85 protein-coding genes, 1 pseudogene and 1 other annotated feature (1 of these 87 cut by a window edge) are annotated in these 92416 nt (G+C 54.3%); of the genes and pseudogenes, 23 read left to right on the plus strand and 63 right to left on the minus strand.

The genetic code is table 11. From position 1 onward, the window contains the following. The 17 genes from NP603_RS07590 to NP603_RS07670 all read right to left on the minus strand — a co-directional run. Positions 1–316, minus strand: partial view of a GPW/gp25 family protein gene (locus NP603_RS07590; protein WP_256610314.1) — the 5' portion only. It extends 113 nt beyond the left edge of the window; only the first 316 of its 429 coding nucleotides appear in the window; the start codon lies at positions 314–316; its stop codon lies off the left edge, out of view. Next, entirely contained in the window at positions 316–654 is a 339-nt protein-coding gene (locus NP603_RS07595; protein WP_256610315.1) for a hypothetical protein, read from the minus strand. Before NP603_RS07595 ends, NP603_RS07590 begins: the two co-directional genes overlap by 1 nt. Beyond that, entirely contained in the window at positions 651–2219 is a 1569-nt protein-coding gene (locus tag NP603_RS07600; protein WP_256610316.1) for a phage baseplate assembly protein V, read from the minus strand. Before NP603_RS07600 ends, NP603_RS07595 begins: the two co-directional genes overlap by 4 nt. Positions 2220–2221: 2 nt before the next feature. Beyond that, positions 2222–2989, minus strand: a complete 768-nt coding sequence (locus tag NP603_RS07605) for a CIS tube protein (protein WP_256610317.1) — start codon at positions 2987–2989, stop codon at positions 2222–2224. Continuing rightward, positions 2977–4236, minus strand: a complete 1260-nt coding sequence (locus NP603_RS07610) for a flagellar biosynthesis protein FlhF (protein WP_256610318.1) — start codon at positions 4234–4236, stop codon at positions 2977–2979. Before NP603_RS07610 ends, NP603_RS07605 begins: the two co-directional genes overlap by 13 nt. Before the next feature lie 12 nt (positions 4237–4248). After that, on the minus strand, positions 4249–4680 hold the full coding sequence (locus tag NP603_RS07615; protein WP_256610319.1) for a phage tail protein: 432 nt from the start codon (positions 4678–4680) through the stop codon (positions 4249–4251). A gap of 34 nt (positions 4681–4714) precedes the next feature. Beyond that, the gene (locus NP603_RS07620; protein ID WP_256610320.1) at positions 4715–5914 is read right to left on the minus strand and encodes a phage tail sheath family protein; all 1200 of its coding nucleotides are present in this window, start codon (positions 5912–5914) and stop codon (positions 4715–4717) included. A 1-nt stretch (position 5915) separates the two neighbouring features. After that, entirely contained in the window at positions 5916–6593 is a 678-nt protein-coding gene (locus NP603_RS07625; protein ID WP_256610321.1) for a hypothetical protein, read from the minus strand. Continuing rightward, the gene (locus tag NP603_RS07630) at positions 6594–8327 is read right to left on the minus strand and encodes a caspase family protein (RefSeq protein WP_256610322.1); all 1734 of its coding nucleotides are present in this window, start codon (positions 8325–8327) and stop codon (positions 6594–6596) included. A 31-nt stretch (positions 8328–8358) separates the two neighbouring features. Beyond that, entirely contained in the window at positions 8359–12186 is a 3828-nt protein-coding gene (locus NP603_RS07635; protein WP_256610323.1) for a CHAT domain-containing protein, read from the minus strand. 13 nt (positions 12187–12199) lie between these two features. Further along, entirely contained in the window at positions 12200–14962 is a 2763-nt protein-coding gene (locus NP603_RS07640; protein ID WP_256610324.1) for a caspase family protein, read from the minus strand. A 78-nt stretch (positions 14963–15040) separates the two neighbouring features. Then, positions 15041–15793, minus strand: a complete 753-nt coding sequence (locus NP603_RS07645; protein ID WP_256610325.1) for an MlaD family protein — start codon at positions 15791–15793, stop codon at positions 15041–15043. A gap of 58 nt (positions 15794–15851) precedes the next feature. Further along, positions 15852–16658 (minus strand): lysozyme, encoded by an 807-nt coding sequence (locus NP603_RS07650; RefSeq protein WP_256610326.1) that lies wholly within the window; start codon positions 16656–16658, stop codon positions 15852–15854. Positions 16659–16783: 125 nt separating this feature from the next. Next, positions 16784–18091, minus strand: coding sequence for an autotransporter outer membrane beta-barrel domain-containing protein (locus tag NP603_RS07655; RefSeq protein WP_256610327.1), 1308 nt, complete (start codon positions 18089–18091; stop codon positions 16784–16786). Positions 18092–18556: 465 nt separating this feature from the next. Beyond that, entirely contained in the window at positions 18557–18970 is a 414-nt protein-coding gene (locus NP603_RS07660; RefSeq protein ID WP_256610328.1) for a hypothetical protein, read from the minus strand. A gap of 84 nt (positions 18971–19054) precedes the next feature. Then, positions 19055–20677 carry a SagB/ThcOx family dehydrogenase gene (locus NP603_RS07665; protein WP_256610329.1) on the minus strand — a complete coding sequence of 541 codons (1623 nt, stop codon included), beginning with the start codon at positions 20675–20677 and terminating at the stop codon, positions 19055–19057. Positions 20678–20768: 91 nt separating this feature from the next. After that, positions 20769–21041 (minus strand): nitrogen fixation protein NifZ, encoded by a 273-nt coding sequence (locus NP603_RS07670; protein WP_256610330.1) that lies wholly within the window; start codon positions 21039–21041, stop codon positions 20769–20771. Positions 21042–21238: 197 nt separating this feature from the next. Between NP603_RS07670 and NP603_RS07675 the strand changes: the two genes are divergently transcribed. From NP603_RS07675 to nifS, 3 genes are read left to right on the plus strand one after another with little or no spacing between them, the layout of a single operon-like run. Continuing rightward, on the plus strand, positions 21239–21595 hold the full coding sequence (locus tag NP603_RS07675; RefSeq protein ID WP_140911688.1) for a HesB/IscA family protein: 357 nt from the start codon (positions 21239–21241) through the stop codon (positions 21593–21595). Between the two features lie 18 nt (positions 21596–21613). Next, the gene (gene nifU, locus NP603_RS07680; RefSeq protein ID WP_256610331.1) at positions 21614–22528 is read left to right on the plus strand and encodes a Fe-S cluster assembly protein NifU; all 915 of its coding nucleotides are present in this window, start codon (positions 21614–21616) and stop codon (positions 22526–22528) included. Continuing rightward, positions 22521–23735: a cysteine desulfurase NifS gene (gene nifS, locus NP603_RS07685; RefSeq protein WP_256610332.1), complete on the plus strand. Its 1215-nt coding sequence runs from the start codon at positions 22521–22523 to the stop codon at positions 23733–23735. Before nifU ends, nifS begins: the two co-directional genes overlap by 8 nt. A 16-nt stretch (positions 23736–23751) precedes the next feature. On the opposite strand, the gene NP603_RS21980 is transcribed toward nifS, so the two are convergent. After that, positions 23752–24027 (minus strand): integrase core domain-containing protein, encoded by a 276-nt coding sequence (locus NP603_RS21980; protein WP_371928778.1) that lies wholly within the window; start codon positions 24025–24027, stop codon positions 23752–23754. Positions 24028–24070: 43 nt separating this feature from the next. Between NP603_RS21980 and NP603_RS07690 the strand changes: the two genes are divergently transcribed. After that, entirely contained in the window at positions 24071–24322 is a 252-nt protein-coding gene (locus NP603_RS07690) for a hypothetical protein (protein WP_256610333.1), read from the plus strand. A gap of 341 nt (positions 24323–24663) precedes the next feature. Here the strand turns inward: NP603_RS07690 and NP603_RS07695 are convergent, their stop codons facing one another. The 7 genes from NP603_RS07695 to NP603_RS07725 all read right to left on the minus strand — a co-directional run bounded on the left by NP603_RS07695 (position 24664) and on the right by NP603_RS07725 (position 31418). After that, a complete protein-coding gene (locus NP603_RS07695) occupies positions 24664–25176 on the minus strand; it encodes a GNAT family N-acetyltransferase (RefSeq protein ID WP_033155977.1) in 513 nt (170 codons plus the stop codon). Continuing rightward, positions 25173–25460, minus strand: a complete 288-nt coding sequence (locus NP603_RS07700) for a type II toxin-antitoxin system TacA family antitoxin (RefSeq protein WP_129871338.1) — start codon at positions 25458–25460, stop codon at positions 25173–25175. The genes NP603_RS07695 and NP603_RS07700 overlap by 4 nt, the downstream gene beginning before the upstream one ends. 293 nt (positions 25461–25753) lie before the next feature. Then, positions 25754–26227 carry a RadC family protein gene (gene radC / locus NP603_RS07705; RefSeq protein WP_033155976.1) on the minus strand — a complete coding sequence of 158 codons (474 nt, stop codon included), beginning with the start codon at positions 26225–26227 and terminating at the stop codon, positions 25754–25756. Between the two features lie 274 nt (positions 26228–26501). After that, entirely contained in the window at positions 26502–28097 is a 1596-nt protein-coding gene (locus tag NP603_RS07710; RefSeq protein ID WP_033155975.1) for an ATP-binding protein, read from the minus strand. 132 nt (positions 28098–28229) lie between these two features. After that, positions 28230–29993 carry a DUF4942 domain-containing protein gene (locus NP603_RS07715; protein WP_033155974.1) on the minus strand — a complete coding sequence of 588 codons (1764 nt, stop codon included), beginning with the start codon at positions 29991–29993 and terminating at the stop codon, positions 28230–28232. 115 nt (positions 29994–30108) lie between these two features. After that, positions 30109–30606, minus strand: a complete 498-nt coding sequence (locus tag NP603_RS07720) for a hypothetical protein (RefSeq protein ID WP_033156148.1) — start codon at positions 30604–30606, stop codon at positions 30109–30111. A 149-nt stretch (positions 30607–30755) separates the two neighbouring features. Then, a complete protein-coding gene (locus NP603_RS07725; protein ID WP_033156147.1) occupies positions 30756–31418 on the minus strand; it encodes a hypothetical protein in 663 nt (220 codons plus the stop codon). A gap of 313 nt (positions 31419–31731) precedes the next feature. Here NP603_RS07725 and NP603_RS07730 point away from each other — a divergent pair, with 313 nt between their 5' ends. Then, on the plus strand, positions 31732–31959 hold the full coding sequence (locus NP603_RS07730; protein ID WP_256610334.1) for a hypothetical protein: 228 nt from the start codon (positions 31732–31734) through the stop codon (positions 31957–31959). Here NP603_RS07730 and NP603_RS07735 read toward each other — a convergent pair. The 10 genes from NP603_RS07735 to ssb all read right to left on the minus strand — a co-directional run bounded on the left by NP603_RS07735 (position 31937) and on the right by ssb (position 41525). After that, complete coding sequence (locus NP603_RS07735) at positions 31937–32473, minus strand: hypothetical protein (protein WP_033155972.1); 537 nt, start codon at positions 32471–32473, stop codon at positions 31937–31939. The two genes, NP603_RS07730 and NP603_RS07735, sit on opposite strands and share 23 nt — an antisense overlap. 347 nt (positions 32474–32820) lie before the next feature. Then, the gene (locus NP603_RS07740) at positions 32821–34767 is read right to left on the minus strand and encodes a VWA domain-containing protein (protein WP_256610335.1); all 1947 of its coding nucleotides are present in this window, start codon (positions 34765–34767) and stop codon (positions 32821–32823) included. Beyond that, positions 34727–35926 (minus strand): DUF3150 domain-containing protein, encoded by a 1200-nt coding sequence (locus tag NP603_RS07745; RefSeq protein ID WP_033155970.1) that lies wholly within the window; start codon positions 35924–35926, stop codon positions 34727–34729. The genes NP603_RS07740 and NP603_RS07745 overlap by 41 nt, the downstream gene beginning before the upstream one ends. Before the next feature lie 84 nt (positions 35927–36010). Further along, positions 36011–36778 (minus strand): hypothetical protein, encoded by a 768-nt coding sequence (locus tag NP603_RS07750; protein ID WP_033155969.1) that lies wholly within the window; start codon positions 36776–36778, stop codon positions 36011–36013. Between the two features lie 2 nt (positions 36779–36780). Continuing rightward, complete coding sequence (locus NP603_RS07755; RefSeq protein ID WP_033155968.1) at positions 36781–37722, minus strand: AAA family ATPase; 942 nt, start codon at positions 37720–37722, stop codon at positions 36781–36783. Between the two features lie 111 nt (positions 37723–37833). Next, positions 37834–38046 (minus strand): hypothetical protein, encoded by a 213-nt coding sequence (locus tag NP603_RS07760; protein ID WP_033155967.1) that lies wholly within the window; start codon positions 38044–38046, stop codon positions 37834–37836. A gap of 340 nt (positions 38047–38386) precedes the next feature. Continuing rightward, entirely contained in the window at positions 38387–39388 is a 1002-nt protein-coding gene (locus tag NP603_RS07765; RefSeq protein ID WP_033155966.1) for a YqaJ viral recombinase family nuclease, read from the minus strand. Then, positions 39385–39720 (minus strand): hypothetical protein, encoded by a 336-nt coding sequence (locus NP603_RS07770; RefSeq protein ID WP_026600260.1) that lies wholly within the window; start codon positions 39718–39720, stop codon positions 39385–39387. The genes NP603_RS07765 and NP603_RS07770 overlap by 4 nt, the downstream gene beginning before the upstream one ends. A gap of 175 nt (positions 39721–39895) precedes the next feature. Then, the gene (gene bet / locus NP603_RS07775; protein WP_033155965.1) at positions 39896–40951 is read right to left on the minus strand and encodes a phage recombination protein Bet; all 1056 of its coding nucleotides are present in this window, start codon (positions 40949–40951) and stop codon (positions 39896–39898) included. A 145-nt stretch (positions 40952–41096) separates the two neighbouring features. After that, positions 41097–41525, minus strand: coding sequence for a single-stranded DNA-binding protein (gene ssb, locus NP603_RS07780; RefSeq protein WP_033155964.1), 429 nt, complete (start codon positions 41523–41525; stop codon positions 41097–41099). 32 nt (positions 41526–41557) lie between these two features. On the opposite strand from ssb, the gene NP603_RS07785 reads away from it, so the two are divergent. The 3 genes from NP603_RS07785 to NP603_RS22150 all read left to right on the plus strand — a co-directional run bounded on the left by NP603_RS07785 (position 41558) and on the right by NP603_RS22150 (position 42780). Beyond that, a complete protein-coding gene (locus tag NP603_RS07785) occupies positions 41558–41824 on the plus strand; it encodes a hypothetical protein (RefSeq protein ID WP_165385914.1) in 267 nt (88 codons plus the stop codon). Positions 41825–41905: 81 nt separating this feature from the next. Then, on the plus strand, positions 41906–42583 hold the full coding sequence (locus tag NP603_RS07790; RefSeq protein ID WP_033155963.1) for a hypothetical protein: 678 nt from the start codon (positions 41906–41908) through the stop codon (positions 42581–42583). Beyond that, positions 42580–42780: a DUF7706 family protein gene (locus NP603_RS22150; RefSeq protein ID WP_033155962.1), complete on the plus strand. Its 201-nt coding sequence runs from the start codon at positions 42580–42582 to the stop codon at positions 42778–42780. Before NP603_RS07790 ends, NP603_RS22150 begins: the two co-directional genes overlap by 4 nt. Positions 42781–42789: 9 nt before the next feature. Here NP603_RS22150 and NP603_RS07795 read toward each other — a convergent pair whose 3' ends face one another. After that, entirely contained in the window at positions 42790–42930 is a 141-nt protein-coding gene (locus NP603_RS07795; protein WP_165385913.1) for a hypothetical protein, read from the minus strand. Between the two features lie 279 nt (positions 42931–43209). Here NP603_RS07795 and NP603_RS07800 point away from each other — a divergent pair, with 279 nt between their 5' ends. The 10 genes and pseudogenes from NP603_RS07800 to NP603_RS07845 form a co-directional block, all read left to right on the plus strand. Further along, the gene (locus NP603_RS07800; protein WP_225892998.1) at positions 43210–44271 is read left to right on the plus strand and encodes a DNA cytosine methyltransferase; all 1062 of its coding nucleotides are present in this window, start codon (positions 43210–43212) and stop codon (positions 44269–44271) included. An 18-nt stretch (positions 44272–44289) separates the two neighbouring features. Beyond that, a complete protein-coding gene (locus NP603_RS07805; protein ID WP_051669799.1) occupies positions 44290–44784 on the plus strand; it encodes a very short patch repair endonuclease in 495 nt (164 codons plus the stop codon). Then, the gene (gene drmD / locus NP603_RS07810) at positions 44756–47902 is read left to right on the plus strand and encodes a DISARM system SNF2-like helicase DrmD (RefSeq protein ID WP_033155960.1); all 3147 of its coding nucleotides are present in this window, start codon (positions 44756–44758) and stop codon (positions 47900–47902) included. Before NP603_RS07805 ends, drmD begins: the two co-directional genes overlap by 29 nt. Next, positions 47899–52263, plus strand: coding sequence for an Eco57I restriction-modification methylase domain-containing protein (locus NP603_RS07815; RefSeq protein WP_033155959.1), 4365 nt, complete (start codon positions 47899–47901; stop codon positions 52261–52263). The genes drmD and NP603_RS07815 overlap by 4 nt, the downstream gene beginning before the upstream one ends. 38 nt (positions 52264–52301) lie before the next feature. Then, the gene (locus NP603_RS07820; RefSeq protein ID WP_033155958.1) at positions 52302–54263 is read left to right on the plus strand and encodes a BbrUII/HgiDII family restriction enzyme; all 1962 of its coding nucleotides are present in this window, start codon (positions 52302–52304) and stop codon (positions 54261–54263) included. A gap of 57 nt (positions 54264–54320) precedes the next feature. Beyond that, positions 54321–55892: an RNA/DNA-binding domain-containing protein gene (locus tag NP603_RS07825; RefSeq protein WP_051669797.1), complete on the plus strand. Its 1572-nt coding sequence runs from the start codon at positions 54321–54323 to the stop codon at positions 55890–55892. Then, positions 55889–59929 (plus strand): DISARM system helicase DrmA, encoded by a 4041-nt coding sequence (gene drmA / locus NP603_RS07830; protein ID WP_033155957.1) that lies wholly within the window; start codon positions 55889–55891, stop codon positions 59927–59929. The genes NP603_RS07825 and drmA overlap by 4 nt, the downstream gene beginning before the upstream one ends. Next, the gene (drmB, locus tag NP603_RS07835) at positions 59926–61773 is read left to right on the plus strand and encodes an MrfA Zn-binding domain-containing protein (protein WP_033155956.1); all 1848 of its coding nucleotides are present in this window, start codon (positions 59926–59928) and stop codon (positions 61771–61773) included. The genes drmA and drmB overlap by 4 nt, the downstream gene beginning before the upstream one ends. Before the next feature lies 1 nt (position 61774). Beyond that, the gene (drmC, locus tag NP603_RS07840) at positions 61775–62530 is read left to right on the plus strand and encodes a DISARM system phospholipase D-like protein DrmC (protein ID WP_033155955.1); all 756 of its coding nucleotides are present in this window, start codon (positions 61775–61777) and stop codon (positions 62528–62530) included. Positions 62531–62546: 16 nt separating this feature from the next. Continuing rightward, positions 62547–62702 (plus strand): annotated as a pseudogene (locus NP603_RS07845) (HU family DNA-binding protein); the annotation flags it as partial. Between the two features lie 13 nt (positions 62703–62715). Here the strand turns inward: NP603_RS07845 and traN are convergent. The 14 genes from traN to traL all read right to left on the minus strand — a co-directional run bounded on the left by traN (position 62716) and on the right by traL (position 76253). After that, a complete protein-coding gene (gene traN / locus NP603_RS07850; RefSeq protein WP_033155954.1) occupies positions 62716–65493 on the minus strand; it encodes a conjugal transfer mating pair stabilization protein TraN in 2778 nt (925 codons plus the stop codon). A gap of 2 nt (positions 65494–65495) precedes the next feature. Beyond that, positions 65496–66524: a TraU family protein gene (locus tag NP603_RS07855; protein WP_033155953.1), complete on the minus strand. Its 1029-nt coding sequence runs from the start codon at positions 66522–66524 to the stop codon at positions 65496–65498. Further along, entirely contained in the window at positions 66521–67516 is a 996-nt protein-coding gene (locus NP603_RS07860) for a TrbC family F-type conjugative pilus assembly protein (RefSeq protein WP_256610336.1), read from the minus strand. The genes NP603_RS07855 and NP603_RS07860 overlap by 4 nt, the downstream gene beginning before the upstream one ends. A gap of 190 nt (positions 67517–67706) precedes the next feature. After that, positions 67707–68309: a signal peptidase I gene (lepB, locus tag NP603_RS07865; protein WP_371928783.1), complete on the minus strand. Its 603-nt coding sequence runs from the start codon at positions 68307–68309 to the stop codon at positions 67707–67709. Beyond that, a complete protein-coding gene (locus tag NP603_RS07870; RefSeq protein ID WP_033155951.1) occupies positions 68230–68547 on the minus strand; it encodes a hypothetical protein in 318 nt (105 codons plus the stop codon). The genes lepB and NP603_RS07870 overlap by 80 nt, the downstream gene beginning before the upstream one ends. Next, complete coding sequence (gene traC, locus NP603_RS07875; protein WP_033155950.1) at positions 68537–70951, minus strand: type IV secretion system protein TraC; 2415 nt, start codon at positions 70949–70951, stop codon at positions 68537–68539. The genes NP603_RS07870 and traC overlap by 11 nt, the downstream gene beginning before the upstream one ends. Then, positions 70948–71205, minus strand: coding sequence for an RRXRR domain-containing protein (locus tag NP603_RS07880; protein ID WP_033155949.1), 258 nt, complete (start codon positions 71203–71205; stop codon positions 70948–70950). Before NP603_RS07880 ends, traC begins: the two co-directional genes overlap by 4 nt. 11 nt (positions 71206–71216) lie before the next feature. Then, entirely contained in the window at positions 71217–71516 is a 300-nt protein-coding gene (traA, locus tag NP603_RS07885) for a TraA family conjugative transfer protein (protein WP_033155948.1), read from the minus strand. Positions 71517–71647: 131 nt separating this feature from the next. Further along, a complete protein-coding gene (locus tag NP603_RS07890) occupies positions 71648–72163 on the minus strand; it encodes a TraV family lipoprotein (RefSeq protein WP_033155947.1) in 516 nt (171 codons plus the stop codon). Then, positions 72160–72984 (minus strand): DsbC family protein, encoded by an 825-nt coding sequence (locus NP603_RS07895; RefSeq protein WP_051669795.1) that lies wholly within the window; start codon positions 72982–72984, stop codon positions 72160–72162. Before NP603_RS07895 ends, NP603_RS07890 begins: the two co-directional genes overlap by 4 nt. Before the next feature lie 26 nt (positions 72985–73010). Next, a complete protein-coding gene (locus NP603_RS07900; RefSeq protein WP_033155946.1) occupies positions 73011–74390 on the minus strand; it encodes a TraB/VirB10 family protein in 1380 nt (459 codons plus the stop codon). After that, positions 74390–75367 carry a TraK domain-containing protein gene (locus NP603_RS07905; RefSeq protein WP_033155945.1) on the minus strand — a complete coding sequence of 326 codons (978 nt, stop codon included), beginning with the start codon at positions 75365–75367 and terminating at the stop codon, positions 74390–74392. The genes NP603_RS07900 and NP603_RS07905 overlap by 1 nt, the downstream gene beginning before the upstream one ends. Further along, a complete protein-coding gene (locus NP603_RS07910; protein WP_033155944.1) occupies positions 75364–75975 on the minus strand; it encodes a TraE/TraK family type IV conjugative transfer system protein in 612 nt (203 codons plus the stop codon). The genes NP603_RS07905 and NP603_RS07910 overlap by 4 nt, the downstream gene beginning before the upstream one ends. After that, positions 75972–76253 (minus strand): type IV conjugative transfer system protein TraL, encoded by a 282-nt coding sequence (gene traL / locus NP603_RS07915; protein ID WP_033155943.1) that lies wholly within the window; start codon positions 76251–76253, stop codon positions 75972–75974. The genes NP603_RS07910 and traL overlap by 4 nt, the downstream gene beginning before the upstream one ends. A 400-nt stretch (positions 76254–76653) precedes the next feature. Here traL and NP603_RS07920 point away from each other — a divergent pair, with 400 nt between their 5' ends. Then, on the plus strand, positions 76654–77583 hold the full coding sequence (locus tag NP603_RS07920; RefSeq protein ID WP_129871337.1) for a phage exclusion protein Lit family protein: 930 nt from the start codon (positions 76654–76656) through the stop codon (positions 77581–77583). A gap of 100 nt (positions 77584–77683) precedes the next feature. Here NP603_RS07920 and NP603_RS07925 read toward each other — a convergent pair whose 3' ends face one another. The 4 genes from NP603_RS07925 to NP603_RS07940 form a co-directional block, all read right to left on the minus strand. After that, positions 77684–78988, minus strand: coding sequence for a hypothetical protein (locus NP603_RS07925; protein ID WP_033155941.1), 1305 nt, complete (start codon positions 78986–78988; stop codon positions 77684–77686). A gap of 42 nt (positions 78989–79030) precedes the next feature. After that, positions 79031–80259 (minus strand): IS3 family transposase gene (locus NP603_RS07930; RefSeq protein ID WP_371928784.1). Its coding sequence is split into 2 segments (ribosomal slippage): positions 79031–79968 and positions 79968–80259, totalling 1230 coding nucleotides; the frame shifts between segments, so codons are not numbered across the junction. After that, positions 79859–79975: a sequence feature (AL1L pseudoknot), on the minus strand. It overlaps the preceding gene by 117 nt. Before the next feature lie 12 nt (positions 80260–80271). Then, positions 80272–80688 carry a YHYH domain-containing protein gene (locus NP603_RS07935; protein WP_201799011.1) on the minus strand — a complete coding sequence of 139 codons (417 nt, stop codon included), beginning with the start codon at positions 80686–80688 and terminating at the stop codon, positions 80272–80274. A gap of 24 nt (positions 80689–80712) precedes the next feature. Next, on the minus strand, positions 80713–80946 hold the full coding sequence (locus NP603_RS07940; RefSeq protein ID WP_225892993.1) for a DUF6794 domain-containing protein: 234 nt from the start codon (positions 80944–80946) through the stop codon (positions 80713–80715). Between the two features lie 219 nt (positions 80947–81165). Between NP603_RS07940 and yfbR the strand changes: the two genes are divergently transcribed. Both yfbR and recD2 read left to right on the plus strand, forming a co-directional pair. Next, complete coding sequence (gene yfbR, locus NP603_RS07945; protein WP_084153243.1) at positions 81166–81702, plus strand: 5'-deoxynucleotidase; 537 nt, start codon at positions 81166–81168, stop codon at positions 81700–81702. Between the two features lie 82 nt (positions 81703–81784). Further along, entirely contained in the window at positions 81785–83983 is a 2199-nt protein-coding gene (recD2, locus tag NP603_RS07950; protein WP_033155936.1) for an SF1B family DNA helicase RecD2, read from the plus strand. 190 nt (positions 83984–84173) lie between these two features. On the opposite strand, the gene NP603_RS07955 is transcribed toward recD2, so the two are convergent. The 9 genes from NP603_RS07955 to lexA form a co-directional block, all read right to left on the minus strand. Beyond that, the gene (locus tag NP603_RS07955; RefSeq protein ID WP_256610337.1) at positions 84174–86162 is read right to left on the minus strand and encodes an SMC family protein; all 1989 of its coding nucleotides are present in this window, start codon (positions 86160–86162) and stop codon (positions 84174–84176) included. Then, the gene (locus NP603_RS07960; RefSeq protein ID WP_033155934.1) at positions 86162–86671 is read right to left on the minus strand and encodes an ABC-three component system middle component 4; all 510 of its coding nucleotides are present in this window, start codon (positions 86669–86671) and stop codon (positions 86162–86164) included. The genes NP603_RS07955 and NP603_RS07960 overlap by 1 nt, the downstream gene beginning before the upstream one ends. Beyond that, complete coding sequence (locus tag NP603_RS07965; RefSeq protein WP_033155933.1) at positions 86664–87896, minus strand: ABC-three component system protein; 1233 nt, start codon at positions 87894–87896, stop codon at positions 86664–86666. The genes NP603_RS07960 and NP603_RS07965 overlap by 8 nt, the downstream gene beginning before the upstream one ends. Positions 87897–88227: 331 nt before the next feature. Then, positions 88228–88551, minus strand: coding sequence for a hypothetical protein (locus tag NP603_RS07970; RefSeq protein ID WP_033155932.1), 324 nt, complete (start codon positions 88549–88551; stop codon positions 88228–88230). A 78-nt stretch (positions 88552–88629) separates the two neighbouring features. After that, complete coding sequence (locus NP603_RS07975) at positions 88630–89289, minus strand: SOS response-associated peptidase (protein WP_033155931.1); 660 nt, start codon at positions 89287–89289, stop codon at positions 88630–88632. Positions 89290–89310: 21 nt separating this feature from the next. Further along, positions 89311–89547, minus strand: a complete 237-nt coding sequence (locus NP603_RS07980; RefSeq protein ID WP_033155930.1) for a TIGR02450 family Trp-rich protein — start codon at positions 89545–89547, stop codon at positions 89311–89313. Then, positions 89540–89734: a hypothetical protein gene (locus tag NP603_RS22160; RefSeq protein ID WP_488655942.1), complete on the minus strand. Its 195-nt coding sequence runs from the start codon at positions 89732–89734 to the stop codon at positions 89540–89542. Before NP603_RS22160 ends, NP603_RS07980 begins: the two co-directional genes overlap by 8 nt. After that, on the minus strand, positions 89731–90945 hold the full coding sequence (locus tag NP603_RS07985; protein WP_225892989.1) for a 3'-5' exonuclease family protein: 1215 nt from the start codon (positions 90943–90945) through the stop codon (positions 89731–89733). Before NP603_RS07985 ends, NP603_RS22160 begins: the two co-directional genes overlap by 4 nt. A gap of 9 nt (positions 90946–90954) precedes the next feature. Next, positions 90955–91581, minus strand: coding sequence for a transcriptional repressor LexA (gene lexA / locus NP603_RS07990; protein ID WP_033155929.1), 627 nt, complete (start codon positions 91579–91581; stop codon positions 90955–90957). 107 nt (positions 91582–91688) lie between these two features. Here lexA and NP603_RS07995 point away from each other — a divergent pair, with 107 nt between their 5' ends. After that, the gene (locus tag NP603_RS07995; RefSeq protein ID WP_084153242.1) at positions 91689–92174 is read left to right on the plus strand and encodes a LexA family protein; all 486 of its coding nucleotides are present in this window, start codon (positions 91689–91691) and stop codon (positions 92172–92174) included. Between the two features lie 2 nt (positions 92175–92176). Then, the coding region (locus NP603_RS08000) for a Y-family DNA polymerase (protein WP_443192643.1) at positions 92177–92416 on the plus strand (240 nt) is incomplete at its 3' end.

A 92416-nucleotide genomic window follows, 5' to 3' on the forward strand; every position in this document is an offset into this window, starting at 1 on the left:
CGTCCAGTTTCAGGATTTCGATGCGCCGTTCCCAGCGTTCCAGGGCCTGGCGCACGAAGTGGATCGCCAGGCCGTGGGTAGTGGCGTCGTTGGGCATGAAGGCCAGTTTATCCAGACTGCAACCGTAGTCGGGACGCATGACCCGCTCGCCGGGCACCGTGGTCAACAGCATCAGGATCGCCTGGCGTACCGACAAATCCTCGCTGACCATGCGGATGCCGCCGCCGGCGGAGATTTCCAGACCGGCCGGCGCGTCGGGATGCAGAAAATCGGGGTGGGCAAAACTCCAGGCCCGGAATCTGGCTGTGCTGGGCATTAGCGTTCCTCCACAAAATGTTGGCCCGGCTGGCGTACTTTATACAGCACGGTGCCCGGCGGGGTGCCGTCGGTCAAGCCGGTCACGCTGTCCAGGCAAACCCGTTTGCCGCCGATTCTGATCCAGCTCGAATAGCCGTGCTTGACCGCCAGCGTACTGGTACAGGGTTTGATCGCCGGGCCGGCATTCGGGCAGCCGACGATCGGCCGTTGCTCCGGATTGGTCTCGACCAACAGTCGGCGGCCGTTGACGGTGACAAACGACTGGGTCGGGACAATGCCGACCAAACCCAGCTCGTGGGCGCAAACCAGCGTGGCGTCTTCGGTTAACAGTTTCATGATTTCTGCTCGAAATTAATGGCCCGGCCGCGAATCGTGATGGTGCGGCCCGGCGCCTCGATGTCCAGATCGGCCTCGGCATGCAGTCGGGTGCCGTTATCGGCCAGTTCGAAAAAACTGCCGGAATCCAGTTGCAGGCGGATCTTGTCCGGCTGCAGCTCAACCTGTTGGCCGGATTGGGTTTGCAGCCGGATCGAGCGCTCGGAGTCGTCCAGGCTGATGCGTTGGCCGCCCGGCGTGGACAGAAAATAGCGGCCGATGTCGGCATCGACCACTGCGTCGTCCGGCAGCGGACTGTCGCCGTACAAGCCGCCGATGACGATGGCCTGGGCCGGATCCTCCCGAATCAGCGCCAACAGCACTTTATCGCCCAGACTCGGCAGCAGCAGCAGGCCTTTACCTTTGCCGGCCCCGGCGCAGGCGACCTCGATCCAGTCGGTTTCCAGTTCGCCGTAAGAGGGCAGCATGGCCTTGACCCGGCCCAGGCCGTCCGGATCGTCGACCCTGGTGACGACGCCGACCGTGGCCAGCGTGGCGCGTTTGCGCGGCCGCAGCGGCGGTGGTGCGGAATCCAGTTCGCAGACGTAGCCCTGGCGGCTATCGAAGCGGTGAGTCACCGCGCTGAGCACGTACTGGCCGTTTACCGGTCCCGACAAGCCGTCGAGCTTGACTGCCAGACCGGGCATCAGCTCGGGATTGCCGGCGGCGATGCCCCAAAACACGGTTTCGGCGGCCGTTCTGTGGTCCAGTTGCGCCTGGGCGTAGGCTTCGGCCTGGTTGTCGTCCTGCACGCTGTCGTCGGTCGAAGTGAATTCCGGCGCCGAATCGGCGTGAAAAGCGGTGTCGGCGGCCAAGCGGCGGCCGCAGCGGGCGGTATCGGCCCGGCCGCGGCGGGCGGCGGCCTGCCACGGGTCCCAGGCCAGATTGGTCACTGCTTGCCGGCTTCTGCCGCTATTGGCTTCGATTTTGGCTTCGAGCAGATTTTCGCCCAGTTTTAACACCGGATTGCCGGGATGGCCGGCCAGACTGGCGAACTGCAACACCGAATCGCGCAAATGGAAATACAGACCGGCGCGTTCGGCGAATTCGGCCAGCAACTCCAGATCGGATTGCTCGTGTTGCATGATCAGCCGCCAGATCGGTCCGGTTTCGTCGGCCGCGACCGCGATATCCAGATCGCCGACCAAGGTCGCGGCCAATTCGGTGACGGTCAAATCGACATAGGAGCGCGGCGCCTGGCGCTGGCGCAAGCTGTGCAGCCGGTCGTAAGCGCGGATGCGCAAGCCTAGATTGTTGCCTGGAGCAAATTCGTATTCCAGTGCGGTGATGTTACCTTGAAACAGGCAGCGGTCGGGACCGGTCCGAACAATCAACTCGGTGCCGTCCGCGAGCGAGGCCAAGTCGCCGAGCAAATCCGGCAGGCCCTGAAACGCCAGTTCGCATTGGCTGGGCAAGGACAGGCGTTCGCTGACTTGCAGTTCGGTCAGATATTGGGCATCGCCGGCCGCCAACGGCTTGCCGGCCAATTCGATCTGCAGTTGCGGCGGGTTCAGCAGCGCTTCCATGGCTATGGCTCGGCGGAGGGGGCGGCCGGGCCGATTTCCAGCACGGTCCCGGACGCAATGTTTAACGGATCGGCAACGAAGGTGTTGGCAAACAATTCCCGCCAGCGGCCCGGATCGCCGAAATACTGGAACGACAACAGGTCGGGGCGTTCGCTGCTGCTATTTTCGGCGGCAGTATCGGCCTCCGCGAGTTCGGTTTCGGCTGCGGCGATCAAGTGCTGCAATCCGCCGGCCGCGAGCGGCGCGTTACCGGGGTAAGTGAAATTTTCGATAGCCATCGCTTCGGGAAAATCGGCGTCGGTCGGCGCTGGCGGTTCGTTGACCCGCAGCAGCCGCATCCGCAGCCAGGAACGCTGCGGGACGCCGTCCTGGTTGAAATGTTCCAGCCGTTCGGCGACCGCGGTGACGACGCCCGGAATGTTCCAGCTTTTGCCCCAGACGAAACGGCAGACCGGGACTTGGCCGCTGCCGCCGGTTTTGGCGTTGTTCTCGGCCAGATTCCAGAACGGCCGGGTCAGGTCGCGCACGTCCTCGCTGCCGATCGACGAGCCGGCGATATTGACATCGAACAGCAGGTCCAGCTCCAAAACGGTGGTGCCGCCGCCGGTCTGGATGTAGCAATCGTCGGCCAGGCCGTGGCCGGTCAGGATCGCGGCCGAGGACTGCCGGGGCTGGATGCCGGCCTTGCGCCGCATCACCAGTGTTTCCGGGTTCAACAGGCAGCGTAATTGTTCGCCGCTGTGTTCCAGCACGAAGGCTACTCGTTCCATGCCAACCCCCGTTGTTCCTGCGCCAGCCGGCGGTTACGTTCCTGTTCGCGAGCCATCGTCTCGACTGGGCGTTGGGTTTGGGCGCCGGTTTCCGAAAATTGATCCGGCAGATCCGGCCAGCGTTGGCAGCGTTGCGCGAACTGGTCCGCCGATTCGTCGGGTAATTGCGGCCAGTTTTGCCGCTGCCAGTTTTCCGGTTTGGCCGGTTCGGCCCGATCCGACACGGCTTGTGCCGCCGGCTTGGCCGGAACCGCGCCAAGCAGCGGCTCGGCTGCGGGCGGCTGGTTGTCGGCGAATGCGACCGGATCGGCCGGTCGAGCGGCACTGGTCCGGATCGGGGCGGTCTGCTGCGGTCGCGCCGGTGCTTGAGCCAGCGCAACCAGGCGACCACGGCCGCCAGCCGGACGATTTTTCCGGTCCGCTTTGCCGGCCGCTTCGGTTTGGCCGGCAAATTGCCGGGTACGCGGCGCCGATTCCGATTCGATCGGGGCAGGCCGCGGCGCCGGTTTCACTTCGAACCGATGACGGTCTGTTTGCTGCTGCTTGCGGTACGCAGCCCCAGGCGCCGGGTGGCTTTCGATCCGGCGCCGAGTCGCGGCAGCCGACGCGGGACTTGCCGAACCGGTTGCGGCCGAAATCGGCTTGGGTCCGGCCGGCGGGCTAGTGCGCAGGGTTTCAGCTTGCCGGGCGCGATCAACGCTGGGTTCGATAGGCACTCTGGGTAGCGTGGACTTTTCGGCGCGACCGGCCGGGCCGGGGGGGGCAATAGAATTGGCCTTATCGTCCCGGCGTAGCCACGGGTTGGCAGGTGAGGGCGCCGGCTTGGCTTGGTTGCGGTGCTCCGCGGCAGCGGATTTCGGCCCGGACCGGCCGCCGCCTAACGGCGAGGAGGCTACTGGCGACGCCGGTGCATTCGTTGCACGAGCAGGGGCTGCGGGTGCCCGGCGGCTCGGCTCCGGTTCGCTTCCTGGGGGGCCGGTGCGGGTCGCGGCGCTTGGCTCGGTCGCGGTTTGATAAGCCCCGGTCTCGGGCCAAACGTAGTCTTCCAGCAGCCACGGCGCCTCGGCTTTGACCAACGCCACCCAGTGCGGCGGCGGCACCCTGGCGGAGGCGCCGGATGCCGGCGCCGCCCGATCCGCAGATTCGGCAAGGTCGCCGGCCGGATTGGCGGGCTGGTAGCGCTCGACCAAACGATGGCCCCAGCTTTGCAGCCAGCGTCCCAGGTTCATCAGCAGCGTGCGTCCCATAGCCGTTGCCGCTTAGCGTTGTTCGAGGCCTTCGTGGGCTATTTCCAGCGTCTGGATCGCCACGCCCTGGCCCAGCGACTCCAGCCGGGCGCCTTTCCATTTGCAGGGCCAGGCGTTGTGCAGGTTCCAGCGAGTGGCTTCCTCGGCCTGACCGTAAGGCTTCAGCAAAATGATCGATATTTCCCGGCGGTCGGCTTTGCCGCGCGTCGATTGCATCAACCAATTCCAGACGTCCTTATTTTCGGAAACGCCCCAACGCAACACCACGTTGCCGTAGGCGACCCGGCCTTCCAGCTTGCGCACCGCCGGCGCGCCGCCGCCTTCCCGGTAATCGATGGTCTCGACGTCGATGCTGAGGCCGTCGATTTCGGTGAAATAGGCGCCGTTCTGGCCGCCCCAGTCGAGGATGAAATTGTAATTACGGTAAATCTCCGCTTCTGCCATGGTCGTTCTCCTGGTTGCTTAGTCGCTGATTGATTTATGCCGCGTTTTGCGGTTCTACCGGCGTCGCGCCGGCCCATTGCCCGATGCGGAAGATGATGAATTCGGCCGGTTTCACCGGCGCGATGCCGATTTCGATGATCAGTTGGCCGGCGTCGATGACTTCCTGCGGATTGGTTTCCGCGTCGCATTTGACGAAGAAGGCCTGTTCCGGCGTCGCGCCCTTCAAGGCGCCGCTACGCCACAACCGGGTCAGAAAAGCCGAGACGTTGCGCACCACCGAGTTCCACAGAATGCGTTCGTTGGGTTCGAACACGGTCCACAGCGTTCCTTTCGCCAGCGATTCTTCGACCGAGTTGAACAGGCGGCGGACGTTGACGTAGCGCCACTCGCTGCGCGAACTCAAAGTGCGGGCGCCCCAGACCCGGATGCCGGAAGTCGGAAACGAGCGGATGCAATTGACGCCGAGCCGGTTCAATTCGCCTTGTTCCTGGTGGGTCAGCATGTAGGTCAAACCCAGCGCGCCGTTCAAGACCTGGTTGGCCGGCGCTTTGTGGACGTCGGTTTTGGCATAGATCCCGGCCATGAAGCCGGACGGCGGCGTCGCCACTTTCTGAATGGGATTCAGCGGGTCGGCGGCGACTACCCAGGGGAAGTAGAGCGCGGTGAAGCCGCGGTCGGAGCCGCTCGGCAACAAGCCTTTCACGGCCGGCGCGTCGGCCGGTTTGGCCGCGGCGTCGCCGGCTTCTTCGCTGCCGATCTGTTTCAGCGCGTCGATGTTCTTTTCCGCGTCGCGCGAGGCATCGAGGATCGCCACCACGTCCTGCCGGTTTTCGCAGAAGGTTTTTAGGGCTTCCTGCGTGGTTTTGTCGGTATAGCCCGGTGCGGCGACGATGGCGATTTCGTCGATCGGTTCCAGACAATACAGGCCGGTGCGCTTGCGGGCGTCGCCGACCACCGAGCCGCCTTTGCCGACATTGACCACATAACAGCGCGAGCCGCCGTTACAGAAAAAGGCGTACACCGATCGGGCCAGATCGGTACTTTCGCTGTCCTCGGCGGTGAATTCGCGGACGAATTGCTGCCAGTTGTTGCAGGCGAAGGCTTCGTTCAGGTGCTTGTTCGCGGCCGGCGCCACGCCCAGGAAAGCGGCGACTTCGGATCCCACCATTTCGATAGAATTCGATCCGGTCGAGAGCTCTTCGATATAAACGCCCGGTGTCAGATAAGTAGCCATGTCAGATCTCCAATTGCTCGAAATGTATTACTACGGGTTCTTGAGTCGGATTAGCGGGTTCCACTAATAACTCGCGTCGTTTGGCGCGGATCAGATAACCGCGGCGGTGTTGGTTCGGGTCGATGCCGGCAAAGCTGAAATTGCCGGCGACATCGGTCCGGGTGTAACGGCCGGCCGCCACCAGCTCGACGTCGGTGTCGGCCAATGGAATCTCGCCGGGTCCGAGCAGGCGGCCGCTGAAGGTCGCGACCGGGCCCATCCTGACCTGCGGCGGCGCTTTGATGCGCGGCGCAGTTTGCTCGGCCACAGGCAGCGCGACCGGAACCTTGATCGTAAAGGCCGGCGCCGGCTTGGCAGCCAAGGCTTGCCAGGCTTCGAGCGGTGGCGGCGCAAACTCGTATTCGAATTCGGTTTGTTGCACGGCTGCCGCGACCAAGGTACCCATTAATTTGTGCGCCGCGGTTTGATCGGCGGCCTGCACCGTGACCAGATAGTTCAAAAGCAATTGCGGCTGCGGGCTGCGTGCGGCCGGCGGCGAAGTCAGGCGTTTGAAGTCGAGCAGGTACAGCACGACGGTCGGTTCGGCGGCCGGGGCGCCGGGCGGCTCGAACGATATTCTGGCTCCGGCGGCGACGGCGTTGATCCAGGCCGACAATTTTTGGTCGGTTTGTTCGAACATTCAGTACCTCCCCAATCCGGCTAAGGCCCGGTTCTCTGCGGTTCGCAGGCTGGGCCGAAAATAAAACTGGCCATCCGCATCGCCGGCGCCTTGAATCGGACCGTACAGCGGCCGTTGCGGATGGCCGAGTCGGGAAGATTGGTCGTAAACCGCTGCTTCGATCTGGCCGTAAATAGCGTCGGCCGAGACCGGTTCGGGCTTGTTGTAGTTTTTCAGAAAATCGATGAATGCGGCGGCGAACACCGAATGGTTGCTGCGCCCCTTGTCCAGCACCGGTTCGTCGCCGCCCGAGGTCAGGAATTTGCGCGATATCGACGACGATTTCAGCTCGATAATAGAAGCGGCACGGCCGGCCGCGACGGTCGGTTGCGGTGCCGATATCAATCCGGTGTTGCGCAACGATCCGGAAAAGCAGGAGTCGGCCACGATCAGCACGTGCCTGGCGCGCATGTCTTGCCAGGCGGTGTTAAGCGCAATTTCGTAATCGCTGATCCAGGTGTATTTGTGCGGCGGTTTGTCGGCATCCACCGGCAGCCAGAAACCTTCCCTATCTTCCTTCTGGCCGTGGCCGGCAAAATAAATCAACAGGTTGTCGTTTTCGGTCAGTTGCTGGCGCAGTCCGATCAGCGCTTGCCAGATTTGGGCGCGGGTAGCCTCTCGATTCAGCAGCAATTTGACCGAGGCGAAGCCGAACTTGCCGCGCAGCAGTTCGGCCACCGCGTTGGCGTCGTTGACCGGGGTCTGTAGCCTATCCATCGCGGCGTAATCGTCTATGCCGATCACCAACGCGAAATAACGGCCGGCGGCCGGCGCGGCAAGCGTTTCGGCTGCCACGCCTTGGCCGCGCAATTTGGTTTCGGTTTGGGCGATTTGGGTTTGCAGCTTGGCGATCTGGGCCTGGTCGGCTTGGGCTTTTTGCTCCAGTTCGACGATGCGTTGCTGCAATTGCCGGTTGCGCTGCTGTTCGGCCGGATCTGGCTGCGCTGGCGGTTGTTTGATTTGCAAAGATAGGGCTTCCTTCTCCGCCATCTGTTGCTTCAGGCCGGCTTGAGCCTTGTCCAGCAACCGGTTTGCCTGGGCCAAATCGGCCCGCAATTGGGTGACTAAGGCGCTATCGTTCGTTGCGGGAGCTTGGGCCGGTAACCCTGAGGCTTTGCGATACCATTCCTGCGACGCGCTCGGGTCTTGGGTAACGCCCAGGCCTTTGGCCAGTAAGAAACCCAGGTTGGCTTGGGCGCGGGAATAGCCCTGCTCGGCGGCTTTGCGGTACCAGATCGCGGCATTGGTGTAATCGGCGACCCGCTCATAGAACTCGCCGAGATAAGTTTGCGCGATCTTATCTCCGGTTTCGGCGCAACCTTTCCAGACGTTCTCTACCTGTTGCAAGTTGGCGGCATCGAAGGCCACTTGCTTGCCGCCGCCAACGCGGCATTGCCAGACGCTGGTTCGGGCAGGACGCGGCGGCGAGGTGTAGAAAATGCCGTCGCCGATTTCAAACTGTATGCCCGGCAATTCGCAATCGACAATGATCTGCTCTTCGGCGCTGCGGGTGCTGCCTTCCGTCGGGTCGCCGGCGCGGCTGGCGTTGACCGGGCAATCGGCCAGTCGCATGGCGCCGGCACGCGACATGCGGTCGGTGCAGCCGGCCAGCAGCACCGCGCAACCGAAGCCTGCGGCGAATCTGCCGATTCCCGAGGCTTTTGCCAACATCGAACGAAAAACTTGCCGTCGCATGTCTGTTCTCCTAAATCCGCTAGAGCCCATATCAGCCCACCAGCACGAAGGGCGCCCAATAATAGGGATGGCGGTAATCGGCCGGCGCGGCGCCGCTATCCACCGATACGCCGCGGCTGCTCAACACCTCGCGCCGGCCGGATTTGATCGCATCCGGACTCAGGGTTTGTAAATGAACCTGTGCCGCCTGCAGTGCCGATCCAGGTGTCTCGCCGGCCTGCAGGTGCCGGTAAAACTCGGCCATCAGCAGGCTGGTCGCCAAATCGTCGACCGGCCACAAGCTGACGATCGCGGCGCGGGCGCCGGCGGCCAGCAAGCCGCGGCTGAAGCCCAACACATCGTCGCCGCCGGCGGTTTTGCCCTGGCCGGTGCGGCAGGCGCTCAACACCACCAAATCGGCGTTCAAACGCAGCCCGATCAAGTCCTGCACGGTTAACGCGCCGCCGTCGGCCAGCAGAATCGACGACAACAAAGGCGCGTTTTCCGCCAGTACGCCGTGGGTGGCAAAGTGCAGCACATTGAAATCCGGTATCGCCTCCCGTACCGCGGCCACCGTCGCTGCCGGTCCGATCAACGTGCGGTGGTGATCGAATAATCGGGCAATGTGGGCGGCTTCGGTTTCGGCGGCCGGCAGCGACGGTTGGGCTACTGCATGCTCGGCAAACGGCGCTTGGTAGGCCATCTTGGCCGGATTGCCGACTGCCAGCACCACCGGTTTTGGGCTACTCACGGGCTTGGCGAGAAATTGCAGAATGCTGGCGCTGGGCAGATAGGACACGGTGTGGCCGGCGATCAGCGGCCGGCCTTGCCAGGGTAGGGCATGGAACGGCAGGGCATGGGTCGTACCGTAGGGTACGATGAGCAGGCGATTGTGCGTATCGAGGACGCCGGCAAAAGGCTTCAATAACCATTCGCTGAGCTGGTCGCCGGTTTGGCGGTAGTCGCCGCGGCGTTCGCAGGCCGTATGGAAATCGCGCACCCGGCGGTCCAGTTGCTTGGCGTCGATATTTTGCCGCTCTGCCGTAATCAAACCTTGGCCGTCGATAGCCCAGGCCAGCAGGTCTTCGCCGAGAAAGGCGTATTGCAGCAAAGCCGTGCCGGCCGGCAACAGGCCGGCAATTTGGCTGACGTCGGCGATCGGTGCCTGGCGGTTGACGGAGCGGTAGAAGCTGGGGTTTGCTGCGGCCAGTTGGGTTTCGGTCTGGCGTAATTGATTTTCGGCGGCGGCAATTTTTTGTTCAAGATAGGCAATCCGGCCGGCATCCGGCGTTTGCGCGCCGCGCTCGCCAGCCAATAGGCTGCCCCAGGTCGCCAGCTTGGCCGTGTCCTGCAGCCAGCGGCGGACGCTTTCGTCTGCGTTGCGTTCGGGGCGATTGGCGCCGTTAGCCATCAGGTCCAGCAGCGCGCGGGCTTTGCCGCGCTCGGCATAGTGGTAGGCGGTTTGCCGGTGGCTGGCTGCTGAAGCCGGTTGCAATGCCGCCAATTTCAACGCATTTCTGGCCGGCAAAAAATACAGGTATTGCGAGCTGGATGCGGACGATAAGGCGGTTTTGAAGTTGTCCCGCCGCAGCAATTGCCGGGAACGTTCGAACTCATCCAGCGCTTTGGCATAGTACTCGGAGGCCTGCGTTAAATTTTCCAGGCCTTCGGCGACTTCGCCGTAGGTTTGCAGACTCTCCCAGGGCTTGTCTTCGCTTTGCCACCAATCTTTACCGAAGCGGTTTTCCAATTGGCCGAGATGGTCCGCCGAATCGGCATAAGCCTTGATCATGCAGAAAAACAGCGCCGCCTGCTGTTGGCTATTGCGCCATTGTTGTTGGATGCCGGCTTGGATCGCTTCGCCGCCGATCTGCGCCGCCAGCGCTTCGATGCTGCTGCTCAGCGGCGAGGCAGCGATTTGCTTCGGCAGATAGCGGCGGTAGGCTGCGGCGGCGGCAGGGTAGTCTTTGCGCTGGGCGTGGACGATCGCCAACTGAAAGTCGCGGTGGTGTTGAGCCGTTTTGTCGGCTGCCGCCAGTGCAATGGCAAATTGCCGCTCCGCTTCCGTCCGATCGCCGGCATTGCGTGCGGCCAGCGCCCGGTAACACGGGGCATTGACGGCGGTGTATTCGATGGCCTCCTGCGCCAGCTGCGCCACCAATAAGCCGGCGCCGGTATTGTCGCTGGCGGGGTGAGTTTTCAACCAATCGATTTGGGTCTGCAGTTTGCCGGCGATGGTTTCCATATTGTCGGCGTCCATACCGTCCAGATAGGCCTGCCACAGACCGTGCAGCGACAACAGTAGGCGCAGCGGCGCGTCGGCGTCGAGCCTGGCCGAGTTTTGGGCTGCCGATTGCAATTCGACCGCCTGTTGCAGGTGGACGATGGCGGCGTCGCGCTCGCCCAGCTTACGCAGCAGGTAGCCCTGGTCCATCAGGCTTTGCACCCGCCGCGGCGTCGAACCCAGGCCGGTATACAGCGATTCGGCCAGACGAAAGCAGGCCAGCGCCCGCTCGAAATCGGCATCGCGCAACAGCCAGTGCCAACCGAGGCGGCTGTGCAGGAATCCCAGACCCAATGCATAACTGAACGAGCCGGCGGTTTTGCCCCACTCGCCGATGCCGGCGGCGATGTCGCGCGGTTCCGGCACTTGGCCGTCGGCGACTTTCAGCAACGCGACATGCGCGGCGGCGGTCCAGTAACCGTAACCGTCGCCGGCAGCTTGGAACTGCTCTCGGGCGCTGCTCGCTTTGGCCAACGCTGCGGCAGTGTCGTTTGCCAACGCCGCCAAATAGGCATGGCGCAAGCTAACTGCCGCTTCGCCGCGCGGGCAGTTGCCGGCCGCCGCGAATAGTGCCGCGGCTTGGGCGTAGGCATCAGTCGCTCGCCGGATATCGACGGCGGAGCGGTCCAACTCGCGTTCCATCGCTTGCGAAGACAAACTGCTGTCGGCGTTGGGCGGCGGGTTCAGCGCGGTATTGAATACCAGCGGCGACGATAACGGCGCGGCGTAGGCGTCGCCTTCCGCTAGCCAGCAGGCGCCGGCACCGGCTTTGTCGCCGATTTGCAGATAAAGTTGTTTGGCTTGCTGCCAATAAACCAGCGCGGTTTGCAGGTCGCCGCCGCGGCGGTAGAGATCGGCCCGGTTACGCAACACCACGGCTTGCCATGCCGGCGAGTAGCCCGTTTGGCTATCCGGCGTCAGCATCGTCAATACCTGGCTAAGCAATTGCGTACGTTGTTGCGGGGTCATCGGTAGCGTGGCCGCCGAATCCAGCGCCGACTGCAGCGATTTGATGCCGTCCAGCTCTTCACCGACGAAGGCATTTTCCTGGAGCGCTTGCGCTGCCGAGACTTGGGTGCGCAATCCCGACTTACGTTTGCCGGTTTCCGCCAGCAGTGCCATGAAACGCTGGGTTTGCCCGGATTCCATGTCGGCGACGCTGCCGCCGCTTTCGTTCGGAAAATGGTTGAATTGCTGGTAAGCGGCCATCTCGGTAAAGCTGGTCGCCCGCAGTTGGCGCAGCGGATCGGCCTGCAGCAGGGTTTCGATCTCGCGGAAATGGCCGGCGGCAGCCGCCGCTTCGCCTTGCAATAGGCGGACGATGCCCAAGTTCAACAGAGCGTCAGCCAGCAATTCCGGATTCGCTGCGGTTCGGGCGGCTGCGGTTTGAGTCTCCGCCTTTGACCGGGCTTCGGCGAAATCGTCTTTGAATTCGGCGTAGACGATGGACGTCAGCGGTAACGGGTCGGCGCCGGCAAGTTCTGCGGCATAGGCTTCTGACCAGCCCGATACTCGGATTTTTCCGGCATAGGCGGCCACTAGGGCCGCGTATTTCAGAAAGGTGCGTCGGTCGAGGTAGATAGAAGCGGGGCTCATGGCTCGGTTCCGGTCAGTTGCCGCAACGGCTCTTGATGTCGCAAGCCTTGGCTAAGGCCTTGACTCCGGCCAGGCCGCGGGCGCTACGGATTTCTTCGCCGAATTGCCGGTAACGCCAACAGGCTTTTTGGCGCATGGTTTTGCGATCCCAGCGTTCCCAGTCCTTTTTGTACTTGATCAACTGGTATTCGACGCCGATATCGGGTTTGACTTTCAATTCCTTGGCGTTGCCGTCATAGCCGTGCGAACCCCAGGCGATGCGCTTCAGCGGGTCGACCACCATCACCACGTGGCCGTCGCCGCGTTTCGGATCGCGGTAAACCAGCAGGTCGCCGGTTTGCAGCGGTGCGCTGTCGCAGCGTTCGAAATGCTGCGCCAGCGGGCTGGCGGTTTTGACCATGTCGGCCGTGTTCAGGTATTTGTCGCCGGCGTTGTAGGGCAGGCCGGCGCGGGTGAAGGCAAACCAGATTGCCCGCGAACAATCGATGCCGCGTTTTAAATTGTCCAGATCGGTTGCCGCATTCCAGGCGTGACCTCTGTAACCGAAACCGTCGCCGGCGGCGGCTTGCGCCAGCCAATCGGCTTTTTGCAGCACTTTGTAGAGTGCCGTGTCGCGGTCGTCGGGCAGATAGGGACGGATATCGAAATGCGGGATGGTGAATTCGCGCGTCCGGCTGAACCCGGCGAGTCCGCGGTCGCCGGGTTTTTGAAAGCGGGAATTGGCCTCGACCCGTAATTTGATCTTGCTCAAGGTCCAGGTAGTGTCTTCCGCACTGTCGCTGTCCAGCGCTTGGCCGCGGGTGCCGGTGAGATAGCGGTCCAGCGCCCGATACAAACCGGTTTTGGCCGGGTCGGCCGCGCGGGTGCGCGCGCTTTGCGTCAACAAATCCCAGCGTACCGGGTTTTTTTCCTTGGTGCCGAACACGATCAGTTGGTCCCAAACATCCAAAGGTAAACCGGCGCGAAAGGTTTCGCCGGCGGCGCTGAACGTAGTCGATTCGCCCGGTTTCAGTAGTTCGCGGCGGCCGTCGGCCGGGAAGCCGAAGCTGCTGCCGTCGGTGGACAGCACCACGCCACCCACCAGCAGCGGAGCCGGTGCGTTCTTGTCCAGCGTGACTTTGACGTTCCAGCGGTGGCACAAAGGCATGATCTGGTCGGCATTCGGCGCGGCCGCTTCCCACACGCCTTTGGCACAATCGTCTTGTCTGGAAGAGGGTATGACTTCGATTTGCAGGCTCTGGTTGTCGCTAAACTCGCTACCGCCTTCGCCGCGCAATTGCAGCAAACCTTTTTGGCGGGCGTGCTGCCACAAATTGTGGGCGGCGTCGCTATCCTGGCCGAATACGTTGCGCACCCGGTTTTCCGGGCCTTTCAGCTGCAATAAGCCGTCGGAGGTCAGGCTCAATTCGAAGTCGCCGGGGCCGTCGCCGACGTTCAATAAGGTTTTCGCATCCGGATCGTCGGCGATCGCCTGTTTGATCGCGGCGGCGCGGTCTGGCGGCACGCCGCCGGGTTCGGATTCGGGTTTGATCCTGACATTGATGCGGACGTAGTCGTCGGCCGGACGCACCGGCACGGCAATGTCGCCGACCGCCAGTGCCGCAGCCGACGCATTTTTGCCGACGATATTGGCCGTCGCCGTCAGGCCGGTCATGGTTTCGATCGCCACGCTCGTTTTGGCCTTGGCCGGATCGCGGGTATCCGCTCCGCTCAGCGCGCCGTCGTAAATACGGAGTTCGGCGCCGGCGCCCAGTCCCGGTAACGGCGGACCGGCCAACTTCAGCGGTGGCCCCAATTCGGTGACTTCCCAGGCCACCGGCGCCGTACGCAGACTATTGCCGAACACCGGTCGGTCCAGCTTGCCTTGGAAATAGGGGATTTGGTAACTGCGGGCGGCGACCAGGGCCGGAATTTGCCGGGCGGCTTGGGCGTAAGTCAGGGCTTGGTTGCTGCCTTGGCCGAGCACTTGCAACAGGGCGTCGGTAAATATGCCGCGGCCGGCTTGTTCCAGGGCGCTGGTGCCGTCGCTGGCCGCGGTCAACGCAATCAGATTCGGCATCGATTCCGGCGCTAAATCGCCGGCTCCGTCGCCGACGCCTTCGGTTTGCGGGGCATCGGCTTGATCCGGGGCCGGTTCGACGAAGCGGGCGACCATGGTTTCCCGGTCGCCGCGAGTCGCGGTGCCGGAATTGCAGGAGTCGAGAATAACGGTGACGTTGTCGCTTTTCTTATAGAGTTTGGCCAACAGGCCGTTCAAGCGGTCGTCGCTAAAATCGCCGATTTTGCCGCCGTTTTGCTCGGTACGCGAATCGTGCAATACCAGGGTTTCGTCCTGGCCGTCGGGTTCGTCGCCGTTTTTATCGGCAGTTTGCGAGCCGTGGCCGGCGTAGTAGAACACGACGATGTCCTTTTCTTTCAAACGCGGCAGCAGAAAGCTGTCGAACGCTTCCTGCAGATTTTGCACGGTGGCCTGGTCGTCCAGCAGCATGCAGACATTCTGTTGCGGAAAACCGTAACCGTTCTTGCCGGACAATATTTGCTGCATCCGGCGCGCGTCTTCCGGCGGGCCGGCTAGGTCCGGGACTTTGTCCGAGATGTATTGGCCGACGCCGACGATCAGCGCCAGCCTTCTGATGCCGTCGGTTTCCGCGGTTTGTTCGATGGCGCAGCCCGGAATTTGTTGAATTGCGGCGAGGCATGGGTTGGCGGCGGCCGCCAGGCACAAGCCCAGCACGGTGTAACTGATCCCGAGCGTGGAACGGTTGGAGCGTTTCATAACGTGACTCCCGGCAAATGCTCTGGCTGGCGACGTTGCCGGGGTTGGGCCGGGTCGCGGCCCAAGCCCGGCACTGAGTTATTTCAGCTTGTCGACATTGTGTTTAAGTTCGTCGCGGAAGGTTTGCAACGCTTCGGCGGCTTTGGCTTGGCCCTGGTCTCTGAGCGCCTGCTGTTTGGCCAGCAATTCTTTCTCGATCGCGTCGTAATCTTGAAAAATCTGTTTGCTTTGTTCGCCGGCTTCGCCGCGGATCGCTTCCATTTCCTGCACCAGTTTTTGGTAGCGGTCGCGGATTTCGGTTTCGGTGGATTGGGCGTCCTGCTGCCATGCCGCCAGCGAATCGTTCATTTTCTGCTTCGATTCCGCCCATTCCTGATTGGCATCCTTGAAATAATCGCCGAGATCTTTGGCGGCCTGGCTGACCGCCTGTTTCATGTCGGAAATCGCACCCAGGATTGCGCCGAATCCGGTTTTCGGCTCCAGCGCGGTCAGTACGCCGCCGTCTGCTACGGGCGGAGCGGATTCCGGCGGATTGCTAATGACGATTTTGGCCGGCGGCGGCTCGACAACAATCGCGGCCTGAGCGTTAGCTTGCACCGGCGCGGCTTTGGCTTGTTCCAACGCCAGCGCAATCGTGACGCCGCTGCTGATCGGGGTTAAGCCGGTGACTTTGCCGATCACGGCGCCGTTGAATTCGACCGGATCGTCGGGCTTGATGGATTTGGCATCGCTGAAATTTACCGTGACGTTGATCCAGGACGGAAACAGGTCGCAGCCGGTCAACGCGGTAACGATTGCCAATATCAGCCATTTGAAATGGGTGGTTGCCATGAGATTCTCCTAATCCGCGCGAGCGCGGCGCAATGCAAGCGTTGAATGGAAAGTGGGGTTACTGCCGGGTTTCGCCGACGCGAATATCGATTTCCGGCAACATCTCCTCGGCTTCCGGCAGGGCACGCGGCACGCCGATCCCGTCGAAAAACAGATCGATCCGTTTCTCGTTGCGGATCTTCAAGCCTTTGATGACCCGGCCGTTGGCTTTACTCCATCGGCGGAACTGGGCCGGTACCCGGTCTAGTTGCTGCTTGTTGACCACCGATAACAGTGTGGACTTGGCGAAGTTGCCGGTGCCGACGTTGTAGACGAAATCGCACAATGCGGCGTACTGGCCGTCGGTCAACGGAATTTTGGTTTTGGTCTGCACTGCAATTTGCGCCTGTTCCATATCGCTGACCAGTATTTCCGAGCCGCGCGGCTCGCTGATGCCGTTGCGGAATTCGGCCGGTTCGGTACCGTTGCAGCGGGCCTGTTTGATCAGGTGGCCGTAACCGATGGTGCAGAAGTGGGCGACGTCGTGGTAGGGCAGGCTTCTGAAGCCTTCCATGAATTTGGTCAGGTCCAGGCCCTTGTCGTAAATCGGCCTGAGTTCCATGCCCGGCGGCAACACCGCCCGTTCTTCCGGTTCCAGGAAAATGCCGGCCGTGATTTTTTCTTCGTCTTCGGCCCATTCCTGAGGCTGTGTCGCACAGCCGGCGATACCGAATACCAGCGCGAGCGGCAGTAAGGTTTTGGGCGTCGTGGATCGCAGGAAAGTTGCCAAGGTTACAGGCATCCGCGCTTCAAGCCGTCCCTTGGCCGCGGTTGCGTTGGTTGGTTTTGGCCGACGTTCGGCGGCCGGAATGACTTGGTCGCTCATGACTCCCCCTGCAGCGTTGATGCTTTATTTAGTCGCCGGTAACGGCTTACCGGGCCTTTGTTATTTTTGGCAGGACAGCGGCCGTGGGCGTAATGCCGATCCCGACCCCGCTCCGCGGTTCCGGCTTAAAACCGAATTTTTACGCCGCCGGAAACAATCTGGTTGCTGCCGTTTTCGATCAATAAGGCTTCGTAGTCGACGAAGGCTGTGATGTTTTCCGGCAGCAGCATTTGCACGCCGGTGGCCAGGTTGAGCCAGTTGCGTTCCGGGGCGCCGGTAGTAATCGAATTCAGAACGGTTCCGGCCAATGAGGCATTAATTTGTCGGCTGCGGTTTTCGAATTCGTGCACCCATTCTGCCCGGAAACGCGGGATGAATACGGTATATAAGCTCGGCACAGTGAAGGCGCGGCTGATTTCGGCGCCGATCGTGGTTGTGAACGAGTCGATCGCTTGGCCGTTCATATTGACCGTTACCGAACCGCCGTTGGTACTGATGATGCCGCCGGTTTCTTGAAAGCCGTCAATTTCGGTGTGGCTGTAGTCGCCACGGACGAAGCCGCGCAGATTAAACCACTCCATTTGCGCTACGTAACCGGTGCCGAGACTGGTAAAAAATTGATCGGCACCGTAGCTGGCGGTCGCCCCGGTAATGGTTACGGTGTTGTTGATCAATCCGGCGTTAACATTTCTCAGGGAATCGAATTCCAGTCGGCTGTAGCCTACGAGAGCGCTGATATAACTTTGCGCCGAAGGCGAGTAGACCAGAAACGGGGCCACCCGGTAGGCGTCGGAGTTCAGATAGCCGCTATTGAAATTCAAGTCTCGGTCTGAGTGCAGATAGCCCAAAGACAAGCCGCCGACAAATTGCTCGTCGAAACGGTAATCCAGCATGGCGTTCGCGTGTTGGGTGTTGACGTCGAAGCCGGTTTGGCCGCGGGCGTCGTTGCGGTCGCCGAAACCGCCGCCGCCGCTGATCGAAATACCGAACGGTCCAATGGAACTGTCGTCGCCACTGCCGCTGCCTCGTTTCCTGCAGTCCTCCCGGTATTTAGCCGATTTATTGGCATCGTCGCAATCGCTCAGACGTTGCAGGCGGGTAGTGACTTTTTTGACGAAATCGTAAGGCGAGGTTATTGCAATCGAGTCTGCTTGCAGCGCTGCTTGCGGGGATAATTGCTGCAAAGCGATCCCGGAGCTGGCCCCGCAAAGAGTCGCCAATGTCGGATTTGCAGGAGGGCCGCCGCATTGCGCACTGATGGCTTGGAATACGGCGATCTGGCCGGCACTCGCAAAACCGGCCTGGAGGGTTGTATCCATCGAGCCGCTATTGATACCGCTATCGGCGCCGCTCTGCTGTACTGCGGCAAGAGTCAATGTGAAGCAGGCCGGCAGAAGCCGGATAAATTTTTTGAGCCAAGCGATGGTATTCATTTTTCCCCCTTGACAACGATTCAATCCGCAGTATGTCGCTTGGTTATGGTAGTCCCGATTTGGCGATTGTCAAACATAATAAATTGACGATTGCAATTGTCCGTTCGATCGAGTCGGGCTGCGATGGACTACGGAACAGGTTTGGCGTGGAATGGAAGGCTTGATAGAGGGTTGGAATGGTGATAGTAGGCAAGGCCGCGTGCCAGTTGCGGCTCCGGCGCGTTATCGGTCTGCGGCAAATAGGGTGGGGCGGGACCGGCTGCATCACATTACCGTCGCGCCCGCCGGACGCGAGTATCCAGTGTTGTGGACGCGCGCTTTAAATCGTCCTCGCCGCCCGAATGCGCTGCGCGGTTACGGTTCGGTCTATCCCTGACCGATGACGGTTAGCAAAAAAAGATGTGTATAACGATCATAGCGGCGCCAGGGGGCTCGCAGGCGGGCAATGGCGCGTGGCAGGCCTGATTACTCGGCGGAACTGTCGTGCTCGATTGCTTCCAGCACCGGCGGGCGGGCGGCGAAAACTTCGGCCATCAACTCCAGAGGTTTGCTAAAACCGGGCAACGCCGGAATTTTCCAAGCCTTGCCGACGAATTTGGCCAGGATGTTCTGCAACCAGGGCCGGTCGGAATGGGCGTGGTGCAGGATGAAACGGTAGCTTTCGCCGTCGTTGAATACGGCAAAATCCTCCAATACCACGTCTATCGTAAAGTCCTCGCCGTACAAACGGCTTTGCACGTAAACCTTGCGCGACTCCAGGTCGAAATTAAACTGGGTCAATTCGGCGATACCTTTCATGACGTGGTTGGCGACCCAAACGATCAGCGAGTTGGGCGTTATTTTGATGGCGAATCGGATTAAGTTGGCTGCTAAGCTCATGGTAGGCCTTGAACGTGGATGGAAGTAAGTCGATGATTTTAATCGCAATCGAGCCGCTTGGCCGCCAATTATTTTGCAGGCGGCTCAGTCGGGTTTGCAGTCCGCGTCCGCTGCGGGCCGTGCCAGATGGGCGTAGGCCGGCAGCGTCTGCAGGCGGTTGTCGTCCAGCGGCTCGCCGACCGTGAAATGGTAAAGGCTTTGCCAGGTTTGGTCCTGTAAACCCAGCACGCCGTGTACCGCATCGTCGAAAAAACAACCGATGCCGGTGCCGCGCACGCCGGCCGCTTCCGCCTCCAGATACAAAATCTGGCCGAGCAGGCCGCATTCCCAAAACAACCGGCGGTAGCGCCAGGCCTCGACCGAGACGTTGTCGGCGAAGCGCGCCAGCATGCCCAGGCTGAAGGCGCTGTCGCTGGCGATCGGCTGGTGGCAGGACAAGGTTTTCGCCGCCTGGCGCACGTTGCCGGCTTGCAGCCGGTAAAAATCGAACGGGGCATCGATGCGATGCCAGTTGTAGTCGGCGGAACAGGCGGGCCGGATTGCGTCGGCTGCATCCGCAGCGCGCGGCAGGAAATACAGGCCCGGTTCGAGGCCGTCGACGCGATGCACGAACAAAACAAAATGCACCTGCGCCGGCCAGTTCCAGGCCGTGAACGGCGGCTTGGCGGCTGGGAGCAGCGCGGCGAGGATACGGTAAAAGTCGGCTAGCGGCAGCGGCGCCGATTTGCCGTTGAAATGTTGCGCGCTGCGGCGCTGGCGGATCAAACGGCTGGCGAGCTGGTCGTGGCTGGGGCTCGCCAGGTCGGCGGTCGGCCAGGTTTCGCGCTCGGCCGGCGTAGTTGGTTTCAAGGTGTGTTCGGCGACTTGGTCGATAATCGGCCAGCGGTAGAAGTGGCGGCCGCTCAAGCGTTTGGCGACGCCGAACCATTCGCCGCTTTGTAAAGCTTGCGACAATGCCGGACCGGAGAATTCGCCCTCGGCGCCGGTGCCGGTATCGATCCGGCAGAACAGGTCAGGCGTTTCGCGCTCGTCGGCGACGAAGTCGCTGTCACGGTCCAAGCCGAGCCAGGCGCCGATTTCGGCGTCGCCGGTTTCGCTGAGTAATTCGATGTTCCAGCCCAGGCAGCCGGCGGCATAGCTCAACGCCGCCAGGGCATGGCCGATGTCGTGCTGGCAATAGCGGAATGCGCGTTCGCCGTATTTCCAGGCTTCGCGCCAATGGATGGACGACAAACCAACATACAAGCCGGCCGGCAAATCCGCAGTATCGAACCGGCAGCGCCGTTCTAGAAGGTGGTCGTGGCTGACGTAATGGTACACGCCAGGCGCCAATACCTCCGGGGCTGTGCTGAGCAGATAGGCTTCGGTCGGGTGCAAATTGCCGCTGGACGGGTTACAGCGCAACGCCCAGCGGTCGGGGCCGAACTGCTTCCAGGCCGACAAACCGAAGGCCAACTCCAGCAACAGGCCGAGATTGGCCAGCGTCGGCGGTTGTGCCGGGATCGTTTCCGGGTGGTCCAGATCGGCGAACCGGCATGCCAGGTCTGCGCCCGGTTGCGGCAGCGCCAAGGTTTCGCAGCCCTCGAAGCGGCGGAACGGATTGGGCTGGTCGTCCCAATCCAGCGACGCCGGTCCCTTGGCGTAGCCGTTCAGTTGGTGTTTGGTGCGTTGGTGGTAATCGAGTACCACGCGGGAGTCGTCGCTCATATCCTTATCTATACCGAATTGGGTCAGGCCGGGGCTGCCGGCGTTGCGGGTAAGAATATACCCGGTCTGCGGCCGGTTTGCCGCCGCCGCATCAATGCGTCGTCGCCGGTTCCATATCCGGGGCGACCAAATCCTCGGTCCAGCAACCGATAGGCCGGCCCAGATTCAGCTCGCGGTCTTCGAAACGCACCAGAAATACCGTCAGCGCCGGGTCTTCCTCGACGTGGCCTTTCATCACGATCACGCCGCGGGCGCCGGCTTCGGCCAGTACCGCGCCTTCCTCGCCCTCCGGCATGCTGCCGTCGTCGATAATCTCGTGCGCCGCGTATACCACGTCGCCCAAATCCAGATCTTCTACGTTCATATTTTTTCTCCTGTGAATGTTTTGTAGCAAAGCCGACAAAGTCCGATGCATTGTTGGGAAACGGCTCGCCGCACATGGTTGGCCGGCAGCCGCAACCCTATGGATTTCAGCGCTTTAAGCGAAAAAAACGCGTATGGCATGCTGGTTGCTTTAACTGATTACAAGATCAATGCCAAACCGTTTCAGGAGAGTTGAAGATGATTACATTAACCGAAAGCGCCATCAAAGCCGTGGGCCGTTTTATCAGCAGTTCCGACAAGCCTACCGGCGGTTTGCGCATCGAAGTGACCGACGGCGGCTGTTCCGGCCTGTCGTACGGTTTACGCCTGGAAGCCAAAGAAAGCGAAGCCGATACCGTGATCGACTGCGGCGAAGTCAAAGTCTTCGTCGACCCGTTGAGCATGCCCAAGTTGGACGGCATGTCTATCGATTTCGTCGATAGCCTGGAAGGTTCAGGCTTTAAATTTACCAATCCCAACGCGGTGAAAAGCTGCGCCTGCGGCTCGTCGTTTACCACCGGCGACAACGGCGGCGCCCCTAAATCCTGTTCTTAAGTTTGCGAGGTTATTGCCATGTGGGATTATTCAGAAAAAGTTAAAGACCATTTCTTCAACCCGAAAAACGCCGGCGCGGTACCCGATGCCAATGCGATCGGCGAAGTGGGTTCGATCAGTTGTGGCGACGCCTTGCGTCTGACCTTGAAAGTCAACGAAGACACCGAAGTCATCGAAGACGCCGGCTTTCAAACCTTCGGCTGCGGCTCGGCGATTGCGTCGTCTTCCGTGTTGACCGAAATCATCAAGGGCATGACGCTGGACGAAGCCTTGAAAGTCACCAATCAGGATATCGCTGCCGAACTGGACGGCCTGCCGCCGGAAAAAATGCACTGCTCGGTGATGGGCCGCGAAGCGTTGCAAGCCGCCGTCGCCAACTATCGCGGCGAAGAGTGGAAGGACGACCATGAAGAAGGCGCGCTGATCTGCAAGTGCTTCGGTATCGATGCGGCAATGATCGAGGAAATGGTGTGGGCCAACAAACTGCGCACCGTCGAGGACGTTACCAACTTCACCAAGGCCGGCGGCGGTTGCGCTTCCTGCCATGAAGATATCGAAGGCATCCTGGAAAAAGTGTTGAAGGAACGCGGCGAAAGCTTCGATCCGAACGCGGCCCCGGTCGCCAAACCGGCGCCGGTGGTGGCCGAAAAAGGGCCGATGACCAATCTGCAGCGGATCAAGAAAATCGAGGAAGTGATCATGTCGTTCCGGCCGCAATTGATGGCCGACGGCGGCGACGTCGAGTTGGTGGAAGTGGTCGATAAAACCGCTTACGTCAACATGACCGGCGCCTGCAACGGCTGCCAAATGTCGGCGATGACCATCGCCGGTATTCAGCAACGCCTGATCGAAGTGATGGGCGAGTTCATCAAAGTCGTGCCGGCGTCGCAAATGCCGAAACTGGTGAATATCCAGGAGGCCGGTCATGCCTGATATCTATCTGGATAACAACGCCACGACCAAGGTGGACCGGGCCGTCGTCGATGCGATGATCCCCTATTTCACCGAATACTTCGGCAACCCGTCGTCGATTCACCGCTTCGCCGACGGCGTGGCGCGGGCGATCAAGAAGGCCCGCAGCCAAGTGCAGGAATTGCTGGGCGCGGAACACGACTCGGAGATTATTTTTACCTCCTGCGGTACCGAATCCGATTCGACCGCGATCCTGTCGGCGATCAAATGCCAGCCCAACCGTAAGGAAATCATCACCACGGCGGTCGAGCATCCGGCGATTTTGAACTTGGTCGATAACCTGGAAAAAGAAGGCTACACCATCCACCGCCTGCCGGTGGACAAGCGCGGCCGCCTCAATCTGGAAGCCTATCAGGCCATGCTGTCGGATAACGTCGCCATCGTTTCGGTGATGTGGGCCAACAACGAAACCGGCACCATTTTCCCGGTCGAGAAAATGGCCGAGATGGCCAACGCCGCCGGCGTGATGTTCCATACCGATGCGGTGCAGGCGGTCGGCAAGATTCCGATGATGCTGGCCGATACCAAGATTGATATGCTCAGCCTGTCCGGCCACAAATTGCATGCGCCGAAAGGTATCGGCGTGTTGTATCTGCGCCGCGGTACCCGCTTCCGGCCGTTGCTGCGCGGCGGCCACCAGGAGCGCGGTCGCCGGGCCGGCACCGAGAACACCGCGTCCATCGTCGGTTTGGGCGTGGCTTGCGAACTGGCGCTGCAGCACATGGAATTCGAGAACAACCAAGTTAAAGCCATGCGCGACAAGTTGGAGCAAGGTATCGTCGAGGCGATTCCGCATTGCTTCATCACCGGCGATCTGAACAACCGCCTGCCGAATACCACCGACATCGCCTTCGAATACATCGAAGGCGAGGCGATCCTGATGCTGCTGAACAAGGCCGGTATCGCGGCGTCGAGCGGCTCGGCCTGTACTTCCGGCTCGTTGGAGCCGTCGCATGTGATGCGGGCGATGGACATCCCTTACACCGCCGCCCACGGCACGATCCGCTTCTCGTTCTCGCGTTACAACACGATGAGCGAAGTGGACGAGGTGTTGAAAGTAATGCCGACCATCGTCGCCAACCTGCGCAAGCTGTCGCCGTATTGGGACAGTATCAACAACTGCCCGGTGGCCGATCCGGAGCAAGCTTTCCAACCCACTTACGCCTGAAAAAGAGGTCGCCAGATCAGCTTGAACAGCGAATCCGGAATTTAAAGTTAAATCCCTGCCATGGTTTAGGCGGCCAGCTTAAGGGCTGGCAGCCAATCCATATAAGCCTGATGCGGCGTTTTCGGTTCAAGCCGGAATGCGGTCGCTCGTCATTGTATCGCTCGAAAAAGTCGAGGATTGAGGCTCGGCTTTGGCCGACGGAATCGTGACCAAAGCTGGTAGGGCTATTGGTGTACCTTTGAGTGATGAGGCGGTGAATATCATTCGATCTCAGATCGGCAATAATCTTCATCACGTCTTTGTGTACAAGGGTAACAGTCTACGGGCCAATTATCATGCTTGGCGGAAGCCTTGAATCGGGCTGGAATAAAGGACTTTCGCTGGCAGATATGAGACGTACTTGGGCTGGCTGGCATGTCCACGCAATAACGCCGCTCAATGCACTGCAGGAATTGGGTGGCTGGTCCGATTACAAGATATTTACGATATGCACATTTTTGGCGCCGGAGCATCTGGCGCATCATGCTGCCGACATAGGCGCATTTTACGGAACACCTAAAAATGAGAAGTCAATTAACTCAGGCTAAGTTATTGAATTGATTGGGGTGAACGATGGGGCTCGAACCCACGACAACCGGAATCACAATTAGACCTGTTTTATATATTTATCAACAAGTTAACTAGCTAATTTGTCAGTATTGCTTGAAATTATGCCTTTGATTTTCAAGAAGTTTCATTTTATTTGTCATCAGAGTTTTGAGGCTAAATCAAGCTATTGACGAGCACCAAAATTATCCAAATCAGAAGTTTTGATCGGTCGGGTAGATTTTTCATGTGGTGTTTCCTTTGATGATTGATCAAGGACCTTTGATAAACAGCACATAAGGAGCCGGCAGTATAGGCTGCTGTGCTGGCTATAAATGAATTCTCAGTCAGGTTCAGCCAAAATTTCCCGAACCGTCTCTAACGTCATCATCAAAGTCATAGCTTGCAAAGGTGACTCCACAAATCCCTGTGAAAGATAAAATTGTTTGGCTTGTTCGGACAGAGCATGAACCAATATAGCAAATACTCCCGCATCACCAGAGACATTGACTGCCCTTAGCATTGCATCGCGCAACAGCGATTTGCCAATCCCTTGGTTATGATAACGCTTGTCGACAGCCAGTCGACCGAGCAGCAAGACCGGCAAAGGATTAGGCATGTTGCGTCGCATGGTTTTGGGTGAAGCCTCATGGCTTATTGCACCGGCAGACAGGCAGTAGTAAGCAACAACATCCATGCCAACACTCAGTACAAAACAACGCGAAGCCCCTGCCCTATGGTTTTTGAGTGCACGTTTTTTGAGCCAATCATTCAGCGACGTATCACCGCAATCGAAATCCACCAACCGATGATCTGTCGTGATCGGTCCTGGGGGCGACATTTCTAGAGCAGTCATTTTTCCCAAGGCGCTTTTGTCTTAAGTAACCGGCGAAGCTTATCAGTCGGTGGCAAGGGTTGATCGAGCAACGCTTGAAATTGTGCAAATGCGCCTTCATCGACTGCGAAAAATGCCTGATCTAGAAGCACATCTTCTGCCGCGCGACAGGCGGCTTCCAACATAAAGTCTGATCGACTACGGCCGAGACGTTCAGCAGCTTGATCAATGATATCCCGCTGCCTGACCTTAGCGCGGATATTAATGGAAACGGGAGTCGCTTCTCTAGTTTGCATTTGCTTCATGTTCATCCTCCACTTTATTCAAGCTCAGCATATTAATTTGTGTAGCAAATTGCAACACAATAAGTAAAGTAGCCCTCTGAGTAGAGGTCGCCAACCGACCGCCACTCGAACTAGTCCCCCCAGAAACCAAAGCAATGCTTAGCTTCTGATTCTGAGGAGACGTGGGTTTTATATCATTTTACGAAGTTGTATCGACGCTGCCCATCATTACAAATCGGCTAGTCCGTTGATCAACTTCGCTGATGCATAAGCTTGCCTGGGCACCGAGGAATAGTCTCGGCGCCAATACCTTTTCACAGCAAGCCATGCTCCGCATAGGAATACACGTTTTCGCCGACGATGAAGTGATCAAGGACTCGAACGTCAATCAAGGCCAAGGCTTCTTTAAGTTTTGCTGTAATCACGCGATCGGCCTGACTGGGATCGCTGATCCCCGACGGGTGGTTATGCGCCATGATCAGAGCCGCGGCATTGTAGTGCATGGAGGCCTTGACCACTTCGCGTGGATACACGCTTGCGCCATCAATCGTACCGCGGAATAACTCATCGCAAGCGATAACCCGATGTTGATTGTCCAAGAACAGGCACACAAATACTTCGTGCTCGTATGGCGCCAATTTCAATTTGATACAGTCTTTCGCCTTGTCCGGACTGGTCAAGGCTTCGCCTCGGCTGAACATGCGGTTGTAGATCTGAATGGCCTCTAAGATGACATCTTGTTCATCGGCCATACGGTAACGATTATTGGTTCCTCGAATGAATAACATGGGCTTTCTCCCGTAATCTTAATAATTGGAGAAAGCCGTCCCCTTCCGGGGTGGACTTTCTCCGGAAGGGTTGTCAAAAATATGCAAAGCCTCGTCAGCGATGTCTACCGACGTTGCCCGTCGGCAAAACACATTTCGCTAAAGAGGCTTAAGCTGACGCTATGTCTGCGTCAGGTGTTTTGGAATGCGTGCTTGTTAAGTGGTCGTTCGCCAGAAAACCCGCCAAAAGCCACGCGCTAACACAGCCGCAGCCATCGGCCCGATTGGGTTTAGACTACATTTCCGCAACGGTGACGACATCGCCATCATTGCCGAGCACGATTTGAAAGGTCCTGGAAAACAGCGCCGGACAACTGCCAAATGTCGGCAGCAGTCGTTGCAATGCATCCGCCGGTTTGTCGGCCGTATTGGCCACCACGAAGTTATGAAAATCCCATTCATCGGCTTCCTTGGCGGATTCCATGAACGTATCCCATTCGTCGTAGTAGGACGATGCCTGGCAAACCACCAACCCGGATGACTCCCGAGTGGGTACGATGAAGCCGTCCTGATCCTCGTCATACACGGCATCGTGATCGATGTCGACGGACTCGCCATTCAGGGTTAACCGGTATTGTTCACAAAAGACCGCCTGACCATTCACCCATTGCCCTGCAAAAAACGCGCGGTGCGTTTCGTTGACGATGTCCAAGGTGATGGCCGGTCCGTTCAAATCGACCAGGTACGAAAACAGCCAATGCTTGGCATCCAACCCCGGCCGAAATACCCGATAATCGCGGTGCCAAGCAAACATCCAGCGTAGCGCACCGACCTCATCGAGATCATCCAGTTCGGCAACTTTGACAAGGCCGTTTTCCACATCGTTTCGACTGACCGGTTGCGAAACCACTGCCAAATTGACGCTGCTGCAACCTTCCTTGATCGGATAATCCTGAATGATGGCCAATACCTGTTTCGGCAATAACGGCACGTTATTCAGTAAATCCAGGCAGCGGTAAGTTTTCAAGGTGTCGTAGCCAAGGACAAACTCCTCAGCAGACAATTCGCGTTTGATCATTTCCATTCGTTGCCTGGCTTCCCGTTGCAGAACGTGCTTAACCTCAGCAATCACCTGTGCTTCATCGATCAATTTATCCCGGTCGGGCAACCGAGCGAAAAACCGGCTTGAATCCAAGTGGATGACATGACCGGGGTCTCGTTCGTGATGACTGTGATAGACCGGCAAGCCTTGCAGATACAGATGAAAATACTCCGACTGTCGTAACCAGTCTTCGCCCTGGGACAAACCATACAAATACATATCACCCAGTTCGGTCTCGATGAACGGTAATGTTGAGTTAACCGCTCGCGGCCGATCCAGGCTGACACCATTAAAGCGCACCTCAATCGGAAATCCCCGTGCCAAGCGATACAACTGGGATGCAATCCGATCCGCTTCGGGCTTGAACTGGGTCAGCGTCAAACGCGTGATGCCTTTCCAGTCAGCAGGTTCGATCGCAATCGGTTGGAATGCCAAAAGCGCGGCCGTATCCACCGAAAAGCGACCGCCTTTACTGTCGACGCTGATGGCATCGCAGGCAAAAATGGCCGACAAAAAGCCGAGACCAAACGGATGTTCCCGTTCGATGACGTCAGCATCCCAGCCAGACTCGGCCACCGTCAGCAACGTTTTCAAACAGGCGATGCCGCAGCCATCGTCACACACCGTCAAGGTTCGAGTGTCTTGCGAATACTCGAAGCTGACGAAGGTGGCGCCGGCGCGGCGGGCATTTTGCATCAGTTCGCCCAGTACCGTGGTGGACTGGGTAAAGCTGAAGCGTAAGTTATTGATCAATTTTTCGGGGTTTACCGATAATTGTGTGGTGTTCATGTGAGTTCCTCGAATAAAAAAGCCCCGAGGAAACGACACAGTCCAACCCTGACGGGGAGAACGGATCATCTCCCCGAGGCGGGCATTACTGGCCAGGCCAGTGGTTATGTTAAAGACCTGTATAACACCGGATTACGATGCCAGAGCCAGGTCTGTAGGAGAGGGTAATGAGCCCGTCCATTCCAGCAAGCTGGATTGTTCGTTTTCCAATACCGCATCGGGATCGATGCCTCGGCTGGCAAGTACCGTGCTCATCGCCTGGGTTAACAGACGATGGCCTTTTTCCCGTTCCGACTCGCCGCCGTGCTTGATCGCCCAAAAGGGATCGAAATGGACATGTCGGCTACTGCGTGGACATTGTTTATTCACTTCGGTATGAAACGCCTTATCGAAGTTTTCCGCCTGGTCGAACTGTTGCCAGAAACCTTGTCCGGCTTGAGTATCTACAGGCGGTAACCAGCGGCGCTGACGTCCAACCCAACGGTTCATCCGATCGATCAAAGTTTTGCTCTTCGGAAAAAAGTGAATGGTGCCGACGCCCGGATAATAGCGAACGTCAAAATAACTGCCACCAATCCGTTGTCCAGCCCGAAGCTCTTGAAAATGCTGCCGGAACACCGACACCAAACTCATGTCCGCTTCGGTCTTACCATCGAGCAAGGCAAATACCTTGTCGAAGTCGGCTAGAAGTCGTTCCGACTCCCAGTTCAGACTATTGTGATAGGACTCCACTTTGTGCCCTGGCAGAACGAAACGCGTGGTCTTGATCCGCATGCCCAGCGTGCGGTGTTTGTCATTGCTTTTCCAGCCCATGTAAAACACCGCATTGTCACTGTAATAGCGGGTGATCAGATCAAACACATCACACACCATGCTCAGTTGAATTTCACCTTGCTGCTCGATGATGCCTTGCAGAAAGCCGTAGATATTCGGCACGGTAAATTCCAAGGATTTCACCGTTTCGAAATCCGATTCCAAGCGTTTCTGTGCCGCCGATGACAAGCGCGATGTGACCTGTGTCGAGCGTAAAATGCTGGCCCAGGCCCGATTCTTCAGATCGTGATAGCGTTTGAACAGCGTCCGCTTCACCGCATCCGATGACGAGTCGTCTTCACTGCTGATACCGCCACCGTTCAGTTCGCCTAAGGTTTTACCCAGCATGGTCCGATAACGGCTGGCACGGGCTTCACTGACCACAGCCTGTCGCGCTGCTTCGACCGCAGCATTGAACATCAACACCGCGTTATCAATGAAGGCATTCGGCAAGGCCAACTCATGAGGCAGTTGAAACGCGCCCGCCACATCGTCGGCTTCCCGGCGATCCTGGCGCAAATCGTCCAGAATACTGCCGAGGATGTCTTGTTCGAAGGTTGAAGTTTTTTTCAACCAGACCAGGGCCACGTCGACCGGCGTTTTGCGCTCGGCATCCTCGCCGGCGAACATTTCCGATAAAAACTCGACCTCGCCGTGCTGCTCGATCAACCGGACTAACAGCTGGCGTTCTTTCGAAAACGGATTGCGCACGGTTTCAGCATTGAGAATGGCGACGATTTCACCGTCAAATAAAATCTCCCAAGCCTTCAACACGTGTTTGGCGCCGTCGGCAAACGGCGGATTCATGATGATGTGAGAATAGACACTGCCGCTTTGAAACTGCAGAAAATCCATCCCCACCACCGCATAACCTTCATCGCGCAGAACCGCGTGTTTGCGGATATCGATTTCAATGCAATCAATCGGCAAACGTTTACCGTACTGGTATGGCCCTGGACGTAGCAAATGTCCTTCGCCTGCTGAAGGCTCTAATACTCGAGCGAATTGCTGGTTCTTGAACATCGCCCAAGCTTTATGACTCAGTGCTTCTGGCGTGGGGTAGTATTGATAAGGGTCTGTCATGGTATTCTCCAAATAAGCCCCTGACGACCGATTTATCCCTGGCGGGATAGAATCATCCCGCAGGGGTAGTGTGAAAAACTCGGCTTAACCGAGTATCAAAAATGAAAACGGCGCGTCAGATCAACGCAAACCGCTTACCTTGAATGAAGTCCTGATACTGCCGGGCTTCGGTTTTAACTTTGAACCGGGCATGCACGCTGCCGTCGATCCAGATTTCCCAGGGCAAGCGGTTAAGCTCACCTCTCACCAGTTCTACCGTGCCAACCCGAAATTCATCGTGTTGGTAAAGTACCTGGCGGGGACTATCGATACGGACGATGCATTGATCCAGCAAGGCCGGACCACCGATGTCACCCGGTTCGATCAACAGCGGCACTTTGATCGTGCCGGTTGAGCGGCCGATCCAGCCGATGACATCGTGTTCATCGAGCCAGGATTGACCCGTGGTGGGATCGCCGTAATACAGCCGGATTTTGCGTCGGCTATGGCGAAGCTGTTCCAACAACTCAACTACCGGTTCTGGAGTGTCTGCGTGGTAACAGGTGCCGGATGGCAAGCGCTGATACTGGATGCAATGCCCCGTGCCGAACGTGTGTTCAAAGATATGATTCATGATGTTGTCCTCAATGAAAAATGGGAACATCACGATTCCCCAGCGGGAATAGGACATTCCCGTGTGGGTGGATAAAAATGAGCGCCGAATCGAATGGTTTGGCTAACTCAGGCTTTTTACAAATTGCGCTTAAACACCGCGCGCATTTTTTAGGATTGGATTTCCAGTACAGGTTTTCCCAAGGCTTGCACTGCCAGGAGCATTACCTGATCCAAATCGTCCCAATCAATGCTGCCGCCATTGGCTTCGCCTTGTTGATAGGCTTCAACCAATCCCCGACAAACCCGCATGGCTGCTTGCTCTTTCTTCAATTGCCGTACCGAATGATCCGGTTCCGGCAACCGTGCAACGGCAACGCTTTTCCATACCAAGCTTTCACCCTCCGCTTCATGATATTCATCGGACAATAACGGCATGGCAGCGGTGTCATCCCAAATCGTGGCGTCATTGAATGCCTGCTCGGCGAGCTGCTGTGCCGCTTCGGGACTCTCAGCAGTGATACCCACCGAAACCCGGTGCACATAGTCGATTTCGTAGGAGACCATGAATAGCTGATCCACACCCTCCGCCGTGTCATTGGCTGAGGCGGGTTCTTCGACTGGCAAATCGGTTTCTGCCGACTCACCCTCGATCAATGCGCTTTCATAAGGCTCGATCTCCTTGTTGCAGTTCGGGCAGCGATCGTTACAGCCGCAATCCCATACATCCTCCCATTCGGTTTGGCAGTAAGGGCAGCGGTACTGATTCAGATAGCGAACCGCACTGTTTTCGGCAGGGGTTGTGCCAACGCTGGGTTGGTTGATTGTTTTCATGGTCATGTCCTCCAAAAATTGCAGGTACGACCACCCGGCAGGATGGTGTTCCTGCAGGTGAAAATCGCTGATTAAAGCCAAAAATCGGCTCGCACAGCGGGGTTGAATTCGCGCAAAAATCGGTATATTGTGGCTAAAACCCATTAAAAAGCAGAGAAATAGCCATGTTTGAAGAAGTTTTGCGTATTTTTGATTTTCTCAGTCCTAAGCAGACCAAGGAGCAGTATCCAAGTCAAAAACCGATGGCGATTCCGGTGACGAACCACTAAAAGTCGTTCGACATTGCCAACAAATTTTCCAAAAATTGGATGTTTTGGAAGCCGACGTGCTCAAGCGGGTTGATAATCCTGAACAAGCCTGGCCGTTTCTAAGCAAGATTCGACAAATTCGCCGGGAAACCCAGAACGATTTGTTGTCGTTATTGCCCGAAGGCAGCTGGGTATTTGCCGATGAATCCAGTCAACACGAGATCCCGGTTCGCCGTATCAATACGGCAACCGGAACCACGTTACGGGTATTCAATGGCGGGCTTGCTGATTAACCGGTAACCCGTTGGCATTACCTTTCAGCGCTTCCCGCAATTGAAAAACCTGTTGGGCAGTTTTAGCGGATTTGTCGTCCACCATAGCTGATATGGTCGCTTTTTTTGAACGTCGCCGGGGTTTAACTTCGGCTTCGTCCGCAACAATCACTGGTTTGATTTTCAATAATTCCCGTTCCAGTTTGGCGATTTCAATATCCGCCTCGTAGAGTTTGATTGTTTTCTGTTTGGCTTGATATTGAAGTTCCAAGCGATCCAGCTCGCGATTTGTTTCACGATTGCGACTATGAATTTCCTGACGCACCGAATCCGATATCGCCAACCAATCCATGTCCTCGCGGCTACGCGGCATGATGACCGGTAGCCGTTTACTTGCAAAACGCTGCGCACGATATCGGTGAAACGTTTGAGTCGCGTGTTTCAATACGCTCAGTAGTTGCAACACCGTTGCCCAAATCACTCGCAAGGCGAGGATAAACATAGCCAGTAAGATGACACCAAAAATAAAGTTCATTGAAGTTCTCCTTTAAAAATTTAAGAAAACACTTCGAATGAACAGCACCCGGCCGGGCGATGGTCGCCCGAAGCGGGTTTTGATTTGCAGTGGGTAGTACCACTGCGATTTACATCGGGCTTAACGCACCCGACACGATCACGGTTTAACGTGCTCGCCGCCTAAAGACGGAACGCCGACCAAAGTCGGATTCAGCATTCTGGAAAGAACGCATGAAATGTCTGTTTGTCGAATGGGCTCCAGTAAGAGAGTGCATTCGACAAACGGCGGTTGCAATCAGCTACCCATAGCCACAATCCAAGGCAGTAAGCCAAGGATTGGGCTACGGATAATTGACTGGCCGATACTTACGCCGCCAACAACACCGCTTTCGAGAGTTCGAACAATTGCGCTCTCAGCTCTGAAAGATCGTTAATAGTGATGGCACTTGGGAACAGATGACTGACATCCAGTCCCAAACCGATGCCGACCGTTTCAATACCACTATCGCGGCAACGCTGTAACAATTCCAGCGTGCTCAAGGTATCGTTAGGCTGACCATCGGTCATCACCATCAACACTTTGCGCGGTTCCCGGCATCGCAGCAGTGACGCCGCACCAAACCAAATCGCTTCCGTCATTGGCGTACTGCCGGTGGCGGCTACCGAAAAGGCACCGGTTCGGGCATTGATGCGTTGGCCATGATCTAGCAAGCGAAACACCGAGTCATCTTGATGGCCTGGAAACGCGGTGACGCCAGGATTGACTCCCGGGATGCCTTCGAATGCCAAGGCCAATGCCAAAGTGGCTTCCAATGCAATCGGCATTCGCGATCCGATGGGTTGGCCTTGACTATCGGTGACCTGATAACCCATGCTTTCGGATTTATCGAGTAACAGATGGATCGCCGTATTGGGTGCCGCTTTGGTCTCTTTACGCTGAAACAGCTTAGTTTCGCCCAGTGGTAAGCGGTGTAAACGCTTGCCATCCAGCCGCCGTCCACGACACGCAGGTTGCGACCGGTTTAAGGTTTGCGATTGCACCAGGCCTTGCAACGCGGCGCGGATTTTTCCCGATTCGCTATGCACCTTACGAAGTAAAAACGCACCGGCCCGCTCGTCCATGGGTGGCTCGTGGCCACTGGGCATCAGCAATTCCGAACCATTTTCCGCCGCCAACGACAATGCCGATTTCAATGACTCGAATAAATCCTGCTCAATGTCACTGTCACCAGCGGACAACAAGGTTTGCAAGACGCCCATCGGATCGGCAATCTCCGCAGTTTCTTCATATTCACCTTGCGGGATGGATGTCGAATTGTCGGATGGCGTTGCCGGTTCATCGTCAGGATTTTTGGGAGCCGAATCATCGTTACCGGCTGGTTCTGACGACGATTCGTCATCAGTGTCGTTGGGTAACTGTTCATCGGGATTCATTTCATCCTGGGAATCCAAGCCGCTCGAATCATCCGAATCGGTTGATTCAGCATCCTGATCCGTATCATCCGGCTCAGGCGTGTTTTCCTCATCGTCCGATGGCTGTGCCTGATTGCGTTGCCGTTGTTGCGCGAACTCCTGCTCAATCATGGTCAGGATGCGGTCAGTCAAATTCAGACAATCACGTTCGGATTGCAGGCCCTCCGGGACTTCCGACAGCAAGCCCTTCAGCCTTGTCACTGCACCAACGGGAAACGTTGCCTTCAATGCGATTTCGGTTTGTTCGACCAACGGTAATAGGGCCGTTTGACCCAGTACCCGTGCACGCAAGCTTTTCAACACGAATCCATACAAAATGTTGGCCGGATGATCGCTTTCACTGGCGGCCACAAATTCGCCTTTGGCAATCATCTTTTCAATCACCGTGCGTATTGTCAGCCGCGTACCCGGAAAGTCCTTGGCCAGTTCATGCTCGATGCGGACATCTTCAATCGCATTGCATAGCCGCCGGCGTAATACCGAGTTGCCATAACGTAACGTAAAATCCGAATAGCGAATATGCGCCGCTTCGTGGGCTAACAGCCCCCAGGCATAATCTTGATAATCCGGATCGTCACCTTCATAGGCCGGCAGCTGAATCGATTGGCCATCGGTATAAGCTTGATCGCCACCGACGCTGACTTTTATGCCAAAGCGGTTGCCGATGGCGGCCGCGACGATGGGGAATGCGTTGTGTAAGGTTCTATTTTTCATGGTGTGCTCCAAAAGATGGGGACAAACCACGACCCCAGAGGGACATGGCTTTGCCCCATTGGGTGAATTATTAAATAGCGTCAGATCAGAACCAGTAGTCCTGGTCAGAATCGTCCGCTTCCTCATCGTCTCCCGCCGTCACCGGTTCCGGTTCCGCTGCGTTTTCCAAATCATTGTCTCGATCGGCATCGTTACCGGTTTCCAGATTGGTCTGGCTTTTGTCCAGCAAAACCTCCAGCGCCCAGTCATCCGATGTCGGTTCGAGTTCATCGTCAAAGATGCCGTCAAACAGATCGGTAAAATCGGAATTGTCTGAAACGCATTCAGCGATGACGGGTTTTGCTTCGGTTGAGACTGTTGTTTCTGTTGGTACCGTTGATAGCTCTAAATCCGCGTATTCGAAGGTTTCATCAACGTCTGTCTCTTCAACAACGGGTGTTTGATTAACCAACAAGCCTTCACCGTGCCGCCGGGTTTTATCCGGATCGGACAACAGCATCGCCGTGGCCAAAATCTCCTGCAAAATGCCGCCTTCAATGGCGCCTTTGTTGGGAATTCTCACCAGTAGATCGTCAATGGTGCTGACGACCGGCGCGACTCGATGATCCAGAAATCCCAGCCCATCGAGTTTGTCCCGCATACGGCGAATCGGCCGTAACGCATTCCGCGTCACTTGCTCCTTGCCAAGCAACGACTGCTCGATCAGTTGATTGGCTTCCACGGAGATTTCATAGAACATCTGCTCACTGAGTGAACCGATTTTGCTCTCCAGACGCACAACATCCGCCGGCGGCAAGCTTTCGGGTAAACCGACACTCACCACCAGAAAATCAAACGACAACCGCGTCGAGACAAACTCCACAGAATCCACAGCTTGTTCGATGATGCCGGCAAACTCCGGATGGCGAACCACCCAATCCGTCACCGCCGCATCGTAACCGGCAATAAATTCGGTTTTAGCCGCTGCAAAATCCAGCGCAATGCGCTCGAGTTCTGCGGTAATACCTGCGGCCGATTCAACCGGTACGGCAAAGCCACCCAGAAAGCGGGTGCCGACGCGCAAACAAATGCGTTCGGCTTCCTTCTTTAGGCGGTTGAACACCGTCAGCTTATCGGGATCGAGCAAACGTTTGGAACCCAGGCTGGCTAAATCCTCCGGAGGCAATTTGCTACCATCGGCCAAAACTAGGTCCTCTTTTTTCAGTTTCTTGCGGGCGCCGTAGATATTGGCTTCGACTTTCACCAAGACCACGCGATCCAAGATAATTTGCGTTTCATGAGACATGGGAACCTCCTAAAAAGTAGAGGCACACCCATCCCCGCTGGGGCCGATGCGCCCCTGTCGGGTTAAATGAAAATTACAATACGTTTAAAACCAACAGTCGTCCGTGTCGGACATGGCCGCTGCCAGATTTAATCGAGGTTTGAGCAGGCCTAAAACTTCAGCGGTGTCCCGAATGCTGTCAAGATCAGTGCCGAAAAAAGCCAGCACATCCTGTTCAACTTTCAGATCGACTGAGAGGTCTCGAGCGGTTTCGGTGGCAATATCAATCGCCACGCCTTTAAAGCTTTTTGCTTTCAGCGCCAGTAAAAACAGCCAGGGCAAAACACCATGCACTGATTTGATCTGACCACTGAGTTCAAAGGGTTCGGCATTGAGAGTGGCATCAATCCATAGTTGCCAGCCATCCCAATCTTTTTCAGGCTTAGAATGCTGATCCGATACGGAATGAATAACCCCGATCAGTCGCCTGACCTCGATACCCAAGTCCACTCGGACAGCTCGCTTTGCATGGCAATTAATGGTCCAATACAAGGACTCGACTGGCTGTGCCGGCACAGACACGGGATTTTCATCAGATTCAGGCCATTGTGATGGTGTAGCCGAAGTCTTACCCGGAAACACCACATTGCCGTTCACATCAATATCCACCTCGCCGACCAACACATAGCCTTTGGCCTGTTTTTGCTTTTCGATGTCATGCTGCTTAACGCCGTATCGGTTGCTAACGCCCGGCAAAGTATCTGCCGTTTTCCCCCAACGCGTCGTAATCGAACCATCCGAATTACTCCTGACTGCCCAGTCCTTGGAGCTGCCGTCAGTATTACGATGACGATATAAATTCCAGGCGGCCATGCTTAAACCGTCCAGTCATCGCCAAACACATCTTTGGCAATGCGATGAATCGCTTCGCGTTCGGCGGGCTCAGCTCGAAAGGTCAAAGCCCTGTCCAAGGAATACGCCAAGGCATTAGGCGCACTTTTGAAGGTCGCCACCAATGTTGCCCAGCGCATCAAACCACGGGTCGATAAGGTCACCGACAACATGCCGCCGCCATCCGCGCCGCCGATGAAGACTTTACGAATCTGATTGGCGACTTTGATCATGCTTTCCCGTACCGTTTCCGGCATGCTCGGCACCACATCAGCCAACAGTTTCATTTCGTCTTCCGGTTCGGGGTAACCGACTTCCATCAAACGGAACCTGTCTAAAAACGCAAGGTTTTGCCGTAACACCCCTTGATACAATCCCGATTGATCACCGGACCCTGCACTATTGCCGGTGGCGACCAAACGAAACTTCGGATGCGGGACAATCACGTCGCCAGTCTGCGGAATTGTTAGAGGTTTCCCTTCAACAATTTCATTCAAGCCGATTAACTCGGCCGGATCAATGGCATCGATTTCGTTGATCAACAGCACATGGCCTAAGCGAACCGCCAAGGTCAACGGGCCATCGATCCACTTCATCGCGCCGCCGTCGACCAGCATGTACTGGCCCAGCAGATCATTGAGTTCCAATCGACCGTGACCGGTGACCGAATGCACACCCCAATGGAGACGTGCCGCAACTTGCTCCAATAACGAGGTTTTACCGGAACCGGTGGGGCCGGTCAGGTATAAGCCGTCGCCATTGTGTGCGCCTAAAAACGCCAACACATCGCGCAAGTGGTCCTTACGAAACACATAGGGCTTTTGCGCCGGTACATAGGCGTTTTGTCCTGGTTTGAAACCTTCCACTTTCATAGACGCCGGGGCCTGAATGCCGAAGGTGTCGGCAATAGAATAGGATTGATACATGGTGAGCTCCTCGAGGACTAGCCTCAGAAAACAAGGGGCGCACCGCCCCGAGGGGTAATGAGCCCCAACGGGTGATTAAAACCCTGGCAAACCAGGGTAAATAGAAAATGGCTAGCGCAACTGCATGACGCAGTACATCGCCCATTCGGCGCGGGCCAACAGCTCCCGATCCATCAAACGCAGGATGCGCTGAATGTCGCTTCTCAAACCGGGGTCCGAGAGTTGACCGTGCAGATCCAGCAACAACCGCTTTTTGGCCTGGATGTCGTTGCTATGCGCAACGTTCAACCAGCCGTGCAAGGTTTTCCAAAAGTCGTGATTCATAATGACCTCCTTCAATGATTAAAAGGGGTCATCGAGTCCCGTGAGGGTGATGAACCCCAACGGGACAAACTAAACACACCAGGCTTGACGCACCTGGCACACGAGCAAACGCTCATGCCGCTTAACAACGGAACGCCGGTCGAATCCGGATTCGGGATTCCACGAAGGGAATGCCTGAACGATGCGGGTTTTGGGTTGGACTTTTCTTAAAGCCCAGCCTAAAACCGACAGGCCTAAACTGAAGGATTCCATGAGGTATCCGGCGTCAACTCTCGTAGCCGACCGTCATCATTCAACATCCCGTAACCACCAGGGTTACAGGATGTCTCGAAACGAACCCTCAAAACCAAAAGTCCACACCCACCAGGTCTTTCAAGGCTTGGGCATCGAATGGCACTTCGGCATGTTTACCGTCGTCGTCCCGGCAGGTCACGCGAATTCGCGTGGCAGATGGTTTGCGATAGACCTCCAGCACCGCAGCCTGAACATCCGGTTGCAAGGCTTGGAGTGCCGCCTTGTAATCAATAGCACCCTGGCTTTGAAACCGAGTGATACGCAACCCGGAATGCTCTGCGGCCACGTAATCACCCATTAGCAACACCAACGTGTTTTCAATGGCCGCCTGATTAGCCTCCAAGGTGGCTAGCTCCGCTTTCAAATCCGCGATTTTCACGGCACGATTGCGATAACTCGCCGCCAGATGTTGCCATTGCTGTTCCGCATGACCTTTGGGTAAGTACAAATCGCGTTCAGGGTCCTTACTCGGCTCCTTTTTGGACTTGACCGCCGACCAGAAGTCCATCGCGGACTCGACCAGGGCGGTGAGAAAGTTCTCATCGCGCTGAATTTCAAACTCGATGTCCTGGCCTTGGTGATAGAAAAACAAAAAGCCGCGTTGCGCTTCGGATACCAGCAGTTGCTGTTGCACCTGGCACCAATACAACTGATAGGCAGCCGAGGCTTCCCGGTTTAACAGCACATCCAAAAACGTGGTTTCGTGCGGACATTTGATTTCCACGGGCTCATTCGCGTCGGATAAGCCGTCGAAAGAAGCCCGCATCAACGGATACTGTTCCGACTCGCCGCACAGCGGCAACAACATCAGATCGTGTTTATCCTCGAAGCGTTGCAAAGCTTCAGGCTCCTGCTGGATACCAGCGCGGATCAACGGGTTGTTGTCCAGACTGGCTTCCAGTACCAAGCCAATTTTCTCGGCCCAGAGCCGCCAATAGCTTTTGTAGGGCGAGCGGTTCATGACAATAGCCGCTTCACTGGCACTGACGCCTTGTGAACGCCAATGCCGCCATGCAGTGGACCGTTGCGAAACGTCGACGACGTTCATTGCCAGGCATCCGGTAACTGAATGTGGCAGCCTAACCGCAACGAAGGCACGCCGCGTTGGGTTAAATGCTGTTCACAGCGCTTGGCCCAATGGAAATCGGCAAATAGCAACAACACGGCATCCGCAGTTGGCAATACCAAGCCGCCAAAACTTTCCACCAAATGGTGTAATTCCGCTTTAGAGGGTTTGTCGACCTCTGCCACGGCTACACCCGGTTTAAAACTGCGTTCTAAAAAGCCGCGCCCATGTCGGCGAATCACCGTGGGTGAGTCGTAACGCCGCCAGTCGGTATGACAGGGCAGCCGATTTAACGATTGATCGATTGCATTCATGATCTCTCCTTAACTAAAACTCAGAGCATCATGAATCCCCACACGGGCGAGTCATGACGCCCTGAAGGGGTGGTAGTTGAATGTGATGGATGCTGAAATCCAGCACACATCAATATGAAAATGGCCTAGCCGATTGCGTGATTAAGCAACAGGACAGCCCTATACAGTGAAATGACTAACGGTTGGTACTCAAAGCCTGACGCGCCTGCGTCATAGCCATGTCCTTCGCTGTCAATGGCGGCATGGCCGTCGCTTCAGATTGTCCCAATGCCGGTGTGGTCCTGGGTTCAACCTCCGATACTTTGTCTAACTCGGCCAAGGCAAAGGTCAGATCGATGCCTTTGAACTTCTGATTGGCATAGTCGTAGGCTGCTTTCCAGGCACCAGCCGCCGCAGTACGTCTAACCAGTTCAGCGACCGCTTTTTGCACTTTGGGATGGATTTGCGACAGATCGATGACACGGTTTGCGTCAATGCCAGCATCGCCCCCAAAAACGTGATCGTCACTGTCAACCTCTGCTGCATTCAAAACTGTGGCACTACCATCGATCACACTACCATCGGCAATATCGTCAAGGGTTTTGCCATCCATTTCCTCGGCGGCATAACCGCATTCCTCCGGAAAGGCTGCCCTGAGCGACGCCGCTTTACCGCATTTGGATAATTGCCCCTTAGGGCGTTTGATCCACATGGCGGTTGGCACTTGCGAGTGTTTACCACCGGCCGTGCTATAAGCCTCCAGCCAGTAGACTTCCTCGGTAAAGGCGCAACGTTTGCCGGCGACGATCCGGTACACAGTAACCGCCACCCATTCGGGAAAGGTCACGGTGACACTGGATTCCTGCCATTGCTCGTTGTCGTCCTTGTAGCGACCGGTAAAGGTCTTGGTGATATCAGGCCCCCAGACGGGTCTGTCCATGCCGGCCCAAACACCGGTTCGGGACGCGGTGGTCTGGATTTCCATGATGGACGGCCAGACGGTTTCGACATTACGGCCTAAAGCGGCACTCCACATCGGTACGATATGCACCGGCTTTTTGAAGATGTCGAGCTTGCGGGCCTTGCAATAGTCCAGCGCCATCAGGATGGCTTCCGGGGTTTTCGCCGTGGGGAAAGTCACTTCTGTCAATACCTTCCACGACTGCTCGGAAATGCCATAGCCCTGCTGGGCTGCCATTGGCATGGGTAAGTCGCGCGACTTAGGCGGATAGTTTCGATTTTGATTGCTCATGGTGGGTCTCCTTAAAAAAATGGGAACGCCATGGCCCCAACGGGGATAGTCGTCCCCTTTGGGTTGAAATACCGAAACAGCGAAGACTGGTCGGCAGTGATTTAAAATTTACCCGCGCTTGCGGCAGTTCATGTGTCGCCTGGGTTTAGTTGAGCGGCATATCGGCATACTCATCATCCCAATCGGCGTCTTCTGATGCCGGGTTCGATGACGAACCGTTTACCGATGCAGGCGCTGTTGGGCGATCGAGTAGTTGCAACTCATGCACAACCACTTCCGTGCGATAACGCTTTTCGCCGTTCTTATCCCATTGCTGGGTGCGAAGAGTGCCTTCCACATAGATCTTGCTGCCTTTCTTCAAAAGATCGCCGGCGGTATCGGCCAGTTTTTTAAAAAACACGACCCGATGCCATTCAGTTCGTTCCTGTTTGGCGTTTTTTGCATCTTTCCAAACCTCACTGGTTGCCAAACGCACTGCCACGACTTTGCCGCCGTTATTCGGTAAATAGCGAATATCCGGATCGGCGCCGAGACGGCCCAGCAAGATGACTTTGTTTACACCACGATTGGCCATGATGATGTCCTCCTATCGGCCGCGCCCGACCATTGAAAATAAAACCCACCTGCGCGGCGATGAGTCACATCCGGCAGGCACATTACCGGCTAGGAATACGCACTCCCAGACAGGATGAAAATCTAAAACACAACCATCACATCAGGCTTGACGCACCTGACACGCCGATGGATAACCACCGTCGCCGCTTAAAAACGGAACGCCGACCAAAGCCGGATTCAGATGTGAAAAATCACAACATGAAAGGTGTTGCTATTGGAGCAGATTTTTTCGAAAGTTCGTTCGTGAAATCGCAATAATTAGCGCGATTTCGCGACCAGGACAGAAATAAAGACGCCGTATCATCTGCCCCTGATGAAATCATGCAAATAGGTACTGACATGGCAGAAATACAGGTACGGGAAAAAAGCAAGCGACCTCATATCAGTCGGCCGATATTCGAGCGCACATTTAACATCAACAGCGAACAAGCCATTCGCGTCATCCGCAACAGTTATAACCGGTTGATGGTTTCGTTGTATGCGATCGACGTGATCCTGCGCATCATCGGTCGGGAAGAAACCGTCGATGAAATCGAAAGCATCGTCGGTCAGATGATTGCCGAATGCGCGGAGCAACTGCAGCAGGAAAAACTACGGTTAGAAAAACTCAAAGCCGACAATGGCATCACCGAAACGCCGAAGTACACGCACCCCAGGGAGTTTGTGGCTAAAATCGCTTCGCCGCAGATTGCGCAATTCGTCGAGTTGATTCGATTGCTGGATCAATTGATGATTGTGATGGACACCTTGTGGCTATGCCAGGTCATCTCCAACAAACACTGCATTGATGCCCGTTACCAGTGGCAGCAGCGGTTGCAGCGACTAGCCAATAAAATTGTGACAATGGAAAGACATGCGCATCAGGCGGCATATGAACAAGGCCATGGTGAAGAGCTTAGATTGGCTCGACAAGAGTCAGGACTGTTGGCTGAGCCGGGACGAATCTACGAAGACGAGGATTCAATGGTTGATGACAATGAATTATCTCCAAGTTCGGAAAAGGTCGGCGATCGATGACTGCTAATACCAATGAAATATGCTTGAGGGTGCCGCTATCCGAACAGGAGGCTTGGGATTTGGCGCAATTTCTAAAGCGAGCTGGGTTTGCCGATTTTCGAAGTAACGCGGTCGATGATGAGGAGGCCTATCGCATGCTGGCCGTGACCCAAATGATCAGAAGAAACCTGGAAGTACATGGAATAAACCCAAGGTAACCTGAGGCCTCATTCACCGATCAATTTTTTGATGCTGTCTTGACTCATTGTTGATAGGGTCAGCTTTTCAATTTCCTTGGCTTTCAGATCCAAGGCCTGGGGTTTACCCAGTTCCAGTAGCTTAGCGATGACCAGCTTGTCGGATTTCAAAAAAATCCTTGAGTGTCATTTCTTTCACACGAACGGTATCGACGCCACTCATATCTTTATGGTTTGCCGGGTCATTTACAAGAAGAATTGAATCGATATCAGCTATCAATGGCAGTGGGGAGTTACAGAGACTGGCAAGACGAATTCGTATGTAAATAGATTACGGTAAAACATGCGTTTAAATTTTCAGTTCTGTCTCATTCCAGATATTGATGTATATTTCTAAAATTTTAGCTATTGAAATTACAATCAGACTGATTTTGGAATTTACGTAATAGAATGATGCCCGATGACTATCCTGTAAATTTGGCTTGTGTCGATCTCTTCTGTGGAGCAGGCGGACTCACGCACGGTTTCACCTTGGAGGGAATTCCCGTCGTAGCAGGGATCGACCTAGACCCCGCTTGCCGTTTTCCCTACGAGACTAACAACACGGCCAAGTTTTTGGAGCGCGACATCAGCCAAGTCACGGCCAATGAGATCAATCAACTGTTTGGGAATTCAGAACTGAAAATCCTCGCGGGTTGCGCGCCTTGCCAACCGTTTTCCACCTATGCTCAGCGTTACGAGTCAGACGGTATCGACGGCAAGTGGGGGTTGCTCTATCAATTCGGACGCTTGGTCCGAGAGTCTCACCCTGATGTCATCACCATGGAAAACGTTCCGACAGTCGTCAGACATCAGGTTTTCCATGATTTCGTGGCGGAATTGAAGGATCTGGGGTATCACGTCTGGTATGACGTCATAGATAGTTCGCTATATGGCGTCCCGCAGTCTCGTCGACGTATGGTTCTTTTGGCATCCAAATTCGGCGAAATCCGAATGATCGAACCGACACATCCAAAACCCAAAACCGTCGAGCAGGTAATTGGCGGCTTGCCCCCCATTGAGGCGGGTCAAGCTCATCGAGACGATAAACTGCACATTGCTTCCACACTCACGGAAAAAAACCTACGACGCATTCGAATCTCCAAACCGGGCGGCACATGGCGCGACTGGCCTGAACACCTGAGAGCAGACTGTCACAAATCCAAGACAGGCAAGACCTATCCCAGTGTCTATGGTCGCATGGAATGGAACAAACCCGCTCCGACGATGACCACTCAATGTTATGGTTTCGGTAACGGGCGTTTCGGTCATCCAGAACAAGATCGTGCGATTTCCTTACGAGAAGCTGCAATCCTACAGAGTTTCCCCGAGAACTATTCCTTCTTGCCCGAAGGTGCCAAAGTCAGCTTCAAGGCTCTGGGACGTATGATCGGTAATGCCGTCCCCGTCGAACTTGGTCGTGCGATAGCAAAGAGCATCACCCATCATTTGTCGACCGCACTACCCAACTGACTGATTTGGATGGCATCCATGGGACGAATCCAATCTTCGTCACCAGAAGCCAGCATTCGGATGACGAAGGTCCGCCAGACGGGCACAAAAGCCGAAATGGCTTTGCGAAAAGCTTTGCATCGGTTGGGATTGAGATATCGAGTCAATTACCAAGTGTTGAAAAGGCCGCGTCGGGTCGCTGATTTGGCTTTTGCCAAGCTCAAAATTGCGGTGTTCGTCGATGGTTGTTTCTGGCATGGTTGTCCGGAACACGCGAGCTGGCCCAAGAGCAATTCGGAGTTTTGGCTGCAGAAGATCGAAGCCAACCGGGCTCGAGATGCCGATACCGATGTCAAGTTGAAAGAGATTGGCTGGACCGTGATTCGTATATGGGAACACGAATGCCCGGAAATGGCAGCCAATGCCATCAAAACGATCATAGATACCAAAAGGAACGAGGCTAAAACCAGTCTCGTCCAAAATTACAATAGTGAAGACGACACAGATGGAACTAATAAACGAAGCTGTCGATGAAAATTCTAAAATCTATGCCACGCCACCCGAACCAGGCCAGCTGGTGGAAGTCAGGCGCCGCCAATGGGTCGTAGCGGACGTAGTATCGTCCCAGTTGGCCAGCCACCACGCTCGACAAAATCTGGTGACCCTGTCGTCGATCGACGAAGACGGCCTCGGCGAAGAGCTGGAAGTCATCTGGGAAATCGAACCCGGTGCTCACACTATAGAACGCGCCGGGCTGCCTTCGATTTCCGGCCAGGACGATCCCGACACCTTGGAAGCCTTTCTCGACGCGGTACGTTGGGGCGCTGCCACCAATGCCGATCGCGGCTTCCTTCAAGCCCCTTTCCGTAGCGGCGTCAGCATCGAAGACTTCCAACTCGATCCCTTGGTCAGGGCCATCGACATGGCCCGCGTCAATCTATTGATCGCCGACGACGTGGGTTTGGGTAAGACCATCGAGGCGGGCTTGGTCATTCAGGAGATGTTGCTCCGACATCGGGCGCGCTCGGTATTGATCGTCTGTCCGGCCTCGTTACAGGAAAAGTGGCGAGTCGAGATGCTGGAAAAATTCGGTCTCGAACTCCAAATCGTCGATACCGCCTACATCAAACAATTGCGCCGCGAGCGCGGCATCCACGCCAATCCGTGGACTTCACATCCCCGACTGATCACCTCCATGGACTGGGCGAAATCGGGCGAGGGTCTACGCCTGATGCGAGACGTCCTGCCCCCGCACATCGAGTTCCCGCGTAAATTCGACATCTTGGTGGTCGACGAAGCTCATAACGTCGCACCCTCGGCCGGGGCGCATTATGCCCTGGAAAGCCAACGTACTCGGTTCATCCGCGCCATCGGTCCGCATTTTCAACATCGATTGTTCCTGACGGCGACGCCTCACAACGGCTATACGGAATCGTTCACCTCCTTGCTCGAATTGCTCGATGATCAGCGCTTTGCGCGCAACATCCTGCCGGATGAAAAACGGCTTTCGCAAGTCATGATTCGGCGGCTGAAGAGCGATTTGGTCGATGCCGATGGCAATCCCCTCTATCCCAAACGGGTCTTGCAGCCCTTATTGGTGGGCTATACGGACGAAGAAAGGGCCATTCACAAGAAACTCGACGACTATTGCGCCAGCCGCGAACAATATGCCGCTGGAGAAGGCGATGCCTTTGGGACGGCCTTTACCAACCGCTTGTTGAAGAAACGTCTGTTCTCGTCGCCCGCTGCTTTTGCGTCGACCCTGGAAAAACACATCGCCAGCCTTTCCGGTGCGGGTAATCGGCAAAGGCGAGACACGATGGCCGAACGCATTTTGTACAAAGCCATACTCAAAGTCGAAGAAGACTATGCCAACGACGAAGAGTATGAAACTGCCCAAGCCGAAGCCGTCGAAGAGGCTTCTCGGCGCGCCCCCGAACTCACCCCGGAACAACGTCGGTCATTGGATGAACTCAGGACTTGGGCGCAGCGTGCCAAGAATCAAGCCGATTCCAAAGCCAAGGCCGTTCTGGCCTGGTGCCAAGAACATCTGAAAACGAACGGTGATTGGAACGACAACCGCGTCATCCTGTTCACCGAATACCGCACCACCCACCAATGGTTGCATGAAATCCTGGCCAGTCACGGTTTCGGCGGCGAGCGACTCGAAATCCTTCACGGCGGCATGGACCACGACGAACGGGAACGCATCAAGGCCGCCTTCCAAACCTCGCCGCGCGATTCCGCCGTACGGATATTACTTGCCACCGACGCCGCATCCGAAGGTATCGACCTCCAGAATCACTGTCATTGCCTGATCCACCTGGAGATTCCTTACAACCCCAACGTCATGGAGCAACGCAACGGCCGTATCGATCGTCACGGGCAACGACACAAGGAAGTGTCGATCTGGCACCCCGTCGATGGCGGCAATGGCGAGGACAAGGTCGGTGGTCACGCCGAGGACATCATTCGGGCACTACGCAAACTCGAATCGATGCGCGCCGACATGGGCAGCGTCAATCCAGTCATCGCGCCGCAAATGGCCGGCTTGATCGAGGGTTCCGCCGAGGAACTCGACACACGGATGGCGGAAGCGAAGATAGCCAGCGCCCGCAAGTTCGTGAAGGCCGAACGACAACTCGAGGAACGCATCGCCAAGTTACACGAAAGGCTCCTGGAAACGCGTCACGACTTCCATCTCACACCTCGGCACATCGAAATGGCGGTCAAAACCGGACTGAAGCTCGCCGGCAAGCCGCCGCTAGAACCCATCGACTTGGATTCCGCGCCGCTAGGCACGGTCTTCAAAATGCCCGCACTGGCGGGTACCTGGGCGCGATGCCTCGAAGGTCTGCGGCATCCGCATACCCAGGTCACCCGACCCATCACCTTCGATCACGAGGTCGCCAATGGCCGGGACGACGTGGTACTGATCCACCTCAATCACCGCCTGGTTCAGATGTGTCTGCGCCTGTTGCGGGCGGAAATCTGGGCTCAAGACGACGTCAAAAAACTCCACCGTGTCACGGTCCGTAGCGTGAGCGAACCCGAATTCACTGAAATCGCTGTCGTAGTGATTTCCCGGCTGGTGATCACCGGCGGCAATCATCACCGCTTACACGAGGAATTGACCTATGCGGGCGGTTATCTGCGTGAGCAGGGCTATAAACGTGAAGAGGGGGTGAAGCGGATCGAAGCCTGGTTGGAGCAGACTCAGCAATCCATGGTGAATGAAGCGGTTTTGGAATTGCTACGCTCGCGTTTCGAGCGTAGCGAAAATGCACTGTTGCAAACCATCGATGCCCGTTCCAAGGATAGGCTCAAGCACTTGATCAACACCCTGAATACCAGAAAAGACCGAGAGATCGACGACATCACCAACGTCCTATCCGAACTCGAAAAGGCCATTCAAGCCGAATTGCACAAAGACGAACAGCCTCAACAATTCGACCTATTCAGCGATGACGAGAAAACCCAGCTCAAACGCGATCTCGGCGCGTTACGCGCGCGTCTGGATGGCATTCCCCAGGAACGCCAGCGTGAAATCCAAGCCATCGAGGCCCGCTATGCCGATTTCACCGACCGAACCTTCCCGGTCGCGGTCGTCTTCCTGGTCCCAGCCGCCATGAGCGTTGAAGGACGAGCATGAGCTTCAACGATACCAATACCGAATGGTTGTCACTGATCGAAATCTCCGGTCCCTTCCTGGCGGTGCCGGTACTGAAAGAGGTATTCCCGCAGGGCCTCGAACAACTGGATGCCAACAAACGCAAACGCCTACGCCAAGCCTATGAGGAATGGCGTGACGGCCTGGAAAACGACGACCCGCATTTTCCGGAATTACATCAGGCCTGGATAGACGAAGTGTTGGCCCGTGGTTTGGAATTGGACGAAGACGGACGCGGCGATGTCTTGAAGCGTAGCTCGGCCATTCCCGATGAACTCATCGTCGATTTACCCGAATACGGAATGAAACTGGTGCCCGATGCCGCCGTGATCGACGAACAGAGCGGCAATGCTCTGATGTTGGTCCAAACCTTCCCGGTCCACACCGATCTGGAAGCCACCAGTAAGCGTGATGGTTGGGCCACCAGCCCGGCGGAAAGGATGGTGAACCTCTGCCGCAAAACCGGATGCCGCTTGGGATTGCTCACCAATGGTGAACGCTGGATGCTGGTCGATGCACCGGTCGGCGCCGTCACCACCTTTGCCAGTTGGTATGCCCGTTTGTGGGGGCAAGAACCGGTCACGCTGCAAGCCTTCGTGCATCTGCTCGGTATCCGCCGTTTCTTCGTCGACGAGTCGGAACGACTGCCGGCGTTGTTCGATCGCTCGCTGAAACACCAAGACGAAGTCACCGAAGCCCTCGGCGAACAGGTCCGTCGAGCCGTGGAAGTCTTGATCCAGGCCTTGGACAAAGCCGACCTGGACCGAGATCGAACCCTGTTGGCCAACGTTTCGACCGCCGAAATCTACGAAGCCGCACTGACGGTGATGATGCGCTTGGTGTTCCTGCTATCGGCCGAAGAACGCGGTTTGTTGCTGTTGGGTGACGAACGCTACGAAGCCCACTACGCCTTGTCCACGTTGCGGATGCAGTTGCGTTCAGACAGCGCGGAAATCCTGGAAAGACGCTGGGATGCCTGGTCGCGATTGCTGGCATTGTTCCGCGCTGTCTACGGCGGCATCGAACACGAGAATCTGCGCATGCCGGCCTTGGGTGGCTCGTTGTTCGATCCCGACCGTTTTCCGTTCCTGGAAGGACGGGACAAACACAGCCAATGGCGCACCGATCCCGCCAAACCATTGCCCATCGACAATCGCACCGTCTTGTTGCTGTTGGACGCGATCCAGCAATTCCAAGGTCGCACCTTGTCCTATCGGGCACTGGACGTGGAACAGATCGGTTACGTCTACGAAGGCTTGCTGGAACGCACCGTCAAACGCGCCAAGGACGTCACTCTGGAATTGCGTGCTACCAGCACTGCCAAAGTACCTTGGGTGACCCTGACCGAACTGGATATTGCGCGAAAAGCCGACGATGAAAAACTGGCCGACTTACTCCGCGAACGTTCCGGCAGTTCGGCCAGCCGTATCCGTAACGACCTGGCAAAGGCCGTCGACGACGTGTTGGCCGACAAACTTTTGACCGCATGTCACGCAGACGTGGCGTTGCGCGATCGCGTCAAACCCTACGCAAATCTGCTGCGTGTCGATCCCTGGGGTTACCCGTTGGTCTATCCCACCGGCTCATTCATGGTCACCACCGGTTCCGACCGGCGTGAGACCGGAACCCATTACACCCCCAAATCCCTGACCGAAGCCATCGTCACCGAGACTCTTACGCCTGTGGCCTATGTCGGCCCGGCGGAAGGCAAACCACGCGAAGTATGGCAACTCAAATCGGCCGCCGAACTGCTGGATCTCAAGATTTGCGACCCGGCCATGGGTTCAGGTGCGTTCTTGGTGCAAGTCTGCCGCTGGTTGGCGGAACGCTTGGTAGAGGCCTGGAGCCAAGCGGAATCGGCAGGCAAATACGTCACGGTCGACGGCGAGGTTCGCGACGCGGTTACCGACGAGGAATCCTTGCCGAGAGACGACGAAGAACGCATCGTCATCGCCCGCCGCCTGATCGCCGAGCGCTGCTTGTACGGTGTGGACTTGAATCCATTGGCGGTGGAACTCGCCAAACTGTCGATCTGGTTGGTGACGCTTGCAAAAGGACGGCCGTTCGGCTTTCTCGATCACAATCTGCGATGTGGTGACAGTCTGCTGGGCATCCATCGTCTGGATCAACTCACCGAACTGAGTATGACGCCGGGTCAAAAGAACACGCAGATGCGCATCTTCGGCCGAAACATCGAACAGGCCGTGGCCGAGGCCATCGAACTGCGCAAACGTTTACGCCAAATGCCGATTCGGGACATTCATGACGTGGAAGCGATGGCCAGGCTAGATACCGAAGCCAAAGCCAAACTCGAAGCACCGGAACGGATTGCGGATGCATTCGTCGGTGAAGTGTTTAGGACGGGCGGGAATCAAAATGCTCTCGATGCGGCGTTGATGACCTTGTCCATCGAGGCAGAGCAGTATTTGCAAGGAAATACAGATGCCAAAAATCAGTTGAGACGACGAGCGAACTTCGGCTTATCGATCGATCTACCCGATGATAAAAATTCACGCCAACCGTTCCATTGGCCATTGGAATTTCCGGAGGTCTTTAAGCACGAGCGCGGTGGCTTCGACGGCATCGTCGGCAATCCACCCTTTCTAGGCGGGCAGCGCATCACCGGCGTCGCGGGCACTGCTTTCCGCGATTGGCTGGTTGATCATATCGCAGAGGGGAGGCGTGGCTCGGCGGACCTAGTTGCCTATTTCTTTCTGCGGAGTTGGAGTCTGCTGCGCGATAGTGGTGGTTTCGGACTGCTAGCAGTCAACACCATCGCGGAAGGTGACACGCGGCAGGTCGGGCTGGAGGCCATGGTCGGCGCGGGCGTCGTAATCTATGCGGCTTACCCGAACGAAGCCTGGCCCGGTAAGGCAGCAGTCGTCACCAGTCGCGTGCATGTTCATAAGGGAGATTGGCGCGGCGGACGTTCGCTGCTCGGGCGACCGGCTCCCTTCATTTCGGCTTTTCTGTCCGATCAAGAGGAATGGAGTCCGATGCGTCTAAAAGCCAACGAGGGTATTGCGTATCAGGGCTCGATCGTGCTTGGCATGGGCTTCGTGCTCCTACCCGATCAGGCTCGCAGGATGCTGGATGCCGATCCGAGGAACGGCGAAGTGATCTTTCCCTACATCAACGGCGATGATCTCAATTCAGACCCTGAGCAGAAGCCGAGCCGCTGGGTGATCAACTTCTGGGATTGGCCGGAAGCGAAGGCGAGAACGTACAAGCTACCTTACGAGTGGTTGGAGGTGAACGTGAAAGCGGAGCGCCTTGCCAATAAGGATAAGGGAGCACGCGAAAAGTGGTGGTTGTTTCTCCGGGCAAGATCTGAGCTTTATCATGCCATCGGTCGTGGTCGCGATTTCGAACGTCACCCGGTGGGCTGGTCTTCAGAAACTTGCCAGATGGAAAGTGTGTTCTGCCTGTCGCGAGTCACAAAGTTCATCGCTCCTGCAGTCACGCCTTCAAACTATGTGTGGTCTGACAGCATGGTTGTTTTCTGTTCCGATTCATTTGCACTTCTGGGGCTTTTGTTTAGCCAGTTTCACGAGGTGTGGGTTCGTAAGAATGCTTCTCGTCTAGAAAGCCGACTGAGATATACTCCGAGTGATGCTCTTGAGACGTTACCGCTCCCACTCGTATTTCCTGACGATCTGGGTACCATTGCCAGACGATTTTTGGATAGTCGAGCCGCAGTTTCCAGAGATTTTGGAATTGGTTTGACGGATGTCTACAACCGCATCCATAACGACACCGATCGCGATCCTCGCATTGAAGCGCTGCGTGAGTTGCAACGCGAAATAGACACCACCGTCATGAGTGCCTACGGTTGGGATGACCTTGACCTCGGTCACGGTTTCCACGAAGTGCCATATTTGCCGGAGAACGACCGCGTCCGCTTCACCATTTCGGAGCCTGCACGTGTCGAAGTCTTACGGCGACTGTCGGAATTGAACCGTCAGCGTTACGAAGCAGAAGTCGCTGCCGGGTTACATGGAAAATCTAATACCAAGATCAAGTCGACTCCTAAATCAAAGAGCAAACCTTCATCGGTGCAGCAATCTATTCAAACCAGTTTGTTTGATACGCCTGTTCCATCGCCTGAGCCTTCAGCTTCATCTCAAAGTTCCAAGCGCGGTAATTCTTGGGGTTCGAACGCATCCGATCAAATCCTCGCCTGGCTCGAAGCTCACAAAGGTTGGTTCACGAAATCAGCCATTTTGAATGGTTGTGGTGCCGACCCGGGTTGTTGGAGTGACGCACTAAATGAATTGATCAGCGATGAATTCGTGGAAACTCAAGGTGACGAATCATGCATGAAATTCAGAGCCAAACCATAAATGATTGAAACGGCAGGAATTCAGAAAAAGGATAAAAAATGAGCGATTCACCATACAAAATGCAGTTGGACTTGCGGGTTCTCGATCATCTGGGCTTGCATCTATACAGTAATGCAGCGGCAGTATTGTCCGAGGCAGTGGCCAATGCTTGGGATGCCGATGCAAAAAACGTCAGTATCAAAATTGACAAGGACAGAATCGTGATTGAAGACGATGGAGTTGGTATGGCTTTGAACGATATCAATGACCGTTTCCTCTATGTCGGTTATGACAAACGACAAAAAGAAGGAGCCAAATCTCCAGGTGGTCGTGCATTCATGGGAAGGAAAGGCATCGGTAAGCTTGCACTATTTTCCATTGCCGATGTCGTCGCCGTCATCACTACCAAAGGTAGCGAACATCATGCGTTTCGAATGGAAACGAAGGGAATCGAAGCCGCTGTTTCACGTAACGAGGAATATAAACCCGTTCCTACCAACGATGAACCTCCATCAAAGGGCACTCGAATAATTCTGACTCAGTTGAAAAAGAAGCGCACGAGCCAAACGGTAAATGCTTTAAGAAAGCGTATCGCCAGGCGCTTTTCGATCATTGGCATCAAATCAGAAAATGGAGATAGCTTTGATGTCCGAATCAATGATTTGGCGATCGGACCGGCAGATCGAGAGGATTTCAAGGCGATTGAATTTTTGTGGGAGTTTGAACCTTCGGAGCGTATCCCAGCTGGTTTTTGTCCTGGTTTAAAGAAACGTTTCTTGTTACCAAACCAAATATCAGTTATTCGTCCCGATTGGATCGTAGGTGGTTGGTTAGGCGCTGCGTCCCGACCCAAAAAATTGGCATCCGAAGATGCAGGCCTAATGAATGGGTTGGTCGTGATTGCCAGAGGACGCTTGATCCAGGAAAACATCCTGGACAAACTGGGATTCAATATGCTCCTTGGGAATTATCTGACCGGTCAAATCGAAGCCAATTTTCTGGACGTCGAAAGTGAGGAAGATATTGCCACCAGTGATAGACAGCGGCTGATGGAAGACGATGAGCGATATGTCGCCTTGAGAGATTTTCTCCGCAAAACCTTGGTTTCAATTTCTGATGACTGGACGAAGTTGAGAAATGAAGCGCGAGGAAAGGAAGCAGTCGAAGAGACCCCAATTTTGGGAGAGTGGATCGACAATCTACCAGAAGGTCAAAGAGACGCCGCAAGGCGGACACTTGGAGTGATTTTAGGCGTGGAACTTGAATCCGAGGAAGATCGTAAGGATTTATATCGCTCTGGAATGCTTGCATTCGAACGACTTCGATTGAAGGATGCCAGCCATAATCTTGGAAATTTACCTGCCCTAACTGCAGAGTCGTTGCTACCGTTGTTAGCTGACTTATCTATGCTGGAGGGCTCAATGTATAGGGATATCGTCAGGGCGAGATTGGATGTAATCGTGAAATTTGAAGATCTGGTCGATGTTGACGCCAAGGAAAAGGTCCTTCAAGCACATCTGTTCGAAAATTTATGGTTACTAGATCCCGGCTGGGAAAGAGCTGCGGGTAGTGAACGAATCGAGCAAACATTAAAACGAGATTACAAGGATTTCGCTGCTGATTTGACTGATGATGAAAGTAAAGGGCGTTTGGATATTCGCTATAAGACGAATGCGGGAGAGCACATCATTGTGGAATTGAAACGCGCTGGTCGACCAATGAAGTTGGTGGAATTACAAGAGCAAGGACAAAAATACAGGACGGCACTCGCCAAATGTTTGAAGGCGGAAGGAAATGAAAATCCATTGATTTCGATCATTTTCGTTCTCGGGAGCCCCGTAGCCGAAGAGGAAGAGTCATACTTACCTGCAGGTTATGTAACCAATACATTACAACCGTTAAATGCACGAGTCATGTACTACGACCAGTTGATCAAATCTGCTAGAGATGCCTATGCCGAGTATTTGGATCGGTCAAAACAGGTCGATCGAATCGACAAATTTCTTTCAAAGCTCAAGTAAAAGAGCTGATAGGTAAATTATCTTCTGTGGCGCAGCGAAAGTTAAAAGAATCACTAAATGGCTGATTTGAACGTCAGGACGAATAATCTCCAATCCTTGCTGTCATCCGGCGAATGGAACGACGCCGAATTCAAGGAGGCGCGTAACGCCTTGCCGAAATCCGCGTTCGAGACCGTCTCGGCGTTCGCAAATACCCATGGCGGCTGGTTGGTATTGGGTATCAAGCAGGACGGCGAGCAGTTCGAGATTCGAGGTGTCGACGAACCCGACAAGATCCAAAACGATTTTCTGTCGGTGCTGCATGCCGACAACAAGGTCAATCACGACTTGGACATCACCGAACATCGCCATGACGTCGACGGCAAGATCGTGTTGGCTTTCCACGTCGCCGAGAATCCGCGTAGCCGTAAACCGGTCTATTTGGATGGCGACATCCGCCGTACCTTCATTCGCAAGGGTGGCGGCGATTACAAGGCCCAGCCTCGCGACATCGAACGCATGCTGCGGGATGCCAACGCCGATCGTTGGGATGGCCACCCCTTCACGCGGGTCGATCTCGACGAGGCTCTCCACGGCGGCAGCCTGAAGTGGTCTCGCGACCGGTTTCATGCCGCCAACCCCGGCTTCGACGTGGAACAGCCTCATTTGGACTTTCTTTACGACTGGGGCTACTTGATCAAAGATGGTGGGCGACTATTGCCCACCAATGCCTGTATCGGTTTGTTCGGTTCGCTGCGCGCGGTGCGTAACCTACTGCCACGCCCGATTTTGGACGTGCAGTTTCTGGGTTACGGCCGCCGCGACGAGATGCCCGAGACGCGCTGGATCGATCGGCTGGTGTGTGAAGAGAACATTCTGCAAAGCTGGCAACAGTTGTTGGCCAAATACCTGTTCTTCATGCCCAAAACCTTCCGCGACATCGATCCGGCCACGCTGGAACGCCGCGATGCGCCCGCCGGATTTCGCGTTTTCCGCGAAGCCGCCATGAATCTGTTGCTGCATCAGGATTACGGCGACCACTCCCGCAAGGCGGTCATCCGGTTCTTCACCGATGGCATAGAGTTGTGGAACCCCGGCGATAGTTTTGGCGATGATGACCGCCTGCTGGAACCCGGTGAGAAGGAAGTGCGCAACCCGGCCATTGCCATGGCCCTGCGCCGCATCGACATGTGCGAACAGGCCGGCACCGGCTTGCGCATGATGCGCCGCGAATGGCAAGCATTGGGCCACGCCGAGCCCGTCTATACCAACGACCGGGCACGCAAGGCTTTCGAGCTCTTTCTGCCGGATGAAGGCTCGCGAAGGATCACCGACACTACCCCCGAAGTCACAGGGGAAGTCGCAGGGGAAGTCGAGCGCGTGATTCGAGCCGTGGTCGGCGAAATGTCCCGCATGCAAATCCAGACCGCGCTCGGCTTGAAGGGCGAAGAGCACTTCCGAAGCGCTTACCTGAAACCGGCGTTGACTGCCGGGGTGATCGAAATGACCCTGCCCGACAAACCCACCAGTCGAATGCAACGCTATCGACTCACGGAATTGGGAAAAGCCATACGCCAACGCTCGATGTCGACCTCCAAGGATCACGATCCTGGCCCAACTGATACCGACCTGAAAGGAAACACCGAATGACCGACATCAATGCCTGGATAGCAGTGGATCGAGCGTTACCCGTCGATCCCATCCTGAAAACCTTCGTGCTGATTCTTCGAGGTGAACGTTCACTGTACCAGTCGATTCGGGAAGACGATTGGATTCTGGTCATCGACGACACCCAGGCCATCACGAAAGTCGCCCGAATCATGCGGATTCGTTCCGATCTCGACGACACCACGCTGTATTTCGACCGAGCGCTGCCGTTCGAGGTGCCGGTGGTTTTGGCTGATTCCGGTTTCTCGGCGCCGTCTTCGGGTTCCGTGGGGCGGCTGCAATGGAACGACTTCATCGAGGGATTGGCCAAGATCGCGAAAGTGCGTCTCGAGGACGTGCCGGTGATCGGCTCGAGGGAAAGCGCCAAGGAAAAAGCCTACATTCGCGAGCTGTTGCAATTGGCCGTGATGGACGATCTACTCGGCCCCGCCGATGGGCCACACGAACGAATCGTCGACATGAGCGTGCGCGATCGCTATCTGGTCGGCAAATTGGCACCCAGACAAGATACTGGCGCCGCTGACGGCTGGGAAGGCTCTCGCATCGATCAAGACGAGGAGTCGGTGGATACCTCGGTGCCTGGCCAACACGAACCCGGTGCCGAATTCGCCGGAGCGACCGGTCGTGTCGAACCCGAATCCGATGCTGGCGATGAAATCGATGCCAGTAGCAACCAATCGCTGATTCCTTCGAGCATGGGGCTCACGTTTTGTGTCGCCGGCGATGCACCCACGATCGAAGTGGAGGTTCGTTTCGGATGTTACGAACGCCTATCGGGCGAGGATGGCGGTGTAACCAAGACCATCAACCGCAAGATACGCGACGCCGATGGCAACGTGATTCGGGTGGAACAGGAAGAAGTCAGGGTACGGGTTTGGCAGCGTATACCGTGTGGCGGCAAACTGACGTTGCCACTGACGACGGGCGTCATTCCCCATCAGGCACCCGATCCCGAACGACCGGAAATCAGGATTCAAGGCAGCATTCGTGCGCCGAACGCCAATGGTGACCGTTTGGTGACGCTATTTCTGGTCAATGCCCAGGAGGAACCACCCGAAAATCGTGATACTGCTTGGCTGTTCCAGCCAGAAGTGATCGTGCGGGCGGCACCGGGGACTGAAAACCAAGCGATCTTTAGACGCCGGCCTGTCTTGGATGCCAATGGTGCGGACCCAGAGCGCGAAGCCCTGGAGATGATCTACCGCAATCGCGTCGAGTTCGGTGTCGGCCACGGTGTGGCGGTTCATGCCCTGGCGAGTGAAGACGTGGCGTTGGCCACCGAGATTCGTACCGTGATCATGCCCCAATACGAGGTGCCGGTGACGGAGACGCCTGGAGAAGACACCGGAGATCGACAGGCGATGATCCAGATGTCGCATAACGGCTGGCTGGACATGCAAACCTTGGCGTCTTTGAAGCGAGAAGAATTGGTACATGCGTTGCGCATCTTGACCGACGATTATGCGGCGTGGATAAGCGAACAACGTAGCTTTATCGGCCAGGCTGTCGTGGGGCACGACGTTCAGGCTCGTTTGGCCATGGAGCGCTGCGATTCGATTCTTTTGCGTCTTCGCGAAGGGATCACCACCTTGGAAACCAATGATGCGGCGTTGGCGGCCTTTCGCTTCGCCAACCGTGCGATGGCGACTCAGCGGGTACGCAGCATCTATTCGTTGGCGATGAGGCGAAAGGAAGAGCGCACGCTGGCCAGCATCGACGTGCCGAAAAATCGCAGTTGGCGCCCCTTCCAGCTCGCCTTCTTGCTGCTTGCCATTCCTTCTTTGGCCGACCCCAAACATCCGGATCGAACCCAACCCATCGAGGCTTACGCCGATTTGTTGTGGTTTCCGACCGGGGGCGGTAAGACCGAAGCGTATTTGGGCGTCGCCGCCTTCACCATGGCCATTCGACGCATGCAACCGAACTTGGGTGGCTACGACGGCTCTCGCGGCCTGACCGTCATCATGCGCTATACCTTGCGCTTGTTGACCTTACAACAATTCCAGCGTGCCACGGCGCTGATCTGCGCGATGGATGTAATACGCAGGGAAGCGCTGAACGAGGGGGACGAATCCCTGGGCCGTGAACCCTTCACCATTGGTCTGTGGGTGGGTAACAAGGTGACGCCGGGTACCACCGAGGACAGTCATCGCGCCATCGAGGCCAGGCGCAATCCGGGTCAGAATACAGCTGGCTTGGCATCGCCGGCACAGCTCACCAGTTGCCCGTGGTGCGGTTCTGAAATCGCACCGGGCCGTGACATCGAAGTCGATCGAGACACGCTGCGTACCGTGATCTACTGTGGCGACAAAAAAGGCCAGTGCGAATTCTCCAAAGGAAAATCCAGTAAACGTTCTCATCCAGGCATACCGGTTTTGGTCGTTGACGAAGAAATCTACCATCGTCCACCGACGATGATGATCAGCACGGTCGACAAGTTTGCGATGATGGCCTGGCGCGGCGAGGTTCGGACCTTGTTCGGTCGGGCAAACCAGGAATGCCCGAGGCACGGCTTGGTATTGCCGGATGCCGACTGCCACGGTTCTCATCAGTCAAAGAAAAGCTTGCCAGCGGTGAAGGTCAAGGCGATTTCGCCGATACGCCCACCAGATCTGATCATCCAGGACGAATTTCATTTGATCAGCGGCCCGCTAGGGACCATGGTCGGTCTTTATGAGACGGCCGTGGACGAGCTGAGTGCTTGGCAATGCGATGGCTCGATCATACGGCCGAAGATCATCGCCTCGACCGCAACGGTACGCAAGGCGCGCGAACAAGTCAACAACGTGTTCATGCGCCAGGTTGCGGTATTTCCGCCCCATGGCTTGGATGTCGAGGACAACTTTTTCTCGGTTCAGCGTCCGATCCAGGAAAGGCCGGGACGCCGGTACCTAGGAGTCTGTTCGCCCGGTAGCTCGCGGCCGGCCATGTTGATTCGCGTCTATACGGCATTCTTGACCGCCGGTCAGACGCTGTTCGAGCGATTCGGCTCGGCTGCCGATCCTTACATGACGATGGTGGGTTATTTCAATTCGTTACGTGAACTGGGCGGCATGAAACGTCTGGCCGAGGACGACGTACAAACGCGATCCTATCGTGTCCAGATGAGCCTGGTCGATCGACCGGGCTTGAGCCAAAGGAGTGTCAACAACATCCAGGAGTTGACGTCTCGTGTATCCAATCAGGACATACCGAAGTACCTCGATCAGTTGGAAGTGAAGTTCAAGGTCGAATACGACTCGGACAAGGGTAAACACGTCTGCCGTTGGAGCGACGGAGAAGTCAGGGCCATCGATGTCGTATTGGCCACCAATATGCTGTCGGTCGGGGTCGACGTGAATCGTCTGGGATTGATGGCGGTGAATGGTCAACCCAAGGGAACCGCCGAATACATCCAGGCCACCAGTCGAGTCGGACGTGCCTCGCCGGGCCTGGTCTGCACGGTATTGACCTGGGCTAGACCCCGCGATCTCTCGCACTACGAAACTTTCGAGCATTATCACGCGACATTCTACAAGCACGTCGAAGCACAGTCTGTCACACCGTTCTCGCCGCGAGCGATGGATCGTGGACTGACCGGGGCGATGCTCAGTGTCATGCGTCTCAGCCATGACGAGTTTGCGCCGAACGATGGCGCCAGCCACTTACAACAAGCCCATCAACGAGAAATCGTCGACGTCGTCGAAGTCTTGGCGAAACGCGCCGGTATCGTCGAGGACAACGCCAAGAAGCAATTGGCGAAGGAGGAGTTGAAATCCAGGGCGGACGATTGGGCCAAGGAAGCCAACAAACCGGGGAGGATACTGGCTTATGAAAAACGGGGACAACAAAGAGACACCACCGTTGCGTTGATCAAGACACCTGGTTTGCGAGCCTGGGACGATTGGACGGTACCGATGTCGATGCGTGAAGTCGAGCCCGGTGTGAGATTGATCATGAACACGAATCGACTGGACGAAGATCAAGAATGGAGACCGCGCCCGACGGTCACGGAACGAGATGAAGAAGGTGAAGCATGAGTGAAAAGACGCCGGTTGGCGAGGTGCGTCCCAGCCAATTGCTGTGGACCTATGGTCCGGGGGCTCTGATCGATTTGCCGAACATGTCGGTGGTGACCTCCGGTATCGACCGTTGGGAGCGCGACCGATGCCAACCCATCCATGAGGCCCGTTTGTTGAATGCCGTGCGGCAGGTGCTGGGCGGACAGGTCGAAAGTCTGCGCATGCCTCCATTCAGCAAGAACGAAGTGGTCGATGTTTGGTCGGCCGAGTCGAACATCGGTGTTCCCGTGCGCCCCTTTCCCCGGTGGCTACGGTGTGTGAAATGCGGCTTGCTCTCACCTTATGATCTGGGTTTGTTCGGTTTGAAAGAAAATCGATATAGACCCGAAATGACGAAATTCGTGCATAAAGGCTGCACGGGTTCGAAAGGCAGTGACAAAGCCAAGGATGCCGATGCGGTTCCCGCGCGTTTCTTGTTGGCCTGTCGTGGCGGCCATTTGGACGATTTTCCGTGGCATTATTTCGTACATGGTGGTCCCAGCGAATGCAAAGGTACTTTACGTTTTTTCGAAAGCGGTGCATCGCTACAAACCGAAAATCTCTGGGTCAAATGCGATGCTTGTACGGCATCCCGCAGCATGGCGCATGCCTTTGGGCGCGCCGGTAGGGAAAATCTTCCGGGTTGCCGAGGGCGTCACCCGCACCTGGATAAATTCGATGCCGATTGCACCGAAGAACCCAGAGCGGTGCTTTTGGGAGCCACCAACAGTTGGTTTCCGATGAACCTATCGGCATTGGCTATTCCGCAACAGAATGGATCACCTTTGTCGCAGATCATCATCGATCATTGGGATGATTTTGCCGATGTCGAAGATCTCGGCGAATTGAAAGGTACCGTCAAAGCGCTGAAGAAACGCAGCGAAGCCCAAGGCATCGAAGCATACGAAGCGGAAGCGATTTGGGCTGCTATTCAAGATCACAAGAACGGTACGAATCAGCCAGTCGAGCAATCCGACATCAAAGGCCCCGAATGGTTGGTATTGTCGTCCCCGAATCCTCCGGCCGATTATCCGCATTTCATGAGTACACCCGTCGCCGTGCCGGAGAGATTCCGGTCGAAAATCAGCCGGGTGTTGCTATTGGAACGCTTACGAGAAGTCAATGCCTTGATCGGTTTCACGCGGGTCGAATCGCCGGACGAGTCGATTGGACAGGATAGAACGGCAATGGCGCCGATTTCTCGCGTCAAACCCGAATGGGTGCCAGCCAGCGAGGTTCATGGTGAAGGTATCTTCATTCAATTCGATGAACTGGCGCTGAGAGATTGGGAAGCCCAAAGAGCCGTTACCGACCTCGACGATGTCCTGCTGACTGGTCACCGAGGTTGGCGTAATGCTAGACACTTGAGCGCCGATGCCGACTACCCTGGTATTCGGTATGCCATGCTACACACGCTGGCACATCTCTTGATCAGGGAATTGGCCCTGGAATGTGGTTACAACGCCGCCAGTATTCGTGAACGGATCTACGCGGAAAATATGGATATTCCGCAAGCCGGTATCTTGATCTACACTGCTGCGGCCGATTCCGATGGCACTTTGGGAGGTCTGGTCGAACTCGGTAAACCGGAAAACTTGGGAAGATTGCTGAAACAAGCGTTGGAACGGGCCAAAGTGTGTTCTTCCGACCCGTTGTGTTCGGAGCATGATCCTGGAAAGGATAGAACGCTACATGCCGCCGCATGCCATGCTTGCTCGTTCGTGGCGGAAACATCATGTGAACGCGGTAACCGCTATCTCGACAGGGCGTTGTTGGTGCCGACCTTCGAACATGCCGAGGCCGGTTTCTTCAAGGGGTTCTGACATGGAGGCATTGCTGGATGCCATCACCGAAGTCGTGACACTGGTGCCTCGTGAAAAAGTCGCTGCCATTGCCAACAGAGTCAGGAATGCAAAATCCAAAGCCATTTCGCTGACTGATTTCGAAAGCACTCATCAAGTGGCGTTTGCTCTCGATCGATTGAAAAAGTCGTGGCAGGCCAGCGAAGTCTCTGCCGGTGAGTTGGCCGCGATGTTGGCCGCCTCGTCTCACACAATCGACAAAATCAGCGCCGAGCAATCCCTGGAACTCGTATGGACCGGACCGACGACACCTTTCGTTTCGGCTCGCCGAACGGAACAAGCATTGCTACAGGTCATCGAGTCAGCCAGAAAATCACTGTTCATCACCAGTTTCGTCGCGTATGACGTATCGTCGATCATCGATGCGCTGAATGCAGCGATTACCCGCGGAGTGAAGGTTTCGATGTTGCTGGAGTCATCACATGATCATGGCGGAAGTGTGAGCATCGACGTGATCGGTAAGATGCGAGAGCTCGTTCCCGAGACATCGCTTTACGCATGGGTCCGAAAATCCGATGTCTTCTCTGGCGGTAGAGTTCATGCCAAGATTGCATTGGCCGATGCCAATTCTTGCTTCATCACCAGCGCAAATTTGACGGGGTTTGCGATGGAAAAAAATATGGAAGCGGGAGTTTTGATCACCGGCGGTCGGGTACCGGTTTTATTGGAACGTCATTTGAATGTGATGATCGAACTAAAAGTTGTTGATAAGGTTTGAAACTGTTGTCGTGTTAGATTCTTTGGCTTTGGTGGGCTTCGCTTCCTTCGAAGTGAAAGAGCGTGCCGAACGCAGCGGCCGCAATCCTCAAACCGGCGAAGCAATCACCATTGCTGCTGCTAAATTACCTTCTTTCAAAGCCGGTAAAGGTTTGAAAGACGCCGTTCAGTAAGCCTCTGGCCGCATTATTGCGGCCCCATACCCCAGCCTTCCAGTTCCGACTGCCGTTTGACCGTAGGGACGTCCAGGTCGGTCATCCGGCCTTGGGTGCGGGTCAAGGTGTCTTGTCGGCCGCTGGAGGCCGCGCCGTATTTCTGCGGATTGAGTCGGCTGCCCGTTCCGGTGAGTTGATCCAGATTCAGCATGGAAGCGGCATTGGCGGCGGACGGCAAATGCCCGGTCTGAGCCAGAATCGCCAACCACTCGTCGAGATTGACCTGTGTCCAGTCCACGCGGTCCAGATCTGCGACTTTAATCCCGGTACAACTGGGAGTTTCCGGCGTCCCAAAATCCATGCCCAGCTGCGGTTTGATTTGTTCGTTGAGGATGCGCGCTAGCGGCGAGTTGTAGCAGCAGTAACTTTCCTTACGCACCCAACACACACCAGCCACCTTGCTCTCGCAATAGGTACCGAGATCCGTGCAGACTTTGAGCTGTTTCTTGGCGGCGAGTTCGTATTCTGGTTCTTCGCAGGAGTAGACGATCTGGATAATCATGATGATGATCATCACCACGGTATAGGCTGTCATCAAGGTGCTGAGCAGTTGTCCTGCCACTGCCGCGCCGCCGCCTAATTGCACACCACCCGATTGCGCGGCGGGTGTGAGATTGCCCGCCGCATCAAATGCTGCCTGACCGCCGGCACTGAACAGTGCGTTACCAGCCGCTTCGCCAAAGGTCTGGCCGATCCATTCCGCCACCGACTTCATCAATTCGCCTTTGAGTGAATCCAGTAAACCTTGCGAGGCAATGTCGCTGGTACTCAGCATGTCGGTGCCGACCAAGTTATTGACGCCCGAAGCAAAATCCGCCTGAAAACTGTTCCAGGCATCGCCGGCCAAGGTAAACGGAGTACGCATGGTTTCCCAGGCGCCCCGGAAGGCGGAGGTGCTGTCCATAGCCATGACGGCACCGTCCATCTGACTGGTGGCGATCAGCAAATCAATATATTGACCTAATCCCATGGCACCCGAGGGCGTTTCGCAGCAATCGACCAGACTGAGCGCGCCACCGACCATTTTGCAACTGGCGGGTTTGCCTTGAAATACCTGGCAGGTAGTCGGATCCTTTTGCTGCAAATCGGCATTGGCATAGTCGCACTGTAAGTCCATCGCCATTTGCTGGGCACTATTGAGTAAGGCGACCGCCTTGCTAAAATCCTGGCTCTGAGTGCGATTCACGCTGATGCACTCTTCGCCCATGCAGCGGATCGGTCCGGCGCATTGTTGTTGGGTGTTGCTTTGAATGCCGGGAATGCCCACCGTTTGCCCGCAGTCGTAGGTATCGACGCTGTCCCAGCAGGTGCCTGAGGCGAGTACACTGGTACATTGGCTTTTGATGAACGAGCAGCCTTTGGTTTCCAATGATTCACAGGTCTTGTTGGGCATACCATTCGCAGGCGGCTCCAAACAGTGGGTGCCGGCGGTGTCGGTCCAACATTGCCCATACTGATTCAAATCGCAATGCCCTGAGGCTTGAATAGCCATGCAGGTATTGCGAATCCCTGACGAACTGGCCACCGGGGCTTGGGCCAAATCTGAGCCGCAGACCATCACTTGCGACGTGGGATCGACGTAACAGCCCGAAGCATTGGCAGGATCGTTCGTGCAACTCAATTGACTGCCAGCCTGGCAAATGCCATCGGTAATTGCATTGGCCAGGTTTTGGCAATTCGGCCCGCTCCAGCTCCATTCGTCCTGGGTGATCAGTTTCGACAGGTCATAACGCAAGCGAATTCGCGAATAACCTTCGCCGCGTCCGGACACGCGGGTTTCTTCTTTGAACACCTTGATGCCGCTACTGTTGAAGGCATACAGCACATTAGTGTTGGGATATTCGTTCCAACTGGTGTAAAGCTCGCAATCCCCGTACCAGCCACTCGACCCGGTATAGATCAATTGATTATCGTAATAGACCCGAGTGTGGTCATCGTACTTGACGTATTCCAGCGTGGCACTGGTGATGGCTTCCGGATGCAAGACCTCGTATTTGACCTGCCAGGTAAACAAGCCGCAATCGGATTCCCAATAATCATCACCGACCCTGCCGACATACAAATCCATACAGCCCGGCCCGCAACTGGAAAACCCGCCGTCGCCACTGACGAAGCGGATCAAGGGCTCGACATTGACTTGGTGAGTGGCGGTGCAGCTTTGCGGCACCGTCGGTTGCCGGAGACAAAGCTGATAATCCGGCACCCGCACCGATTGCTGGGTTTCGGTTTGGGTCGTTGTGGTCGTGCAGTCCGAGAACGACTGTGCCCATGGGGTAAAATCGGCAAACACCTGGTCGCCGGCTTGCCAGATCGGATCGGCGTGTAAGTCCGGGTGTGACTGGTGAGCGTTATCGATCAAGGTGCGATAGGCTTCACCGGTGAAGCTGGTTTCGCCGTTCAAGGCGGTCTGTGCGTCCAACCCGGCTGCGATCGTTCCGGGGTTGTTGCCATAAAGATCGGCAAAGTCTTGGGTCGTAGTCGTGGTGCTATGGGTATCCGGAAACAGGGTGCCTATGGAAATGGCGCTTTCCTGAGCCGTCCCAGGATTCAAGGTCAGCGAACCATTGCCAGTATCGAGCGGAAACGCAAAACCGCCGAGGACTTGCTCGCCCAGTTGCTGGCCATCGCGCCCGGCCGCTTGAATCGCATCCGCCCAGGAGATACCAAACGGTGTCCAGGCCAGCGTCACGCAGAGTATCGCTGAAAGGCTTTGTGTAATTAGTGCTTGCGGTTCAAATATCTGACGCATCGCTATAGGCCAACACAGCAGTCTTGAAAACGCCATAAGATGTATAGATGATCTTCACCTGGCCCTGGATACGTGCGACCCGCACCCCACTTGAAGGTGGTCTCACCAATGGCGTGATTGGACTCGGTTTCGGCGACCGGATAAAACATCGATAGCCGGTATTGCGATTTCGGGATAAAGGGGTAGATATAGCCACCGCACAAAGCATCGTTGCCCGATGTTTTCCAGGCCAACCCGCGCCGATGCAATGACGCCGTCGCCCGCGTGGCCAACAAACTGGTAATTCTGGGATCGGTGCCGTAACTGGTCGGCGAAATGCCGGATAAAGGATACATATGACCCCAAGCACCGGCACACCAGAACAAGGCATCCAATGGATTGCCGGTGGCCGCCGCTGCGGCATCGGCAACACATGCGGAAATGGCCACCGGATTAGCAAACAAGGCTGTTTCCGGACTGGTGAAGAATGCCAGCAAGTCGTTGTTCCAGGTGGGATCGAGTTCTGAGACGTACAACAGATCGAAATCCCGATAGCCATCACTGTTGCAACGACCATCCCAGAACAGGTCCAGCAGGATAGTCAGAGGAAAGGCAAAATAGTGGTAATTGAAAAACGACATCTCGCTGGCATCGAAGTCGGCCTTGCCGGTGGTGGCGATCAATCGCACATTTGAAGCACTGAACTTATGCCCGCCCAGCGCAGGCGAACACCAGGGATTACGAACGATCTCGATCAACCGGGCCGGATTCCATAAGCCCATGGTCATACCGAGTTCCGGAATGTTCATGCTATCGGTACAGAAACAGAACTTCTCGTCGGTAGCGATACTCGGTACAGTGCCGCCACCCAGCGACGCCCCGGCCGCTCGAATCGGAAACAGACAGCTCCAGCAAATATCAGTGATCAGTTTGCCGGACCACAGTTCGGCGTCCGAGCACAACGGATCGACGCTATTGGTGGTGTCGGCATAAAGCGGGGTTGCCAGTGTTATCAAGCCTCCCAAAACCCAAGGGAAAACGAATCGTTTCATGATCGCTCTCCCGAAGAGACAGGCAGTTTTCGTTCATGAACCACTAAGTGGTTACCGGATTGTTCGACGATAGCCGGTACTTGCTGTAATTGAAAACGACTGCGCACATCCGGCGTCAGTAGATACACCGGTGCCTGTAACGCGGTTTCCAAACGTTGCAAGCTGTCCCACCCGGACTGGCGCGGCAGCGACGTGGCCAAATACATCACCCGAGCCTGTTTGTTCTGGCAGGACTGATGTTGAATCAGCTCAACTTGTGCCGGCACAGTGGCATCGAACACCTTCAGGCATAGGCCAAACGGTATCTTATCCAAGGGATTGACGGTTTGTCCTGCTCGGATGATCAGTTGACCATTTGGTGCCGTCAGATCGCGCGGGGCGGTGATGGTCAGATCCACGCTCCGATCACGATCGGCCTGAGCCACCGGCAGCACTTCGAATTTCTGCTGCTCCCAAAACCGAGCGATAGCTTGTTGCTGCTTTTGTTTCCAGTCGATGGCGGCCATCCGGCGTTTGATCTCTTCAAGCAAATCGATTTCAGCAATCTCGCCGACATCGCCCATCGTTCCCAAATCACCTTGTTTGCCGGCTTTAATCTGCTCGTCCAGCCAGGACAGACTGCTGACACCTCGAACGTGTAACCGAGATTTGCCTTCCTGTTCGACAACGATGTCCGGTACTGACGTTACCGACCAGCGCTGAAAACGGGTGGGGTCGATCACGATGTTGGGCAGAGGATCAATGCCTTTCAACAATCGCTTGAGATCGGCCATTAACGCCGGTAGTTTTTGACCAGGCTTTGGGCCGCGCAACACCAGCAATATGTCTTCCCGACCTGCCGATTCTTCGAAGATGCTTTTCAGTGCGGACTCACCCAGCGAGAAGGAAACAAACAACAGCGTGAGTGGCTTGTTCGAAATGGATGTCGGCTGGACGTTTTCCGATCCAGTCGATAGCGCCTCTGTTTGGATCGCTTGCGACGCTTCCAACACTTGTTGCGCCTGGCGTTTCACGTCCAACTGTTCAGATTGGCCATTCAACCAATCGGGCCTAGCCTGGCCTTCCAATGCCTGCAAAATAGCCTGAGAACGTTGCAGCCAAGCTTCTTCTGCCTGAACCGATTGCACACTGAACCAGCAAAGAAAACAGACCGCCACTTGCCGCCAACGAAATTGAGGTGGCTCAAAACAACGCATAGGCCCGTCCAATGACTTGGTGGTCGTAGACATAGCCCCAGTAACGTGAATCGAAGCTTTTGTCGGTTTGTCCGGTTACCCAATAGGCAGCGGGTGGAATGGTTTCATGACGTTTGAATTGGGTCGCGGGCCTTTTGAGTTTCTCGGTCAACGGCAACCCATCAATGACCCGTTCACCGTTGACCGTGGTGTGCTGTGGATCGACGTGAATGGTGTCGCCGGTCACGCCGGCGGCGATTTTGACGATGATCTGCCCATCCTTAAAAAAAGGCGCCATGCGTTCGGCGCGAAAGGCAATCAAATCGCCGCGCCAGATGTCCTTGTTGTGCGTGTCGATCAGGTAAATCCATTTGTCCGGCAGGCAGCGATCGACCTGGTCGTCGCCACCGATCAGAAAACGTTGGCCGATATAGCGCTCCACCGCTAACACCAGCAACAAGATCGGTACCGCCTTGAGTAGAAACTGGGCTAAACGCGGCCGAGAACGGAACCGTGGTTTAATCCTACGTTTAGCGTCCGGCTTGTCGAACATAGACATCCTCCGGAGCAGCCACCACCGCCGTCGAATCGATGACCAGATAACCCGCATCACTGAGCTTTTTGGCCTGACCTTGCCAATCCTCGACGATCTTGGCCATGTGTTCCTGGCTGGCATTGGGCGGTATCGATTGAATCAGCTTGGCGCGATCAAGGACGAACACCGGTGTAACCAGATTCAGGCGCGCCAAGGGTTGTTGTAGCTGCTGTTGTGCCGCCAGCCAACCGCCGATGCCACCCAGACAAGCAGCAATTAGCGTGGTGCTGAGCCATTGCGATTTAGGATCCATAGGTAATCTCCCTGGGTTTGCTGCTGCGGTTGTCGATGAGTTGTTGAATGGCATCACCCAAACTCAAGCCTTGCCGGCGGAGCTGCTTCAAGGCGTTGACGTCTTCGGGTTTGGTGGAGAACAGAATGCGTTTGTAAGGATCGACGATCAGTCGGCCGATGCCGGAACCCATCTCCGTGATGAAGAAAATCTCTGAATAGGCGCCGGGTAAGGTGTGCACGGTTTTTAGCAATTCATAGCCGCCATCCGACAACGGCAATCGACGATCCTGCTTCATGCCTTCGATGACTTCGGCTTTCTGGCCGAGCAAATACATATTCGCCGAATTCTCGACAATGGCGCGGCCGGCGGCATTGCGGTATAAGTCGTTCACCGACTGGGTGATGGTTACCGCCGCGCCACCGTATTTACGAAACCGCCGATAGCCGTGTTCCATAAACTTGGCGACATCGCCTTCGGTGAGCAAATCCCAGGCTTCGTCGATAATGACGATCTTGGGCCTGTTGCGTTCACCGAGATACATTTCCTGCTGGATCTGGTAAATCAGCTGCAGCAAGACCACCTGCTGCAGGTGCTTGCGGCCCTTGAGTTCTTCCAGTTCCAGGACGGTAAAGTCATTCGTGAACTTGGCGTTGTTCTTGCCGTTGAAGTAGCGACCGTATTCGCCTCGGGTGGTGAACGGAAACAACTGCTCGCCGACATCCTTCAAGCGTTGATCGGTTTCGGTACACAGGCATTTTGCAATGTCGTCCACCGACATGGATTGGGCTTTTTCAGTCCACAGTTGCTTCAATATCCGTTTGAGACCTGCGGTTTGAAAGTCGGTGAGTTTCTCGGTTGGCGCAGCCATTTGGCTGACCAAGCCGGCCAGCATGTCGGCTTCCTCCTCGAAGTTCTGCACGATCTCGAAAGGATTCATGCAAATCCCCGAACCGTGAGTGAATTTGACGAAATCGCCTTCCAGCACTTCACAGAGGTTTTCGTAAGATCGACCGACATCGATGGCCCAGATTTGTGCGCCCTCGGTCAGATAGCTAACGATGATCTCGTTGGTCAGAAAGGATTTGCCTTTGCCAGATTCGGCGGCGATACACAGGTTGTAATTGCCGGTGGTATCGAACAACGAGACCGCCATGTGTTCACCGTTGCGTGAGACGAAATTCAAAGTCGGCGTGCCGGTGCCCGCCCAATCGCCGAATAGCGGTAACAACGGAATCGCATGCCGGGTGGCCAAGGTGCGATAGCGTTTCAAATCAGTAATCGCCGAACGTTCCGGCCCAAACGGCAAACAATTCAGAAAAAACGGCAGGCAGAAATACTTGTCTTCCAACAGTTGAAAACCCAGCTCCCGAAAATACACCCGCGCATTGGAGACCGCCGCCGCTTCTTCAGCTTCGTCGCAAAACAGCAGCACGCCGAAATAGGCCCGGATTGGCCGGTCGCCGTCATGGTAGGCGTCGAATAACACGTCGAAATGGTGTTTGCGTTGGACCAACACCGGCAGGAAGTGAGCAATCGGCGTATTGACCTGGTTGGTAATGAATTGCCTAACGCCTTCTTGTTTTGACCGGGTCGATTCGGCATCCGGGTAATGCAAGGTCAGACTGAGCAAAGCATTCTGGCGGATGCCACGGGTACCGGACAGAATGTCGCCCAAATAGCTTTTGGCGCTGCCGAAGTAAAAATGATCGGGTGTGCGTTTGGCGGATAGTGTCTTGACGCGCTTATGTCCCAGCCACAGACCTTTTTCATCGAGTTCGAGGGCGTTGTCGTAATCCAGCAATTGGTCGCGGATCAGTTGGGTCGGATCGCATTCGGGTACCACCCGATCTTTCCAGCCGGCATCGGGCTGCCAGTTGAGAATCGTGTTCAGAATGCGCACATACTGATCGGCGCCCAATAGTTCCGGATACAGGCCGATGGTCGACAGCGATTGCTGCGTGGCCATTTGCAATTCGCTGGCACGACGGATGTCTTGTTCACTGGGTCTTGGATAGGCCATCGGCAATTTGACCGTGACCAGAATATGACTGCGCCGCAGGCGTGCTCCGGAGATCGCTTCCGGCGGTTTGGTGGTGCCTTGCCGCAAGAACTCGATACTGGCTTGGGTCATGGTTTTATAGGTCGGTTTTTGCTGTTTCAAACGCCGGGTTTGCATGATGGCCAGCGATTCCTCGATGTCCGGTGAGGTCCACAGTGACACTTGTAAGAGCGTTTCCGGCGGCCAGTCCTGATTCAGTAAAACGTTGACCCGAGCCGACACGCTGGCATCGGCGCCGGTCATCGGCCGGCACAGAAAGCCGAAGCCAATACTGCTATCGGCCATCAGAAACAGATGATGGTCGTATTCGTAGGCCAGTACCGTGAACAACTGATCGGCACGTTGGCGTTGCGAGTTAGTCATGGTGCGTGATCCTCTTCGTAAATTTTCTGCAAGGCTTCGGCTGGGTATTCCGGATTTAAACGAATCGTAAAGGGATGCCGGCAAACGCGAACCGCACGTTTTTTGCGTGATAACTGCCGGGCTCTGGCCGGATGGCAAGGGTTGATTGGCTGGCCGTTGACGTCTTGGACCCTGACGGTCCGCTTATCGTGTGCCAATGAAGCAAGGCGGCGGTTGCCCGCCGCAGTCTCGGTATCAATAATTGAACCGGTCATCGTGGTAAGGCCTAAATCGTGGCAGTCACGATATTGGTGATAATGGTCGGTGCCGCAAACAGGCCGACACCACTGGCAATCCCCAGCACAAAGCCCATGATGCTGCCGCGTACGACACCGGCGACCAGGCCGACGATGACGAACACGATGGCAATGATCCGACCAAGCAAGCCTTCAACCCAGCCAGTGAGCAAGGTCCAGACGGTGTTGAACTCGGTACCGCCGGTACCGGCCATGGCATCATTGGCCATCAACATAAACAATAACGATGCCAGGGCCATCAAGACCCCGCTTCGATTTGACGCTTTCATCAAAAATATCCTCATTCAGGTTAAGAGACGGTTGCCCGTCGAATCTCGGAGGGTTAGTCCGGCAGGTTTTAAGCGGTTGTCCGCTCAGTCTCGCAGGGTGTGTGGGACCTGCGGTTAAATGGGTTGCCCCATCAAGGCAATGATTTGCTCAATCCATTGACTGGACGCTCGTCGTCCCCGGTATCGACATTGGCGCGTCTCTCCGGTGGACGTTGTTCGACTTGCAGCGGGATCAACGAAGAACTGGTTGTCGAAGCCGCCTTGCCGATCATCCAACGCCTGTGTTCCAGTTCGGTGTAGACATAGTTGGACACCATCAAATCGCCGTCTGCATCTTCCCAAGGCGCGATCCAGATGCGCATGACCTGTGAGGGTGTACGAATCGGTGTGGGATCTTCGATCTTGGGCACGGGTTGCTGTAACGGTAGTGCGAGTGCCGGTGTTGAGGTTGACTCCGAACTGGGGATATTTTCCGGAGGTGCTTCGGTTATCGCCGTATTAGTGACTTGGTAAGCCTGCGTCGTCGACAGACAGCTCGGCTCGTCAGGCATGCCTTTGCAGCCGTAATCGGTGGTGGCGCAGCCGCTGAAAATGCTGATCAATAGCACGGCTAAGCCATAACGTGACATTGAAGGTAAGGCGTTCATGGCTTATTCTCCGGTGCGTTTGCGTTTTGGGCGTTTGTATCGGGCGTCGTTGCCAGACTGGATGACGGTTTCGGTTTATCCGCTAACCAATCAGCTAACGATTCCGGCGCGCCACTGTGGGTGCGTCCGTCAGGCGCAATCAGAAACGGCACACCCTTCAAATCGAATAACTTGGCGGTGACCACGGCTTTTTGCAGTGGCTCTTTGTTGCACTGCACCGGCGGTTCGGTCGGCAAGCCCGCGTAATCCTGTTTCAACAGTCGCTCGCGCACAGCGCCTTTGGCCTTGGTATCGTTGGTGCCCAATTGACACGCCAGTTGCACGACGATGTTTTGCGATTCGGGGCCGAGGATGGGGACCATCACCAGTTTGAAGGTGTATTGGTCTTGCAAGGCTTGCAGGTCTTTCATCACCTTGCCGCAATATGGGCAACGCGGATCGATGAAAACCAGCACCTGGCCTTTGCCGTGGCCGACAGTCAGGGCGCCAAGATCATCAGCCTTGAGTTTCATCCGCGACAGGTCGATGCGGTTGGCGATGCGATCGATATCCGCCAATTCCTTGATCTCCTGCTGGGTCCAGATGTCCATCAATTTGCCGCCATAAAAGGCAAAGCGACCGTTGCTGGACATAAACACCGTCTGCTCGCCGGACTTGACCATCTTCAGGCCCGAAATCGGCAAGTCTTGCATGCCGTCGATTTTGATCGACAACAGGCCGGCGGCAATATCCGAGATGGGCGGTTTTGACGGGTTGGCAGCGAAGGCAGTTGAAGTGACTAACAGTGATGCCAGCAGTAAACGGGTTTGGCGTAGAGACATAAATCGATTCCGTGTTTTAGTGAAAATCAGCTTGGGGTTTTCAACTTCAATGCCGTGCCTTTTTGCACGATGAAGTTAACCTGGCGGGTGGCATCGACCTCGATGACCGGGTAAATCTCCTCGGCCATGTCCATGTAAAAATGCGACAGCCGTTCCATGGCGTAACCGGCACCTTTCAAGGCACCACCTTCCATCGATTGCGAGGAAAAGGCGCTTTGGAACGGTGTGGTACCAGATAACGCGCCTATGCCGCCGGTCATCAGCACCGGAATCTGGTTACGACCGAAGGCATCGGAAAAGCCGCGCAGAAAACCGGCCATCATGGACTGGGCGAGTAACGCACCTTGTTTGGAGACCACCCGGCCACGCACCCCGTTTTTGCCATCTTCGCCAGTGGCATAGGCATTCATCGGCACTTCGATCACGCCACCGTCCTGGCGAACGCAGGAAAAGGTCTCACCGCGAAAGTAGGCGCGCTCAGCACTCAAATCGCCAAAGCCGGCAGCCAGCAGAAAGCACTCGCGTACATCGGCATGGAAACGGTTAGGCAGAATGGCTTCCTTCTTGATGCGAAACAGCACCGGCATGGGTTCTTTCTTGGCTTTGCGGCCAGTCGGGGCATCGAGACCATTCAACAACACCCCGGTCAAAATGCTGCCAGCCGGGATGAAAACGTCGCTGTTAGCGTGGCTTGGCTGCGACTGGCCGTGAGTGTTGGTCGGCGCGGCGTCTTTGTCTTTGCCATTAGACTGCTCAGTGCCTTCCTGGATGACGCGAATCTGCATCGCCGCCGGCGCTGGGCTATTGGCGCGTCCTCCCGAGACACCGGCATTGCCAGATGTCGGTCCGGGCACAGCAGCTTGCTCGAAGACGCGGTTGAGATCGTCCTGGCCGTTGTCGAATGGAGGGTTGTTTGGGCGGCGGTTTGACGGTCTTCCGAGTGCAGATGGTTCTAGGGTGGATTGAGTGACCTCGCCTGGGATGCCGGTCGTTGACGGTGTGGACGCTTTGTTCTTCAGCGACTCGACTTCACCTGTGACGGCTTGCAGTTTGGCTTCATAGGTTTCACGCTCAGCGGTGGTCCATTGTTTGAAGCGGATTTCGTCGGATTGCTGCTCACGGCGTTGCTGTTCTTCGATCGCTGCCAGCCGGCGGGCTTGTTCGTCGTTTTTCTGCAGCAGATCGCGTAATTGCGCGGAAATGCCGTCGATTCCCAGCGAGCGTGGATCGCTATCGGTCAGGATGTGTTGGATGGTGGCCTGTTTGCTGAGCGGCTTGCTGACTTCCGGGGTGACAGTGGCTAACGCGATGATGACGGCCAACAGCACGGTACCGATGCTGCCGACGGCCAGATTGCGTTTGGCTGTCGGACTCAAGCGTGTCCACCAGGTATCGACGCTGGCCATCAGGGTTGGCCTCCGCCCAGTAATGAAGGACGCAAACTGTTTGACGCTTCAGGCGCTTGTCGGACCACGACATACAATTCGGTGGCTTCCTGCGGTTTCAACACCACGTTGGGCCAGACTGAAATTGCCAGTACGTCCTGCTGAGTTGTTGCACAACTACGTTCGTCGAATTCAAGTATGTCGCCGCCGGTGTTCTTGGCAAGCCCCACCAGAATCAGCTGATCCTGGCCTTCAAGGACTTGGCCGGTTTTAATCTGCACGCGGTCTTGCAGGCAGCGAATCTGCTCCTGCGGCTTGGGTTCGCGTAGCGAATAACCGGCTGGGGTCTTTTGCAAACCCAAATCCCGAAACAAGGTTTTCAGTTGGCTGATGTAGGCTTGTTCCTGTTGGCTAGTGGCTCGACTCGTGGCATCGGCGCGTTGCCATTGGTTCAGTAATTGGTAGCTGTCCTTGTCCAGATCAAGGTGAATTTCCCGCGCCGGAATGCGTTTGGGGATCAGTGTGAGCGACAGGGCGATGTCCTGGTTGTCGCCTGGGGTGATGTATAAGGTGACCGGCGTTTCGTCGGCGGTGGCGACGTAGACGATTTTGCCTTTGGTACTGGTGGTGGCCTGGCTGGTGGTCGTAACCACCGGATGTTCGAACGGTGTGACCAGACGATTCAAGTGGCCGACCGCAATCGGCATCAGTTCGTTGATGCCGGGTTTAACCGCGATATGCTGGGGACCGATTGATGTGTTTGATGCTGCGTTTGACGCTGCCGCTTGCTGTTTGGCGGCTTTCAAGACGCTGGCATCAACCGGCGGTAACTCGATACCTAAGTCGGGCTGAGACGGTACAACGGGTTGTGATGGCAATGAGGATGACTCTTCGGCCACGCTGGTGACCGGTGGTAATACCGTCACCGGTAAATCATCGCTGGCCCAAGCGCCATTGGCGAGGGAAAGGAATAACCAGGGGTGCAACAATCGTTTCATGGTTTAGCCTCATGCGGTTGGCCTTGAGTGGCTTGCAAACGGGCCAGGGTTCTGGGGGAATCCGGATACACGTCGATGTATTCCAGGCGGGGCCGATAATTTTTGATGGCGATGATGAATTCGTAGGTACGGAGCTTTACGTCCGGTTTGGAACTGGGGCCCTGGCTTTTCAGTTCGCCGCTGACGAAGACTTTGTTGGTCTCGGCTTCGTAGTCGACGTGACGCGGGGTGAAACTGATCGCGACCCGATCCATTTTGATAGCCTTGATTTGATCGCTCATGGCATCCAGGACACTGCGGTAAATATCCGGCGCCAATAGCGGCTCGACGGCGGTTTTCAAAAAATCGGCATTGGCTGGAGTGGTGTTGCCAAGGAGTTCAGCCAGGAACAAGCCCCAGGACTCTTTGAACTCGCTGGATGCCTGACTGCGTGTGACCTCGACTTCCTGTGTCAAGCTCGGCGGTACCAGGATGATGCTGCGTTCGGTGCGCCAAGCGGCCAGCGAAGTGATCACGCAAATCACCAGCAAGCCAATGATGATGACGCGGCTAAACCGGTTCTCGGTCTCGTGGCCGTCCCAGGTTTGCAGAAAATCCGACCATCTCATGGCAGGAACCTGCGGATGTAGGGATTAGGGATGGTCTGCGCACGACTGGGCAACAAACCCAGCCAATACAACGCATGCAAGGTATAACCGTCAGGCCGGTTATCGCGGAATCGCCGGTAAAACTTGACCGCAATCAACCCGAGCGCTAAGCCTGGAATGAACTGATCGATCAACATGCCGGTCAGCATGCTCACCATGAAGGGTACGATCTCGTCCGCACTCCACAATAAAATGTGGATCGGATCGTCGATCGATTGGGGGATGGCAACGGGTTCCATAATGACCTCCGGTTGGGATGGTCATTATTGTGAAGAGAATTTTCGGGAGGTCGTTTTCGAAATCGCGATAATTATTGCGATTTCGTTAATTGGGCAAAAAAAGTTTGAAATTTGCATTGGCTTTGTTCTGTTCGAGATCCAACGCGATCGGCCACAAACGGACATCCATTCGTAGTTTCCGAATGAGCGAAAACCGTGTGATTGCGGACTTTAAAGTCCGCAATCACACGGTTTAAATACTATCGAATGGTTGAATTCAATCAATTGTTCAGCTAATGCGCCAATAGTGACGGTCACGTAGAATGATCGTTACAAGTACCATCTGATTCTCATGGTGCCTTCCTCACTAGGAACGCTTATTGCCCTATTTATAAACTATTTTTGAAATTTGATAAACAACATGAGTAACTTCGAACAAAAACAAGAAGAATTTAAGCAATGTTTTATTGAACTTATGAAGGGCGCAGTTCCTGAGCGAACAGATGAAATATTAAAGCATTGGGAGCATTACAATCCAAAGATGGTCATAAAAAATGGCAATAAACTAACTCTAGAAGCAACGCGCGATGAGATTAGAGTTGACTTAAAAATAATTGATGTATTTTGGTTGATTGGTTTTTCAGGTTGGAAAGCGATTGAAACTTATATCCCATCAGTCATGACTGCCTCTTTATTTAATAATCGCATATTGGATGAACTAAAAAACGACGAGGAGCTAGATGTTGTAGAGCGAACTTATAAAGAAAGAATAAAAGCCGCTGAACAGTTTATTGAAGGCAATAGTTCTATAGAAGATATTTGGCCGCCAGACATTCCAAAAATAACATCACATGATGACGGTATTGATGACGTTGAATATAAAGCTGCATATGATTTAACAGTTTCAGCTCTAGGATTTGCATTATTCCACGAATTCCGTCATGTAATGCTTGATCAAGATAGAGAACGGCATAATGTGCGAGCAGAAGAAGAGATGGCCTGCGATGTATGGGCTAGAGAGTTTATAACGGCCAAAATTGCAACCTACGCAAGCTCTAAATCTTTAGATTATCAAACTGTCTTACAAAGACGGTCCATGTCATTCGTTTTAGCGGTTCTCATACTACATGAAATAACCCCGGTATGGGATCGTGGTGGTAACTGTGATTATTTCTCCGTGGCTGAACGCATAAAGTCTATTATTTTTAATACGCAACTTGAAGATAACAGCCACTTTTGGAATTTTGCGGCAGCAGTTCTGATTGGCATATGCAGAATGAAACACATTTCATTTAATCCTGAGCCAATGTGCGCCAAGGAATTGACCATGTTTTTAGTAGAATTGGTTTAAAAGTCAGCCTCGAATATCATCTATTTTCAGCAATTTGGAGACTATTTCCAATGTCAGATTTGCCTTAAATTCGGTATTTTATATACATAGGTGGCTGTAATTATGGAGTTGGTCGCAACCAATGAACAGGCACGTTGTTAGCCTCAGTATCGTCATTTTTCATCACGATTGCAGAATTATTTGGTATTGGTTCAAGACCAAACTGATCAATTCGATTAAAGAAGTACACCGTTTCATCGATAATCCAACAATCAGATGGAGGAGCATAAGACTGAAATAAATGGCAATATACCCATCGGAGGTCTTTACCCCGTGAATCGAACTCGCAAACAGATTTAAATATTCGTTTATAGCGTTCAATTTCAACCAGGTCGCCGTCAAGCGTTTCTAGGCCTACATGCACGACTCCAGGTTTGTTTTCTGGAAGTTGACTAACAGCTTCGGCAAGGTGTCCTCGAATATCTCTCGCCTTCCGCTCTACTGCTCGTTCGGCGTCGCAGCTCCAATAAGCAGCTACAGCAAAAGACACCTCATCAAGAAAACGGTTATTCCCGATTCCACCGCCTAATCGTTTGAACCGTCCCTTGACTAGATGTGTGAATCCTCGGTTCGGTTCACGTCTTCCACCAATCAATTCGATTATTTGATCCGATGGGTATTTAACCAAATAATGCGATAAATGCTCTCTAATTGAATCATAGTCAATTGGAGCAACTGATACATCCCAGATTTCGTTTGAAATAATAGTGCACGGTGGATTAACCAATGCAAGTTTTCCACATAATTCCTTGACAAGAAAATCATCTGGGAGTGAATTAAGTTCAACATGAAAGACAACATCTAAAACTACATCGTATTGTCCGTCGTATAGAATGTCCCGAGCTCTCGACCACATTCTCAACCATTTTTGCCTTTCATTTTGACTGTATTCGGAGCTTTTATTTAGTCGTTTACATTCAATATACCAGGTGTTTTTACCGATTGACGCTTTAAGATCGGGTTGCTTTTGAGGTGGGGCTTCGTTAAGAAATTCAACATCACTTGCTCCGTTTCGTTTCCAGATCAAACCAACTAGAAGCTCAAATAATGCTCCATCTGGTTGTTGTTTCTCCTTTGTCAGCATCCGTACAACTCGATCACCGATGTGTTTTATGTCCTTAAGTTGATCAAGGTCGGCTCCAAGTCGTTTAAATATGGGAACTATCCGAGCGCCTTGAGTTGGCTCATACTTCACTGGATTATGAAGTACAGTATCAATCAAATATAAATACCAGCCGATACGATCATCAATTACTGAATTGGATTTATATAGGGAGGCTGTTTCTCGTGATGTATGAGGTGTCAGGTTTCCCTCTAGCTGGGCTTCAATTTGTTCATTCCTTCGCCGCCATTCGGCGTTATCCAAATATGAACCGCCCCGGAATTATCGGAGGCTTTAGGTTGTGAGTCATGCTGCCTTAGCAGACTCGGTTAGTTGCTGATAATACCTGGCCTCTGCTTCGGCCGGAGGGATATTACCAATAGGCCCTAGCAAACGTCGATGATTGAACCAATCAACCCAGGTCAAAGTGGCCAGTTCGACGGCTTCGCGATTTTTCCACGACTGTTTGTGAATCCGCTCGGCTTTATACAAACCATTGATGGTTTCGGCCAAGGCGTTGTCATAAGAGTCGCCCACGCTACCGACCGAAGCTTCAACGCCTGCCTCGGCTAATCGCTCGCTATAGCGGATCGAAACGTACTGCACGCCCCGATCACTATGGTGAATCAAGCTACCATCCCGCGCGGGTTGCCGGTCATGTAACGCCTGTTCCAACGCATCCAGCACAAAGTCGGTGTGCGCTGATGATGACACTTTCCAGCCGACGATGTAGCGGGCAAACACATCGATCACGAAGGCCACATAAACAAAGCCCTGCCATGTTTTGACATAGGTGAAGTCCGCTACCCACAAGGCATTCGGTCGCTCGGCGCTGAACTGCCGATTGACGCGATCCAAGGGGCAAGCCGCGTTGGCGTCGCTGATCGTGGTCTTGATGGTTTTGCCTCGCATGACACCTTTCAAGCCCAGGCTGCGCATCAGGCGTTCCACCGTGCAACGGGCCACGGCTAAGCCTTCGCGCTGCAACTGAATCCAGACTTTACGAGCGCCATAGTTTTGGAAGCTTTCCTCCCAGACACGGCGAATCTGTTGACTCAACGCCTCGTCCTGCTTGGCTCGGGTAGAGCGTAACTCGGGATTGGCTTGGCGCGCCGCATGCAGGTAATACGTCGACGGGGCAATCGGCAAGACCTTGCAGATCGGCTCGACCCCATAGACAACACGATGGTCGTCAATGAACGCTTTCATCGTTTGGACGGGCGGTCGAGCTCCGCCTGTGCAAAATACGCCGACGCCTTGCGCAGAATCTCGTTGGCCTGGCGTAACTCACGGACTTCGCGCTCCAACGCCTTGATCCGCTCCGAGTCGCTGTCGATCGGCTCTTTCGGTTTTACGCCGGCCGTTTGCGACAGCCGCAGCCAGCGACGTAAGGTCTCAGCTGTACAGCCAAACTTGGCCGACATCGATTGAATCGCTGCCCATTCGGACGGGTATTCGTCTTGATGATCTCGCACCATACGAACGGCTCGTTCTCGAATTTCCGATGAATAATGCTTGGTCGTTTTCTCTTTCATTGCTCCATTCTCTCAAAGGTTGGAGCCTCCGAGAAAATCGGGGCGGTTCAGTTGGCACGCTGCTGGTGTACCTGGATCCACCTCGAAATGATCGTAGCGCTTTACGTTGCCATTGTCTCGCTGGGCGGTATAGCGAAATCGGATAGCGGCTCGTTCTTTGCAATCAATCCAAAGGGTGAATCCTTCGTAATCAAGCTTCAGAAGCTCATTCGACTCCATGCTGGCTTGCACTTGAGCAGGTGGCTGTGCTGTTTGACTGGGTAGCACGACCGATTCCACTTTTGCCTTGATGCGATCATCATGGCAGTGGTATTCACTCGTCTTTCGATGGGTATGGCAACCTTCGGTATTAACCTTTCCGGGGTGAGCATGCGCACTGCTCCAGCAGAGAGCGATAAAAAATCCAAAGGTAAGGCGTAACGCAGACAATCTGTTGATCCGTAGAGTGGTTGTTTACTGTAGACGTTGCCACAGAGCATGAATGATGAACAGTGCAGCGTCATCAGGATGGGATGTGGCACATTCAGGCAGTAACGGATTATCCGGATTATGAAGCTCGAAGGCATTTCGAATCGCCAGTCCAAGCCCGAAATGCAGGTCTATCAGGTTGTTCGGTTCCATTGCCGCTATTGTCAGCTGGTCCTTCTCTTCCAGAACCAGTAACAACCGCGCGACAGCTTCCGTCACAGTAACTGGTGAATGTAAAACGTCACGGTGCATTGATGACCAATTATTGCCCAATTTGATAAGCCTTTTAGTAAAACAGCGGGTTAGATGAACTAACCCTATATTTTAAACAATGTTATCCACAGAATTTGGGGATAACGATTCAGCGGCAGTAAGATTAAGGCTATTGCGCTGCAGTGTTTTAATCTGCTTTGAACAAACTTAGGATTTCTTAACCCCATGTCACCATCGATTAGTTCGAATTTTTATGCTTACCTTTCGCGCTTAAGATGGATTAAACGCTGGGGACTGAAACGCAACGCCCATGAAGAAAATGTCATGGAGCACAGCTGGGAAGTGGCTGTCATTGCCCATACCTTGGCGCTCATCAAAAACCGCTATTTTGAAGGTCAAGTTGATGCCAATGCCGTTGCAACCGCAGCCCTTTACCATGACATCACTGAAGTCATTACCGGTGATATGCCCACACCCATCAAATACCATTCGTCAGCAATTCTCAGTGCCTACAAGCAAATCGAGCAGCAAGCGGAACAAGAGTTATTGAATCTACTGCCTGAAGCATTACAACCCGATTTCCGGGTTTTGATCGATCACCAGCAAATGTCTGAAGCTCATCAGAAAATCATCAAAGCGGCTGACAAGATATCCGCCTACCTGAAATGCCAGGCCGAATTGAAAGCCGGCAATGCTGAATTTGAAATAGCTGCCGAACAACTTGAACGGGATATTGAAGCAATGGATCAGCCTGAGGTCTGATTTTTTATGCTGTCCTTCGCGCCTAACTGCGGCCTGACACTCGATGACTTGATGAAAAAACGCTAGGGATAGCGAATTCAGCATGGATTTCCAACCCAGCCCATCACATTCTGCCGACAACCCCGTTGAGAAACTACACGGCTCCATCGAGCGCGTCACGTTCCATAGCGAGGCCTCGGGATTTTGCGTGTTACGGGTCAAGGTCAAAGGTTATCGTGAACTGATTACCGTGATCGGTTCGGCCGCTAGTGTCACAGCGGGTGAATACATCGAATGCCTGGGTTGCTGGGTCAATGATCGCCAGCATGGTCAGCAATTCAAAACCATCTCGTTAAAAATTGTGCCTCCGACCACGTTGGACGGCATCGAAAAATACCTGGGTTCCGGCATGGTCAAAGGCATTGGCCCCCATTTTGCCAAAAAGCTGGTCAAAGCCTTCGGTGAGCTGGTGTTCGATGTGATTGAGCAAACACCCGAGCGTCTGTTGGAATTACCGGGGATTGGTAAGAAACGCCAGGAGCGTGTGACCAGTGCCTGGGCTGAACAGAAAGTGATTCGGGAGATCATGGTTTTTCTGCAATCCCATGGCGTCGGTACCTCGCGTTCGGTGCGCATTTACAAAACCTACGGTGATCAGGCCATCGAGAAAGTGCGCGAAAATCCCTATCGCCTGGCACTGGATATTCACGGCATCGGCTTTAAGACGGCTGACACGCTGGCCCAGAAGCTAGGCATCGGCCCGCAATCCCTGCTGCGAGCGCAAGCGGGTGTCCGGCATGTCTTGCAGGAATGGTCCGGCGAAGGCCACTGCGCTGCGATTCGCAGCAATCTGTGCGAAATGGCGGCGAAGCTACTGGAAATTCCATTGCCGATTATCGATCAAGCGATCGCGGCAGAATTAACCGAAGGCAATTTGATCGCCGAAATCGACGGCAGCGACGAATTCATTTTTCTGACGCCTTTACACCGTGCTGAAATAGGTTGTGCCGTCCATCTGAACCGATTAAATCAAGGTGATGCGACATGGGGTGTGATTGACGCGGATAAAGCCATTCCTTGGGTTGAAGGGCAAACTGGCATGACCTTGTCGCAGTCGCAAGCTGCAGCAGTTCGGCTGGTACTCCAGCATAAAGTCTCGGTGATCACTGGCGGCCCCGGTGTCGGTAAAACCACGCTGGTCAACAGTCTGCTCAAGATTCTCAAAGCCAAACGGGTGCGGATCGGTTTGTGCGCGCCGACGGGACGTGCGGCAAAACGCCTGACCGAATCGACCGGCATGGAAGCGAAAACCGTTCATCGTCTACTGGAGTTCGATCCGACTCAGTTTGCCTTCAAGCATAACGACGAAAACCCGCTAGACCTCGATTGCTTGGTGATCGATGAGTCGTCGATGATGGACGTGGTGCTGATGAATCAGTTGTTAAAAGCCATACCGACCGAAGCCGCAGTTTTAATCGTCGGTGATGTTGACCAATTACCTTCAGTCGGCCCCGGATCGGTGCTGGCCGACATCATTGATTCCGGGCAAATTGCCACCGTGCGTCTGACCGAGATTTTCCGCCAGGCCAGTACATCGAAGATCATCACCAATGCGCACCGGATTAACCAGGGGCAAATGCCTGTGGTGGATAAAACTGAAAGCCTCAGCGACTTTTATTGCCTCTACGCCGAAACACCTGAGGAGATTTTCGCTAAATTGATGCAAGTCGTCCTCGAACGTATTCCGCAGCGCTTCAACTTTCATCCGGTCAACGACGTGCAAATCCTAACGCCCATGAATCGAGGTGGCCTGGGCGCGCGGTCGTTGAACATCGAATTGCAAGCCCGGCTCAATGGTCACAGCGAACCGAAGATTACCCGTTTCGGTAATACCTATGCGCCCGGTGACAAGGTGATTCAGCGGATCAACAACTACGATAAGGAAGTCTTCAATGGCGACATTGGCTTCATCAAAGCCATTGATCTTGAGGAAAGCCAGATCAAGATCTTATTCGACGATCGGGAGGTCGACTACGAATTCAGCGATCTGGACGAAATTACACTGGCTTATGCCAGCAGCGTGCACAAATCGCAAGGCTCCGAATATCCCGTGGTGGTGATTCCGATGGCCATGCAGCACTTTATGCTGCTCGAACGCAATCTGCTGTATACCGGCGTCACGCGTGGAAAACAATTGGTCGTGGTAATTGCCCAGCCCAAAGCGTTAGCCATGGCTGTGAAAAATCAACAATCACAACGCAGGATCACTCATTTGGCGGCTAGACTTAACGAGAAAACGTGAATATTGTTACGGCTGTATTCGTCGAGCGGCCAATTTCTGACCTTCGGGGGTTGGTTTCTTAATGACCGATTTATATAGCGGAAACTGCTCGCTTAACGCCTCAAACACCGGCTTGGTGAAGTTGGCGACTTTTTTGGAACAAAAAAGGTGACAGTTTTACTAAGTCCGCGTGCTTTGATTTGTTGCACTCTCATTTCTTTTGAGTCGAATCCCAGTCATCGATTAGACCTATCGGAAGCCCATTGATCCCGTTAGATCTGTAATGTGCTATTTCAAAGCCTTTATTTTCGTACGCAACATCTAGGGGCATGTCATTATCTACTAATATAATCTGGCAGAGTTTTCCTTTATCATCGAACTCTTCGGCAACCGCTACCAATGCATTAAATAGATTTCTGTATTTCTCTGGATCTGCCACACCATCAACATCATTATCGCTGTCAATTTGATTGTCATCGGAATCTTCAGGAGTTTTTCCCAGGAATTTTCCTACTGTGTCGATCATTAATAATCCTGGAATATTTGTCTCTGTACGCAACTTCTGCATCAAGATAGACGCCAAGTATCCGATAGAAGCAATTGTTCTAAGTCCGCCAGAATTAATTTTTCTGTATTCTATATTTCTGACTTTTGGGAAAAATGTTTTTTCGTCTATTCCTACGCCATGGTGGTTTTTAATTTTTACCTGCTGAATAAACTTGTTGATATCTACACCTAGATCCTTCAACACATTATCAAGTGAAGGGGCATCCTTTTTGAGCTCATTCAATTTAATCTTAAGTTTCTCGATCATTCCTTCTAGGCGGCCTATTTGGTCGGCGAATGAGGCTTGCTTATTCCTTACTCGCAGAGAATGAACGGCCTTTTCTCGACGCTCATCAAGCTGGGCTAATTCTTTGACTATTGCGTCCCGCTCGGCTAGATACGGTGATATTGAATTTGAAAGCTCTTCATCCATTATTTCTCTGGCTTTATTTTTCTCCAGATATAGTTCTGCAAGGAGTGAGTTGGCGGAATCTAAATCTGATCTATTATCAGATATCAACTGCTTAAGATCTTTCGACCTTCTTTTGATCGACGTTAACTCGCTTTTTAAGCGCGTGTCACTTGGAATATCAAATTTATCGGATATGTCACCAATTTCGATAATGGTTTCGCAAACAGGGCAGCTTGTCTTTTCCTGTATATCTCTGCCGATAAAATATTTGGCAGATAGGCTTGATTCGATTTTATCAATATCATTTTGGTAATCGTTGAAAAGTCGGCTAAATCTTTCAATATTTCTCAAAGCTTTACTCTTTGCTTCTTCTTGCTGCTCAATATTCAAATTAATTGTGTTTAGAGCATCTTTAAGACCTTCATATAATTCATTATCGCTCGTCATTCGCTTGTTTAAATCTGAAAACCGAGATTTCACTTCAACTTTAATAATATCTATTTTGTTTATTTCTTCATCTAGATCATCAGAGCTTTTAAATTCAGTCTGAGTCAAAAAATGGCTTATAGCGGAATACTGGTTTGATAGCAGTGTCTTCTCTTGTGTTTTGCTTGCTATATCTACTTCTATCTCGGAAATTCCTGAGTCGAGAACATTAAATATGTATTTAAAAACTTCCCTGTTTTTTGTTTCGAGTACATGGTTTCCAATGTTTAGCATGTGAGTGCTTCCAACATCATCTTGATCCAAGTAAATAAACTTGAATAGGTCTAGGAAACTGAGCCTAGCAGTTTCTGATGAATCTTTTGTTGGAGCTTGCTTTAACCGAACAGCGGGGAGTTCTAGCGCATCAAGAAGAAATTCGGAAAGACTTTTATTTTGATCATCTCCTTTAGTGACACTGGACTTGTACTTTTCAGGAAAGGAGTTTGATATTTCAGAATACTCACAAGAATATACGTCAACATCTCTGGCAGGATTGAAAATATCTCTGCTGATGCAGTAGGGTGTTCCATTTACCGTTATTTCAAGGATGGCATATTTTACTGATGAAGAAATTTCTTCGTCGATTTTGATCTGCTTTCCACCAAGAAGATAGCAAACAAGCCTGAGTATACTCGACTTTCCTGTATCAGCATCGCCATAAATTACGTTTATTCCGGGATGAAATGTAACTCTATAGTCTTTTCTATGCCCGTGCAGTATTAAATTCTGTAAAAGCAAGCCTTGAGAGAGATCCATTATATTCCCTGTTTTAATACTGTGTTTATATACCCATTAAGTTTGCTAGGGCTCTGCGATTGAAGTGATGAAAGTTGTTCGATAAACAGTTTTATCTTTCGGAAGTACCCATTTTCTAATTTTCCTGCGATGAATTTTCCGGTGTCAGTCAGGTCAAACAAAAATCCTTCTGAGCTAGAATATTCAAACGACAAATATTGTTTAGATGAAAGTATTTTTATCATTATCATAAGTCGATCTCGATCAAAGAGTTCATCGACGTTTACAGAAAGTGTGTCCACTGTGTAATAGTCAACATCATCAATGGCGATTTGATGCTTGTTTGCTAACATTAGAACTTTGTTCAAGAAGGCTGGCTTAGTGACCAGGAAGTAGAACGATTGAATCTTGTCAATCGTTAGCACTTTCTTATTTCGAGAAGTTTGTGCAAGGCTCCCGAGTATCAGGAGAAGTACGCCTAAGTTGTAGTGTAGCTCTCGCTCTGGCTGAATATATGGAAGTTTATTCACTTTTACCCTCCGTTAAGAGGTTTCTCAGTGAGTCTATTGAACCGTCTTTTACCCACCAAATATTTTCATCTTTTGAGTTGGCGAGTTGGTGAAGCATTCCTTGTTTGTGGATAGCATTAATAAACAGAATAAACGTGTCTAAAAACTTTTTATCCTCTTTGAGAATTGTTTCATGTACATCCGCCAGCAATAACCCAGAGTTTGGAATTCCATCGTGTATATATTTCGTATAACTATTCTGATAAACTTTTCGTATTTTTGTGTATAGTTCAGCTAGTCGTTTTTGATCCGATGAATTACTAAATATTTTCCTTATATACTCTGCATTTAAAAAAGCTTCCTTGGCTTCTCTTATTGTCGTGTTGTGTATGTGAGCTGAGATTAATTTTAAGACAAACAGTTCATCATCAAAGTCCGTTTCCTCTTCAAGTTGTTTGATTTCTAGGCTAGATATTCCAGGATCGTTCTTTTCAAAATCTAATATTATTTGTTTGACAGCGATAACGGTCGTGCTGGCTGAGTTCTCAGGTTTCGTAATACTGGTGTGATCTTCGTCTACTGAGATTGCATCCGACTTTTCTTTATCTATCGGTACTGCGCTTGTTTTTTTGACTACCGAATCGTGCACACCATAGAAATACTTTGTGATTGGTCTTAAGCTGGTTTTTAGCCATTTGTCATTAATCTTGTGAATAAAATCGTTGAGTGGTGAAAGTCCTTCTATCTGAAGGTTGTCACTTATCAATTTTCCAAAAGTTGCAGCCTCTGCTCCTTGATGGGGTACAGCCAAAGAGATAAAGAGTTTGATCTTTGGTAATGTCTTTTCTTCAATATCTTTTGTTATAGCACTTTTTGTTACTAAGCCGCCCATACTATGAGCAACAACGATAATATTGTCGTATGATTGTAGTTTGAATCGGATTTCAGTTCTAAGTAAGTTTCCGATTTCCTCAATGCTTATATTATTGGCCAGTTTTCCATGTGATGTTCCAAATATACGCTTAACAAAAGTTGAAACCTTACCGGCCTTGGCGAAAAGATTTAATAACTTGGTGAAGTATGAAAAGTGAGCTATGTCATAATTCCCTGATATTTCTAAATCATCGGAAAGTAATTCGGGGAAGGAACGTGCCTCCCCATTCTTCCAGGTCGCCTCTCCACCACAAAATCCATGAACAAATAGGATTAGGTTCTTTTTATTTTGCTGAGAAATGAATTCAATCATTTGGCTTTGCCTTTATATGAATCATTAACATCTTTGCTAATTACCTTCCTGGTTGCCACACTTCATGGAAGGTATTCCTTCATCGACTTGTAACCACGCCAAATCGAGAGAGCACCAAATATGAGCCTCCGGTTTGACGCTAGGATCTTCATCAAGGGTGGGAACACGAACAATGACATGCGACTGGGCTGCGCGCCCCGCAACTGCGAACCGCAGATTTAGTTATGGCTGGTAATGATCTAATAATCGCCATTGAATCACGTTAAGTGATAGACAGCAACGGGTCGTTACCGAATATGACAATAAAAATTGACACACTTAATCCAGGTTATTACAAAACAATATCTCCTTTGTTAATTTGACCTTCCTGCAAGCGTTTCTGCATTTCGTTTTCCTTTTCGGCATCGAAGATGTCGATAGCGGTATTCATCGAAATAATGTTTTTCAATACCAGATTACAAAGTCCGTAACGCAAGGCGACAAGTTTCACGAGTCGCTCATCGCCGGGATGCTCCTTGGCTAAATTTTCATTGTTGGTGGCTAATTTGGGGTCTAGGCAGAAGTTTTTTGGCTTGTCGTCAGGCCAAAGCTTTTCGTCGCCCTCAGCAAAAACTGCACTAGAGAAAATCCAGAGCGCCAATAGTAATCGTTCCATGTCTATCCCTCCAATTTGAGACTTACCTTGGCAGAAGTGTAGCGCCAACCCTGATTGACGCCAAGTTTCTGCGTTAGCCTAAATTAGGTTTATGCAACGCTCATCATCATGCCTGGGATTATTCACCCAATCGCCGACCGGCGTTGTAACCATATTGGCGTAAGTTGAGTTTTCAAGTAAGTCATAGGCGTCATTGGTATTAGATGTTATGTTGAGCCAGTCGTGATAACAGCCTGCCGGTATGATCACTGGCATGCGCTCATGAATGGGTTGCATTAGCTCATTTGCTGCTGTTGTAATGATCGTGCAGGAATACAGCGTTTCGACTTCGTGTTGCCACTGTTCCCATAAACCGGCGAAGGCGAATAGCTGATTGCCCTGATGATGAATATGGAATGCCTGTTTTCCGGATTCCAACTTTTGCCATTCGTAAAAACCTTGTGCGACGATCAGACAGCGGCGTTTTTGAAATGCGGCACGGAAGGATGGTTTTTCGCGAATCGTTTCGGCACGCGCATTGATCAGGTGATGGCTGTTTTTGGTGTCTTTGGACCAGGACGGCACCAAGCCCCAGAAAAGATTCACCGCTTTCAGCGATTTGTCTTCCAATTCGACAATACAGAGAATTTTCCGCGCCGGTGCGATGTTGTAACTGGGCTGGTATTTTGGCAGGCGCGAGAGTTGGAAATGCTCCGCAATCTCTTCAGGTGAGGCTGTCAGCTGAAATCGTCCGCACATGATTTTCTAATCCTCTCTGGCTTACTGCCACCCTTGTAACCATTGCCCGGTATCCGTCAGGTCTCGCCAAGGCAGGATAAAGCTGCGGCGCGAATAGATCGCTTCCAGCTCGATGTGTTCGACAGGCGCATCCGTCAATTCGGGCTTGATCAGTTGGGTGACCAGAAAATGCTTTTCCTTGCTTTGGGGCTTAGCGGCAGTCCATTTGCTCAACAGTAATTTGTTCGGATTCAGACGGCGAGTAGTTGAATCAGGCATCGGAATGTCTCCTGCGAATAGATTCATGGGTTGGACTCGAGCGTAAATGTATTACCTGAGTTTTCTTTAACGCCTTGACCAAGGTCATATAGGTATCGCGATCAAATGCCGGTCTGCCTTGCTCCAGCAATGCGTGGACTTCGTCATCGCTGCGCGCAGTACCGAGATAACACCAATGATCGATCACGTGCAAATCGTCTTCCTCGCGAATGCCATGGCACTGGGGTAAGGCCAACTACTTAGTTTGAGTTTACTCATGGCGGTCAGTAAACGCGTGGCATGTTCCAATCCGGATTCTTTGCCGACGCAGGCGCCACGACAGCGTTTGAGTTGATGGGCAAAGCACGGTTTGCCGCTGCCGATCTTTTCAAAACCGAGCACGCCCAGGCATAGCTGATGTTGTTCGGCCAAACTGCGCAGCGCTTTTTCGGCATCTCGTTTAGTACCGTACAAGCCATATAAACTATCCTGCGCGCCAAAGTCCAGATCGTTGGCCCAAGTCAGACGCGGCAACAGCTGATCCTGTTTTTGCTCCAGTTGCCAAGCACAGAGTGCATTTTTACGCCGCAGCCGTTGGTTATGCACCGGTGTCATTTGTTTGATCAACTTGGCTTCGGTCAATAATGCACCCAGTTTGCCGCCGGTTTCAATCCAGTCGATACGCTTGGTCTGCTGCGACAAACTCATTTCCTTGGCGTGGCGATGATCGGCGGCAAAGTGCGATAGCACCCGCTGGCGAATATTGACGCTTTTGCCAATATACAGCGGCAAGTCGTTTTCGCCATAGAACAGATAAACGCCGGGACCTTCCGGCAATTCATGAATCAGATTCGGGTCCAGTTGCGACGGCAGGCTGGAGCGTTGCACCAGATTTTTAACCGTGGCTTCGATAGCCTCGGCCGAAAACTGCTGATGAGCATGCTGCCAGAACTGATGAATCAATTGGGCATCTGCTAAAGCGCGGTGGCGTTCCTTGGCGGTCAGTTGATGGCGTTCGATCAGGCTATCGAGATTGTGCCGGTGATACTGCGGATACAGTGTCCGCGACAACTTCACCGTGCACAGCACTTGCGGTTTAAACAGCAAACCGACCCGTTTGAATTCATTTTTCAGAAAACCGTAATCAAAGCGGGCGTTGTGGGCGATGAACAACCGTCCTTGCAATAAGGCATCCACGTCCTTGGCCACCTGTTCAAAGCTGGGTGCGTTTTCGACCATGGCGTTGCTGATACCGGTCATCTGTTCGATGAACAACGGAATCCGCATCTGCGGATGAACCAGTTGACTCCATTCCCGCACGCCATCGTCGTCCACCAGGACAATGCCGATCTCGGTAATACGGTCTTTGGTGGCAGAGCCACCGGTGGTTTCCAGATCGACAAAGGCTAAGGGTTGCATGTTTATGTCCTACCGGTAAGTGCGCATCTGGCCGACCAGTACGCCCTGTATGATGACTTGCGACGGATGGAAGCGCATGGCTTCCATGCTGGAATTGGCGGGAATCAATAACACCTCATCCGCTGTCTGCTCGATGACCTTCAATGTGGTTTCCTGGTTGTCGATTAGGGCGACCACAATTTCACCGTTGTGGGCGTGACTGCGTTGTTCGATGACGACCCAATCGCCATCCAGTATGCCGGCTTCGATCATGGAATCCCCCTTAACTTTAAGTACATAACAGACCTGTTCGGTACGAAGTTGAACGGGGACATTGACCCATTCGGTATGCTCAATAGCCTCGATCGGTTTGCCGGCGGCAATGCTGCCCACCAAAGGCAAAGCGTGGATCCGATGTTGGTCAGATTCACGCAAGGCCAGGGCCTTCTCCGTCAGCCGAACTCCTCGATGTTTGAGCCCCATGGCTTCGACAAAACCGGCATCGATCAATCCGCTCAGCGTCAAATGTAACGAACCCCGCGACTTCAAGCCGAGCGCCTCACACAGTTCACTCAACGACGGTGGCCGTGGAAACTGCGCCTGGTTATCCAGCAAGAAATCCAAAATAGCCTGTTGTTTTCGGGTTAAGGCGCTCATGTGGCAAAAAAATACGGCTCAACTAAATTGAGAACAATCATAGAACGTTTGTATTTTCGATGGTAGTCTTATGTCGTTAAAATTTTTTGTAGCTCACCGTGATACCCATGACCGAATCATTGCCTTTTTCGATCCTCAATCCCGCACAACCGTTACCCGCAATCCGTGACGGATTGGCTTGGTTTCATCTTGCCAAACCGGAAAAGAAACGACGATTGCCGCTGTTCATCAGCAAAGTAGCCGCGGGTTTTCCATCGCCTGCCGATGATTATGTGGAAAAGACCCTGGATTTGGAGGAATTGCTGATTCAAAAACCGGCGGCGACTTTTTTTGTGCGCGCCCAAGGCGATTCCATGCTCGGTGCCGGCATTCATCCCAACGACATTCTGGTGGTCGACCGCTCCAAGGAACCGATGCCCGATAAGATCGTGATCTGCGCGATCAATGGGGAATTGACGGTGAAGCGTCTGATGGTTACTGACGGCCAATGGTGTTTGCAAGCCGAAAATCCGGCGTATCCGGATATTCCCTTGACCGAGGATCTGGAAACTGTGTTTTGGGGGACGGTGACCAATGTGATTCATCCGGTGTAAGCATGTCCGAACAACCGCGTATCGCGCTGGTGGACGCCAACAATTTTTACGTGAGTTGCGAGCGGGTGTTCCGGCCGGACCTTAATGACAAACCGGTCATGGTGCTCAGCAATAACGACGGTTGTGTGGTCGCGCGTAGCCAGCAGGTTAAAGATTTAGGCATCAAAATGGGTGTACCGTTATTCCAGGTCCAACATTTGGTCAATCAGCATCAAATCCAACTATTTTCATCGAACTATACC

The organism is Methylomonas aurea (assembly GCF_024505045.1).
In the GTDB taxonomy this organism is placed as follows: domain Bacteria; phylum Pseudomonadota; class Gammaproteobacteria; order Methylococcales; family Methylomonadaceae; genus Methylomonas; species Methylomonas aurea.

Coding starts and splice junctions, on each gene's coding strand:
- NP603_RS07805 (WP_051669799.1), top strand. CDS start 44,290: ATGGGACGAATCCAATCTTCGTCACCAGAAGCCAGCATTCGGATGACG.
- lexA (WP_033155929.1), bottom strand. CDS start 91,581: ATGAGCGCCTTAACCCGAAAACAACAGGCTATTTTGGATTTCTTGCTG.
- NP603_RS07745 (WP_033155970.1), bottom strand. CDS start 35,926: ATGTCTCATGAAACGCAAATTATCTTGGATCGCGTGGTCTTGGTGAAA.
- NP603_RS07610 (WP_256610318.1), bottom strand. CDS start 4,236: ATGGGACGCACGCTGCTGATGAACCTGGGACGCTGGCTGCAAAGCTGG.
- NP603_RS07640 (WP_256610324.1), bottom strand. CDS start 14,962: ATGAAACGCTCCAACCGTTCCACGCTCGGGATCAGTTACACCGTGCTG.
- traL (WP_033155943.1), bottom strand. CDS start 76,253: ATGGAACCCGTTGCCATCCCCCAATCGATCGACGATCCGATCCACATT.
- NP603_RS07625 (WP_256610321.1), bottom strand. CDS start 6,593: ATGTTCGAACAAACCGACCAAAAATTGTCGGCCTGGATCAACGCCGTC.
- NP603_RS07880 (WP_033155949.1), bottom strand. CDS start 71,205: ATGACCGGTTCAATTATTGATACCGAGACTGCGGCGGGCAACCGCCGC.
- NP603_RS07855 (WP_033155953.1), bottom strand. CDS start 66,524: ATGAAACGATTCGTTTTCCCTTGGGTTTTGGGAGGCTTGATAACACTG.
- NP603_RS07645 (WP_256610325.1), bottom strand. CDS start 15,793: ATGGCAACCACCCATTTCAAATGGCTGATATTGGCAATCGTTACCGCG.
- NP603_RS07765 (WP_033155966.1), bottom strand. CDS start 39,388: ATGAACGTCGTCGACGTTTCGCAACGGTCCACTGCATGGCGGCATTGG.
- NP603_RS07635 (WP_256610323.1), bottom strand. CDS start 12,186: ATGAGCCCCGCTTCTATCTACCTCGACCGACGCACCTTTCTGAAATAC.
- NP603_RS07985 (WP_225892989.1), bottom strand. CDS start 90,945: ATGCAACCCTTAGCCTTTGTCGATCTGGAAACCACCGGTGGCTCTGCC.
- NP603_RS07890 (WP_033155947.1), bottom strand. CDS start 72,163: ATGAACGCCTTACCTTCAATGTCACGTTATGGCTTAGCCGTGCTATTG.
- NP603_RS07870 (WP_033155951.1), bottom strand. CDS start 68,547: ATGGATCCTAAATCGCAATGGCTCAGCACCACGCTAATTGCTGCTTGT.
- ssb (WP_033155964.1), bottom strand. CDS start 41,525: ATGGCCAATCGTGGTGTAAACAAAGTCATCTTGCTGGGCCGTCTCGGC.
- NP603_RS07665 (WP_256610329.1), bottom strand. CDS start 20,677: ATGAGCGACGACTCCCGCGTGGTACTCGATTACCACCAACGCACCAAA.
- NP603_RS07595 (WP_256610315.1), bottom strand. CDS start 654: ATGAAACTGTTAACCGAAGACGCCACGCTGGTTTGCGCCCACGAGCTG.
- NP603_RS07630 (WP_256610322.1), bottom strand. CDS start 8,327: ATGCGACGGCAAGTTTTTCGTTCGATGTTGGCAAAAGCCTCGGGAATC.
- NP603_RS07650 (WP_256610326.1), bottom strand. CDS start 16,658: ATGAGCGACCAAGTCATTCCGGCCGCCGAACGTCGGCCAAAACCAACC.
- NP603_RS22150 (WP_033155962.1), top strand. CDS start 42,580: ATGACTGCTAATACCAATGAAATATGCTTGAGGGTGCCGCTATCCGAA.
- nifU (WP_256610331.1), top strand. CDS start 21,614: ATGTGGGATTATTCAGAAAAAGTTAAAGACCATTTCTTCAACCCGAAA.
- NP603_RS07980 (WP_033155930.1), bottom strand. CDS start 89,547: ATGCCTGATTCAACTACTCGCCGTCTGAATCCGAACAAATTACTGTTG.
- drmC (WP_033155955.1), top strand. CDS start 61,775: ATGGAGGCATTGCTGGATGCCATCACCGAAGTCGTGACACTGGTGCCT.
- nifS (WP_256610332.1), top strand. CDS start 22,521: ATGCCTGATATCTATCTGGATAACAACGCCACGACCAAGGTGGACCGG.
- recD2 (WP_033155936.1), top strand. CDS start 81,785: ATGGATTTCCAACCCAGCCCATCACATTCTGCCGACAACCCCGTTGAG.
- traC (WP_033155950.1), bottom strand. CDS start 70,951: ATGACTAACTCGCAACGCCAACGTGCCGATCAGTTGTTCACGGTACTG.
- NP603_RS07900 (WP_033155946.1), bottom strand. CDS start 74,390: ATGGCCAGCGTCGATACCTGGTGGACACGCTTGAGTCCGACAGCCAAA.
- NP603_RS21980 (WP_371928778.1), bottom strand. CDS start 24,027: ATGAAGATTATTGCCGATCTGAGATCGAATGATATTCACCGCCTCATC.
- NP603_RS07760 (WP_033155967.1), bottom strand. CDS start 38,046: ATGAATCACGACTTTTGGAAAACCTTGCACGGCTGGTTGAACGTTGCG.
- NP603_RS07670 (WP_256610330.1), bottom strand. CDS start 21,041: ATGAACGTAGAAGATCTGGATTTGGGCGACGTGGTATACGCGGCGCAC.
- radC (WP_033155976.1), bottom strand. CDS start 26,227: ATGTTATTCATTCGAGGAACCAATAATCGTTACCGTATGGCCGATGAA.
- yfbR (WP_084153243.1), top strand. CDS start 81,166: ATGTCACCATCGATTAGTTCGAATTTTTATGCTTACCTTTCGCGCTTA.
- NP603_RS07660 (WP_256610328.1), bottom strand. CDS start 18,970: ATGAGCTTAGCAGCCAACTTAATCCGATTCGCCATCAAAATAACGCCC.
- NP603_RS07790 (WP_033155963.1), top strand. CDS start 41,906: ATGGCAGAAATACAGGTACGGGAAAAAAGCAAGCGACCTCATATCAGT.
- traN (WP_033155954.1), bottom strand. CDS start 65,493: ATGCGTCAGATATTTGAACCGCAAGCACTAATTACACAAAGCCTTTCA.
- NP603_RS07740 (WP_256610335.1), bottom strand. CDS start 34,767: ATGAGGAAGCGGACGATTCTGACCAGGACTACTGGTTCTGATCTGACG.
- NP603_RS07820 (WP_033155958.1), top strand. CDS start 52,302: ATGAGCGATTCACCATACAAAATGCAGTTGGACTTGCGGGTTCTCGAT.
- drmD (WP_033155960.1), top strand. CDS start 44,756: ATGGAACTAATAAACGAAGCTGTCGATGAAAATTCTAAAATCTATGCC.
- NP603_RS07895 (WP_051669795.1), bottom strand. CDS start 72,984: ATGTCTCTACGCCAAACCCGTTTACTGCTGGCATCACTGTTAGTCACT.
- NP603_RS07600 (WP_256610316.1), bottom strand. CDS start 2,219: ATGGAAGCGCTGCTGAACCCGCCGCAACTGCAGATCGAATTGGCCGGC.
- NP603_RS07715 (WP_033155974.1), bottom strand. CDS start 29,993: ATGACAGACCCTTATCAATACTACCCCACGCCAGAAGCACTGAGTCAT.
- NP603_RS07975 (WP_033155931.1), bottom strand. CDS start 89,289: ATGTGCGGACGATTTCAGCTGACAGCCTCACCTGAAGAGATTGCGGAG.
- NP603_RS07710 (WP_033155975.1), bottom strand. CDS start 28,097: ATGAACACCACACAATTATCGGTAAACCCCGAAAAATTGATCAATAAC.
- drmB (WP_033155956.1), top strand. CDS start 59,926: ATGAGTGAAAAGACGCCGGTTGGCGAGGTGCGTCCCAGCCAATTGCTG.
- drmA (WP_033155957.1), top strand. CDS start 55,889: ATGACCGACATCAATGCCTGGATAGCAGTGGATCGAGCGTTACCCGTC.
- NP603_RS07690 (WP_256610333.1), top strand. CDS start 24,071: ATGCTTGGCGGAAGCCTTGAATCGGGCTGGAATAAAGGACTTTCGCTG.
- traA (WP_033155948.1), bottom strand. CDS start 71,516: ATGAAAGCGTCAAATCGAAGCGGGGTCTTGATGGCCCTGGCATCGTTA.
- NP603_RS07995 (WP_084153242.1), top strand. CDS start 91,689: ATGACCGAATCATTGCCTTTTTCGATCCTCAATCCCGCACAACCGTTA.
- NP603_RS07905 (WP_033155945.1), bottom strand. CDS start 75,367: ATGAAACGATTGTTGCACCCCTGGTTATTCCTTTCCCTCGCCAATGGC.
- NP603_RS07920 (WP_129871337.1), top strand. CDS start 76,654: ATGAGTAACTTCGAACAAAAACAAGAAGAATTTAAGCAATGTTTTATT.
- NP603_RS07910 (WP_033155944.1), bottom strand. CDS start 75,975: ATGAGATGGTCGGATTTTCTGCAAACCTGGGACGGCCACGAGACCGAG.
- NP603_RS07800 (WP_225892998.1), top strand. CDS start 43,210: ATGATGCCCGATGACTATCCTGTAAATTTGGCTTGTGTCGATCTCTTC.
- NP603_RS07655 (WP_256610327.1), bottom strand. CDS start 18,091: ATGAATACCATCGCTTGGCTCAAAAAATTTATCCGGCTTCTGCCGGCC.
- NP603_RS07965 (WP_033155933.1), bottom strand. CDS start 87,896: ATGATTGAATTCATTTCTCAGCAAAATAAAAAGAACCTAATCCTATTT.
- NP603_RS07770 (WP_026600260.1), bottom strand. CDS start 39,720: ATGAATGCAATCGATCAATCGTTAAATCGGCTGCCCTGTCATACCGAC.
- NP603_RS07825 (WP_051669797.1), top strand. CDS start 54,321: ATGGCTGATTTGAACGTCAGGACGAATAATCTCCAATCCTTGCTGTCA.
- bet (WP_033155965.1), bottom strand. CDS start 40,951: ATGAGCAATCAAAATCGAAACTATCCGCCTAAGTCGCGCGACTTACCC.
- NP603_RS07605 (WP_256610317.1), bottom strand. CDS start 2,989: ATGGAACGAGTAGCCTTCGTGCTGGAACACAGCGGCGAACAATTACGC.
- lepB (WP_371928783.1), bottom strand. CDS start 68,309: ATGCGGGTTATCTGGTCATCGATTCGACGGCGGTGGTGGCTGCTCCGG.
- NP603_RS07735 (WP_033155972.1), bottom strand. CDS start 32,473: ATGAACTTTATTTTTGGTGTCATCTTACTGGCTATGTTTATCCTCGCC.
- NP603_RS07815 (WP_033155959.1), top strand. CDS start 47,899: ATGAGCTTCAACGATACCAATACCGAATGGTTGTCACTGATCGAAATC.
- NP603_RS07615 (WP_256610319.1), bottom strand. CDS start 4,680: ATGGCAGAAGCGGAGATTTACCGTAATTACAATTTCATCCTCGACTGG.
- NP603_RS07700 (WP_129871338.1), bottom strand. CDS start 25,460: ATGAAGCAAATGCAAACTAGAGAAGCGACTCCCGTTTCCATTAATATC.
- NP603_RS07620 (WP_256610320.1), bottom strand. CDS start 5,914: ATGGCTACTTATCTGACACCGGGCGTTTATATCGAAGAGCTCTCGACC.
- NP603_RS07755 (WP_033155968.1), bottom strand. CDS start 37,722: ATGTATCAATCCTATTCTATTGCCGACACCTTCGGCATTCAGGCCCCG.
- NP603_RS07725 (WP_033156147.1), bottom strand. CDS start 31,418: ATGAAAACAATCAACCAACCCAGCGTTGGCACAACCCCTGCCGAAAAC.
- NP603_RS07970 (WP_033155932.1), bottom strand. CDS start 88,551: ATGGAACGATTACTATTGGCGCTCTGGATTTTCTCTAGTGCAGTTTTT.
- NP603_RS07695 (WP_033155977.1), bottom strand. CDS start 25,176: ATGACTGCTCTAGAAATGTCGCCCCCAGGACCGATCACGACAGATCAT.
- NP603_RS07955 (WP_256610337.1), bottom strand. CDS start 86,162: ATGGATCTCTCTCAAGGCTTGCTTTTACAGAATTTAATACTGCACGGG.
- NP603_RS07750 (WP_033155969.1), bottom strand. CDS start 36,778: ATGGCCGCCTGGAATTTATATCGTCATCGTAATACTGACGGCAGCTCC.
- NP603_RS07720 (WP_033156148.1), bottom strand. CDS start 30,606: ATGAATCATATCTTTGAACACACGTTCGGCACGGGGCATTGCATCCAG.
- NP603_RS07675 (WP_140911688.1), top strand. CDS start 21,239: ATGATTACATTAACCGAAAGCGCCATCAAAGCCGTGGGCCGTTTTATC.